The 82,457-nt window shown below is 59.6% G+C and carries 75 protein-coding genes and 1 tRNA gene; 43 read left to right on the top strand and 33 right to left on the bottom strand.

Annotation, left to right across the window (positions count from 1 at the left end; all coding sequences use genetic code 11):
- Nucleotides 1–140 precede the first annotated feature (140 nt).
- Both nspC and AAF555_04120 read right to left on the bottom strand, forming a co-directional pair.
- Nucleotides 141–1,277, bottom strand: a complete 1,137-nt coding sequence (nspC, locus tag AAF555_04125; protein MEM6910749.1) for a carboxynorspermidine decarboxylase — start codon at nt 1,275–1,277, stop codon at nt 141–143.
- A 102-nt stretch (nt 1,278–1,379) separates the two neighbouring features.
- Nucleotides 1,380–2,138, bottom strand: coding sequence for a PEP-CTERM sorting domain-containing protein (locus AAF555_04120; protein ID MEM6910748.1), 759 nt, complete (start codon nt 2,136–2,138; stop codon nt 1,380–1,382).
- A gap of 149 nt (nt 2,139–2,287) precedes the next feature.
- Here AAF555_04120 and AAF555_04115 point away from each other — a divergent pair, with 149 nt between their 5' ends.
- Nucleotides 2,288–2,659 (top strand): hypothetical protein, encoded by a 372-nt coding sequence (locus AAF555_04115; protein MEM6910747.1) that lies wholly within the window; start codon nt 2,288–2,290, stop codon nt 2,657–2,659.
- On the opposite strand, the gene AAF555_04110 is transcribed toward AAF555_04115, so the two are convergent.
- The 4 genes from AAF555_04110 to AAF555_04095 all read right to left on the bottom strand — a co-directional run bounded on the left by AAF555_04110 (nt 2,613) and on the right by AAF555_04095 (nt 6,133).
- Entirely contained in the window at nt 2,613–3,866 is a 1,254-nt protein-coding gene (locus tag AAF555_04110; protein ID MEM6910746.1) for a saccharopine dehydrogenase family protein, read from the bottom strand. The genes AAF555_04115 and AAF555_04110 overlap by 47 nt on opposite strands.
- A 97-nt stretch (nt 3,867–3,963) precedes the next feature.
- Nucleotides 3,964–4,857: a YHYH protein gene (locus tag AAF555_04105; GenBank protein ID MEM6910745.1), complete on the bottom strand. Its 894-nt coding sequence runs from the start codon at nt 4,855–4,857 to the stop codon at nt 3,964–3,966.
- On the bottom strand, nt 4,854–5,474 hold the full coding sequence (locus tag AAF555_04100) for a DUF1287 domain-containing protein (GenBank protein ID MEM6910744.1): 621 nt from the start codon (nt 5,472–5,474) through the stop codon (nt 4,854–4,856). The genes AAF555_04105 and AAF555_04100 overlap by 4 nt, the downstream gene beginning before the upstream one ends.
- Nucleotides 5,471–6,133 (bottom strand): hypothetical protein, encoded by a 663-nt coding sequence (locus AAF555_04095; protein MEM6910743.1) that lies wholly within the window; start codon nt 6,131–6,133, stop codon nt 5,471–5,473. The genes AAF555_04100 and AAF555_04095 overlap by 4 nt, the downstream gene beginning before the upstream one ends.
- A gap of 165 nt (nt 6,134–6,298) precedes the next feature.
- Here AAF555_04095 and AAF555_04090 point away from each other — a divergent pair, with 165 nt between their 5' ends.
- The 5 genes from AAF555_04090 (at nt 6,299) to AAF555_04070 (ending at nt 12,059) form a co-directional block, all read left to right on the top strand.
- Nucleotides 6,299–6,973 carry a prepilin-type N-terminal cleavage/methylation domain-containing protein gene (locus AAF555_04090; protein ID MEM6910742.1) on the top strand — a complete coding sequence of 225 codons (675 nt, stop codon included), beginning with the start codon at nt 6,299–6,301 and terminating at the stop codon, nt 6,971–6,973.
- On the top strand, nt 6,973–7,479 hold the full coding sequence (locus AAF555_04085) for a hypothetical protein (protein MEM6910741.1): 507 nt from the start codon (nt 6,973–6,975) through the stop codon (nt 7,477–7,479). Before AAF555_04090 ends, AAF555_04085 begins: the two co-directional genes overlap by 1 nt.
- Nucleotides 7,480–7,544: 65 nt before the next feature.
- Complete coding sequence (locus tag AAF555_04080) at nt 7,545–8,243, top strand: hypothetical protein (GenBank protein ID MEM6910740.1); 699 nt, start codon at nt 7,545–7,547, stop codon at nt 8,241–8,243.
- 17 nt (nt 8,244–8,260) lie between these two features.
- Complete coding sequence (locus AAF555_04075; GenBank protein ID MEM6910739.1) at nt 8,261–11,356, top strand: hypothetical protein; 3,096 nt, start codon at nt 8,261–8,263, stop codon at nt 11,354–11,356.
- Nucleotides 11,340–12,059, top strand: coding sequence for a hypothetical protein (locus AAF555_04070; protein MEM6910738.1), 720 nt, complete (start codon nt 11,340–11,342; stop codon nt 12,057–12,059). Before AAF555_04075 ends, AAF555_04070 begins: the two co-directional genes overlap by 17 nt.
- 174 nt (nt 12,060–12,233) lie before the next feature.
- Here AAF555_04070 and AAF555_04065 read toward each other — a convergent pair whose 3' ends face one another.
- From AAF555_04065 to plsY, 7 genes are all read right to left on the bottom strand, one after another.
- Nucleotides 12,234–13,322 (bottom strand): alanine--glyoxylate aminotransferase family protein, encoded by a 1,089-nt coding sequence (locus AAF555_04065; protein ID MEM6910737.1) that lies wholly within the window; start codon nt 13,320–13,322, stop codon nt 12,234–12,236.
- 157 nt (nt 13,323–13,479) lie between these two features.
- Nucleotides 13,480–14,652: a hypothetical protein gene (locus AAF555_04060; GenBank protein ID MEM6910736.1), complete on the bottom strand. Its 1,173-nt coding sequence runs from the start codon at nt 14,650–14,652 to the stop codon at nt 13,480–13,482.
- Nucleotides 14,649–15,308: an ATP-binding cassette domain-containing protein gene (locus AAF555_04055; protein ID MEM6910735.1), complete on the bottom strand. Its 660-nt coding sequence runs from the start codon at nt 15,306–15,308 to the stop codon at nt 14,649–14,651. Before AAF555_04055 ends, AAF555_04060 begins: the two co-directional genes overlap by 4 nt.
- A complete protein-coding gene (locus tag AAF555_04050; protein ID MEM6910734.1) occupies nt 15,305–16,630 on the bottom strand; it encodes a hypothetical protein in 1,326 nt (441 codons plus the stop codon). Before AAF555_04050 ends, AAF555_04055 begins: the two co-directional genes overlap by 4 nt.
- Nucleotide 16,631: 1 nt before the next feature.
- Complete coding sequence (locus tag AAF555_04045) at nt 16,632–17,195, bottom strand: polysaccharide biosynthesis/export family protein (protein MEM6910733.1); 564 nt, start codon at nt 17,193–17,195, stop codon at nt 16,632–16,634.
- 18 nt (nt 17,196–17,213) lie between these two features.
- Entirely contained in the window at nt 17,214–18,224 is a 1,011-nt protein-coding gene (locus tag AAF555_04040; protein ID MEM6910732.1) for an NAD(P)H-dependent glycerol-3-phosphate dehydrogenase, read from the bottom strand.
- On the bottom strand, nt 18,217–18,879 hold the full coding sequence (plsY, locus tag AAF555_04035) for a glycerol-3-phosphate 1-O-acyltransferase PlsY (protein MEM6910731.1): 663 nt from the start codon (nt 18,877–18,879) through the stop codon (nt 18,217–18,219). The genes AAF555_04040 and plsY overlap by 8 nt, the downstream gene beginning before the upstream one ends.
- A gap of 172 nt (nt 18,880–19,051) precedes the next feature.
- On the opposite strand from plsY, the gene AAF555_04030 reads away from it, so the two are divergent.
- Nucleotides 19,052–22,021, top strand: coding sequence for a response regulator (locus tag AAF555_04030; protein ID MEM6910730.1), 2,970 nt, complete (start codon nt 19,052–19,054; stop codon nt 22,019–22,021).
- 438 nt (nt 22,022–22,459) lie between these two features.
- Here the strand turns inward: AAF555_04030 and AAF555_04025 are convergent, their stop codons facing one another.
- A complete protein-coding gene (locus AAF555_04025; GenBank protein MEM6910729.1) occupies nt 22,460–23,113 on the bottom strand; it encodes a LysE family translocator in 654 nt (217 codons plus the stop codon).
- 151 nt (nt 23,114–23,264) lie between these two features.
- Here AAF555_04025 and AAF555_04020 point away from each other — a divergent pair, with 151 nt between their 5' ends.
- The 4 genes from AAF555_04020 to AAF555_04005 all read left to right on the top strand — a co-directional run bounded on the left by AAF555_04020 (nt 23,265) and on the right by AAF555_04005 (nt 26,745).
- Nucleotides 23,265–23,474 carry a hypothetical protein gene (locus tag AAF555_04020; GenBank protein MEM6910728.1) on the top strand — a complete coding sequence of 70 codons (210 nt, stop codon included), beginning with the start codon at nt 23,265–23,267 and terminating at the stop codon, nt 23,472–23,474.
- Nucleotides 23,475–23,608: 134 nt separating this feature from the next.
- Complete coding sequence (locus AAF555_04015; protein ID MEM6910727.1) at nt 23,609–24,292, top strand: phosphoribosylanthranilate isomerase; 684 nt, start codon at nt 23,609–23,611, stop codon at nt 24,290–24,292.
- A gap of 34 nt (nt 24,293–24,326) precedes the next feature.
- A complete protein-coding gene (leuB, locus tag AAF555_04010; protein MEM6910726.1) occupies nt 24,327–25,433 on the top strand; it encodes a 3-isopropylmalate dehydrogenase in 1,107 nt (368 codons plus the stop codon).
- Nucleotides 25,434–25,716: 283 nt separating this feature from the next.
- Nucleotides 25,717–26,745, top strand: a complete 1,029-nt coding sequence (locus AAF555_04005) for a CAP domain-containing protein (protein ID MEM6910725.1) — start codon at nt 25,717–25,719, stop codon at nt 26,743–26,745.
- On the opposite strand, the gene AAF555_04000 is transcribed toward AAF555_04005, so the two are convergent.
- Nucleotides 26,742–27,134 (bottom strand): hypothetical protein, encoded by a 393-nt coding sequence (locus AAF555_04000; GenBank protein ID MEM6910724.1) that lies wholly within the window; start codon nt 27,132–27,134, stop codon nt 26,742–26,744. The genes AAF555_04005 and AAF555_04000 overlap by 4 nt on opposite strands.
- Nucleotides 27,135–27,458: 324 nt before the next feature.
- On the opposite strand from AAF555_04000, the gene AAF555_03995 reads away from it, so the two are divergent.
- Complete coding sequence (locus tag AAF555_03995) at nt 27,459–27,707, top strand: hypothetical protein (protein ID MEM6910723.1); 249 nt, start codon at nt 27,459–27,461, stop codon at nt 27,705–27,707.
- A 16-nt stretch (nt 27,708–27,723) separates the two neighbouring features.
- On the opposite strand, the gene AAF555_03990 is transcribed toward AAF555_03995, so the two are convergent.
- The 3 genes from AAF555_03990 to pyrH all read right to left on the bottom strand — a co-directional run bounded on the left by AAF555_03990 (nt 27,724) and on the right by pyrH (nt 30,620).
- On the bottom strand, nt 27,724–29,100 hold the full coding sequence (locus AAF555_03990; protein ID MEM6910722.1) for an FAD-linked oxidase C-terminal domain-containing protein: 1,377 nt from the start codon (nt 29,098–29,100) through the stop codon (nt 27,724–27,726).
- A 184-nt stretch (nt 29,101–29,284) separates the two neighbouring features.
- Nucleotides 29,285–29,851, bottom strand: a complete 567-nt coding sequence (gene frr / locus AAF555_03985; GenBank protein MEM6910721.1) for a ribosome recycling factor — start codon at nt 29,849–29,851, stop codon at nt 29,285–29,287.
- A gap of 22 nt (nt 29,852–29,873) precedes the next feature.
- Nucleotides 29,874–30,620 (bottom strand): UMP kinase, encoded by a 747-nt coding sequence (gene pyrH, locus AAF555_03980; GenBank protein ID MEM6910720.1) that lies wholly within the window; start codon nt 30,618–30,620, stop codon nt 29,874–29,876.
- 108 nt (nt 30,621–30,728) lie between these two features.
- On the opposite strand from pyrH, the gene AAF555_03975 reads away from it, so the two are divergent.
- The 4 genes from AAF555_03975 to ccsA all read left to right on the top strand — a co-directional run bounded on the left by AAF555_03975 (nt 30,729) and on the right by ccsA (nt 35,651).
- Nucleotides 30,729–31,820, top strand: coding sequence for an LptF/LptG family permease (locus AAF555_03975; protein ID MEM6910719.1), 1,092 nt, complete (start codon nt 30,729–30,731; stop codon nt 31,818–31,820).
- Nucleotides 31,821–31,913: 93 nt separating this feature from the next.
- Nucleotides 31,914–32,591 (top strand): hypothetical protein, encoded by a 678-nt coding sequence (locus AAF555_03970; protein ID MEM6910718.1) that lies wholly within the window; start codon nt 31,914–31,916, stop codon nt 32,589–32,591.
- A 4-nt stretch (nt 32,592–32,595) separates the two neighbouring features.
- Nucleotides 32,596–33,744, top strand: a complete 1,149-nt coding sequence (locus tag AAF555_03965; protein MEM6910717.1) for a cytochrome c biogenesis protein ResB — start codon at nt 32,596–32,598, stop codon at nt 33,742–33,744.
- Nucleotides 33,741–35,651, top strand: a complete 1,911-nt coding sequence (ccsA, locus tag AAF555_03960) for a cytochrome c biogenesis protein CcsA (protein MEM6910716.1) — start codon at nt 33,741–33,743, stop codon at nt 35,649–35,651. Before AAF555_03965 ends, ccsA begins: the two co-directional genes overlap by 4 nt.
- A gap of 62 nt (nt 35,652–35,713) precedes the next feature.
- Here the strand turns inward: ccsA and AAF555_03955 are convergent, their stop codons facing one another.
- On the bottom strand, nt 35,714–36,181 hold the full coding sequence (locus AAF555_03955; GenBank protein MEM6910715.1) for a RidA family protein: 468 nt from the start codon (nt 36,179–36,181) through the stop codon (nt 35,714–35,716).
- A 156-nt stretch (nt 36,182–36,337) separates the two neighbouring features.
- Between AAF555_03955 and AAF555_03950 the strand changes: the two genes are divergently transcribed.
- The 5 genes from AAF555_03950 to rplS all read left to right on the top strand — a co-directional run bounded on the left by AAF555_03950 (nt 36,338) and on the right by rplS (nt 40,508).
- The gene (locus tag AAF555_03950; protein MEM6910714.1) at nt 36,338–36,802 is read left to right on the top strand and encodes an AP2 domain-containing protein; all 465 of its coding nucleotides are present in this window, start codon (nt 36,338–36,340) and stop codon (nt 36,800–36,802) included.
- Nucleotides 36,803–36,831: 29 nt separating this feature from the next.
- Nucleotides 36,832–38,457: a hypothetical protein gene (locus tag AAF555_03945; GenBank protein ID MEM6910713.1), complete on the top strand. Its 1,626-nt coding sequence runs from the start codon at nt 36,832–36,834 to the stop codon at nt 38,455–38,457.
- A gap of 1 nt (nt 38,458) precedes the next feature.
- A complete protein-coding gene (tmk, locus tag AAF555_03940) occupies nt 38,459–39,100 on the top strand; it encodes a dTMP kinase (protein ID MEM6910712.1) in 642 nt (213 codons plus the stop codon).
- Nucleotides 39,084–40,052, top strand: coding sequence for a DNA polymerase III subunit delta' C-terminal domain-containing protein (locus AAF555_03935; GenBank protein MEM6910711.1), 969 nt, complete (start codon nt 39,084–39,086; stop codon nt 40,050–40,052). The genes tmk and AAF555_03935 overlap by 17 nt, the downstream gene beginning before the upstream one ends.
- A 102-nt stretch (nt 40,053–40,154) precedes the next feature.
- Nucleotides 40,155–40,508 carry a 50S ribosomal protein L19 gene (gene rplS / locus AAF555_03930; GenBank protein ID MEM6910710.1) on the top strand — a complete coding sequence of 118 codons (354 nt, stop codon included), beginning with the start codon at nt 40,155–40,157 and terminating at the stop codon, nt 40,506–40,508.
- A gap of 21 nt (nt 40,509–40,529) precedes the next feature.
- Here the strand turns inward: rplS and AAF555_03925 are convergent, their stop codons facing one another.
- The gene (locus AAF555_03925) at nt 40,530–40,961 is read right to left on the bottom strand and encodes a hypothetical protein (GenBank protein ID MEM6910709.1); all 432 of its coding nucleotides are present in this window, start codon (nt 40,959–40,961) and stop codon (nt 40,530–40,532) included.
- Nucleotides 40,962–40,984: 23 nt separating this feature from the next.
- On the opposite strand from AAF555_03925, the gene AAF555_03920 reads away from it, so the two are divergent.
- Together AAF555_03920 and AAF555_03915 are read left to right on the top strand one after the other, a co-directional pair.
- Nucleotides 40,985–41,857: a metallophosphoesterase gene (locus AAF555_03920; GenBank protein ID MEM6910708.1), complete on the top strand. Its 873-nt coding sequence runs from the start codon at nt 40,985–40,987 to the stop codon at nt 41,855–41,857.
- Between the two features lie 53 nt (nt 41,858–41,910).
- A complete protein-coding gene (locus AAF555_03915; GenBank protein MEM6910707.1) occupies nt 41,911–42,798 on the top strand; it encodes a DUF6268 family outer membrane beta-barrel protein in 888 nt (295 codons plus the stop codon).
- Here the strand turns inward: AAF555_03915 and AAF555_03910 are convergent.
- From AAF555_03910 to AAF555_03895, 4 genes are read right to left on the bottom strand one after another with little or no spacing between them, the layout of a single operon-like run.
- Nucleotides 42,770–43,045, bottom strand: coding sequence for a DUF3253 domain-containing protein (locus tag AAF555_03910; protein MEM6910706.1), 276 nt, complete (start codon nt 43,043–43,045; stop codon nt 42,770–42,772). The two genes, AAF555_03915 and AAF555_03910, sit on opposite strands and share 29 nt — an antisense overlap.
- Nucleotides 43,042–43,869 carry an NAD(P)-dependent oxidoreductase gene (locus AAF555_03905; protein MEM6910705.1) on the bottom strand — a complete coding sequence of 276 codons (828 nt, stop codon included), beginning with the start codon at nt 43,867–43,869 and terminating at the stop codon, nt 43,042–43,044. Before AAF555_03905 ends, AAF555_03910 begins: the two co-directional genes overlap by 4 nt.
- 34 nt (nt 43,870–43,903) lie before the next feature.
- Entirely contained in the window at nt 43,904–45,610 is a 1,707-nt protein-coding gene (locus tag AAF555_03900) for a sodium:solute symporter family protein (GenBank protein ID MEM6910704.1), read from the bottom strand.
- Nucleotides 45,611–45,620: 10 nt separating this feature from the next.
- Nucleotides 45,621–45,884 (bottom strand): DUF4212 domain-containing protein, encoded by a 264-nt coding sequence (locus AAF555_03895; GenBank protein ID MEM6910703.1) that lies wholly within the window; start codon nt 45,882–45,884, stop codon nt 45,621–45,623.
- Between the two features lie 107 nt (nt 45,885–45,991).
- Here AAF555_03895 and AAF555_03890 point away from each other — a divergent pair, with 107 nt between their 5' ends.
- Entirely contained in the window at nt 45,992–48,136 is a 2,145-nt protein-coding gene (locus tag AAF555_03890) for an AMP-binding protein (GenBank protein MEM6910702.1), read from the top strand.
- 397 nt (nt 48,137–48,533) lie between these two features.
- Complete coding sequence (locus tag AAF555_03885; GenBank protein ID MEM6910701.1) at nt 48,534–49,079, top strand: hypothetical protein; 546 nt, start codon at nt 48,534–48,536, stop codon at nt 49,077–49,079.
- A gap of 338 nt (nt 49,080–49,417) precedes the next feature.
- On the opposite strand, the gene AAF555_03880 is transcribed toward AAF555_03885, so the two are convergent.
- The 4 genes from AAF555_03880 to AAF555_03865 all read right to left on the bottom strand — a co-directional run bounded on the left by AAF555_03880 (nt 49,418) and on the right by AAF555_03865 (nt 52,694).
- On the bottom strand, nt 49,418–50,047 hold the full coding sequence (locus AAF555_03880; protein MEM6910700.1) for a superoxide dismutase: 630 nt from the start codon (nt 50,045–50,047) through the stop codon (nt 49,418–49,420).
- A gap of 104 nt (nt 50,048–50,151) precedes the next feature.
- The gene (cobB, locus tag AAF555_03875; GenBank protein MEM6910699.1) at nt 50,152–50,847 is read right to left on the bottom strand and encodes a Sir2 family NAD+-dependent deacetylase; all 696 of its coding nucleotides are present in this window, start codon (nt 50,845–50,847) and stop codon (nt 50,152–50,154) included.
- 45 nt (nt 50,848–50,892) lie between these two features.
- On the bottom strand, nt 50,893–51,405 hold the full coding sequence (locus AAF555_03870) for a DoxX family protein (protein ID MEM6910698.1): 513 nt from the start codon (nt 51,403–51,405) through the stop codon (nt 50,893–50,895).
- Between the two features lie 191 nt (nt 51,406–51,596).
- Complete coding sequence (locus AAF555_03865) at nt 51,597–52,694, bottom strand: aminopeptidase (protein MEM6910697.1); 1,098 nt, start codon at nt 52,692–52,694, stop codon at nt 51,597–51,599.
- A gap of 63 nt (nt 52,695–52,757) precedes the next feature.
- Between AAF555_03865 and purN the strand changes: the two genes are divergently transcribed.
- From purN to AAF555_03850, 3 genes are read left to right on the top strand one after another with little or no spacing between them, the layout of a single operon-like run.
- On the top strand, nt 52,758–53,831 hold the full coding sequence (purN, locus tag AAF555_03860; protein MEM6910696.1) for a phosphoribosylglycinamide formyltransferase: 1,074 nt from the start codon (nt 52,758–52,760) through the stop codon (nt 53,829–53,831).
- Nucleotides 53,831–54,454: a YqiA/YcfP family alpha/beta fold hydrolase gene (locus AAF555_03855; GenBank protein ID MEM6910695.1), complete on the top strand. Its 624-nt coding sequence runs from the start codon at nt 53,831–53,833 to the stop codon at nt 54,452–54,454. The genes purN and AAF555_03855 overlap by 1 nt, the downstream gene beginning before the upstream one ends.
- Nucleotides 54,451–55,032: a hypothetical protein gene (locus AAF555_03850; GenBank protein ID MEM6910694.1), complete on the top strand. Its 582-nt coding sequence runs from the start codon at nt 54,451–54,453 to the stop codon at nt 55,030–55,032. The genes AAF555_03855 and AAF555_03850 overlap by 4 nt, the downstream gene beginning before the upstream one ends.
- Nucleotides 55,033–55,345: 313 nt before the next feature.
- Here the strand turns inward: AAF555_03850 and AAF555_03845 are convergent, their stop codons facing one another.
- The gene (locus tag AAF555_03845; protein MEM6910693.1) at nt 55,346–57,457 is read right to left on the bottom strand and encodes a beta-galactosidase; all 2,112 of its coding nucleotides are present in this window, start codon (nt 57,455–57,457) and stop codon (nt 55,346–55,348) included.
- Nucleotides 57,458–57,638: 181 nt separating this feature from the next.
- Nucleotides 57,639–58,913: a PQQ-binding-like beta-propeller repeat protein gene (locus tag AAF555_03840; GenBank protein MEM6910692.1), complete on the bottom strand. Its 1,275-nt coding sequence runs from the start codon at nt 58,911–58,913 to the stop codon at nt 57,639–57,641.
- A 173-nt stretch (nt 58,914–59,086) separates the two neighbouring features.
- Here AAF555_03840 and AAF555_03835 point away from each other — a divergent pair, with 173 nt between their 5' ends.
- Nucleotides 59,087–60,649: an arylsulfatase gene (locus tag AAF555_03835; protein ID MEM6910691.1), complete on the top strand. Its 1,563-nt coding sequence runs from the start codon at nt 59,087–59,089 to the stop codon at nt 60,647–60,649.
- Between the two features lie 137 nt (nt 60,650–60,786).
- Here the strand turns inward: AAF555_03835 and AAF555_03830 are convergent, their stop codons facing one another.
- Nucleotides 60,787–62,241 (bottom strand): sulfatase-like hydrolase/transferase, encoded by a 1,455-nt coding sequence (locus AAF555_03830; GenBank protein MEM6910690.1) that lies wholly within the window; start codon nt 62,239–62,241, stop codon nt 60,787–60,789.
- Nucleotides 62,242–62,687: 446 nt separating this feature from the next.
- On the opposite strand from AAF555_03830, the gene AAF555_03825 reads away from it, so the two are divergent.
- From AAF555_03825 to AAF555_03815, 3 genes are all read left to right on the top strand, one after another.
- Nucleotides 62,688–62,760, top strand: a tRNA-Ile gene (locus AAF555_03825).
- A 178-nt stretch (nt 62,761–62,938) separates the two neighbouring features.
- Nucleotides 62,939–64,558, top strand: coding sequence for a cation:proton antiporter family protein (locus AAF555_03820; protein ID MEM6910689.1), 1,620 nt, complete (start codon nt 62,939–62,941; stop codon nt 64,556–64,558).
- A 21-nt stretch (nt 64,559–64,579) separates the two neighbouring features.
- Nucleotides 64,580–65,083 (top strand): dihydrofolate reductase, encoded by a 504-nt coding sequence (locus AAF555_03815; GenBank protein ID MEM6910688.1) that lies wholly within the window; start codon nt 64,580–64,582, stop codon nt 65,081–65,083.
- A gap of 854 nt (nt 65,084–65,937) precedes the next feature.
- Here AAF555_03815 and AAF555_03810 read toward each other — a convergent pair.
- Complete coding sequence (locus tag AAF555_03810) at nt 65,938–67,800, bottom strand: carbon starvation protein A (protein MEM6910687.1); 1,863 nt, start codon at nt 67,798–67,800, stop codon at nt 65,938–65,940.
- A gap of 117 nt (nt 67,801–67,917) precedes the next feature.
- Here AAF555_03810 and AAF555_03805 point away from each other — a divergent pair, with 117 nt between their 5' ends.
- From AAF555_03805 to AAF555_03780, 6 genes are all read left to right on the top strand, one after another.
- On the top strand, nt 67,918–69,738 hold the full coding sequence (locus tag AAF555_03805) for an SLC13 family permease (GenBank protein MEM6910686.1): 1,821 nt from the start codon (nt 67,918–67,920) through the stop codon (nt 69,736–69,738).
- A gap of 94 nt (nt 69,739–69,832) precedes the next feature.
- Complete coding sequence (locus AAF555_03800; protein MEM6910685.1) at nt 69,833–70,648, top strand: TraR/DksA family transcriptional regulator; 816 nt, start codon at nt 69,833–69,835, stop codon at nt 70,646–70,648.
- A 39-nt stretch (nt 70,649–70,687) separates the two neighbouring features.
- Entirely contained in the window at nt 70,688–70,861 is a 174-nt protein-coding gene (gene rpmG / locus AAF555_03795; protein MEM6910684.1) for a 50S ribosomal protein L33, read from the top strand.
- 18 nt (nt 70,862–70,879) lie between these two features.
- Nucleotides 70,880–71,119: a 30S ribosomal protein S18 gene (gene rpsR, locus AAF555_03790; GenBank protein MEM6910683.1), complete on the top strand. Its 240-nt coding sequence runs from the start codon at nt 70,880–70,882 to the stop codon at nt 71,117–71,119.
- Nucleotides 71,120–71,200: 81 nt separating this feature from the next.
- Nucleotides 71,201–72,025 (top strand): GTP cyclohydrolase FolE2, encoded by an 825-nt coding sequence (gene folE2 / locus AAF555_03785; GenBank protein MEM6910682.1) that lies wholly within the window; start codon nt 71,201–71,203, stop codon nt 72,023–72,025.
- Between the two features lie 148 nt (nt 72,026–72,173).
- Complete coding sequence (locus tag AAF555_03780) at nt 72,174–72,308, top strand: DUF2256 domain-containing protein (GenBank protein MEM6910681.1); 135 nt, start codon at nt 72,174–72,176, stop codon at nt 72,306–72,308.
- A 6-nt stretch (nt 72,309–72,314) separates the two neighbouring features.
- Here AAF555_03780 and AAF555_03775 read toward each other — a convergent pair whose 3' ends face one another.
- Nucleotides 72,315–73,403, bottom strand: coding sequence for an acyl-CoA reductase (locus tag AAF555_03775; GenBank protein ID MEM6910680.1), 1,089 nt, complete (start codon nt 73,401–73,403; stop codon nt 72,315–72,317).
- Nucleotides 73,404–73,571: 168 nt separating this feature from the next.
- Between AAF555_03775 and AAF555_03770 the strand changes: the two genes are divergently transcribed.
- The 5 genes from AAF555_03770 (at nt 73,572) to AAF555_03750 (ending at nt 82,281) form a co-directional block, all read left to right on the top strand.
- Nucleotides 73,572–74,909: a glycoside hydrolase family 71/99-like protein gene (locus tag AAF555_03770; protein ID MEM6910679.1), complete on the top strand. Its 1,338-nt coding sequence runs from the start codon at nt 73,572–73,574 to the stop codon at nt 74,907–74,909.
- A gap of 24 nt (nt 74,910–74,933) precedes the next feature.
- Nucleotides 74,934–77,483, top strand: a complete 2,550-nt coding sequence (locus AAF555_03765) for a hypothetical protein (protein MEM6910678.1) — start codon at nt 74,934–74,936, stop codon at nt 77,481–77,483.
- A 110-nt stretch (nt 77,484–77,593) separates the two neighbouring features.
- Nucleotides 77,594–78,751, top strand: coding sequence for an MFS transporter (locus AAF555_03760; protein ID MEM6910677.1), 1,158 nt, complete (start codon nt 77,594–77,596; stop codon nt 78,749–78,751).
- A gap of 97 nt (nt 78,752–78,848) precedes the next feature.
- Nucleotides 78,849–79,952 carry an ROK family protein gene (locus AAF555_03755; protein ID MEM6910676.1) on the top strand — a complete coding sequence of 368 codons (1,104 nt, stop codon included), beginning with the start codon at nt 78,849–78,851 and terminating at the stop codon, nt 79,950–79,952.
- 40 nt (nt 79,953–79,992) lie between these two features.
- Nucleotides 79,993–82,281 (top strand): GH92 family glycosyl hydrolase, encoded by a 2,289-nt coding sequence (locus AAF555_03750; GenBank protein ID MEM6910675.1) that lies wholly within the window; start codon nt 79,993–79,995, stop codon nt 82,279–82,281.
- Nucleotides 82,282–82,457: the final 176 nt, after the last annotated feature.

The raw sequence follows: 82,457 nt of genomic DNA, 5'->3' as shown, positions 1-82,457 counted from the left end.
GCGGGGAAGGAAGAGCCGGAGTCTTTCGAGCCAGCCCAGCGTTGCTCCTCGGTTACGGTGCCTGCACCGCGCCCTCGTCGCGCCTTGGTCTGGCCCGAAATCCACTCGGCCATTCTACCAGCCAATTCTGCAGCTTGGTATTAGGAGAGTCGATCCCGGAAGTCTTGGTAGCGAAACTCTTTCACCAGGCGGAATTGCTGGTTTTCTGGCTCCCAGGTTCCTAGGGAGGGGTGCTTCACGCCATTGAAGGTGGTGGTTTTGACCATGGTGTAATGGGCCATGTCTTGGAAGACGATCCGGTCTCCCACGGAGAGGGGCTGCGGAAAACTGTAGGTTCCGATGACATCGCCTGCCAAGCAGGTGGGGCTGGCGAGTTGGTAGCGATAGGCAAATTGCTCCGGTTCGCCCGCGCCCTGGATGGTGGGCCGATAGGGCATTTCCAGGACGTCTGGCATGTGGGCGGTGGCGGAGACGTTCAGGAGCGCGATGGCGCCGGCGTTCTCGGTCAAATCGAGGACTTCGCTCACCAGCACCCCGGCATCGAGCACGACCGCTTCCCCGGGCTCGAGAAAGACCTCGACTCGGTAGCGTTCCCGAAAGCGGCCAATGAGCCGGACGAGTCGCTCGACGTCGTAGTCCGATCGGGTCAGGTGATGCCCGCCGCCGAAGTTGACCCATTCGAGCTGGGGGAGCCACCGGCCGAAGCGTTCTTCCACGGCGGCCAAGGTGCTTTCGAGGGCGTCGGCATTTTGCTGGCAGAGGGTGTGGAAGTGAAAGCCTGTGATGCCTGCCAGATCCTGGCCCTCCAGCTGAGCTGCGAGAACGCCGAGGCGAGATCCGGGCAGGCAGGGGTCGTAGAGGGCGCGGTCCTGGGTGGAGTGTTCGGGGTTGATGCGGAGGCCGACTTGGATGGATCGAGGGGCGGCGGCCACCCGTTCGCGAAAGCGCGCCCACTGCGAGAGGGAATTGAAGTCGAGATGAGTGGTGAGGGGAAGGAGTTCGTCCACGTCCTGCTCGCTGTAAGCCGGAGAGTAGGTCAGAAGGTGGCCACCTCCAAAGTGCTCGTGGCCCAAGCGGGCTTCCCAAGGGCCGCTCGCACAGACTCCATCGAGGCTTTTCCTCAGCAGTGGGAAGAGGCTCCACATGGCAAAGCTTTTCAGGGCCAGCACGATGTGGCAGCCGGCCCGTTCCTTGATTTCGGAGAGTCGGCTGAGGTTTTCCCGCAGTTTCCCCAAGTCGATGACGTAGGAGGGCGAGGGAATTTGAGACAGGTCCATGGGCGGACGCGCACCAAAGCCAGAATCGCGCTTTCTGAAAACGAAAAAACGGGTGGTCCCAAAAGGAACCACCCGCTTTCCGGGGAGGGTTGGGGGAAAATCTTAGCGCCGACGGCGCAAGAAGAGGGCGGCCCCGCTCAGGCTGAGGAGGAGGGCGGAGGAGGGCTCGGGAATGGCCTCTTTTTTTGCGAAGTCGTAGAAGCCGGACTTTTTGATTTCAAGTTTTTTGAGCGAGCCATCGCTATTGTATTGGACGTTTTCAGAGATGAAGGGATGCAACCAAACGCCGATGGTGTCGCCGAAGAGGGCTCCATCCCAGTCGGGCTCGCTCAGGCCGTAGGAGGCGGGCCAAGTGGAAGCGAGATTGAGGTCGGTGGTGTCGACGGTCAGGCTCATGTCGATGCTGCCCGGTCCGGTGGAGGCGATGGCTTGGATCTGGGTGTCGAAGGAGGTGTAGAGGAGGTCGCCCGGGTTTTGCCAGCTACTGGACGAGTTGGCCCCGTTGTAAACATAGGAGCTGACGATCGGATTGTTTGGATCACTCGCGTCGAAGTAGAAGATGGCGTATTCATTGACGTTGCCTTTGGGATTCGGTCCGTCGCTGACCACGAACCAGTAGCCGTTGGCGAGGGAGCCGTTGTTCTCCGAGAAGGCGATGTCCAGCAGGAGTTCTCCGGTGCCGGCGTTGTAACTGGTCTCAAAGCTGTCGATGAAACCGGCACGGGCGCTGTAGCGCTGTCCGTCATTGTCCATGACTTCGTCTTGATCCAAATCCTCCGCGCTGAACGAGAAGACTTGGGCGCTGAGGGGCGTGGTGAAGCTGGCTAGCAAGGCAGCCAGAAAAATGGGTCGTAGGCTCATGACCGCCGAGCCTGCACTCAAATTGCACTTATAACAACTCAAAAATATAAAATTAGCGAAATTTCCAAAATTTGCGACGCAAAATAGAAATTCAGCAAGCAAAGGACTTTGCGGTCGACCCGGCGGGGCTTTTTGGAATAGTGAAGGGTATGACGGAGCTGCCGGAGTATCGCAAATCGCCTGAAGAGCTGGCGCGGGTGCAGGCGGCGCGGGCGATGCAGGAGAGGCCCGCCGAGAGGCAGAACCTGTCGGGGATGCAGTCGAGGGCGCCTTTTTGGCTGGTTGGGCTGGGCTATCTTCTTTCCCTGGCTTTTGGCCTGGGCTTGCTGGTAGCCGGGTGGATCGCTCTGGCCAAGCCCGCTTCCCGCCATCACGCAGCCCTCATGACGGTGCTGGCCGTGTGCACGCTTTTGGCGTGGGGGCTGTCCGTCCGTCATGAGGAGCGCCGACTGCGAGAGGAAGCGGCGGAGCGACTCAAGGAGAGTCCGCCCCCGGAGTCGGCGGAGCTGCTGGGTCTATGAGGGGAGTGGTGGCGGGATCCAGCAATTTCTCCTCCCAGGGGAGGCCATGGCGGGAGAGGTCGGCCAAGAAAGGGTCGGGGTCCATTTGCTCGATGTTGAAGACGCCTCGGCCGGTCCAGGTGCCTTCGAGCATTTGCTTGGCTCCGATCATGGCCGGCACGCCCGTGGTGTAGCTGATGGCTTGGGAATTGGTTTCCCGGAAGGCTGCTTGGTGATCGCAGAGATTGTAGATGTAGTAGAGCCGGGGCTGCCCGTCTTTCCGACCGCGAATGAGGTTGCCGATGCAGGTTTGGCCGATGGTGCGGGGGGCAAGACTTTCTGGCTTCGGCAGGAGGGCCTTGAGGAATTGGAGCGGAACGATGGAGCGGCCTTGGAAGTCGATCGGATCGATCCGAGTGAGGCCCACGTTTTCGAGCACCTTGAGATGCTGGAGGTAGCTCTCGCTAAAAGTCATCCAGAAGCGAAGCTCTTTCACGCCAGGGACAAACTTGGCCAGGCTTTCGAGTTCCTCGTGATACATGAGATAGAGGGGCTTCGGTCCGATGCCGCCCGGGAAGTCGAAGGAGCGCTGGACGCTGAGCGGCTCGGTCTCTTGCCATTGGCCTTCTTTCCACCAGCGTCCTGGGGCGGTGACTTCACGGAGATTGATTTCGGGATTGAAGTTGGTGGCAAAGGGCAGGCCATGCTGTCCGGCGTTGCAGTCGATGATGTCGATGGAGTGAATCTCATCGAAGTGGTGCTTGAGCGCATGCATCGCGAAAACGCTGGTCACGCCGGGGTCGAAACCGGAGCCGAGGAGAGCCATGAGGCCCGCTTTCTGAAAACGCTCGTGATAGGCCCACTGCCAGCGATACTCGAAACGTGCGGTCTCGGGCGGCTCGTAGTTGGCGGTGTCGAGATAGGGGACGCCCGCAGCCAGACAAGCTTCCATGAGATTCAGGTCCTGGTAGGGCAGGGCCAAGTGGAGGAGGAGAGCGGGCTGGATTTCACGGAGGAGCTGGGTGGTGGCTCTGACGTCGTCGGCATCCAGGGTGTGGATTCGGATTTCGCGGCCATACCGTCCGCGAATTTCGCTCGCGATAGCCTGGCATTTGGCCGGGGTGCGACTGGCGAGATGGATCTCCGAGAAGACTTCCGGAAGCTGGGCGCATTTGTGGACGGCGACCCGACTCACTCCCCCTGCGCCGATAACTAGGATGCGAGACATGGCGGCTGAGTTTGCCTGCCTGCACGAGCATTGCAAACCCAATGCAAATCCGATGTGAATCGAAGGGCAGAGAAAGTCGCTCCGACCCCTGTTCTCTTTAGCGGCGCGGCGGCGCGCCCGGAAGACGCGGGCCTCGCTGGTCTGGACCGAGGGCAGAACGGGGCGGGCCGGAGCGCTCTTCGGAGGCGTTTCGCAGCTGACGTTGACCACTTGGTCCCCGTCCTCGGTGGCGGAGGCTGGGATCCGGGGTGCCCTTGAAATACCGGGGCACAAAAGGGAAGGTGTCGGTCAGGTAATAGTGATAGATGCCCTCGGGGTATTCGGGCGTGCTGCCGAAGGTGCCGTTGGCTTCATCGAGGTCGCCAAGGCCGTCCACGTATTCAAAGTCGGCCAGAAACCTGCCATCGAAGGCACCTCCCGGGCCATCGGGTCGAAGGCCTTCTTTTAGCTGGTAGCTTGGCCGCGGGCCCTCTCCAGAGGTTTCGACATAGATGGGAAATCCATCGGCTGCGTAGCCCACCAGGAGGAGGGTTTCCTCATCCGAGCCCGGTAATTGTCGGAGTAAGCCAGTGGGGATTCCATGATAGTGGTAGGCTCCGGTGGATTGCACGTGGGCGTGGTTTTGATCGGTCCCGAGTCGGAGATGTCCCGTCATGGCGGCGTAGCGCCAGCCGCTGCGCCGGTCGTCGTTCCAGAATTCGGCGGTGTTGGGATCGAAGGGGATGCCATTCAAGGCGACGCCGAACGGTTGCCGTTCGAGGGGGGTCAGTTGCGCGGCTTGGCTTGGATGCAGGGGCAGACGGTAGAGGTGGTTTTGGGCCTGGATGCGGTGGGGGTTGCCTCGATTGGGGAAGGTTCCGGTGGGGTGGTTGGGAATGCCATTGGCCTTCACAATCCGAAAGGCTCCTTGGGTTTCGATCGAGACGGCCGGGTCGGGCAGAGATTGTCCGAAGGCGGCCAGGGGGAGGGAAAGGATCAGGAGGGTTCTCATGGCGGGGTGGGGGTTTGGCCGGATGGAACCGGAGGCTTGGCCACAAGTTGCGGCGGGCGGAAGTGCTGGAGGATGGTGTAGTGGAACAGGAGATCTTCCTCTGCGGTGCCGCGACCGATGTTGTGCAAGACGAGGAGGTGGCCAGCGGGGGAGCGCCGATCGGAGAGGATGCCGATGTGAAGGAGGCCTTGACCGTTCAAATCCCAAGTGACGAGGTCCCCGGGCGCGTAGTCAGCCGGGTTGGGGGTGGGCTCTTTTTCCCAACCTTGGCGGGCGAACCAAGTGGCTTGGTTGGGAACGCGGCGATGGTCGATATGAGGGTCGGGTCCAGCCAGCCCCCAGCGCTGAGGGTAGCTGGCGAAATGCGCGCGCATGTCTTCGTGGATGGCTTTTTGGAGATCGACGGCGAAGGCCTCGCGAAACGCTCGCACCACGACATCGGTGCAAACCCCCGTCTGGGGAGCGACATCGCCATTGGGGTAATCCAGGAGGACGTAGCTGGGATCGTAGCGGGTGGTGATGCCAATTTGCTGGCGAGCGGCCTCCACCAGAGGCGGAGCGGCTTCCAAGCGGGCGCTCTGCCACAGGAGAAGAATCAGGAGGGTGGTGGATTTCAAGAAGCAGGCCATTGCAAAACGGGATGGGGTGAGGTGGGTCCGGGTAGCGCGATCGTTCCCAAGCCGTCGCCCCCTCCGACGAGTGAGCCTCGTCCAAGCTTCAAGCGACGGACCGTTTCGGCGGCGGTGCAGGCATCCAGAAGATCCTTGGGGCCAGGAGCGCACTGCGAAAGGTCGATTTCGAGGGATTGAGTTCCTGCTTGGTGGAGCTGGCGATAGCTGGCGGTGGGAAACACTTCGTAGGTCTCCAGCGCGGGTTGCAGGCGGTCGAAAAGGGCGAAACCGAGCGCCATCCACTCAGGGATGGGGTCCGAGGCTAGCGGCGACCATTGGGGATTGCCGAGTTTCAGGGCTTTGATGGCGACCTCACAATGTCGCCCCCGTCCCGCCTCCCGAGGACCCCGCGCGCGCCACCGGTCGCTTCGCCAGAACCACTTTCGGGGGCGGGGGAGGGGGCACCGGGGCGCATCGATCCCGACCACCCCAGCACCATCGGGACAAAGATCCAGCATCCAGTCCCCGATGGAATCGGCCTCGTTGCCTCGTGAAAACCAATGGCTTGTGACGATTTTACCCCGATGATTGAGAACTGCGACGACGCATCCTCGTTGGATTCCGACATCGATTCCGAAAAAATGGGAAGGTTTTACCGGCGACATGCTCCCGATTGAAACGAAATCTTCAGATACAAACACCTCGCAAACAACGAGAATACATTGACCATACATTAAATCGGCTGATTTTGGCACAATTTGCGCAAACTGGCAGACTGGCTGCTCATTGATTCGCCGATGTTTTTTGTGAAAAACGACCCAGTTCGTTGAATGAAGCTCTTCCTGACAAATCGGGGCAAGCAGGCCCATGGCGGGTTGACGCTGGTGGAGCTCTTGACTGTGATGGCGGTGATAGGCGTGCTGGGTGCCGTTTCCTTCCAAATGATGAATCCCCAGTCCGCTGGTGCGGTCGTCAGGGAGTCGACCGGGACAGTGCTCTCGCTTTTGGAACAGGCGAGAGCCAAAGCAATTCTTCAAAGACAGGGAGTGGCCGTTGTCTTTGGAAATCCAGGCACCATCGGCGCCGGGGCCAATCCCGAAAATAGGATGCAAATCCAAATTCTGGAACTTGGGGAGGAATTTCCCAGCTCGGGGCCTCTCCCCTACACCAAAGTTGTGGAAATGGAGCAACTGCCCGCTGGAGTTATCATTTCGGAAGGATCGGCCGAGGACGGCACGCAAGCGCCTAATTTTTTGACTTTCCCAAAACGCACCTTTGCCGAGGTGGATCCCGAAACAGGCATCGCCGGGGAGGCAACCTCGGCTTTTTCTGCCATCACGTTTTCTCGATTGGGAACTGTCTCGTTTCCCAGCGGTGCAGGAGATATCGAAATTTCGGTTGGTTCGGGTCGCTATGTGGGAACCGAGGTCTTTGAGGACGAGAGCAATCAGGAATACCTACTCTTGGGAAGGAGTACTGGACGGGCCTATTGGGTGAGGCCGTGATGAAGCCAAATTCAAGCCGAGGATTTTCAATCACCGAAGTCGTGATGGCGATCGGTATGATCAGCCTAATCGTTCCGGTATTCCTGACCGCGCTCACGGTGGCGGCTCGGACGGGCGAAGAAGCCACCAAACGCAGCCAAGCGATCTTGGCCGCGAAAGTGGTATTTGAGGAATTGGAAGCGGCTGGCGCTGGATTTGATTCGGTTTTTGAAATGAGTGAGAGCGAACTGGATAATTGGCCCACGATCGCAGATCAGTATCTCGCGCTTTCCGAAGACGGCCTTCTTCTCGGGAAATTGTCTACCGAACAGTATGAGAACGGACTGATCAATTTTGGTTCCAGCCCGATTTTTTTCATGGTGAAAATTGTGGGTCGGCCGGCCGATTTTGACACTAGCGGCGGGGACGCTCGCTCCGCCCAAGTCGAATTGTCTCTCGAATATCCGGCCGGTGCGGAGAGCACTCGGCGTGAATCCATTGAGTTCATCTCGGTAGTCACAAAATGATCTGGGCCAAACAGCCATCCAGAGCGTCTAAGCCAGGCTTTACCTTGCTAGAGATGCTGGCAGCGATGGCGGTATCCATCCTCGCTCTCACAATGATGGTCTTGGCAGTGAATCACGGCGGGAACTCAGCTGGTCGAATCCAAGGAAACATTGAGAAGACGAGCGAAGGGCGGGCAGCCGTTCTCATGCTAACGGAAGACTTAGCCACTTCAGTGTGGCCGGAGGGTTTTCGGTTGGTAGAAGGAAATGACAAATTCGCCGACGGCCCCCGTTTGGGTTTTTACACCCTAAAACCAGACTTTGTGCAGGCTGAGGAAGAGCGGGTCGGCGATGTATGCGAAGTCACCTACTACTTGGACGTCGTCCCCGAGGGGTTCGCCAATTCGCCTCGAGTGGTCCCAAAGTTAATGAGGGGATTTTCGGGGAGCGCGACTGTCTTTGCGGAGAGAAGAGGCTCGGCCGATCCTGAACCTACGGAGGTGGTCTCCGAAACTACTGATGAAGTCGTTGCCTACGGAGTGGTGTCTTTTGATCTGCAGCCAAAATATCGCAACGATTCGGGAGCAGTCCAACAGTGGACGGCCGGACTAGAAGTGCCTCCGGATTTTTTTGAAGTGGAATTGATCGTCGCAAATCGATCCCTCACCCGTCGTTTTCAAACAGCTGACGAGTGGGGGACGTATCATGCCCGATGGTTGGGCCAATGGGAGACAAACAAAGAAGTGAATGTCTTGACTGGCCGAATTCCTTTTGGGCCCAAGTAACCGTGATCCAAACTAGCATGAAAAAGAACCATTCTAGAAAACGCCAGCAGAAGCATCCCAAAGGTGGTGCCACGTTGGTGGTGATGATTTTTCTCATGGCAGCACTCCTGGTGCTCCTCATTGGAACACTCAGCATCACTCGACTGGAGTCGGGAACGGCTCAAGCTTATTCAGACCAATTTCAAGCTGAGCTGATGCTGGAGGCGGGCCTGGAGGAATCCAGGAAACTCCTAAGAAGCAATATGCTGAGGGATGATTTCGTCATTCTCCGCGAAGAGGTGCCAACCGACGTGGGGGGAGCCAACGCGCCTTTTTATTACCTGGCACGGCCTGAAATTGATGGTTCGGAGGTGACTTATTCCTACTCGCCTCTTTTCAGCAGCACGCAGATGCCGAGGAGAGAGGCAACGCTTCGGGTGCCGCGTCAAAATGAGGAAGACGGAAACAACGACTTTGGCGTCGATTTTTATGCCATGTCCGGGCAAGACCAAGTCGCTGACATGCCGGCAATCAGAGGCGATGCCGCCTCGAAAGCGGAATGGATCGAGGTCTCCGATGAGAATGGGAAACTGGTTGGGCGATATGCTTTTTGGATCGAGGATGCCCAGAGATACCTCGATGCAGAGGCGTCGGGCAATACCAATGGTCCAGACGGGATTCATGAGCGGTCTTCCTCCGAAGTGGCGGCCCCACCGGGAATGGCGGAACAGGAAATCGATTCGGGAGCGGCTCAAGTCGCCTTGTTTGCTCTCTTTCCCGAGGCTGAAAAGGAAGACCAAGCTTTGGAGGGTGCCAATCTGGACAATCAGCTGATTGAAAACAGGAATCTTCTCGTTTCACCGGAGTCGGTTTTGGCCGCCGCGGAGGCACCACTGGGTATGGAAAGAGATTCCGATGGCCGGCTGGTTGGCAATGAAGAGTGGAGGATTCTGGAAGAAGCCACTTTGGCTGGGCTCCAGCCCTATGAGGAACAAGCTCTGGTGCCGCCTCTTGAGGGAATCGAGGCCGTGGTCTGGGGGCGTCCACAGAAGAATTTGAATGAGCTTCTTCAACGAGCAGATCGCAATGAGGCTGTCATCGAGGGGGGAAACTGGATCGAGGAAGCTCTGCCAGATTTTGTAGAGCAACGGCCGGGAGGTTTTCCAGATGACTACGAGTTCACGCTCATGGCCTCGATGCTAGACTACGCAGATGTTGATCTTTATCCGACGGTGTCGCGAGGAAGCTACTGGGGTGTAGATTCAAGCCCTTTTGTAAGCGAATTTTTCTACCGATTTGCTTGGTATGGAATGCATCAACATACAGGTGGAGAGCTGGTGGTATCCGGGATCGATGATGGAGACGAGCAATTCGATCGTATTGACGTAGGAGAAAGAGATCCGGGAAAATATCTTCTCCTGCGAACCGTCCTCTTTGTGGAATTGTGGAATATGGCGAACCAGGAATTTGTGGGTGATATCAGTTTAACCTACGAAACCGATGCCGAGATCAACGCCGGGTATCTACCAAGTAATGGTGGGTTTCTTCAAACGGTCAGTTTCGAGCTTGGCGATTCAGATGTGCTTGGCGATGAAGATCTATCAGATCATAGTCTTTCACCCGGTCCAGACGGTTGGGAATTTGCGCCAGTGTCGGTTCAACTTGAGCCAAATGAACATCAGTTGGTGCGTGTCGGTGAGGTCATTTACACCTTGCGGGTATGTGATTTAGATGAGTTCATCATTGATCCGGTCGAGACCGCACCAGACAGGTCTTCTTCCTATAAGCTTTTTGTAGATGGGGTTTTGGTGGATGAGTCTTTGGGAAGCTTGCAGAGGTTCAGTCCTCCTAGCACGCTTGGGCTGTTTAGGGACTGGGTTAGAACTGACGGAACGATTGCGGGACACTCTTCAACAAAGTTTAGCACAGGGGGAGGATTTTATAATAATATGGGGGATCCTCGTATGAGTCGTTATTTGACGGGATACCAAAGCGTTAATAGCTACCCCCAGAACCATAGTCCAAGCCAGCGTAACATCCGCAACGGAAGTATCTACCGAAATGGGAGTGGCTCCGAAAAGGTTTATGGCAGGGTGATGCCTTCAGAGTGGCCCGACAGGGGGCATGACTCCCTGGTAGGGAACCTTTCTTTTACAAACTCCAGTTCAAATCGCGAGCGGGTTCCCGACCACTCCAATTTCCTCGGAGACATCGCACCGCCTGAACCGGCTAAGGCTCCCATGAGGGTATCCAATTCAGGAGTGTTTTTCAGTGAAAGCTCGTGGGGCAACATCTATGACCCTCTGATGTGGGACGTAAACGGAGGCGGCAGTCGCTTGTATGATTTCGTCTGGCCGAGTATCAGCCAGTCGACGAGCGGGAGTAGTGAACACGGAGGTGGAAACACTTTGCGGATCGGGAGACCAGAGCATCCTCGCTTTGACGCCCCCGGCCTCAGGGCGAGCCATCTGTTGGACTTGTTTCACGCTGGGCAACCTTATGATTCCGCGAAAATGGTAGGAGGCACGACCCTTCAGGACGGAAAAATCAACATCAATACGGCCTCCAAAGACGCGATTCGAGCCGTTCTTGCTGGAAAATTGGAGATGGATGAAGCGATTTCCCGAGTGACTCTCAACAGCCACAGCCCGCAATTTATGAGTTGGCCGACAGAAGGGATCGAGCTTGGGGCCCCTACCAGGGATGAGAGAGCAGATGAAATGGCGGAGGCCATTATCGAGAACCGCCCCATCTCTTCTCTTTCTCAAGCGGCTGACTTTGCTAACGAATCGGGACAGCTCATTTTTGGAAATCCTGCGCTCTTCGCGGGCGTTGGAGGCCTCAGCCAATCTAGTTCTGGTGAGGACTTGCAGTGGTCTGATGGGGCGGCCGAGGAGCTCTTCGGTCGCCTATACAACTCCTCTTCCGTGAGGTCTCGTAATTTCCGCGTTTTTATCGAAGGACAAGCCATTCGGCGTCTTCGTGATGGGACGATTCGAGTGGAGGGATCAACTCGAAGAATGTTTCAAGTATTTGTCGATCCAGGAGTCAGGAAGGGGGCTAATGATACTGATCCAGGAGGAATTATCCCTGAAAATTCAACTGTGAAGGTTTTGTATGAAAGAGCTCTTTAGAAAATCGCTTTCGATCTGGTGTCTGTATGCGGCCCTCCTGGGCGGAGCGGGAGCGCAGAGTCTCGACAACTACGGCTTTGTGAGGTTTGTCAATCTCGTGGAAGCGGGTCAGGGGAACCTGAAGGCGTCGATCGCGGGGAATGACCTCAAGAAGCGGGGCTTCGAACTTGGAGAGAGATCATTTCCGATTCCCCTTCCGTCCGGAAACCACGAGTTGAGGGTAGCTCGCGAGGGCTGTATGCCCTCAGTGCTCACGATAGAGGTATCCGCTGGAAAGACGCAGGCGGTCTTCGCTCGTTCGGTCCCAGAGTTTGGGGATGATGGGGAACTTCTGAGATGGTGGATTCGCTTGGTGCCGGTAGAACACGCCAGCAGGGGCGATGAGCGTGGCGTCACTTTCCTGTCTTTCTCGAAGATTGATCCCTTGCCTGTCAGGATCGAGCGCCAAAATGCTCCGACAATTTTCGTCAATTTGAAACGAAATGATGCGCAGTGGATTGAAGTCCCATTTACGGGAAATCCGGCTGGTTTTTTTAGTGGGGAGAACCAGTTGACTGAGGCAATCCCGGATCGGGAGGGGCAACATGTTCTGATCGTCTTTGATCAGGGTGAGGACGGTAAATTGGGATCGGTCTTCTATCGGGATGTGGCCTTCTCTTTCGATTCGTCGAGATTAACACCCGGCAATTTGACTGAGGAGTAGTAGGCGATTGATGGTGTGATGCCGATCGATCAGGTCAACCAGTTGAGCGTTAGCTCCAAGATTGTTTGGCCAAGCTATTCAGGTGCGGACGCGGGAGGGTAGCGCGAGCACTTACCGTCAAACTTATCGTGTCATTCGGGTCTGACGCGAAGTTTGCGCTGCCGTTCCCCCTCTTTATCCTGCACTTTGGTGTAAGCAGGAATTCAGGGAAGTGAGCAACTCTTGGATGGAGGCTTCCGTTTCGTCTCCCATGTTGGAGAGGCGGAAGGTGGTGCCTTTGATTTTTCCGTAGCCGCCGTCCAGTTGGATTTTGTGTTGGTTCTTCATCCTTTTTTGGAGGGAGGGGACATCGATTCCTTTGTTGTTGGCGACGCAGGTGAGTGATTTGGATCGGTAGCCTTCTGGTGCGAAGAATTCGAAGCCGCGCTCTTTCACCCAGGTGTGGACTTTGGCATTCAGTCGGGCGTGGCGGTCGAAACGATTTGGGAGACCCTCTTGGGCGATTTTGGCGAGTTGGTGGCGCAGTCCGTAGAGCAGAGAGATGCAGGGAGTGCTGGGGGTCATCGAGCTTCTCGCGTTTTTTTCGAATTCATGGAAGTCGAAATAGTAACCCCTACCGTCCACGGTGGCAGAGCGGTCGAGCGAGCGCTCCGAGACGGCGAAAAGTGCCAGTCCTGGCGGGAGGGCGAGGGCTTTTTGGCTGCCGGTCAGGATGACGTCGATGCCCCATTCGTCCATTCGTACGGGGACGGTGCTGAAGGAGGAGACGGTGTCGACGATCCAATGGACGTCAGGAAATTCTCTCATGACCTGAGAGATTTCCTGCACGGGGTTGAGTACGCCGGTCGAGGTTTCGTTGTGCACGAGGGTGAGGAGGTCGTAGTCGCCTGTTTCTAACTTGGCGTGGATGTCTTGGGGGAGAAGGGGCTGGCCCCAGTCCTTTTGGAGCTTGTCGGCTTCAAAGCCGCAGCGGAGGGTGACGTCGTGCCATTTGTCGGAGAAGGCGCCCGAGCAGCAGTTGAGCACTTTTTTGCCGCCTGCGAGATTGCGAAGCGCCCCTTCCATGACGCCCCAGGCGGAGGAGGTGCTGAGGAAGATGGGGCGGCTGGTGCCGAAGAGCGCTTGGAGTCCGGGCTGGATTTCCTCACTCAGTTCTTGGAAGTCGCCCGAGCGGTGGCCGATCATGGGTGCGGCCATGGCCTGGTAGGTGTCCGGTGAGACGTCGATGGGGCCTGGGATGAAGAGTTTGACGTGGTCTCTCATGGTAGCTTTCGCGCGGGAGGAGGAGGGCGCGGCGGGGAGGCGGGAACAAAGACGAGGGGCAGGGGGTCGCAAGGGCTTTTTCGGGAGGCGAGATGGGGGCTGTAGGATTACGTTTCAGGGGGCCGTTCTGCCAGCTTACTCTTGGCTTGGTAGTGGGTCACAGCCACTCGGTGAGGGAGGGGGCGAGGAGTTGGGCCAGGCTGGCCAGGAGGAGGGCCAGGAGGAAGGCGGCTCCGGCGATCACGGCGAGTTCCAGTGCTTGCAGCTGAAAGAGGGTGCCTCGGTCGCTGCCGATTCGATGAAGGAGTCGGGCTTCGGGCTTTCTCAGCCGGAGGGTCAGCAGGATGACGAGGGTGGTGAAGAGCGAGGCGACCAGGAGGATGAGGGCGAAGTTGGTGTCGAGAAATTGTTTGAAGCGGAAGACGATGCTGAGGAGTTCGTCGACTGCCTCCGAGGGCCGAAGAATTTGCAGGCTGGTCGATTGCCCGAGCCGGGCACGGAGAAAGGTGGCTTCCTTTTGGCTAGCGGGCTCGAAGAGGATGGCGCTTAGCGGGAGCTGCTGGTCCGGAGCATGCAGATGGAAGCTGGCGAGGTTTTCTTCGGTAATTTCATGATAGGGCAAGAGACCGGCATCGAGGGCGATGGTTTCGCTTTCGTCCGTGGCTGAGAGATGGGGGAGGGCCTCTGGCGCGGTGGCTTCGGTGTGCCCGTGGAGAAGTTGGGCGATGGTCCAGAGGGTTTTGATATCAGCAAAGACGGCCTGATCATCCGGGGTGCCGGATGGGTCCAAGATTCCAACGATGCGTAGGGCAAGCGGGTAGTCGGAGGCGAGGTCGAAGAGACTCGATTGATCGCTGATGAGTGAATCGCCCAAGCTGAGTTGGAGTCGCCGGGCGGCTTGGGCCCCGAGGACGGCGTCGCCCAGCCGTTGGGGAAGATGACCTTGGGCTAGCGAGAGGTTTCGGAAGTCGAAGTAGTCCAGTTCGCATCCGACCAGTGGTTGGCTGCGAGCGCTGTAGCCCAGAAGCAGGGGGAGGAAACGCCCTTGGTAGTCTTGACGGAGGGTGGCGAGTTGGCCAGCGTGGAGGGCAGGGGGAGTGCTGCCAGAGAAGTAGAGGGTTTGAATGACGGTACCGATGCGGTCGCCGGGCGCGGCCAGCAGGAGGGGGGTCGCGAGTGAGCGGGCCCGCAAGTCTTGTTCGTAGCGTGAGGCCAGGGACTGGACGGTGACGGGTAGGGCGAAGGTGAGCGAGAGACAGAGGCAGAGCATTCCAGAGGTCAGCCAGTGGTAGCGGAGCCGAGACCAGGTGAGGATCCAGAGGCTGCTCATGCGGCCAGCAGACGGGGGAGGTGAAAGTGCTGAGAGAAGCGTTCGGTGACGGCCGGGTCGTGCGTGACGCAGAGGAGGGTGGCTCCGATTTCCCGGCATTCGCGCTGCATGAGATCGAGAACGAGCTGGGCAGTGGCGTGGTCGAGGTTGCCAGTGGGTTCATCCGCGAGGACCAAGGCGGGGCGGGTCAGGAGGGCGCGGCAGATGGCCGCGCGTTGGCGCTCCCCATGCGAGAGGGCCTCGGGGAGGCGGGATAGGTAGGGTGTGAGGCCAGTGGTCTCGGCGAGCTGGCCTGCCCGGGCGCGAATTTCGGGGGAGAGCCGGAGGGCGCGATGGACGTGAAAGGGGAGCAAGATGTTGTCGAGAATGCGCAGATGAGGGAGGAGCCCAAAGTCTTGGAAGACGAAGCCGAGGCGGCGGACGCGCCATTGCCGGCGAGCCGTTTCCTCGAGCCCCGTCATTTCTTGGCCGGCCACTTCGATCCGGCCGGATTCGGGGAGAAGGATTCCGGAGAGGAGTTGGATGAGGGTGGATTTGCCGCTCCCGCTGGGGCCCGTGAGGGTGGCTTGCTGGCCGGCGGCCAGCGAGAGTCGGTCCAGCGAGAGTTGGAAGTCGCCCTGGGGATAGCGGAATCGGAGGGCTTCGACGTGGATCATGGGTCGAAGGGATCGAAGGGATCGAAGGGGTCGTTGGCGGCGGGGGCTTTTTCTTTGACCGGAAAAGCCGCCAACTGAAGCGATTCGGTTATCCGCCATTCCGGCCCGATAGGGCTCAGTTCGAAGAGAGCCCGGTATTCATTGGTGCGCTCGTGGATGTGTCCCCAGTGTTCCACGATTCCGCGCACTCGCCAATGACAGGGAATTTGGAAGTAGTAGCCGCCGAGCGTTTTTTGGGAGCGTCGTTTTTCGGCGGTCGCTTCGAGAATCTCGATCTCGCTGACGCGGGCGCGGGCCCCTCCTTCCTCCTGCAAGATGAGGTCCCCGTAGGTTTCCAAGAAGAGGCGATCGAGTAGCTCCCCACTGACGGTGGAGGCGAGCTGGGAATAGATCTCTTCCTCCGAAGCTTTCCCAAAGGCGAGGTAGATGCGCTCGTGCAGGTCTAAAAATTTTTCGAGGGCCTCGGCTTCGCTGAGTTCCTCTTCGGTGGAGGCCAATGCGGGAAGAGGGTAGAGCCCTTGGTCACGAAGGAGGAAGGCCAAGAGGAGAGTGAAGGCCAGGCCCCCAAGCCGGAACTTTTTCCAACCGGGCCCTAAGAGCGGGAGGGACACGGAGACGAGGATTCCCAGCGCGCCGATGGCGAGACTGAGAAGAGGGAAGGTGGTGGGGGCCGCAGTGGGAGAGGAGGTTTCGGCGATTTCCGTGGGAGAAGAGGTGGGGGCCCATCGGCTCAACTGCCGTTCCATGCCTGATCGCCAGATGAACTGGGGCTCTGTTTGGGTGAAAAGATAAAATTCATCGGTTTCGCCCAAGTCGAAACGGCAGGCGACTTGGTCTAGGCCTCCGTGTTCTTCCAGAAAGGCCTTGGCGTCGGGTGCGAAGGGGGGCACGCGTGGGAAGACGGTCCAGGTGAAGTCAAGGGAATGGGGCATGGCCGTGAGAGAGTAGCGGAGCTGGGTGTAGCACATGTTGAACTCGACCGGTTCGTCTCCCAGGAGGTCATCGCTGGAGCGGGTGACCTCGAAAAGGGCGACCTGGGGTGGGACCACTTCTCCATCGATGAGGACCGGACAGCGTTGGCTGAACCAGTTTTCCAAAAGGGGAAGGAGCGTGGCGAGGTCGGCCAGCTCTTCCTCCGTTTTGCCGGCCAGGGGTTGGAAATGGTATTGCCCGCCTTCGATATGGATCACGACTTCCTCCTCCAGGACTTGCACGTCGAGGTAGAGGAAGGCCGAGATGATTTGATGGGCGCTGAGCGAGGGCGGCCCGGCGAGGAAGAGGAGTGCAAGGAGCCCGGGGACCTTGAGAAGACGGGCCGCCATCTTAAGGGGTGTAGCGGAAGGGCACTCGCACGACGTCTCCGGGCTGGAGCGAGATGGGCTCCTCACTCGTCAGAATATTGTAGGTGGCATCGATGCCGGCGGAAATGCGGTGGATGGTGCGAGGTGAACCGTCCTCCCGCAAGCCCCCGGCGGCCTCGAGGGCGGTTTGGAGGGACATGTCTTCTTTCCAGAGGACGTAGCCGGGGCTTTCGACCCGGCCTTCTACCAGGACAATGGGCTGGCCATTGTATTCGGTGAGGTGGGCGGCGTAGGAGAGGCCGAAGGTCAGGAGAGAGCCCTGCTGGCGGTAAGCGTCGATGACCGCTTCCAGGAGGTCGGTGCCGGATCGCCCATCGATTTTGATTCGTCCCACTTCGGGGAGTTGGAGCCGCCCGCTGCCATCGATGGTGGCGCGTTCGTGAAAGAGCTCTTCCAGTTGGGCCTTTTCTCTTTTGAGGAATTGGACGCGGACTTCGTCGCCCGCTTTCAGATTGATCGATCGGCTTTCGGAGCCAAAACCAGGCAGGCCTGTGCAGAGGAGGGCAGCGAGGAGAGCCAGCTTCATAAGAATGGGTAAAAAGGCCTACTCGACTTCGGCTTTCGGATCGCGAGACAGCAAGTCGTGGAGCGCTTTTCCGGAGGACTTCTGTTCGTAAATCACCTGGTAGACGACCTCGATGATGGGACAAGCGGCACCCATTTGCTGAACGAGCCGATGGATGCTGCGGGTGTTGGGCACTCCTTCGGCGACCATTTTCATGCCCTTGAGAACTTCTTCGACCGCTTGCCCTTGGCCGAGCTGGAGCCCGACTTGGGCGTTCCGGCTGTGAGCAGAGTAGCAGGTCACGACGAGGTCTCCCATGCCACTGAGGCCGTAGAAGGTCTGGGGCTTTCCTCCGAGGCAGGTGCCCAAGCGAACCATTTCTGCGAGGCCACGGGTCACGAGGCCGGCTTTGGAGTTGTCTCCCAAGCGAAGCCCTTCGCAAGCGCCGGCTGCGATGGCGAAGACGTTCTTGATGGCGCCGCCATACTCGATTCCCCGGACGTCCTCACTGGTGTAGCTGCGGAACCAGGGAAGGGTGAAGACCTCTTGGAGGGAGGTGGCGGTCGCGGCGTCCTCGGAGCCCACCACCACGGCGGTGGGCAATCGTTTGCCGACTTCCTCCGCGTGGCTGGGACCCGAGAGCACGGCCAGCGGATGACCGGGCAGTTCGTCGCCCATGACTTCGGTCATGCGTTCGCCCGTTTCCAGTTCGATGCCTTTGGTGCAGGAGACGAGCGGCACGCCGGGCCGGAGTCCGATGGACTTGGCTTGGGCGGCCACTTCCCGCATGGCAGCTGAGGGCACCACGAAGAGCAGGAAATCGGAGTCCGCCAGGTCGGAGAGTTCCTGAGAGAAGGAAATGTTTTCCGAGAGCGGGACCCCGGGGAGGTATTCCTGATTGAGGCGGGTGGCCTGGAGTTGGCGGATCTGAGCTGGATCGTGCCCCCAGAGCCGCACTTGGAGACCCCGTTCCGCCAAAACGGTGGCCAGGGCCGTGCCCCAGCTCCCGGCACCGAGGATGCCGACTCGTTGGAAATGGGATTCAGCCATGATGGGGAGAAGAAGAATCGCTCTCAGGCGCGGGGTCTTTTCTTTTGGAGAAGACTTTGGGCTCAGTTCCTTGGCGAAGGCGCTGCAGATTTGGCAGGTGGCGCAAGAAGGCCATCAGGCAGAGGGCGGCGGTGGCGAGGAAGTAAGGCAGGCGGAATTCGCCGCCGAGGGAGGCGAGGGCGTTGGTCACCGGCAGGGAGCCGGCCGCCGCGATGGAGGCCACGGAAACATAGCGGATGGTGAAGACGAGGACGATCCAAAGCGAGAGGCCAATGGCCAACTCCAAGGGCAAGAGGGCCCCCAACACTCCAGCCGAGGTCGCAATCCCCTTGCCGCCCTGGAAGCCAAGAAAGCAGGTGAAATTGTGTCCCACGATGGTGAGGATCCCGGTCAGGAGAGGAATCCATTCTCCGAAGGCATCCTCTCCTCCGATCCACTGGCGCGCGATCACGGCGGGCACGACGCCTTTGATGGCGTCGAGGAGGAGGACGGTGTAGCCGACCGGTTTACCGAGGACGCGAAGAGCATTGGTCGCACCGATATTGCCGCTGCCGTGCTCGCGAATGTCGAGACCTTTCAAGCGACCCGCCAAGTAGCCAAAAGGAATCGAGCCTACCAGATAGCCGAGGAGCAGGAGAGAGAGGGCGGGAATCATGAAGGGCGACCGGTCTCGGGCGCATTCGCTATCTACGAGCGCTCTCGTCTTGTCAACCGAGGGTCCGGATCGGGCCCGCCGCAAGGCTCGAATCGCTTCAAAATATGTCCAAAAAACATTGATTTACTATAAAAACCATAGAAAATAAGGGATAAAACGCGGTTGCCGACTTATGTTTCGCCGAACTCTGCTCTTGGGAATTTCGACCTGCCTGGCGCTGATTGCGGCCTGTGCCGGGATTCTCATGCTGGTTTACAATGAGCGGGAGCAGTCCGTTTGGGATGACTTGATTTTGGAGGATCGGGTCAAGGTGACCGACGCAGGGAACCAACTTTCGAGTCAGCTGCGCTTTGCACTGCGGGACCTCTCGTTTTTGACCAACCGCTTTGAGAGCAAGGGCTTGTATGAGGAGAGAAAGTGGAATGAAGCCGAGTCGCTGCTGGTCGATTTCGCCAAAAGCGGCTCCGAGTATTCGAGCGTGCGCTTCCTAGGACGTGAGGGGAGGGAGCGGATCCGGATTGACTACAACGACAGCTTGGAAGTCCTCCGTGGCGAGGAACTGCAGGACAAATCGGCGCGCTATTATTTTCAAGAAGCCATTGCTCTGCCTCGGGGGGCTCTCTTCGTCTCACAGATCGACCTCAATGTGGAGAACGGTCAGCCAGAGGAGCCTTGGCGTCCGGTGGCTCGGGTGGCGGCCCCGATCTTCAAAGGCTCTTCGCCGCAGGGGGTGATGGTCGTCAATCTGGATGCCCGCCCGCTTTTGGCTTCTCTCAAGGAAAAGGGGGTTCAGCTGGTGGACGAGAAAGGCTATTGGATTGAGGGACGCCCTGCGGAAGAACTGTTTGGATTCCAGCTCGACCATGGCTTTCGCTTTCAGGACCGCTATCCGGACTTCAGCGCCGAGATGCCGGGGCAGGGTTCGCAACGCCGGGGAGAGACTCTTCTCAGCCACCACCGGATCGAGGCACGAGCGGGGGACGAGCGGGAGGTCTTCACGGAGACGGCTTGGAATGTCATCGCCCTGCGCGAGAACGTGGGCGAGTCCTTCGGCTTGGCCGACTTCGGGGCTCGCTTGATCGCGATTTTCATCTTTTCGGTGCTTCTTTTAGGCGGGGGGCTTTGGATCATGCTGAGCCAGGACGTCCAGCGACAAAAGGCAGCCGCGGCTCTTCGTCGGGAGCGCGAGTTCTTGGACACGCTGCTGAGAGCGCTGCCCGTCCCGGTGTTCATCAAAGACCGAGAGGGGCGCTTCCTGGGTTGCAATCCAGCCTTCTGCGAACTGGTGGAAGTGAGCGAGGACGAAATTCTGGGGCATTCCGCCCAAGAGCTGCCCGCCAAGGCGGTGGTCTGGAACGATGAAAGCCGCGATCGCGATCTCATCCGGAGCGCAGGTCCAGTTACGACTTATGAACTTCACGCCAAGGTGGGCGAGGTCGACCGCAGCGTGATGGCCTGCAAATCCTGTTTCTATGAAGAGTCGGGCCGGGTGGGCGGCTTGATCGGCGTCCTGGTGGACATCACCGCCAAGAAGCAGCACGAGCGCCATCTGGAGGAGGCCAAGCTCGCGGCGGAGGGCGCCAACCGGGCCAAGAGTGCCTTCCTCGCCACCATGAGCCATGAGATTCGCACGCCGCTCAATGGAGTCATCGGAATGACCTCTTTGCTGCGTGATTCCGCTTTGGATGAAGAGCAGCGGGAATTCGTGAGCACGATCGAGACTTCGGGGGAGTCGCTTCTGGCGCTCATCAATGACATTCTCGATTACTCGAAGATCGAGGCGGATCGGTTGGAGCTGGAAAACAGCCCTTTCGAGCTGCGACGGGTCATCGATGAAAGCACCCAGCTTCTAGCCCGCCGGGCCGCCTCCAAGGGCCTGGAGTTGGCAGCCCACGTGAAGCCAGAGGTGCCGAAGTTCATCCAGGGAGATGTGACCCGCATCCGCCAGATCCTGGTCAATCTTCTGAGCAATGCCGTCAAGTTCACCGAGCGGGGCGAAATTCTCGTGGAAGTGAGTTTGAGTAACTTCCGCGCCGGACGCGCCGAGGTGCTCTTCGCGGTCAAGGACTCCGGCATTGGGATCCCGGTGGATCGCCAAGAGGGAATCTTCCGACCTTTCGAGCAGGCGGACTCCTCCACCACGCGGAAATTCGGCGGGACCGGCTTGGGCCTTACGATCAGTCACAAATTGGCGGTCGCCATGGGCGGATCGATGTGGGTCGAAAGCAAATCTGGCCAGGGTTCGGTCTTTTCGTTCACCATCTCGGCCGAGGCGGTCGAGGAAGGGGTCCACGAAAACGCCTGTGCCAAGAAGGATCGAGCACTCTCTGGGAAACGGGTTTTGGTGGTGGACGACAACAAAACCAATCGGCGCATTTTGCGCGGCATTCTCGGGCAATGGGGCATGCAGGTGGAAGACACCGGCAGTGCGGAATTGGCCATGGAGATGCTCCAGAACGAGTCTCGCTACGATGTCCTCATTAGCGATTACCTCATGCCCGAGATGACAGGCCCCCAGTTGGCAGCAGAAGTGCGCAATGGCCATACCAACCATCTCCTGCCGGTCATTCTCCTCAGTTCACACATCACGATCGAGGGTCGGGAGCACGTGGATGTGACGCTTTCTAAGCCGGTCAAGGAGCACCAGTTGGAATTGGCCCTGCGTCGCTTGCTCAACGGGCAGGGCAGCCATCCCAAAGAGAGGGGACAAGTCCGCACCGTGGAGATCGCTCAGGAGTTCCCGCTCAAGATGCTGGTGGCCGAAGACAACCCGGTCAATCAAAAGCTCGTGCGGACTCTCCTCAAGAAAATGGGTTACCAGCCCGACCTGGCTGTGAATGGCCAAGAGGCGGTGGAAGCCTGTCTGCAAGAGTCCTACGACGTCGTCCTGATGGACATGCAAATGCCGGTCCTGGATGGGATGGAGGCCACCCGAGCCATTCGCAAGAATTCCGGCCTGTCCGACCAACCCTGGATCACCGCGCTCACGGCCAATGCCTTCAAGGAACATCGCGATTCCGCAATGGAGGCGGGGGTCGATGACTACCTTAGCAAACCGATTCGGCCCGAAATGCTGGCGAGCGCTCTCCAGCATGCCTGGGAATCTCGTCGGAAGAGCGGTCAGCAAAGCGAGGCGGCCTGAGGCCGCGCTTCGCGCCTAATACCAAGCTCCAGAATTCCCTGGTAGAATGGGGGGAAGGTGTTGTGTGGAAGAGGCGCTGAAGCGCGGGGAAGGGAGAGCCGGTGTCTTTCGAGCCAGCCCTGCGTTGCTCCTCGGTTACGGTGCTTGCACCGCGCCCTCGTCGCGCCTTGGTCTGGCCCGAAATCCACTCGGCCATTCTACCAGCCAATTCTGCAGCTTGGTATAATACCAACCGACCGGATAAACTGGTAGAACGGTAGTGTAGAAGGAGTGTAGGAAAGGCGCTGACGCGCAGAGGAGAGAGGGCCGGGTCTTTCGCATCAGTCCGGCGTTGCTCCTCGGTGGTGGTGCCCGCACCACGCCCTCGTCGTGCCTTGGTCTGATCCGAAATTCACGCGGCCGTTCTACCACCTTATCCGGCAGCTTGGTATAAGAGCGTCAACGCTGGAAGCAGAGTTGCATCGCGACCAGCAACAGGACCCCCCCAGTGATCTTCTCCAGCAAGCTCCGCCTCTGAGTGAGGAAGCGCTCGAAGCGATCGAGGGTGGCCAGCTGCGCCACGAGCGCGAACCAGGCCGTGGTGGCTCCGGCGAGGTAGAGGGAAACCAGGCCCTGCCACCAAGGCGAGCTTTCCTTGAGGTCGATGATGACGGTGAAAAGCGCCAGAAAGAAGAGCGCCACCTTGGGATTGAGAAGATTGGTCCAGAAGCCGCGTTGGAAGCTGTCCTGAGCGAGGCGGGGCACGGGCCGGGCCAGCTCCTTGCTGGGCGGCTCGGGGGGGCGCGGTTCGAGCCGGGCCTGGCTGCGAGGCCAGAAGGTCTTGATGGCGAGGGCTGCCAGGTAGAGGGCCGCCACCGTCCGTAGGAGATCATAGACCCGGGGGAATGGCTCCAGGAGCAAGCTGACCCCGAGGAGGAAGAGCCCGCAGTGGGTCAGGATGCCCACGCCGATCCCGAGAGCGGTCGAGCGACCGGCGGCCCGTCCTTTTTGCAGGCTTTCCCCCAGAACCACCACAAAATCTGGCCCCGGAAGGACGACCGCCAGGCCATGAGCCAGCGCGAGTAGCAGGAAGGAATAAAGCAACTCGTTCATGATGAGGGCAGCTCAGAAAAGAGCAAAAATGACAAGAAAAATCCACGGGGAAGCGGGTGCTTTTTTGTAACGCCGGGTGCTCCGATTTGGCACGCCCAAAGCTCTCTCGGAAAACCCTCCCCGAAGGCGGGAAATCAAGCAACCAATGCCTATGAAAGCTGAAAACAAGACTCCGGAAATGAGTGAGCGCTTGCAGGCGCTGCTCGAGAAGAGCGAATTGGACGACCTGACCATCCTGGAGGAATACGAACTCCAGGAAATGCTCGCGGGAGACACCCGATTGCGACGCACTTATCTGCAATTTATGATGAGTCACGCCCTCTTGGCCGCAGGGATGCGGGCCCGAGGGATGCCGGTGTGACCTCTATGCCTTTCTTCTGTCGTTTGTCGTTGTCCTCCAGAGCCCAAGCCCCGGACCTCCGCGCGAGGCCCGGGGCTTTTTCCTGGGTGTGCTCATCGCTTGCAGTCGGGGAGGTCATCGCAGAAGGCTTGTAGATGGTCCGGGATGACAAGTGGGAGCGATTTCTCAAAGGAGGGGCCAAGATTTGTGGCCTGACGGACCGGCCCAATTTTCGCGCGGTCCTCGAGACGGGGCCGGAGGCCATCGGCTTGAATTTCTGGTCGCCCGGCAAGCGCTTTCTCCCCCCGGCGCGAGCGCGAGAGTGGCGAGCGGACTTCCTCCCCGAAGTGCTCCGAGTGGGGGTCTTCGTGAACGCGCCCACTCCGGAAATTCTCGCTTTGCTGGAGGACGGAACGATCGAGGTGGCCCAACTCCACGGAGACGAAGACGTGGCAGAGATCGAGGCGCTGCAAAAGCGGGGACACTTGGTTATCAAGGCCATCCGGCCGGAGACGCGGAGTGACTTGCAGTGGGCGGAGTCGCTCCCGGCGGACGCCCTGCTGGTGGATGCGGCCGTGCCAGGAGAGTATGGCGGGACAGGGCACCGGGCGGATTGGGCAGCGGTGGGAGCGCATTTGCGGGAACGAGGCACGGGCTTGCCGCTCCTTCTCTCAGGGGGGCTGCGACCCGGGACGGTGGGAGAGGCCATTACCCAAGCGCAGCCGAGAGCGGTGGATGTGGCCAGTGGAGTGGAGCGCTCTCCGGGCTGGAAGGACCCCGAGCGAGTGGCGGCTTTCCTAGAGGAGTCCCGAGCGGCCTTCCGAGAACTTGGCGCTTGAAAGCCCTTCGCCTTCCCGCCATGGATGGCCTCCCATGGCAGAGACGGTCTTTCGGATAGCAGTGTTGGCGGGCGATGGCATCGGCCCGGAAGTGATGACCCAAGCGCTCCGCGTGCTCGACGCCGTGGAGGAGAAATTCGGGGTTTCCTTCGAGCGGGTGGAGAAACGGGTGGGCGGGGCGGCCATCGATGCGGAAGGCCAGGCCCTCCCGGCCGGGACCTTGGCCGCCTGCGAGACGGCTGAGGCCATTCTCTTTGGTTCGGTAGGTGGGCCCCAATGGGAATCGCTCCCCCCACAGGAGCAACCCGAACGAGGCGCGCTCCTGCCTTTGCGCAAGCACTTCGGGCTGTTTGCCAATTTGCGACCTTCAGTCTGCCACGCGGCCCTCACGGACGCTTCGCCAGTCAAGAACGAGCTGATCGAGGGTGGCTTCGATGTGCTCTGCGTGCGGGAATTGACGGGGGGGCTTTACTTTGGTCAGCCGAAAGGGCGGGAGAAGCGGGGGGGAGAAGAAACCGCTATCGACACCATGGTCTACCAGCGCAGTGAGATCGAACGGATCGCGCACGTGGCCTTCAAGGCAGCCCAAGGCCGTGACCAACGCCTGACTTCGATCGACAAGGCGAATGTGCTCGAAAATGGCTTGCTCTGGCGTTCGGTGGTGGAGGAGGTGGCGCAGGCCTACCCCGAGGTGACACTCGATCACCTCTACGTAGACAATGCCGCCATGCAGTTGATCCGACGTCCGCGGGAGTTTGATGTGGTCTTGGCGGAGAATCTGTTTGGCGACATCCTGAGCGATGAGATGGCCATGATCGCCGGCTCGCTCGGCATGCTCGCGAGCGCCAGCCTGGGCTCGATGCGCGAGGATGGACTCTATTTCGGGATGTATGAGCCCAGTGGCGGCTCCGCCCCCGACATCGCCGGCCAAGGCATCGCCAACCCGATCGCCCAAATCCTCTCGCTCGCCATGATGCTGCGTTTTTCCTTCGGCTTGGAGGAAGCCGCACAAAGGATCGAATCCGCGGTCAGCGGCGCCATCGAGGCGGGGCTGCGCACGGGCGATCTCTTCTCCGGCCAAGCGGGCACGACCCAGGTCAACACGGCCGAGATGGGGGAAGCCATTCTCAGCCGTCTCTGATTCTCCCCGGGAATCATACCAACCGACCGGATAAACTGTTAGAACGGAAGTTTAGAAGGAGATTAGGAAAAGCGCTAACGTGCAGAGGAGAGAGGGCCGGTGCCTTTCGGGTCAGTCCGGCGTTGCTCCTCGGTGGTGGTGCCCGCACCACGCCCTCGTCGCGCCTTGGTCTGATCCGAAATCCACGCGGCCGTTCTACCACTTTTTCCAGCAGTTTGGTATCAAACCCAGCTCGGGCTGAAAAGCGTTGATATTATGGAAATTATAAGATACTATGGGATCCATGCTTTGCTCCCGTGCTTTCGCGTCTTTGGTGGCTGCCTTGGTGGTCGGGCCGTTTTTCCCTGCTCTCGGTCAGCAAGAGCCCACGGCTTACGATCAGTTTATGCTGGAGCTGATCAATCGGGGTCGCTTGGATCCCGACGGCGAGCTTTCCCGCTACGCAAGCAGTGCTTACTGGGGCGGCGCGACGCCTGACCTGAACGAGGGTTTGGCCGCCGGCACCATCAGCTCTGCACCCAAGCAAGTCCTCGCTTTCAATGGAATCCTCTTGGAAGCGGCCCAGAGCCACTCCAGCAATATGAACCAACTGGACACGCTTTCCCATGATCTGGGCCCTAGTTATGGAGGGTTCATCCCGGAGCGTTTGCAGCCCTACAGCAGCAGCCTGCCAGGTTCGAACTTCAATATTGGAGAGAGCATCGCCAACAGCTTCCGGAGTCCGGCCTCGGGCTACAGTGAGAGCGAGCTGATCGAGCAGACGCTCGATCTTTACGAACGCCTTTTTGTGGACACGCTCGAAGCCGGGTATGCCGGGAGCGGTCGGCCCCACCGGGAAAACATGCTGAGCGATGACTTTCGGGAGGTGGGCCTTTCCATGAACGTGGGGACCGATGAGGGGGGTTCGCTTGATTCCATCTACCTCACTCAGGATTTCGGTTTGCTCACGCTGCGCGAGGCCCTGCTCACGGGGGTCATTTACAATGATGTGGTCCTGGAGGATGACTTCTACACCCCGGGCGAAGGGGTGTCAGACGTGCGGGTGGAGGCGTGGCAGAGTGGGGCCTTGGTCGACTCGGTGGAGGCCTTTGAGAGCGGCGGTTATGCGCTCGAGCTGGCGGCGGGAGAGTATGAGGTCCGCTTTGTGGAGATCGGCAGCGGTGACACCTTCCACGCAGGTTGGCATACTCTGGGCGCGGAGAACTACAAGCTCGACGCCATGAACGCCAGCTTTTCGGCGGTCCCGGAACCTTCGGTCGCTGCCTTGCTGGTGCTGAGTCTGGCTGCTTTCGCCCAGAGGCGGCGAGTCTAGTTCCTGCCAAGAGAGAGCAGAAAGACCGCGGTCCAGAGAGCGGTGCGGGGCCAATTCCAGGCCACCAATCGCTGCAAGTCGATGGCTTGGGCCTGTCCTGAGGCGATCTTTTGGTGGAGGGGCAGAAAGTAGCCAAAGGTGAGAGCCCAGGCCGCCAAAATCAGAAGGAGGCGAACCGAAGTGAGCAGGGTCACTTCCTGAAACAGACCCCAGGCAGACCAGCCCAACTGCCCCAGCATGAGGGGAAGGACAAAGAAGGCGATGCGGTGGGTGTAGCGCGCGTGCCAGGCCACGAGCTTCTCGGGTGCGCACTGGGCGAACTGCGGGTAGGCGATCAATTGGACGAACCAAAGAGTCAGGCAGAGTCCAAAATCAATCAGGAGGGACATGGGAAGAGAAGAAGAGCTGGGAAGAGAGCCGGGAGCGGCCTTCCCGGCTTGACCTTTGGTCGGGGTGTCTTTTTACTGATCGGGATGAGGCCTATCATACCAACCACCAGAATTCCCTGGAAGAATGGAGGGGAGGTGTTGTGGGGAAGAGGCGCTGAAGCGCGGGGAAGGAAGAGCCGGAGTCTTTCGAGCCAGCCCTGCGTTTCTCCTCGGTTACGGTGCCTGTACCGCGCCCTGGTCGCGCCTTGGTCTGGCCCGAAATCCACTCGGCCATTCTACCAGCCAATTCCGCAGCTTGGTATTAGGGGAATTTTGAGCTGGGGGGTGAGCTTTTTGCTGGGAGGCTTGCCTTTTTCGGTGCCAGCCGAGGAGGCGGTGCCAGTCGGTTTCACCAACCAGTCCGGGGAGTGGGAGATCGCAGATCTCGGGCGCTGGACGGTGGCCCAGGATACGGTTTCCGCGCAGGGGCGAACGGAGCTCAACTTGATGGTGGAGGAGGAGAGCCTGTATGCCAATTTGACGGCCTTCGTCATCGAGCCGCCTTTTGATATTTTTTCTCCATTCTACCAGTGAATTCTGGAGGTTGGTATTATCCCAGAAACTTCCCAGGATTCAAAATCCGATGGGGATCCCAGGTCTTTTTGAGGTCCAAGTGAGCCCGAAAACCGGCTTCGCCCACGGCCTCTCGGAACCAGGGCTTTTTGGCTAGGCCGACTCCATGCTCGCCTGTGATGCAGCCCTTCCAGGCCAGGATTTGGCGGAAGAGGGTGTCGAGGGCGGCGTCCGCTTTTTCTCGGGCGCGGGCGTCTTGATGGTAGTCTTTCACCATGAGGTTGGTGTGGATGTTTCCGTCGCCTGCGTGCCCGAAGCAGGCGATGGGGATGCCGGTTTCGGCTTCCATTTGGCGGGCGAAATTGACCAAGTCCACGAGGCGACTTCGGGGAACGACGATGTCTTCGTTCAGCTTAACGAGTCCGGTCGCGCGGAGGGCGTAGGAGAAGTCGCGCCGGAGTTGCCAGATGGCCTCACAGGCCTCTTCATGAGGGGCGACTTGCACGCCTCGGCCCCCGAGGCGCTCGACCTGACGGCGGAGGCTTTCCACTTCGAGGGCGACGGATTCCGTCTGGCCGTCGATTTCCACGATCAAGTGGGCATCGCCCTCAGGCAGTTTTCCAGGACCGAGGTAATGGCGGGCGGCGTTCAGGGTGAAACCATCCGCGATTTCCAAAGCGCTGGGCAGTCGACCCGAATCGAGGAGAGCATTGACGGCCGAGGCCGCGGTCGCGAAATCCGGAAAGACGGCCGAGACCATGGCTCGGCTGGGCGGGTGGGGGAGGAGTCGCAGGGTGGCTTCGGTGATGACGCCCAGGAGTCCCTCGGAGCCGACAAAGAGGCCAGTCAGGTCAAAGCCGGTTTTGTTTTTGTGACAGCGAGAGCCGGTCCGCACGAGGGTGCCGTCCGCGCGCACCACTTCCAAGCCGAGGACATAGTGCCGAGTCACTCCGTATTTGAGACAGCGGGGGCCGCCGGCGTTGGTGGCGATGTTGCCCCCGATGCTGGACTCTTTCAGGCTGGCGGGATCCGGGGGGTAATACCAACCGCGCTCTCGGGCTGCCTCTTGCAGGTCGTGGGTGAGCACGCCCGGTTGCACCACGGCCACGCCATCCCCCGGATTCATTTCGAGAATTTGATTCATGCGGTGAGTCGAGAGGACAATCCCACCGGCCAAAGGAACGCAGCCACCCACGTAACCGACCCCGGCCCCGCGCGGGTAAACGGGTTGGCGGTGTTGGTTGGCCCAGCGGAGGGTGGCGGCCAATTCCAGGGTGCTTTCTGGGCAAACCACCGCTTCGGGAAGGGCTTCGGCATGCCACTTGTCCCGGCCGAAGGCTTCCCGGTCGGCTTGGCTGCGGCGGAAGCGATCAGCGGGAAGTTGGGATTCGAGGCTGGCGAGCGGAGGGGCCATTCCTTACTGGGTTACCCTAGCTAGTTACGAAGGGCCTGGTGGGCTTTCTCAAGAGATTTGATTCTCTGGGAGGAGTGGCACCACGCGGGGTGCGAAGCCTGGCTGGGGGGAGGGGGCAGCCCGATGGGGGGGCGCTTTAAAGGGGCGAGGAGGGAGCCGATAGGTGGAGTCCACGGCCGGGACCTTAGACCGTCATGATCTCGTCTTCTTTGTTCTTCACCATTTCCGCGATTTCGCCCACGTGCTGATCGGTCACTTCCTGGATTTCTTTTTCGAAGTCTTTGACGTCGTCTTCGGTGATGTCTCCGCTGCTTTTGAGCGATTTCACTCCGTCCATGCCGTCTTTGCGGGCGGCGCGAACCCCGACCCGGGCCTGTTCTGCCTGATCTTTGACCAATTTGACCAATTCTTTGCGCCGCTCTTCGGTCGGCTCGGGGATGGGGAGTCGGATGAGTTTGCCATCCACGGAGGGATTGATCCCGAGTTTTGATTCGCGCAGTCCCCGCTCCACGTCTTGCAGGGTGCTGGGGTCGAAGGGCGTGACGGTGATGAGTCTGGCCTCCGGCGTGCTGATTTGAGCGAGCTGCTTCAGCTTCATGGAGGAGCCGTAGATGGTGACATGGATATCGATGCCCTCGACGAGGGCGGGGGAGGCCCTGCCGGTGCGCACGGAGGCGAATTCCTGGCTGAGGTGCTCGACCGCCTTTTGCATGGAGGCGGTCGTTTCCGGGAGGAGGTTGTCTACGGTCATGAGAAGAAGGGGAGAAAGGGGCTCAGGCGGCCTGCTGGCTGGGATTTTCCACGATGGTGCCGATGGGTGCGCCGAGCAAGACGCGTTTGATATTGCCGGGCTCGTTCATGTCGAAGACGACGATCGGTTTGTTGTTGTCCGAGCAGAGGCTGAAGGCGGTGGCGTCCATGACTTTGAGCTGTCGTTGGAGAGCGTCCTGGAAGGTGAGGGTGTCGAAGCGGACGGCGTCCGGATTCTGGTGGGGATCCGAGTCGTAGATGCCATCCACTTTGGTGGCTTTGAGGACGGCGTCGGCCCCGATTTCGTTGGCCCGGAGGGCGGCGGTGGTGTCGGTCGAGAAGAAAGGATTGCCGGTGCCTGCTCCGAAGATGACCACCCGCTTGGCTTCGAGATGGCGAATGGCGGCGTCCCGGATGAAAGGCTCGGCCACGCTTTTCATTTCGATGGCCGTTTGGACGCGGGTGGGAACGCCCATGGCTTGGAGCATGCTCTGGAGGGCGAGGCAGTTCATGACGGTGGCGAGCATGCCCATGTAGTCGGCCGTGGCCCGTTCCATCCCCCGGTTGCTGGCGCTGATGCCCCGCCAGAAGTTGCCGCCGCCGATGACGATGCCGATTTCAAGCCCGGTTTCCCAGGCTGCCTTGATCTGGGAGGCCATGTTTTCGACGATTTCCGGGGAGATGTTGTCCCGGCTCTGTTCCGCCCGGAGGGCTTCGCCGCTGAGTTTGAGAACCACTCGTTTGAATCCGCGCTCGCTACCTGTGTTCATGCTGAAGTTGCAACGAACCAGAGGAGCATGCTTCCCGGGATAGAAAAGCTTCTTTTGGAGGGAATTTCCAGCGTTGCACGAGCGCGTGGTTTCGCTGAGGAGGGGGACGTGAGGATCGTGGATCGCTACATCGGCACGCAGATCTTGATTTCGACGCTCTTTGCGGTCGGCGTGCTGAGCTTTGTGATTGTGTTAGGCAATCTTTTCCAGGAGCTTTTCCCGCGCATGGCGGAGGGGACCGTCTCGGTGGGCGATGCCTTCCAGTTCATCGGCTTGGTTTTGCCCTATTCTCTGATTTTCACGATCCCGTGGGGTTTTTTGACGGCGGTGCTTTTGGTGTTCGGTCGCTTGTCCGCCGACAAGGAACTGATCAGTTTCCGGATGGCCGGGATGAGCCTGCCCAGGATTTGCCTGCCGGTCTTGGTCCTGGGACTGGTCTTTTCAGGGATTTGTTTTTGGGTGAATGTTTCCATCGGCCCCCGCTCGGAACAGGCCATCAGCTTTCTCATTTTCCGCGCCGCCACCGAGAAGCCGGAATCGCTGTTCGTGGAGGACCGGGTTTTCAGCGAGTTGGACGACAAGAGGATTTACATTGGCCGGCGCGAGGGGAGGACTCTGTATGATTTTCACTTGGTGGAGGTCGATGAACTGCGCCGCGCCACGCTCTATGTCCAGGCCGAGAAGGTCACGCTTAATTCCCTGCCTTCGGAATCCGCCATGGAGATGCGGCTCGAGAATGCTTACATCGAAGCCATTGAGGGGGGCGATTTTCGGGAAAAGGCACCGCTTCGAGTGCGAGAGCATTTCTACCGCGTCGATCTCTCGGGGCTGAAGTCGAGTCGCTTCAAGACCGGGCAGCTCGACAACGCAGCCCTCCGGGAAGCGCTCCGAAGCGGGGACTTGGACCAGGGCCAGCGGCAGGAGGTCTTCAGTGAATTGAGTCTCCGCTATTCGCTCTCGCTCGCCTGCATGACCTTTGGCTTGGTGGCCATCCCTCTTGGCATTCGGACGCAGCGTCGCGAGACCTCGACCGGCTTCGTGCTGAGCGTGGTCATCGCGGTGGTCTATTTCTTGTTTATCGTCTTTGCCAAAACCAAGCGCGCGGAGGAGGGCTGGCTGCCTCACGGCTTGGTCTGGTTGCCCAACGCGCTCTTTTTAGGCCTCGGAATTTGGCTTTTTTTGCGGGTCGCTCGGCGCTGAGCGTTTTCTGTAAGCAAAAGCCCCCCCTCCGGCGTAGTGCTAACTGTTCCAAATGCCCTGTTTGCATGAGCTGGGATCGCCCCGCTCACCCTCATGAACCCACCGATTTCCCCAAGCCGTTTTGCTATCTGGACCGCCCTGCTGGGACTGGTCGTTTTGTCGGCTTGTTCGCGGCGAGACCGGACGGTCGAAATCACTGATTCCCGAGAGGTGTCGCCCCACGAACGCGAGATCGATTTCACCGCTTCCCCCGAGAAACGTTTTCAGTTGTCCAACGCCGGGATCGTGCCCTCGGATCTGGAGCAGTCCTCGCCCGCTCCCAGCCCTCCCGCTCCCGCTCCGGCCGGACTCATGGCGGAGACGCCGCCGGGCTGGAAGGCCATTGCCCGCTCTCAGTTTCGGGATTTGAACTACCTGGTCGATCCCTTGGGAGAGATCGAGGCCTACGCCACGTTGACCGGCGGGACCAAGCTGATGAACGTGAATCGCTGGTATGGCGAACTGGGGATGGAGCCGCTCTCTGAATCGGGCTTGGCCACTCTCGAACGCATTCCCATGCTGGGGGATGAGGCGGTCCTCTTCGAGCAGGTCGGGACCTACCGACACATGCGCCGAGGCGACGTCAAAAAGGACTTCAAGGTTCTGGGAGCGGTGGCGGAGGCGCAGAGTGGGCGCTTGGTCACCATGAAAATGTTTGGTCCGCGGGAGGTGGTCGAGGGGGAGAGGGCCAATTTCCTGGCGCTCTGTGCCTCGCTCAAGCTTGTCAATTGAGTCCATGGAGGAGACCTTGAAAATCTGGGGTCAAAAGACCTTCCGGTTCTTTTCTTCCTTCGGCTTGGCCACGGCGGTCTTGGTCCTGATGGTGGTGGTGACTTTTTTCGGGACCATCGCGCAGGTGGAACTGGGAATCTTCGAGGCCCAGAAACGCTACTTTGATTCCTGGATTGCTTTCCATCGCTTCGGCAATGGCTTCACTCTTCCCCTGCCGGGGGCCTACCCGCTGATGCTGCTTTTGTTCGTCAACATGGTCTGCGGTGCCATCATTCGGGCGCGCAAAGGCCCCAAGCAAATTGGCAATCTGATCTCGCACTCCGGCATCCTCTTTCTTCTGGCGGGCGGGTTTGTGGCTCATCATTTTTCGGAAGCGGGCCATATGACCTTGGCCGAGGGGCAGCAATCCAATGTGGTGAAAAGCTACCACAACTGGGTGGTCGAGATTCATGAGCGTGGGAAAGACGAGGTGCTGGTGGTGGGCGAGGAGGTCTTGCGGGATCTGGCGCCGGCGAACTCGGTCACCTTCACCCATTCTTCGCTCCCTTTCGATCTCACGCTGAGCGGCTACCGCCGCCACTCTAACATCGTGGCCGAGGGGCCGGGTGGCTTCCGTTTGATCCCGCTCAAGCCGGTGGCCGAGGCCGAGCGCAATCTGGGGGGCGCGCGCGCCACCCTCGTAGCTGAGGATGGCACCCGGGAGGACTTTCTCATGTGGGGCGGGGAGCTGGCTCCCCATGGCACGACGGTCGACGGCCGGGACTTCGCCATCTCTCTCACGCGCCGGAGTTGGACGGTTCCCTTCTTGGTCCGGCTGGATGATTTCAGCTACAGCTATCATCCGGGCACCAAGAAGCCGCGTGATTTCACCAGCATCGTCTACCGCGAGGAAGCGGGCGAAATCGCCCGCGCGAAGATTCGCATGAATGAGCCGATGCGACATGACGGCTTCACGTTTTTCCAGGCGCAATTTCAAGACTTCGGAAACGGCAACGTGCGCTCCATTTTCGAGGTTTCTCGCAACCCCGCAGACCAGTGGCCGCTCTACGCTTGCATCGTCATTTCGCTCGGCTTGTTGATTCACTTTGTGGTGAAACTTCTGGAATTTGTGGGTCGGTCACGCAAACAACGGGCCGCCCAAGCCATCGCATGAAACGCCTTTCGCTGATCCTGCTCGCTCTCAGCTCCGCGACGTCCCAGGCGCGCGAGGTGGCGGAGGTCACAGGCTATGAACCATGGCCGGAAGAGGCCATTGAGGCTTTTGAGAGCTTGCCTTTGCAGGTGGGCGGGCGGGTCATGCCGGCGAGCACCTTCGCCCGCTTCCAACTGCTGGCGCTGCGGGCCATGGCCAGCATCACGATCACCAGCGGGGGGGAGAAGGTGAAAATCCCAGCTACAGCCTGGCTGATGGATTCCATGTTCCGGCCTGAGCTGGCCAAACGATTGCCGCTCTTCCTAGTCGATAACACCGACCTCCTCATCACGCTGGGCGTGGATGATTTGGGCAAGCGGCGGGACCGGTTTTCTTACCAGCACATTGAGCCGGGCTTGGAACGCTTGCGAAGTCTCGCTTCGCAGTATGAGGGCATCGCCAAAAAAGATCGCTCCCAGGAGCAGGATCATTTGGTGGGCCTGCGAGACAATGTGGTGAGGTTCGAGCAGATCGCGGGGCTCTTTGCCTGGGCCGGGCAAACGATCGAGGTGGACTTTGGGATCGTGCCTGGGCTGGGAACCCAAATCGCTGGCGAGATGTCGGTCAGTCGCCTGCTGCCGGTTCTCATGTTGATCCAGGAAACCGGCGCTGGTGGAGCGGGGATGGAGCAGGCGGAGTTGGTCCGCGTGAGCAATCTTCTGGAGCGCAAGATGAACGCGGCGGCTCAGGTTCGAATGATTCCGCCCTTCGAGAAGGACCTGGAGGATTGGCTGCCTCCGGGTGGGCTGATGTTTCTAGCGGTTTTGGGTCGATTGGACAATCCCATCGAAGCCTTCGAGTTGATCAAGCGCATGGAAGAAATGGCCACTGCTCGACCCGGAGCGGGCTTTTTGGAAGCGCTCGAGGCCTTCAAGGAAGAGATTGTGACGCGGGCCAAGGAACGGGGGGAGTATGCCGATATTCCGACCGAGGTGACCTACAATCGAGTGCAATTCTTCGGGCAGGCCAAGGTTTGGTTTGTGCTTTTGTTTTTGGTTTTGGCGCTCACTTGGCTGGCCCCGGCCAGTCGCTTCGGCCGCTGGGCCTCAACCGGGGCGGCTTGGGCGACGCTCTTCCCGCTCGGCATGTTGATCGTGGGCATCGTGTTCCGAAGTTTCATCCGCCACCAGGCGGCCCCGATCCACAGCCTCTACGACACCATTCTCTTCATCACCGCTTTTGGGGTCTTTCTCTTTCTCATGATCGAATGGATGACCCGCCGGGGGGTGGCCTTGGCCCTGGCCCCGGCTTTGGGCGCGCTGGGGATGTTCGTGGCGAGCCGCTACGAGGTCATCGACGGCGCGGATACGATGCCGCAGCTCCAGGCGGTTCTCGACACGAGCTTCTGGCTTTGGACGCACGTCACCATCATCAACATCGGCTACACCGCCGGCTTGGGCGCGGGTTTTGTGGCGACGGTCTATTTGGTCTGCAAATTCTTCGCCCCCACCAAGCTCAATCGCGAGTTCTTCCGCACGCTCACGCGGATGGTTTATGGAATCATTTGCTTCGGGCTGCTCTTTTCGCTGGTGGGGACGGTCTTGGGAGGGATTTGGGCCAACGATAGTTGGGGTCGCTTCTGGGGCTGGGACCCGAAGGAAAATGGCGCCCTCATGATTGTGCTTTGGCAGTTGGCCATTCTCCACGCCCGCCTGGGAGGGTTCATCAAGGACACCCTCGTGAATATCTGGGCCATGGTGGGTGCCATCATCGTGATTTTTTCATGGTGGCACGTGAACCAACTGGGCGTAGGCCTGCATTCCTACGGCTTCACGAGCGGGATCCAACGCGGGCTGATGCTGAGCTATGGCTTTGCCCTGATCGTGATCGGGTTGGGGGTTTGGGTTTGGATGCGGGAGAAGGAATAGGCCCGGCAGAAGGCGGAGGAGAAGGCCAAAGACGGTTCGCCCGAAGCGATCAAGCAGCCTGCCTAGTCCGAGACCTCCACCACCATGGAAATCTCGACAGCCACGTTCAGGGGCAGGGCATTCACTCCGACCGCGATCCGGCTGTGACGGCCCGATTCGCCAAAGAGTTCCACCAACAGCTCGGAGGCGGCGTCGATGACCTGGGGCTGGTCCACGAAGTCCGGGGCGGAATTGACAAAGCCACTCACAGAAACGATTTGGCGCACCCGTTCGAGATGGCCGAGTTCGGCTTGGATGACAGAGAGGCGATTGAGCACACAGAGAACGGCCGCTTCCCGCGCAGCGGACAAGTCGAGATCCAGGCCGACCTTCCCGAGATAGGACTTTTCCGGGGAGAGCGAAATCCCGCCCGAGAGGTGCAGTTGTTGGCCGCTTCGGACTGCTGGCAAGTAATGGCCGATCGAGGCCGGGGGCGGGGGGAGTTCCAGGCCAAGTTCCTGGAGCTTATTTTGAAGGCTAGATTTTCTCATCTTTAGTGTTTGAGGCAGGTCTTTTTATAGATCAGAGTGTTGGTTGACAGCGCAACTGCTTTGCGAATTCAGACTACATCCAATCGTAGTTTTTCCATCGGCCGGTGTCCCGTTTTTTTGGCTGACGAAAAACCCCAAACCTGAGTCAACCGAACCATGGCAAGACCTAAGAAAGACAGAAACATCACGCGCATCGATTCCACGGTCGCGGAGGGAAAACAGGAAGCACACGGCTACGAAGTCCGGATCGTTCGCCGCGGGCAATCCGTTCACCGCTTCTTTGCGGACAAAAAAGCGGGTGGCAAACGCAAGGCGCTGGAAGCAGCCAGGAGCTTCCGGGATGGGGCGGAGGCCAAGCTCAAGCCGATGTCCCGGAAGGAAAAAGCCAATCTCTTGACCTCCAAAAACACTTCGGGTGTTCCGGGCGTTCGCTGGACCGAAAAGACCATTGCCAAGGGCAAGAAGACCTATGCCTATTGGTTCGCTGTGGCCACCTGGAGCCCCCAAAAAGGGGTTCGCAAGACCGCCAGCTTCTCGTGTGACAAGTACGGAGAACAGAAGGCGTGGGACATGGCCGTGAAGGCCCGCAAAGCCGGAGTGAAAGCGATGGAGGACGCCTAGCGCTTCTTGCTGGCGATTTCCGCCAAAGCATGAAAGCATCCCGCGTGAGGCTTCTCTGTGGGTTCTGTTTTTTGAGTGCGCTTTCGGCCGCCTGGTCGGCTGAAAAGCCGGAGTGGCAGGAGACGCTGCGTGCGCGAGGCCCGCTTTCCATCCTCTACTTCGGAAATCTCGAGGGAGGAGAGCAGCGGCTGGCAGCCTACTTGAGCGAGGCCCTCTCGGAGCGCTTCTACTATGAAGAGGAGGTGGTGGACTTGGCGACCGGTCCGGCGGGAGAGGGCCTTTCTTTTCTCAGTCTTTTCAGCGCGGAAAGTTCTCTTCTTTTGCCGGCAGGGGTCTGCTCTATGGAGCGCATTCTGCCGAGACCGGACTTGGTGGTTCTGTGTTACCGAAAGGAGGAGAGATTCGGGAACGGGTTTTGGCAGTCGGCTATGGAGAGATCACTCGAGGCCTTGGCAGCAGCGGACCTCCCGGTGGTGCTGTTGGCCCCTCCTTTGAGGGGTTCGCCCACGACCGCCGAGGGGGCCTTGGACAGGGAGTCGGTTTTTCTTTGGAAAGCGGCAGCGGCCAAACAGGCCTTGGCACTGCTCGACCCGAATTTGGACGAACGGGGCTTCTTGGAGGGAGGGGGCGATCTTCTTGCATGGGTGAGGCGAGCGGTGGCGCTTCTTTCCGAGACGGCTCCGCTCCCCTGGCGCATTGAGCAAGAGCCTGGCTTCGCCCCCGGGGCTGAGGTGGCGCATCGTTTGCACGGCGGGCCAGGGCCCTGGGGGGAGTTTCGATTGTCGGCGGTGGGCCGGGAGGGATGGCTGGCGCTTGAGGCGATGGCTCCCGGCCTGTGGCAGCTTCCGGATTCTTTTGGCGAAAGCGCCCCTCAATATTATCGCTTCCAGTCGGAATCGCTAGAGGGCTTGTTGGAAGCGCCTCGGGTGGTCGAGCCTTCTGGCCTTTCCCAAGCGAGGGGGGAGTGGGAAGGGCCGACGCGCCAAGCGAAGGCAGGCTCGGGGGCGTCAGCTGGCTTGGTGGAATTTGTGTCCCCGGTGCGGGCTCATGGGGTGCCCTTCGCCTTGGAAACGGGCGCAGGAGGGGATGGCTATCGCGAGGTCGAGATGACTTTGTTTTCCGGCCCGGAGGCGCTCTATCTGGTGTTGGCGCTCCGCCATTTTGATTTGGAGGAGATCGAGGGAAAAGCCTCGGTCCGTCTTCGCCTCTTTCTCGATTCCGCCCACGAGAGCGGGGCAGCGCTGCGTTTTGTGGGTCGATCCAAAGTGGAAGCTTCGCTGGAAGAGGCTCGTCTACCGGTCGTCCCCTTGACGGTGGCCCCTTTCGGAGAGGGCAGCCCGAGCGGGTTTTCGCCCGAGCAGGCCTACGCCGAGTGGAAGACGAAGCGGGATGGGCATCGTCAGCTGGTGGTGGTGCTGAATCGCGCGGTCCTTCCGGGGCTGACTTGGGAGGAGAGCGGGCCGGTGGGTCGCCTCGGCTTGCAGGCCCTGGTCGATTTTTTGGTGACGACCGAGGAGGAGCCGCAGGGGTCCTACCCTGAGGGGCTTCGCTTTGGCATCGTGCCTGATTTGGAGAGGCCTCCCGATGGGGCCACCTTGCCAGTCTTTGATTTTTCAGGCGAGGCAGTGGGTTCTTGGCGAGTGGTCTTGCGGTAGGATGGCAGGGTATTTCATCACGTTTGAGGGCTCGGAAGGCTGCGGGAAATCCACCCAGATTGCCCGCTTGAAGACTCGGCTGGAAGCGAAGGGCCGGCGGGTGGTTTCGGTCCGTGAGCCGGGTGGCACGGCCTTGGGCGAAAAGGTCCGCTCTCTCCTGCAATTTGACGCGGCCGGGCAGGGCATGGCGCCCGAGGCGGAGCTGATGCTGTTCGCGGCCAGCCGGGCTCAATTGGTTCGGGAAATCATCGGCCCCGCTTTGCGAGAGGGGGCGGTGGTCATTGCCGATCGTTTTTTGGATTCGACGGTGGTCTACCAGGGAATGGCCCGGAAGCTGGGCCGGGAAGTGGCCGAGGCTGTCAATGCCCTGGCGGTGGGCGATTGTCTCCCGGATCGGACGTTTCTCCTCGATATGGAAGCGGCGGTGGCCACGGAAAGGGCCCGGAAGGTGTCGGAGGCGGCCGGGGTGAGCGATCGCATGGAGCGAGAAAACGACGAATTTTTCGCCCTCGTGAGGCGGGGTTTTCTCGATCTGGCCGAGGAAGCTCCCGAGCGCTTCCGGGTCATTGACGCCTCCCAGAGCGTGGACGAGGTCAGCCAGGCGATTTGGGCGATCCTACAGGAAGATGGCATTCACACTTGAGAGCGCACGACACTACGCCGGCGAGGCCGTCCGGCGGGGGCGCTTGGCGCATGCCTACTTGGTGACCGGACCGGCCGGAAGTGGCAAGGAGAGCTTAGCCGGCGAGTTGGTGCGCCAGCTGAATGGGGGGGTGGGAGAATCGCTGGATGCGCTTTCGAGTGGCTTGGTCAGGGTCGTGCGGCCTTCTTCCAAGAGCCGCTTGGTGACCGTCCAGCAAGTGCGCGAGCTCGAGCGAACCCTGCGGGTGCAAGCCCCCCGAGGGAAGACCAAGGTGGCGGTGCTGGTGGAGGCCGAGCGACTGGGAGAGGGAGCGGCCAATGCCTTTCTCAAAACGCTGGAAGAGCCGCCTCCGCAGTCGCTCCTTCTTCTTCTGACCGAGGCGCCGGAACAGCTTTTGGACACCATCCGCTCGCGTTGCCTCCAGGTTTCTCTCCAAAGCCGCGAGATCCAGCGGAGCGAGGAGGAGCAGGAGATGGTGGCGCTTCTGGCCGGCCATTTTCAAGAGGGCCGGGATTCGGTGGCGGGGGCCTTGCGCCTGCTGCGCCGGGTCAGCCAACTGCTGGACGGCGTGCGTGCGGAGATCCAAAAGCAAGCCGACAGCCAGCTGGAGGCCGAGAAGGCGACTTACCAAAAGACGACCGAAGGGGATTGGCTCAAACGACGCGAGGAAACCTGGAAAGCCTTGGCCGCTTCCTCGTATCTGCGAGAGCGAACGCGGCTTTTTGACCTGTTTTTGGGTTGGTTCGCCGATGCGGTTCGGCAGCAAGTCGGGGTGTCCATTGGCTTGGAGTTTCCGGAACAGGCGGCCGTTTCGGCGGCCCTGGCGGGGAGGTATTCCCTCCAGGAGCTGATGGAAAAGATGGAGGCGGTGGAGGCCTTGCGGGAGCAGCTGCAAAGCAATGCCCAGGAGACCCTTAGCCTGGAGGCGGGCTTTTTGAAAATTTTCGGGTGATCCCCGCCCCGGATTCTAGCAGAAATCCGTTGCTTCCAGTGACTTTCTCTCTATAGCTCCCCTCCCGCATTCCGCGAACCACCCGCCGCCCCGTTTTCAGTTATGAATATCATCGCCAAAATCGAACAAGAGCAGATGAAAGACGAGTTCACCCCGGTGAATGTCGGCGACACCGTTAAGGTCCACAATCGAGTCATCGAGGGGGGCAAGGAGCGGATTCAAATTTTCCAAGGTCTGGTCATCGCCAAGAGCGGTTCGGGCATCAACGAAGCCTTCACGGTGCGCAAGATTTCCTATGGAGAGGGTGTGGAACGGGTTTTCCCGGTCCATTCGCCCAAGATCGCCAAGGTGGAGGTGACCCAAGAGGGGGATGTCCGCCGCGCCAAGCTCCATTATCTCCGTTCCCGGGTTGGCAAACGGGCCACTTTGGTGAAACAAAAAGAGCCCAAGAAGTAATTCGCGGAGAGCCTATTCGGCTCACTCGGCCTCGTCTGGATAGAGCTGGAGATTGCGCAGGAGACGCTCTTCCTCCACTCCCTGCTGGAGTTCTTCCTCGGAAGCTAGTTGGAACTCCCGTCGCTTCATGGTGGGAGGACCTTGGTCCGCTTTCTCTCCCAAGTCTTCCAGGGACGGCAAAAGCAGCCCCGGTCCGGCGGAGGTGGCGGCCAAGTTTTCCGAGGGCAAGGCCTCTTCCGGGGGGAGGAATTCGACGGCCGGTATCGTGCGGTGGCGGCGCGTCAGGAGCGGTTCTCGCTCCGGTTCCGGGAGTCGAAGATCGAACCAGGAGCTGCCTTGGCTGCTGGGGTTAGCTTGGACCCGGATGGCTTCCAGCGGATTGCTCAAGCCGCACGAGGCCAGCCAGGGGAGGAAAAGAGCGAGCAAAGAACGAAGGGGGGAGAACTTGGCCATGGCGAGCGCCTTACGATGGCGGAATGCCTTCGTCAATTGCTTGCCAGCAGCGGGAAGGAGGGGACTTGTGGGCGGTGATTCTCGATCTGGACTGTGCGCCGCCGCCGATTCGGGTGGTCTCCGATCTCCATCTTGGCCATCCCAAGTCGCGGATTGGGGGGGTGGAGGGCTGGCTGCCTCTGACTGAGGGCGCGGGGACCGTGCTTTTCAACGGAGATACTTGGGAGGGTCGGGTGAAGGAGCGCGCGCACTTGGCGAGCCGCGCGAAGTTGGAGCAACTGCAAGCGGCGCTCGCGCGGCGTGGGGTCCAAGCCCTCTTTTTGGAGGGCAATCACGACCCGTTTGGGTGGGAGCACTCGCTGGCCACCTTTGGGGCGGGGCAGGTGGTGGTGACCCATGGGCATGCCGTTCTGGAGGAGGTTTCGCCTTGGAGTCGGGAGGTCATCTGGCAGCGAGAGGCGCTGCGCAGTCTGGGCCCGGAAGGGCTGCCTGCCTCCTTGGATCCCCTTCTCCGTCGCTTGCAGGAGACGCGCGCCCGCGCGCGCGCCATCAAACCTCTCTCTCGCGAACGCGGGATGGGCTTCAGGCTCTGGCAGCGATTTCGTCCCGATCGGCAATGGCAAATTTTCCTGGCCATCGCCCAAGGATCGAGGCGGGCCATGCAGTTTCTCCAGCACTTCGCACCGGAAGCGCGCGTGATGCTTTCTGGGCACACTCACTGGGCCAGTGTTTTCCAGCAGGGCTCCCGATCGATTGTCAACACCGGGGCCTTCACCGTTCCTTCCCGGTCCCTGGTGGTGGATTTGCAAGGATCGCTGGTCCGGGTTCGTGAGGTCGAGCGGGCGGGAGGGGAGTTCCGCCTGGGCCGGGATCGCGCGGAGATCGACCTGGATTGAGGTGGCGGGGGGTTCGCTTTTGTGGCATGACGCCTTGAAGCGTTTGCTCTGCCATGAAACCATTCCTGTTCCTGCCCCTCGCCTTGCCGCTCTCTTTGCTCGCTTCCCCTTTGGAGGAAGACCAGGTCGAGGAGTCTTTCATTCCCGCTTACACGGTGGGGCAATTTTATTATTCCTGGAATGCGGACGCCGACTTCGATAGCGGAAGCGACGAGTTGGGAAACCAAGAGATCGGCCTGCAAGCGAACGTGCCCCTCTTTCAATACCAGGCCTTGCGAGCGACCACCGGGCTGCGCTTTCGCTACAATCAATTTGAGTTTGATGGCACGACCTTCCCCCTCGGGAACCAGGAACTCGACCTCTATCGGGTGCTCTTCCCTTTCGATTTTTGGACGCGCTTCCAAGAGAATCTGACCTCTTGGGTGCGGGTCATGCCCGGGGTGGCGACCGACTTCGAGGACCTCAATGGGGATGCCTTCGATCTGACGGTGCTCGCGCTCTTGTCCTACGGTTTCGCAGAGGATTGGAAGCTCATCGGTGGAGGCTACTATTCGCAAGACACAGGGGAGGCGGTCCTGCTGCCGGCGGTCGGTCTCATCTGGGAGCCGAGCCCCAACTCCCGCCTCAATTTGACCTTTCCCCGGTTCCAAGTGCTCTTCGCTCCCAATGACGATTGGCTTTTCTCGGCCAGTGCCTACCTCAATGGCGCGAGCTGGAATGTGGAGGATCCCGTGAATGGCGAGTCGGTCCAGCTCAATTACGGCGTGGTCCGCTTGGCCTTGGGAGCGGAGAAACATCTCGGAAACGGCTTTTGGCTCTTCGGGGATATCGGCTACCAAGTGGGGCAGAGTCTCGAGATTGAAGACAGCTCTCGGGTGGCCCTCGATACCGATATCGATGGGAATCTTTTTCTCAATCTGGGCCTGAACTATCGGTTCTGAAGCGGCTTCTTCGAAGTCGAATGGGACCTCGGAACGGTTGGGAGGAGGAAAGAACCTGGCCCTTTTGCGTGATCTCCAAAACGCCCTCCTCAGCCAGTTCTCTGGCCGCGGTCCGGACCACTTCCATCCTCTCCCGCCAACGCTCCCGCTGGAGGTGCTTGGCCGCCTCGCTCGGACAAATGCTTTTGCCTGGAGCGCGCCCGGCAAGCGTCTCGCGGATGGCGGCCTTGGCCTCCTCGAGGCTCACGGTTTCACCAAGCGGATGAGGGAGCTGAAGTCTTCCTCGGCGTAGCCTGCCTCCAGGCCTAGCTGGTAGACTTCGAGCGTCCGGGCGAGCTGAAGCAGGGGCAGTTCTCCGGCCGCTTGTTGCGCCAGGGTGAGGTCTTTGTGCATGTGCTTGACCGAGAATTGGGGGGAGAAGTCTTGCTGGCGAAGCTTGGGTTCCTTGAGGTCGGCCAGTTTGGTGTGGGAGGCATTGTCGCGAAGAATCTTAAAGAAGTCGTCATCTCGCAGGCCGTGTTGGCGGGCCAGTTGCAGGCCCTCGGCCAGCGCTTGGGTGATGGCAGCCACTTGGAGATTCATGGAGAGTTTGACGGCTTGGGCCTGGCGCTCGTCCGGGAGGCGATGCAGCGTCCGGCTGAGGGGCGCGAGAGCGGGGAGCGCCTCCTCAATGAGGGCTTCCGGCCCACCCACGTAAAAGACGGTTTGGCGCTGCTCGGCGATGGGGCCACTGCCGGTGAAGGGTGCCTCGAGGTAACGCCCTCCGTGGGCTTCGGTTTCCTGCCGAAAGTGACTAGCCGCCTCCGGGGAGATGGTGCTGGACTGGATCACGAGCGCTCCGGGTTGGAGGTGGGGGAGAGCCTGTTTCAGCACGGACTCGACGGCCGCGATGTCGCCGACGCAGAGATGCAGGATGTCCACTCCGTGGACCGCTTGGGCGATGTCCGGGGTGAAGCCGGGTGCCTCTGGTTTTGGGCTGCGGTTCCAGGTGCGCAGGGCGCGCCCATCGGCTGCGTGATGGCGGGCCCAGAGGGAGCCGATGATGCCAAGTCCAAGAAGGCTGAGATTCATGAGGAGGAAGGGAAAGGCGGTCGGCCGAGTGAGCCTAGCGTCCTTCTTTACGATGGGGCGAGCGAATGCTTTCGACCAAGTTTTGGACTTTTTCCGGGGCGTCCCCCGTGAAGCGATGCACCACCAGGGCCACCGCGAAGTTCAAAAGCATGCCCAAGGTCCCAATGCCCTCCGGGCTGATGCCCCAGAGCCAATTCTCGGGGTGGTTGGCCTCGGGCTGGAGAAACTTGAAATACACGATGTAGCCTGCGGTGAAGAGGATTCCCACGAGCATCCCGGCGATGGCTCCCTCCCGGTTCATCCGTTTGTGAAAGATGCCGAGCAGAATGGCCGGGAAGAAGCTGGAGGCGGCCAGGCCGAAGGCAAAGGCCACCACCTGCGCCACAAAGCCTGGGGGATTCATGCCGAAGTAGCCGGCCACCACCACGGCGAGGGCCGCACCGATGCGGGCGATCCTGAGTTCTTTTTGGTCCGACATCTCCGGGGCGAAGGTGTTCTTTACGAGGTCGCGGGCCACCGCCGTGGAGATGACCAAGAGCAGGCCCGCTGCCGTGGAGAGAGCTGCCGCCAGTCCTCCCGCTGCCACCAAACCGATGACCCAACTGGGTAGCTGGGCGATTTCTGGATTGGCCAGCACCATGATATCCCGATCCACGGTGAGCTCGTTGCGGGGGAGAGAAGAGGTGGGGTCGCCCGGGTTCCCGGTGTATTGAACCTTGCCGTCTCCATTGTGGTCTTCCCATTGAATGAGCCCGGTCGCCTGCCAGTTTTGGAACCAGGCCGGGGCCTCGTCGATCGGGAGATCACGAGTGGTCAGCAAGAGATTGGTCCGCGCGAAGACCGCCACCGCGGGCGCGGTCGTGTAAAGAATGGCAATGAAGAGCAGGGCCCAAAAGGCGGACAAGCGAGCGGCTGCCACCGTTTTGACGGTGTAGAAGCGCACGATGACGTGCGGCAAGCCAGCCGTGCCCAGCATGAGGGCGGCCGTGATGAAGAAGAGATCGATGGTCGATTTGTTGCCCCCGAGGTAGGAAGCGAAGCCCAATTCCTCGTGCAGGCCTTCCAGCCGCCCCAACAAGGATTGGCCGCTGGCCCGCAGCTCTCCGCCCATCCCGACTTGGGGAAGGACATTCCCGGTCATTTGGAAGGAGATGAAAATGGCTGGCACCATGAAGGCGAAGATGAGCACGCAATACTGGGCCACCTGCGTGTAGGTGATCCCCTTCATGCCACCGAGGATGGCGTAAAAAAACACGATCAACATGCCGATGCCGACCCCGAGATTGACCTCCACCTCGAGAAAGCGCGCGAAGACGATCCCCACGCCCTGCATCTGTCCGCAGACATAGGTGAAGGAGATGAAGATCGCGCAGAGGACCGCCACGATGCGCGCGGTGGTGGAGTAGTAGCGATCGCCCACAAAATCAGGCACCGTGAACTTGCCAAACTTGCGAAGGTAGGGCGCCAGCAAGAGCGCCAGGAGGACATAGCCGCCTGTCCACCCCATGAGGTAGGTGCCGCCATCGCGTCCGGCAAAAGCGATCAAGCCTGCCATGGAAATGAAGGAGGCAGCCGACATCCAATCGGCTCCGGTGGCCATCCCATTGGCGAGCGGAGACACGCCCCCGCCGGCCACGTAAAATTCGCCAGTGCTCCCCGCACGGGACCAGATTGCGATTCCCACGTAGAGGGCAAAACTCGCGATGACGATGCCTAGGGTCCAGGCTTGGATAGCGTCCATGGCAGGCCCTTCACTCGGAGATGGCAAACTCCCGATCCAGCCGATTCATCCGCCAGACGTAGATCGCGATCAGCAGCACGAAGACGTAGATGGAACCTTGCTGGGCGAACCAGAATCCAAGCGGGATGTGGGTTCCTGGAAAGGAAAAGCGGTCCAGCTGATCCACCCAGAGAATTCCGCATCCATAGGAGACGAGGAACCAGACAGAGAGCAAGGCGGCCAGGGTGGCGAGATTTTTTCGCCAATAACGGGCGAGGCAAGGGCTCGAAGACATGGGGTTGAGGGGGGTGGGGAAAAGGCAGTCTCTCCCTGATTTTGAGAAAGGCCAATTCGCATTTGATGCTGATTGACAGAGGAAGCTCGACTTCGCAGATATAGACAATGGTTCACGCACGCTATCTGGGAGAGGAACATCTCCCCGCCTCCGGGGCGCTTCTTTTGCCCAATCGCCTCTCGCCTCATGAAATGACGGGTCTGGCTGAGCACTTCGGCGAGCGGAAGCTCACTTGGCTGGTGGAAGGCGCGAGCCAACTCGATCCAGCCATGCAAGCGATTCTGAATGGCCCGGAAGTCCGGTCGCTCCGCTTCGACGCTTCCGCCCGCCAGCCCGGAGAATTTTATGCCCGCCTGCGCCAAGGCCTGAGTGAGGGGGAATGGCTGGTCTTCGTCCCCGGGAAAGTGATCTGCCGGGCGGGCACGCTCTGGGAAACGCCCAGTGAGCTGCAAGAGTTCCTTCTGGGAGCAGGGGAGCCCGTGCTCCCGGTGTTTTTTGGTCGGCCCGGCAACCCAAAGTTGTCCATCGAAACTGCCAGCGAGGACGCTTCCACGGTGGTCTTCGGGCCGCTTTTGGAAAAAAAAGAGCTGACGGTCGCCCGCCTGCAAGAGGAATGGCTTCTGGCGGGAGAGCGGGCCTTCGCCGAGCGGGAGAGCCTGGAGGCGAGCTTGGCCTACAGTGTCATGCTGGGGATCAAAAAGCATGGCTCCCGACCGGTGGTTTTCGATGGGGTCGACAAGAGCGAAACTGGCTACGACAAGGTGCTGGCGGCCGCCTTGGCCTTGGCGGCCTACGTCAAGAAGGCCACCCGAAAGCCCCGGGTCGGCATTGCCCTGCCTCCTGGCCGGGCTGGGTTGATTGCCAATCTCGCGGTCCTGATCGCCGGGAAGGTGCCGGTCAATTTGAACTACTCCGCTAGCCGGGCCGCGGTGGAATCGGCCATGAAGCAGGCCGATCTCGACCGCTTCCTCACGGTCGATCTCTTCGTCCGAAAGCTCCAGAGTTTCCCTTGGCCTCCGAATCGCCATCTCATTTTTGTGGAACGAGTGCTGCCAAAAATGAAGCCCAAGATCATCGGATGGCTTGTCCTCTCGAAACTTCTCCCAGTCGGCCTCCTGGCCTCGTTGGCAGGCGTCGCCAAAAGAGGAGGGGACGAGGAAGCGGTCCTTCTTTTCACGAGCGGCTCTTCGGGAGATCCCAAGGGCGTGGTGCTAACCCATCGGAATGTCCTCAGCAATGTCATTCAATTCGCGACCCGTCTCGACCAGTCCGATGAGGATGTGGTCTTGGGCACCTTGCCGCTTTTCCATAGTTTTGGTTGCACCGTCACGCTTTGGTTTCCCTTGATGGAAGGCCTCAGTCTGGCGACGTTTCCCACGCCGCTGGAGGTCCCGAAGATCGCCGACCTGATTGAGAGACGGAAAGCCACCCTCCTGCTCTCGACCCCCACTTTCCTGCGTGGCTACCTTCGCAAGGTCGATCCGGAGAAGCTCCGTTCGGTCAAACTTTGTGTCACGGGGGCCGAAAAGCTGCCGCCGGCCGTGGCCGAGGCTTTTGAAAAGAAGTTCGGGATCGAAGTCTGCGAGGGGTATGGCCTGACCGAGACCTCGCCCGCGACCAATGTCAATCTGCCAGACCTCCCGGCAGCCGACGGCTACCCGGTCATCCCTTCTCGCCGCCTGGGTTCCGTCGGGCAGTTGCTGCCCGGACTGGCGGTGCGCATCACCGACACTTCGACCGAGGCGCCCCTGCCCTTGCACGAACAGGGCATGATCTGGTTTAAGGGCGGGAACGTCTTCCCGGGCTACTACCAGCAGCCAGAGAAAACGGCGGAGGTCTTCGAGGGCGATTGGTTTCGGACGGGGGATATTGGAAGGTTCGACGAAGACGGCTTCCTATATATCGAAGGCCGGCTTTCCCGCTTCTCGAAGATCGGGGGGGAAATGATTCCGCACGAAACGGTCGAGATCGCCATCATGAAGGAACTGGGCATCGATGAGGATGCGGAACGCAAGGTCGTCGTGATGGGGGCCCCGGATGAGGCCAAGGGCGAGATGCTGGTCTTGCTCTCGACCATCGCCGGAGAGACGGTCAACCAGGAGATGATCGACTTGCGGTATCGCCTGATCGAAAATGATTTTCCCTCCCTCTGGATTCCCAAGAAGCTGGTGAAGGTGGAAGAAATTCCGGTGCTGGCTTCTGGAAAGCTCGACTTGAAGCGCTGCCAGGAATTGATTGAGAAGGTGGTGTAGCCCGCACGGAGCTCGGAATTTTAGGATCTATAGCTCCGGTAGAAACCGAGTCCTTTGGTGCGATGAGTTACCCAGAGGCAATTCTGCAGCTTGGTATTATCCAGTCGTGCAGTTCACGTATGCGGAAACGCCCCATCAACAGGTTTGCGAGTTCGTTCTGTTGAACGGTCCAGTGGGCGCTAGAGTTCCTCTATTGATTGATCCCGTTTCACAGAAAGCTCGGATTTCGACCTTTCGACATCGATGGGTTGCGACTATTCTGATGGTAATTGGAACAGTGGTTTTTTTGTCTTTTGCGGCTTTAGCCCGCTATGTAGAAAGCAGCTGAACGATTGGTGCAGTCTTGGTTGGAAGTGTTTGTTTGGGCTAATCGAGGACCTTGAGTTACTACAGAGTCATGCACGAGTGGAAAGGAATCGAGGCAGCGGCAAAAGCTTGTGGTTTGCCTTACCTCCTTGTTGGGGGCCATGCGGTGAACGCTCGGGGGTTCTCTCGGGTTACCAAGGACATCGATATCGCGATCTGCCGAAAGGACTGGTTCGGTTGGAAGCATGCGTTGGAACAGGCTGGTTGGAGTTGTCAGGCTAGAAACATCAACTTTGGCGTGTTCTCGATGGTGAGTGAGCCGACGGTAAAGATGGATCTGATGTTGCTCGAAAAGGAGACTTTTGGGAAGCTGAGTAGCAAGGCAGATGAGATTGATTATGATGGGTTTCATGCTCGCGTTCCGGATTCACTGGACCTGGCTGCGATGAAGATTCATGCGCTGGAGCAGCACCGATTGCAGACGGGCATGGCGCAAGGCAGAAAGAATGATGTCCCGGATATCCGCTATCTTTTGGGTAGTGTCGGAATCTCGATGGACTCACCGAAGTTTCAGGCGATCATCAACCGTTATGGAAGCCCGGAAGTCGCCAAGCTCCTCCGAGAGGGATTTGAATGAGTTCGTTCAGAGGCTCGATAGCTTGGAGTTAACGGTGTTCCATGGGGAGTGGCCAGAATCGCCACCCCTGACCCGGAAGGATATTGCCGAGATACGCGATCGACGGTTCACGATCGAAGAGATTCATGAGTTGTCGCCGAATGATCCCAAATTCGGTGCGCCTTTTATTTTGGAGTAGCGCTTTTGAGTGAAGGGTGGAGGCGCTCTTGGGATGGAATGATGGCCCCGGCGAGCCGGGGCTCTCCCAAAGCGGCGGCAAGCCGCCGCACTCCAAGGCGTCTCCATAAAAAAGGCGCGACCGCTTGTCGCAGTCGCGCCTTGGAGAAAGTTCTCGTGGTTCAGCCTTTGGCGGCGGCGTAGCGCTCGGCCACGGCGTCCCAGTTGATCACGTTCCAAATGGCAGCCAGGTAATCAGGGCGCTTGTTCTGATACTTCAGGTAGTAGGCGTGCTCCCAAACATCCACCCCGAGAATGGGGACGCAGCCACACTGGTCGAACTCTTTTCCCATGAGAGGGTTGTCTTGGTTCGGGCTGCCGCAGATGCAGACTTTGCCGTCGGCTTCGGCCGCCAGCCAAGCCCAGCCGGAACCAAACTGTCCCACGCCCGTGGCCGCGAACTTTTCTTTGAAGGCATCGAAGGAGCCAAAGGTGGAATCAATAGCGGCGCCCAGCTCCCCGGTGGGGGCGCCTCCGGCATTCGGTCCCAGGACCGACCAAAAGAGACTGTGATTGAAGTGCCCTCCGCCATTGTTGCGCACCGCAGTCCGGATCCCGGCCGGAAGGGTTGCCAGGCCGGTCATGAGTTCCTCGATCGATTTGTCGGCGAATTCGGTTCCTTCGACCGCGGCGTTCAGCTTGCTGACATAGGCCGCGTGGTGCTTGCCATGGTGGATTTCCATGGTGGCGGTGTCGATATGCGGTTCGAGGGCTTCTTTGGCGTAAGGAAGATCAGGGACGGAGAAGGCCATGGCAGAGTGATTGGATTGGGTGGTGGTGTTTGCAGTGGGGAGCCCCATTTTCGGCTCCAGTTCGCTACCGCATACGAGCAAAGGGTCCCTTTGGCAACGGGAGATCAGTCTCGAAGAAAGTTCTCAACCCATCCCGGCAAGAGATCGCCACTTCGGCCGAGGTGGTGTTCGTGAAAGGCATCGCTGATCTCGGTCGCGGAGAGATTGAATTCGATGCAACGAGCCCCTCCTTGGTAGCGGGCGCTTTCGACAAAACCAGCTGCCGGGTAGACGTGGCCGGAGGTGCCGATGGCCAAAAACAAGTCGCAGCGAGAGAGGGCTGCGCCGATGCGGTCGAGTTCCAGAGGCATTTCACCGAACCAGACCACATGGGGTCGCAGCGAATCGCTTTCTCCACAGCCGGGGCAGCGGGAGCCGACCACGATCTCCTCGTCCCAAGGCACCAAGAAACCACAGGCCAGACAACGGACCTTTCGCAGCTCGCCATGCAGATGGATCAAATTCTGGGAGCCAGCCCGTTCGTGCAGATCGTCGATATTCTGAGTCACCAAAAGAAACTCGCCCTCCCATTCTTTCTCCAAGCGGACCAGAGCCCGGTGGGCGGCGTTGGGCTGGATGTCTCCGTGGACTAACTGATGACGCCTCGCGTTGTAGAATCGCTGGACGAGTTCCGGGCGGCGGACAAAGGCCTCTGGCGTGGCCACGTCCTCAATCCGGTGGTTTTCCCAGAGGCCCTCGGCATCGCGGAAGGTGGCTAGGCCGCTTTCCGCGGAGATCCCCGCGCCTGTCAGCACCACCATCCGCATAGCGAATGCTTACGAGAAAAGCGCGAGCTTGGCCAGCGGTCAGGAGTCCGGCGTGAGATTTCTTTTCTTTCTTCGGAACGGCTCGGATTTGACACTTCCTCCGATCGCGATGGCAGCGGCGATGATGACGAGGTTCTTAATGATGTATTGGCCCTCGAGAGTGGGCACGAGCGGTTTACCCGCTGCTTGGAAGGTGACGTCGGGAAGCATCACCAGCGGGAGGAAGGTTCCGCCCATTTGGATGGCGAGCAAGGCCACGGCCAAGCGGGTGGTTCGGCGGAAGAGGAAACAAATCCCGATCGCCACTTCCCACCAACCGATCATTATCAACCACGCTTTCGGGCCGAAGACCGGGATCCAAGCCACCGTCGCGAAGAGAAGGTCTTCCGCGGGAGACAATCGCAGTGGTTTGAGAAGCCCGAACCAAACAAAGACGATGGCGAGGGCCCAGCGGAGGGCGGGCTGGCCATACTTGGACATCCAGCGGGTGATGACCGCATCCAGTTTGATATAGGTTGATTCAAAGCGCCCTACGACTTCGTCTATGCTCATCCTGCTTCTCTTTCGTATCAATGACCCATGGTTCATCCGTGGGTGTTGGTTGAAACGCTGCCGGGGGAAGAGGGGTTGCAGACCTTTAGAAAGAAGTCGGTGGGGTGGAAGACCGCAAGCTGCGTTCGCCGCTAGTTTGGCACGATTGGAAGCCAAGAGCCCGCAAGTCATGGGCGCGGGTTTCCCTACGATTAGTTGAGCGCCTGCAAGCTCTTGGGGAGGAACTTGCCGTCCTGGCGCAGCAGCTTGCCGTCGAACTTGATTTCACCCCCGCCGTAGTCCTTTCTTTGGATGCACACCATATCCCAGTGGACTTTGGAGCGGTTGCCATTGTCGGCCACGCCTTCGTAGGCCTGGCCGGGGGTGAAGTGAAAACTGCCGTCGATCTTCTCATCGAAGAGGATGTCCCGCATAGGGTGCTTGACCTCGGGGTTCACTCCGATCGCGAATTCCCCGATGAAGCGGGCGCCGGCGTCGGAGTCGAGAATCTTGTTGAGCGCTTTGCTGTTGTTGGCAGTCGCTTGCACGATTTTTCCTTTTTCGAAGGTTAGCTCGATGTCGTCGAAGGAGATGCCGCGGTAGAGGGTCGGGGCGTTGTATTTGAGGACACCTTCCACGCTGTTTTTGACCGGGGCGGAGAAGACTTCGCCGTCGGGGATGTTGTAGTTGCCCGCGCAGACGATCGATTCCATGTCCTCGAGGGAAAACCTGAGGTCGGTGCCCGGGCCGGTGATGTGCACTTCCCGCGCCTTGTCCATGAAGCGCTTGAGGGCCTTCATGGCAGGCACCATCGATTTGTAATCGAGCAAGCAGACCCGGAAGTAAAAGTCCTCAAAAGCCTGCGTGCTCATGTTGGCTTGCTGCGCCATGGAGGGCGTCGGCCAGCGGAGGACACACCAACGGGTCTTGTTGACCCGGTAGTTGAGAACCGGGCGAAGTTTGCTCATGACCAGGTCCATCCGGCCTGAGGGAACATCGGAGAGTTCATTGATGTTTTCGGCTCCTCGCACGGCGATGTAAGCGTCCATGCCCTTCATTTGAGCGAGGAGGTGCTTGCCGGTGAATTCATATTGGCTCTCGGTGGCCCCCTGCATCAGCTCGCGGGTGATGCGGCCATGGTGAAGTTGGATGAAGGGTTCTGCTTTGACGGCTCGGACTTCGCGAAGGAGGGCCAGGGCGAATTCGTCGGGGGTGTCATGGAGATCCAAGAGAATGCGCTCACCGCGTCGCAGGCTGACGGAGTAGCGGACGAGTTGGCGGGCCAGTTTGTCAAAGCGAGGATCGTGCATGCAGAGGATTTGGCAGTTGTGGACCGAGGGAATGTGTTGCCTTGTTGGCGACCTCCGCAAGTCATGGATTCTCCCTTTCTCTCTTCGTGGTCGGACGTGGCGGCCCTTCGCGAACAGCTGGGCCGCGAGGGCCGGAAGCTGGTTTTCACCAATGGCTGCTTCGACCTCCTCCACGCCGGGCATGTCCGCTACCTCCAGGAAGCCCGCGATCTCGGCGATGCCCTCGTCATCGCCCTGAACACGGACGATTCCGTGCGGGCCCTCAAGGGGCCGAGCCGCCCCGTCCATGCCTTGGTGGACCGGGCGGAAGTCTTGAGAGCCCTTCGAAGTGTGGATCGAGTGGTGGCCTTTTCGGGGGAGCGATGCACCGAGGCCATTCAAGCCATCCAACCTCAGGTCTATGCCAAGGGGGGCGACTACACCCTGGACTCGCTCCATCCCGAAGAAAGGAGCGCGCTCGAGGCCGGTGGTTCGGAAATCCATCTCCTCTCTCTCGTCCCGGGGAAGTCCACCACGGCCACCCTGCAAAAACTGAAGTCGCCCGCTGCCAAAAAATTCCGCTTGGGCGTGCTTGGTTCTGGGAATGGCTCCAATCTCCGCGCGATCTTCGCCGCGCTCAGCAAAAGGCGGCTGGTGGGGGTGGAGGTCGCCCTGGTCATTTCCGATCAGAAGGAAGCCCGTATCCTCAGTCGCGCGGAAGACCAGAATGTCCCGGCCGTCTTCGTCGATCCCGGCCCTTACCAAACCAAGTTGGGCCAGCCAGCCCAGAAAGAAATCGTGGATCGATTGAAAGCCGCCGAAGTCGATTTGGTGGTGCTGGCCGGCTTCATGCGCTTGGTGAAGGAACCACTTCTGAGTGCCTTCCCCAATCAGATCATCAACATCCACCCCTCTCTTCTCCCGAAATACAAAGGGCTGGCTGCCTGGAAGCAGGCTTTGGACGCCGGGGAGAGCGAAACCGGCTGCACCGTCCACTACGTCGATGAAGGCATGGACACCGGGAGGATCCTGGCCCAGGCCAAAGTTCCCATTCAGGAAGGGGACACCCCGAAAACCCTGCACGCCCGCATCCAAAAAGTGGAGCACGTGCTCTACCCTCGAGTCATCGGGGAGTTGGCGGCCAAGTCCTCTTCCTGATGCGCTATCTCTATCTTCATGGCTTCGGTTCGGGTCCTTCTTCGGCCAAGGCCCAGTTTTTCAAGGAACAGCTCGCTCAAGAGGGGCTAGAGCTGGAGATTCCAGAGTTGGTGCCGGGCGATTTTTCAGCGCTCTCGATGACGGGGATGCTGGCCGTCTTGGAAGCGCAGCTGGGCGGGGCCCCTTCTTGCCTCATCGGCTCCAGTTTGGGTGGATTTTTGGCCGCCCTCTACGCGAGTCAGCATGAGACGGTCGAACGGCTGGTCCTCTTGGCTCCAGCCTTCGGTTTTCCGCGGCGCTGGCGAGGGAAGTTGGGGGAAGAGGCCTTCGCCGACTGGCGTTCGAGTGGTCGCCTGAAGGTCTGGCACTATGCAAGCGACCGGGAAGCGGAGGTCGGTTTCCAACTTTACCAAGATGGTTTGCACTACCTGGAGGAGCCGGAGGTGAGGCAGGCGACCTTGGTGATTCACGGTCGCCAGGACGAGACCGTCCCAGTGGAATGGTCGCGGCGCTGGTCTCAAGGGAAGGAAAACGTTTCTTACCGAGAGGTCGAAAGCGATCATTCTCTCACCGATGTGCTTGACGGGATCGCCCCCGAGGTGATTTCTTTCCTCACGTCATGAGCCAAGCCCCGAAGAAACGTTCCTGCTTCCTGCCGCTCCTGGTGGTTCTGCTGCTCTTAGCGGGGGGAGTGGCCCTAGCTTGGTGGTGGTTCCATCGACCGATCGATCCGGTGGTGCTCACCCCGCCCGAGAAAAAGGTAGTGGAAGAAAAACTGCAGGAGGCCAAGCCGACGGCCGAGTCAGCGTATCGGCCGGGCGCCAAAGAAATTGTGCTCACGCAGCGCGAGATCAATGGCCTCTTGAACGAATACACCGAGATCGAAAAGGAGTTCCAATTCCAATTTGAGGAAGGCGAGGTCTTTGCCCGACTCCGCAAGAAACTAGGCCCAGAGGTCCCGTTCCTCGGCGGCCGGACTTTGGCAGCCAGGGCGCGGTTTTTGGTTCGGGAGGTCAAGAATCGCCCCGTCTTGATCTTGGACGATGTCACGGTCTGGGGCGTTTCTCTGCCCAATGAATGGCTCGGTGAGATCAAGGGAAAAGACCTTCTCGGCGAAATGCTCAATGCGGCCGGGGGCGTCCCAGGCGTCGAAGGCATTCGAGTGGAAAAAGGACGAATGATCCTTCGGCTCGCCGATTGATTCGTTTCTGAGAAGGATTCCCCGATTCGGTCCGCTTTTTCCCGCCCGCTTTGCCATGTCCTCCCAGGTGGGGTCCTTCCGCTGAGCCGCCCTAGTCACGAGGGCAACCGCTTCCGAGCCCAGCCGATCTGGCAATGGGCTGCGGTGGAGGCCGCGGGGCGTCAGGTGCCCCTGCTGTGATTCGCCAAACCCGCCAGATTCGTGGGGAGCCCAAGGGCCGACCAGAGCAAGACGAGAAACGCTTTCTTCATCATCTTGGTATAAGGCAAAAAGGGGGAGGGCCAGTCGTTTGGTCTGCTACCAAGCGACCGAGTCATAAAGGAGAAGGGGTGTGGGGAAGTGGTGATGATTCGGCCTGCTTCTGAGGATGTTCGAGAACTACTATATTGTATTGGCCGAGAGAAGGCACGGTGAAAGCGGTGTAGCCCTCGGTGGTGGATAGGGGAAGCTCCTGGCTGGGGTCGCTCGCGAGGTAGGCTCGGGCGTAGCTGCCCCGCACTTGCATCTCAAAGGCATCCATCTCCAGCAATTGGCCCCCTGCGCCGTGCAGTTGATTCGTGAGATTGACCAGATGGACGAGGTCGCGCCCGTGGTCGGCTTGTTCCATGAAGCTCATTTCCACCAGCGGATGAGCCTCCGTCTTGATCTGAGGCTGTCCGTCCAGCAGGTGATGGAAGAGGTCGTCGAAGAGGAGCCGTAGGCTGTCGTTTCCTCTCAGGTGGTAGATCGTTCCCGGTTCCCAAGGGAGCCAGATGGTCTTTTTGCCTTGGTCATTGGTTTGTAGCAAGAGTCCCGGCTGGGTGCCATCTTGGCGATTGAGGTGGGTGATTTCCGTGGTCGAATGATAGGCGGGCGGCACCATGGGAAGGTGGGCTTGGAAGGTGCCTGGTTCGGTCACCTCCAAGTATTCGCTCTCGATCCCTAGCAATTCGGTCACCTCTCCAAGCTGGGGAAAGAACTCGGGGTCACTGACCCGCCAATAGGCTGCGAAAGTGTCTTCGAGCGACCACAGCTTGCCGGTTTGGCCGTCGAATTGGGGAGGAGCCTTGGTGCCGATCAGTAGATGATTGAGCGTTTCGGCCGATCGACGAAGACCGCCCCCTCTCATGGAAGAAGAAATCACGAGATCCCAATGATCGCCGCCGGGGAAGTGGTGGGTTTTCTCGAAGACGCTGAAGGGCAGATGCGCTTCGGAGAGCAGGCAGAAGAGGCCCCGCAGCTCCTCGGTGCGGAAGCCGTCTGCCACCAGGGCGATGGAGGCTTTCGAGACCTGGCCAGGGAAGAATTCCTCATGGTCGGCGTGCCAGGCCAAGGGGAAGGACATGGCCTCGCGCGCGTGACGATTGTGCGGGTGGGTGAGTGGCCCCACCATGTAGAGCGCGGGAAATCCGCCATGGGCCATGCCCTGGAGCATGCGGTTTTGATTGACCCCGCTGCGGTGTGGCTCGAAGCGGAAGGGCATTTTGATGAAGTTGACCACGGTGTTGAAGACCATTTGGTCGGGGTGGCTGTTGCGAGCGAGATTGACGAGGTAGCTACTCTGGTAGGGCCACCAAATGTTGGGCGTGTAGTTCGTCTTGGACTCGGCAGTGAAGCCATCGGTGACCGCGGTTCGCTTGGTTCCATACAGGAGAAAGGCCGCGCTCGGGGCTGCTTCTTTGATCGCGGCTCGCACCAGGCGGGCTGTATCCATGCCGCATTCGGTGAGGAAGCGGCGGTAGTCAGCATTCCAGCGCTTGGGCAAGGGTTTGTCCGAAAACTCGGCCCAGCGAGCTTTGCACGATTCGCAATGACAGACCCCATTCGGAATGCCGGAGTAACCATTAATCGCATGATGACTCCACCAGTTCACAAAAACCGCTTCGGCCGGATAGCGGTTGAGAAACTCTTTGATCATCTCGGTGGAGGCGGATCGGTAATAGCCTCCGTTGATGCAGGAGGTGACGAGTCCGTTGTAGTGGATGGTCTCGCCGTTTTCCCGTCGGAAACACCATTCGGGGTGAGCCTCGGCCACTGACTCAGGGAAGCGGCTGAAATCAAAACGGGCGAGCAGTCGAATGTCCCTTTCCTCGGCCAGTCGGTAGATTTCCTCCATCAAGTCACCCCGCTCTGCCAGAAAGGGGTTTTTGGCCTGGAAGGAGAGTTCGGTCGGGTAGTTGGCGTAGATGCCCCCGACATTGAAAAGCCAGGTGTTGCCGCCAAGTTCTTGCACGCTGTCGATCAACTCTTCGGCGGAGAGATTCTCCCACATCTGGATCGGGATATTCGTCTGGACGAGGCGAACCGGTTCCGTCATCCACCACCCAGGACCGTCCTCGGCCAGGGAGGGAGTGGCCAAAGAAGCGATCGCTGCCAGAGCGAGCCCTTGGAGAGGCGAGAAAAGGAAACGGAAGGAGGGGGAAGGGCCGGTTGGGTTGTCTTTCATAGGGGGCTTGGTGAAGAGAGGGGGATGGAGCAGGGGGAAGTCTCAGTCGGCTCAGTCAGGGCTCAGTCAGAAGAGGCCGCGCCGTCGGGCCGCGCTTTCGAGGAGCGCTTCTTCTCAGCCGGTAGCTCTCAGGTCGGGAAGAGAGCGGAAAGGGGGCGAAAAGCCCAGCTCTTCTTGAGGCTTAGCTTCCGACCTGATAGCAAAAGAGCAGTTCTTGGTCGCGGAGGAAGAGTTTTCCATCCACCACCACGGGGTGGGACCAGACCTGCCCTTTGTGCGTGTCGCGGGAGGAGGAGAGTTCTGGCAAAAAGAAGCGGCCCTTTTCCCCGTAAGCCTCAGGAGTGGCTTCCACGAGCACGACCATCCCCTTGGCCTGTTCTAGGCAATAGAAATGCCCATCGGCATAGGTCAGCGAGCCCTTTTTGAGCCCGCCCTTCTCCTGCGACCAAACCTCCTCGCCCGTTTCCCAGCTTTGGCAGGTCAATCCCAAGCCATCAGAGAAGCCATAGAGATAGCCATCGTGGAGAATGACCCCGCCATGATGGTTCTTCATGACTTTGTTGTCCCAGAGCTTGGTTGGCTCGGGGCCGGAGATATCGAGCTTCAAACATCCCGCTCCGTAGCCGGCGGAGATGTAGACCTTTTCTTCCTGCGCGATGGGGGTGGGGATGACGGCGACCCGGCCAGGCCGCCACAAGGCGCTCCACAGAAGGTCCCCATTGCTAGGATCGACCCCCGCCAGAGTGTTCATGAAGAGCTGGACATACTGTCGCTGGTTATGGGCCTCGGTTATGACGAGTGAGGAATACTGCGCACCATCTTCCAAGCCCGTGCTGCGCCAGAGAAGAGAGCCATCCGTTTTGTCGAAAGCGGCGATGGCTCCTTCCGCACCGCCGGGGGTCACGACCACTTGGTTGCCATCGACCAAAGGCGATTCCGCATACCCCCACTTCGGGATGACGCCGTTGAGGTCGTCCAGCAAGTGGACACTCCACTTCTTGGCGCCCGTCTCGGCATCGGCACACAAAAGCATCCCATTAGCGCTGAGCGCGAAGGCGAGACCCCCTTTCACGGTGGGGGACCCGCGCGTTCCGCTGCCCCATCCGGTTTTGTAGCCTGATTTGGGATCAGGTCCGATGACGGTGGACCATTTTTCTTGGCCCGTGGTCAGATCCAAGCAGAGCAGTTCAGCCTGCCCCTGGCGACTGCCCAGAGTGTAGAGGGAATCGCCCACGATGACCGGCGCGCTGTAACCCTCGCCCGCATTCTCGAAGGTCCAAAGCAACTCCGGCCCCTTCTCCGGCCATTCTGACAAAAGCCCGCTATCGGGGGAGTGCCCATTTTGATCCGGTCCTCGCCATTGAGGCCAGTCGGCTGCAGCAGATAAGAGAAACCCTCCCCAGACGGATAGGAGGGCCAGAAAGAGGAGCGGACAGCGGGGGGTAGGGGTTTTCATGATTTCAATGAAACAAGCGAAGCATCAAATGGGAGCTTTTGAAAGGGTTCTCTCAAAATCTCGCGCTGCGAGGGCGGCCAGCCCCAACCTGATGGGAGCATGATGGAGGCACGAGGAAACCCAAGCGAAAGATTTGGGCTCGACCGATGAGCTATTTCAGGCTTGTCTGAGAGGTGAGTCCGACCCCAGCCCTCTTTCTCTCGCCTTTTCTTTTCTTCTTTCTCGGGACCATGACGTGGGGAACCGAGCGCGACCTGCGGCCGAATATTCTCCTCATCATGGTAGATGACCTCGGCTATGCGGATTTTGGTTGCTATGGCGGAGAGATCGAGACGCCTCACATTGATGCCTTGGCCGAAGGCGGCCTTCGTTTCACTCAGTTCTACAACACCGCCAAATGCCATTCCTCACGAGTCAGTTTGCTGACCGGCCTATACTGCGAACAGGCCGGGAGCAGTAGCCTTAGCCGGGCCACGACCGTGGCGGAAGTGGCGGCCAAAGCGGGCTACGCCACCAGCATGTCCGGGAAATGGCATCTTCACAAGAACCCACTCGATTTCGGATTCGAGCGCTATTGGGGCCATCTCTCGGGCGCGGCGGACTTCTTCGTGGGCAATGACAGCTTTCGCTTTGGGCGGGAGGTTTGGAATGAGTTTGAGGGGACCTTCTATGCCACGGATGCCATAGTGGATTTCAGCTTCGAGTTTCTCGACGAGTCAATCGCCTCGGGGAAGCCCTTTTTGCACTACATCGCCTTCAACGCACCCCATTACCCGCTCCAAGCCAAGAAGGAAGACATCCTCAAGTATCGAGGGCGTTATGAGGCTGGATGGGAAGTCATCCGAGCAGAACGCTTCGCCAAGCAGCAAGCTCTGGGTCTCTTTCCAGAAGAGATGAAGTTGCCTCCCATGCCAAATCACGTTCCCTCCTGGGAGAGCCTGAGCCAGGAGCAACAGGAGTTTGAGAGTTTCCGCATGGCTGTCTACGCTGCCATGGTGGATAGTCTGGATCAGAATCTAGGTCGGCTTGTGGCCTATCTGCGGGAACAAGGCGTGTATGAAAATACCCTCATCATGCTTCTTTCTGACAACGGTGCCTGTCCCTTTGATCGGACCAAGCGAATGGAACATGCCGCGTGGGAGGGCCAGTCGCATCTTTGCTACAGCGCAAGCTGGGCCACGGTCGGCAATACCCCTTTCAAGCATTACAAACAGACGCAGCACGAGGGGGGGATTTCCACTCCCTTCATTGCGCATTGGCCGCTCGGGATTCAAACCCCGGGCGCCTCTGAAACGGAGCCCTCTCACCTTATCGATGTCATGGCCACCGTGCTGGAGCTTTCTGGCGGGATCTATCCACAAGACGCTCAGGTAGAGCCTCTTCAAGGAAAGACTCTGGTGCCATTTTTCCGAGGCCAGGATCGGGAGCCGCATGAGGAGCTTTTTTTCCAATTCAGTAGCTGCCGCGCACTGCGGCAGGGCGATTGGAAATTGGTCAGCTTTTATGGGCATCGATGGGAACTGTATGATCTGGCTGAGGATCGCGTTGAGCAAGTCGACCTGGCCGCCGAGCAACCGGAGCGAGTCGCTTCCATGGCCGCCCGATGGCATGAAATAGCCAGTGGCAAGGGGCGGGTCAGTGCCCGGCATCGTGAGCCGGTCAACGAGAGTTCCTGGGAAGGCAGCTGGAATGGTTGGCATCGACCGGGAACCAGTCGGCAATGGGAGCGACCCTGAAGCCGCGTGGGACTAGGAATCGCTCCCAGCCCGGCCCAGACCCCACGGGCTAGGAAAACGAGGGGGAGGCGGTGCGTCCCGCAAGGCTTGAGAGTGACTCGGTTTGGCCGCTGGTAGCTCGGGTTCCAAGCAGGGGGTCACTTCTTCCCAATCCTCTCAAACCAGTTTTGATACTCGGGTCGTTTTTTGAACTCTTCGAAGTGCTTTTGGTAGCGTTCATCTTCATGCCAGAAACGCCTTTCAGCGGAAGGATCGAGCGGTAGGACTCGGCCTTCGGGATAGTCTTTGCCGGCGACGCTCGCCTTGACCGATTCCTCCCAGGCGAGCCATTGGTCGATGAGAGATTGGAAATATTCCGGCTTTTCCTTCGAGAGATCCTGCGTTTCACCGGGGTCCGAGGCCACATGGTAGAGTTCGAAGGAGCGAGGGCCAGAAGCGTTCTTTCTACCCCACGCTTTCACTAGTTTGAAATCGTTGTCGATGAGGGCCGCTTGCCCTTGGAAGCGGAAAGCGATCGGTTCCGGCCGTGGCCCCATCTCACCCTCGAAGAGAGGCACCAGACTCTTGCCATCCACGGGGGAAACGAAGCAATCCTCTGAAAGACCACAAAGCTCGGCCAGGGTGGGGAAGATATCCATAGTGGATGCGGGAAAGGCAGTGACACGAGGACGAATGCCGGCTGGCCATTCTATGATACCGGGGACCCGCAAGCCACCTTCCCAAAGACTCCCCTTGTGACCTCGCAGGCCGCCTGTGGTTTCAGGCTTCATCCCGTTCAATCCACCATTGTCACTGCAATACCAGATCAGAGTGTCTTGGGCGGCCCCGAGTTCGCGGAGGCCTGCCCGGAGAGCGCCGATGCTGCGATCAAATGCCACCAATTCGGCATAGTGGAGACGACTCTTCTCGTCCAAGTTCGCAAAGGCCTGTTGGTCCTCTTCGCTCGCAAAAAAAGGAGTGTGCGGGGAGCCATCCCAAATGACCGCTAAGAAAGGGGTTTCGGCTTCGTGGGCGGCGGCCATGAAACGGAGCGCCTCGCGGACGATCACCGATGAGCTGTCCCCTTGGAAGTCGACAAAGTCCCCTTTCCGACTCAAAAGCGGATTCACATCGAAGTAATTGGTGACCGATAACCATTCGCTGAAGCCAAAAGCTCCGGGACTGTGTTTGTCATCGTGGAGCAAGGGTACCCCGTGCCCCCGAAGGCCGTTCAAGTGCCATTTCCCGAAATGGCCCGTTTGGTAGCCGACCTCGCGGAGGGCTTGGGCGAGCGACTTTTCTTGCAAGCGGAGAGCATGGCCATGGCTAGGGACGCCGGTCCGATCGCTATGCCGACCAGTCAGGACGCTCGCGCGGGTCGGGGAGCAGACGGGGGCCCCGGCATAAAAGCGATCAAAGCGCAAACCATGGGCCGCCATCTCGTCCAGATGGGGCGTTTTCAAAAGGGGGTGGCCATTGTAGCCCGTTTGCCCCCAACCCTGATCGTCGGTCATGACGAGAACGATGTTGGGTCCGGCCAGAGCCGTGAGCGGCAGAAGGAGGGAGGAGATCGGAAACGCCAGGAAGCAGAGAAGAAATGGAGGGAGTCTCATGGATTCGGGAAGGGTGCTGGTCTTTTGGTGAGCGGAGAGTCACTTGAAAATCGCGCTGGGCGACCTTCGCATTTTTGGAATGGATCAGACGGCTTTGATAACAGGAAAGGAACCGCCTGCCAATGGGTTCCCGTCACGGTCGATCTACGTGCTTGAGACAGGCGAACTTGCAGCCGCTTTGGGAGACAAGCAGAGGAAGCCAACGGCCCCGGCCCCTTCGTCGGGGCCAGCCAACGCCTTTTCGCCAGCCTGTCCGAAACGCATGCCCAACGCAGGGCTGGCTCGAAAGACACCGGCTCTTCCTTCCCCGCGCTTCAGCGCCTCTTCCCCACACCACCTTCCCTCCATTCTACCAGTGAATTCTGGAGCTTGGTATAAGGAGAGAACCAGAAATGTTTTCGCTAGCAGGGGAGGGCGGCTCGGGTAACCTTCCCCTTTGCCTTCCAGGGGCTGTAGCTCAGCGGTTAGAGCAGAGGACTCATAATCCTTTGGTCGCGGGTTCGAATCCCGCCGGCCCTATTGCCCTGCCAGGAGAAGGGGGGGTGCAAGATTTTTTCATTCCGCGTCCAGAGGAGGAGGGGCCCGCTTCTTGGGCGTGCCACCGTCCTCCGGGGTGGAATCGGCTGCTGGGCTTTCTTTTTTGCTTGGGAGTGATTTGCCGCTGGCTTGGCGGCATAGAATCGGCTTGGTGCAAAGGATGGAGCCTCTTTTGATTGCGGTGGCGTTTGCCTTTGGCCTGGTGGCTCAGCACTTCCGCTTGCCTCCTCTGGTGGGCTTTTTGGTATCGGGCTTTGTCTTGAGGGCTTTTGGTCTCGAGGGAAGCGCTGCTCTCTCGACGCTGGCCGATCTCGGTGTCACGCTGATGCTCTTCACGATTGGGATCAAATTGCGTCTGCGGACGCTCGCCCGGGCCGAGATCTGGGCCGGCACCACCATCCATGCCTCGCTCGTGGTGTTGGTCTTCACCCCCCTCTTGGTCTTGGTGGGTGGATTGTTGGTGGGATTGGAATGGAAGACCGCTTTGTTGTTGGCTTTCGCGCTCAGTTTTTCGAGCACCGTCTTTGCGGTCAAAAGCCTGGAGGAAAACGGCGAGATGGGGGCGATGCACGGCCGGGTCGCCATCGGCATTCTCATCATGCAGGATATCCTGGCCGTGCTGTTCCTGACCTTTTCCACGGGAAAGATTCCGGCCTGGTGGGCGATTTTGTTGATTGCGGCTCTCGTGCTGGGCCGCCAATGGCTGGGGTGGTTGGTGGCCCGCTCAGGTCATGGGGAGCTGGTCTTGCTCTGCGGGCTCTTTCTTGCGCTCTTTGTCGGGGCCCAGGGCTTTGAGACCGTCAAGCTCAAAGCGGACTTGGGGGCCCTCTTTGTGGGGGTCCTGGTAGGCTACCACGCCAAGGCGAAGGAAATCAGCAAATCGCTTATCGGGATCACCGATCTCTTCTTGATCGGCTTCTTTCTGCAAATTGGCCTCACCAGCACTCTCTCAGTCAATGGAGTCCTGTGGGGGCTTGGGTTTTTGGTCCTCCTACCCTTCAAAAGCGCGGCTTTTTTGGTCATTCTGACCCGATTCCGGCTTCGGGCCCGCACCGCTTGGCTGGCGGGCTTGTCACTCTCCACTTACAGCGAATTTGGGCTGATCGTCCTAGCGCTGGCCGCCAAGCTAGAGTGGATTTCTCCCGACTGGTTGGTGGCCATGGCGGTGGCCATTTCTCTCAGCATTTTGGTGGCAGCTCCCTTGGGACGGCGGGCGGAGGAATTGTATGATCCCATCAGTCATTTCCTGAAAAAGCTGGAGACGCGAGGGCGGCATCCCGATGACCTTCCCGTGGTCTTTGGTGAGGCCCGGGTGGCGATCTTTGGGATGGGTCGAGTGGGCTTCGCCGCTTACAAAGCGCTCAACGCCACGTTTCCTGGCAAGGTGATCGCCTTCGACCGCGATCCGGCCTCCGTCGATCTCCATCAGGAGCAAGGACGCAATGTGAAACTAGCGGACGCCACCGACTCCGACTTCTGGGAAAAAGCCAAAGTGAGAGACCAACTCGATCTCGTGGTTCTGGCCATGCCGAAACACAGTGCCAACGTCCACGCGGCCGAAACTCTCCAGCGACATGACTTCCAAGGGGTGGTCGCGGCCACCGGGAAGTTTGACGATGACGTCAAGGAGCTGAAACGACTCGGCGTGGACACGGCCTTCAATCTCTACGGAGAAGCGGGCTCCGGCTTCGCGGCGCACATTTTCAATGTCTTTAACCAACAACGCCCCGACTTGGTTGGTCGCTGGAAAAGGCGGATGGAAGAAGAGGATTCCGAGTGACTGGAAGAGAGCCTTTCTAAAATGATTGTCTCTCTCATTGCGGCGATGGATCGCCACGGCATGATCGGTCGACGAGTCGGCGGGCTCCCTTGGGACCTACCGAAAGAAAAGGAGCACTTTCGCAGCTACACCGACCGAAAATGGATGCTGGTCGGCCGACGGACCTATGAGGAAATGATCGGCTGGTTTGGAGAGCGAACGCCGGTCGTGCTGACGAGCCAAGCGAATTATGACCTGGCCGAAAACGTGGTGGGCACCGTCGAAGAGGCCATCGAGAAGGCCCGCCTTGCGGGGGCGGCGGAGTTGGTGGTGGCGGGGGGCGCCGCCACCTATGAAATGGCCCTGCCCCTAATAGACCGCTTGGTCCTAACCTTCGTGGAAATCAATTCAGAAGGCGATGTGGCCTTCCCGGACTGGGACGAATCTGCTTGGGAAGAAAAATCTCGAGAAAAAGTGGTGAAGAGCGACGTGAATGGAGCCGCGTTTGAAATAGTCGTATGGGAACGACTCCCTTCTACGCAATGAGGTGGTGTTCATCGCTCAAGTTCTTCAACTACTTCCTGGCTCCGTTTTGCGGGTTCACCTCATTCTCCGGTGGCCCGCGACGTCCCCGGCGCGGTGGGTGAAGAGTTCATGTTCTGGGTGCAGCCTTACCCAAGTGATCGATAGCCGGAAAGCCCTTGGGTGGGTGAGTGGTTTGCCAATCGGCTCATCGCACCCGCCGCGCCGGGGACGTCGCGGCCCACCAAGGCTGGGTTTTTGTAGTGTAGCTCCTCGTGAGTCAGAAGACGAATCCTGCCTGAACCGGGTTATGATGGATGGAGTGCGCCTTTTCGAGGTAGGATTCAGCATTGCGAATGCGGTGATCTCTTTGGCTAAGCGAACTCCGTGTTTCTCCAAGAGTTCCGGGAGTGTGGGCCATACAGAGACATCAACCAAGACAGGGTGGTTTTTTTAGCCAACTGAGAGAATCAGGGGGAAATACGGCTAGTTCGATAGGTAAAAATTCCGCTCCTTCGCTTCGGACGATGAACCGCGTTTCTCGTTTGACCAAGGGTGGTTTGAGGAGGAGCTGGAAGTCTTCGTCCGATTTGGGAGTGAGAGTTTCGGTAGAGTAGAGCGCTCCGGTTCCTGAGTTTAAAATCCACCAAGAGACTTGGATGGTTTCTTGGGCTTCAGGAATGGCGATTTTGATCTCCGCCCCGGAAACGACTTCCCTAAGAGGGGGCCGTGGCTGGCTTTCGGCGTGAAGGGTGCCCGATAAAGCAAGCAAGAAGATTTCCCGGAAAGGGAAAAAGTGGTGGGGAATTCGCATGAAAGTCCTTATCCCTTTTAGGGTGCCTCTACACTCTCCCCAAGGCAAGGCGCTTTGAAGTCGGCTAGCAGGACCGAGCTCCTTTCGGTTTCGGTCGAAGGGGGGGCAGCGGTTCTTCGAGGACACCACGGATTCGGGGCCAAGCGATCCAGACTTCGATCAAGATCCATAGCTCCAAGGCGAGGGTGGCGATTCCGAAGGCGACGAGCAGCCAACTGCCTGCGGACCAGAAGTCGATCAAGTTGATGCTGAGGGCGACTGCGGGAAGGAGCAGCATGAGGATCATGGGGCCTTGGAGGAAGGCGATGGGGAGATGGCGTCGTCGGAGCCAAAAAGCGACGACGACGAAGGCGAGTCCGCCAAGCAGTTGATTGGTAGCGCCAAAAAGGGGCCAGAGGATCATGCCGCCGGTGCCGGCGGGAGCGCCGGGTTTCATGGGGATGGTGGCGATGACGGCCGCGATAGTGATGGCGAAAATGGTCGCGCCGTGTTTGCCGGTTAGCCAGTCGAGAGGTGTCTTCCGGGCGTCGGCTTTTCCTCCAAGGGAGGCAGCCAATTCTTGCACGACGTAGCGTTGGAGGCGGCAGGCGGTGTCGAGGGTGGTGGCGGCGAAGGAGGCCACAAAGACTCCCATGAGGGCCACGGCGAAGGGGAGGGGAAGCCCGAAGGCTCGCAGAAAATTGGCCGATCCTTCGACGAAGGCCCCCAGTTTTTCGGCCAGCCCTCCGGCTTGGGCCCAGCTCTGGTAGCGATTGAGGTAGGCGTCCGCGCCATAGACCAGGTCCTGGCTGGCCATGAGTTTTCCGGTTTCGGGCTGGGCCACCAGTTCTTTGGCGCCTAGACCCAGCCCGGCCACGCAGGCCAAGATCACCATGACCGCCAGGAACCCTTCGGTCAGCATGGAGCCAAAGCCCACGAATTGCGCGTCGGCTTCGCTGCGGAGTTGTTTGGAGGAGGTCCCAGAGGAGACCAAGCAATGAAATCCGGAAATGGCTCCGCAGGCGATGGTGATGAAGAGAAAGGGGAAGAGGGAGGGCGCGCCTTCGGGCTGGCTTTGGATGGTGGGGGCGGCCAGGGCGAGAGGGCGAGTTTGGCCATCGCTTTCGAGCCCCCAGAGCGCAGCCGCCACCAGGCCGAAGAACAGGAGTCCCAGGGTGCTGACGAGCTGGAGGCTATTGATGTAGTCGCGCGGCTGCAAGAGGGACCAGACGGGTAGGACCGAGGCGATCCAGGAGTAGAGCAACAAGACGATGACCCACTGGACGAGGGGCCATGCCGCCAGCGATTGATTGAAGGCCCCGAGCGGACCTTGGTTTCCGAATGCGACCGCCAGATACATCAAGGCGAGAGTGGCCAAGCTCGGGAGGAGAAGCCCCGCTCCTTGGCGATGGAGAAAGTAGCCGATGGCAAGTGCGATGGGGATCTGCAGCAGGCAGGGGAAGATCGACTGCGGGTAGAGCCGAAAGACGCTCGCGATGACGAGCCCAAAGATGGCCAACACGATGGTGAGTGCGAGGAAGAGGACCGAGAGAAAGAGCACCCGGGAGCGCTGGCTCAAGACGCGTCCGGCGATGTCGCCGACGGTCTGCCCTCTATTGCGCAAGGAGACCATGAGGGCCGAGAAGTCGTGAACGGCACCGATGAAAATGGAGCCCAAAAGCACCCACAGAAGGGCGGGTAGCCACCCCCAGATGACAGCGAGGGCCGGGCCCACAATCGGTCCAGTGCCCGCGATGGAGGTGAAATGGTGACCGAAGACGACGGAGCGGGAGGTGGGCACGAAGTCGCTGCCGTCTTCCAGCTGGCGGCTGGGCACTTCATTGTCGGGATGGACCCGAAAGATTTTGCGCGCCAGCCAGCGGCCGTAGGTGTGATAGGCCACGAGGTAGGCCACTAGCGCACCCAAGGCGATGAGGAGGATTGGCATGGGGGCACCCTGGAGCGAGGGGCGTGGCGGTGCGAAAGGTTTCTTGCGGTGGCTTGCCCGATTTGCGCGAGATCCCCGCTGGAACTTTCCGGCAGGTTCTCCTAGTATCCGGCCCGGATGTTCGCGGCCTCTCTTACGGAATTTCTTCCAGCTTGGTGGGATCAGGCCGTGGTGGGCGCGCTCATTCTGGTGGTCTTCCTCGGCTTCATGCGCGAATGGTTCACGCCCGATCTTTTGGCGATTTCGGGGATGTTTTTGCTTTTGGCGCTCGGGATTTTGCCGCTCGAGAAAGGGCTGGGTGCCTTCAGCAATTCGGCCCCGCTCATCGTGGCCTGCATGTTTGTCCTGAGCGCGGCTCTCGATAAAACGGGAGTCATCGAGGCCCTCGGCCGTGGCTTTGAAGCTTGGTCGCAGGGCAAGCCTCTTCGCATCCTGGCGTTAATCATTGTCATCGTGGGGCCGCTTTCGGGCTTTGTGAACAATACTCCGGTCGTGGTGGTCTTTCTCCCCATCCTACTGAAGCTGTGTCGGAAACATGATTTGATCGCTTCCCGGTTTCTCATTCCGCTTTCCTATGCCGCCATCGCCGGAGGCACTTGCACGCTCATTGGCACCTCGACCAATATCATCGCGGCCGAGATCGCGGCCGAGAGTGGCTTGACGCCTTTCCGGATGTTCGACATCACGCTCCTGGGTCTGATTTATCTGACGGTGGTGGCGGCCTACCTCCTGACGGTGGGGCGTCGCTTGCTCCCCGATCGGATCACTCTCTCCACGCTCTTCGACGCGGACGAGCACCGGGAATACCTCACCCAAGCCTACATTCGCAAGAACCACACGCTAGATGGGGTCAGCTACGCGGACTCCCCCCTGGCCAAGCTTCGAACGATCCGCTTGATCGAAGTCATCCGAAATGGGCGAGTGGTGGCCACTCCGCTCAACCACTTGGTGTTTGAAGCGGGCGACCAGCTCGTTATGAAGGGCCGCATGGAAGGGGTCATGAAGGTCTCGGAGACCGAGGGCATGGAGGTGGAGTCGGAGACGGAAATGGGTCTGGGAAGCGTCCGCACGGAGTCAGCTGTGCTCATGGAGGGCATGGTGGGCCCAGACTCGCGCTTGACTGGGAAAACGCTCAAAGAGCTGCATTTCCGGCAGCGGTACGGGGTGCTCATCCTGGCTGTTCATCGCCAGGGAGAGAATCTGCGGGACCGCTTCGAGAACACCAAGCTGGAGTTTGGCGATACGGTCCTGGTGCAGGGACCTGCTGACAAGATGCGCAAGCTCTTCGATGAGAGGGACTTCATCAACTTGAGTGCGGCGGAGGGCTTTGCCGACCGACAGGAAAAGGCGCCCTGGGCCATCGTGGCCTTGGCCGCTTTCATTCTTTTGGGAGCCTTCTCCACCGTGCCCACGGTGGTCATCGCTTTCGGGGTCATGCTCCTGACTCTTTTTGCGGGCTGCCTCACGGCGAAGGAGGCCTACGACGCGATTGATTGGCGGATTCTCTTTCTGATTTTCGGGATGATCGCGATCGGGATGGCGGTCGATGTGACCGGCCTGGCCAACACCATCGGCAGCTGGCTAGTGGCTGCGGTCGGCGGAGCGCCCAACCCCTTCGTGGTGGTGGCGGTCGTCTACCTCACGACCTCCATCATGACGGAAATTATTAGCAACAACGCGGTCGCCGCCGTCTTCACCCCCATCGTCCTCGAAATCGGGAAGGCTCTCGAGTGGGAGAATCCTTTGGGCCTGGTGGTGGCGGTCATGTTCGGCGCCAGTGCCAGCTTTTCGACGCCGATTGGCTACCAAACCAACACCTTCGTCTACGGGGCGGGGGGCTATCGCTTCTCGGACTTCTTTCGCGTGGGCATTCCGCTCAATTTGCTCCTGTGGATGACGGCCACCATCGCGATCCCGCTCCTGTGGCCGCTCGGCTGAATTTCGGGTTGCCTCGGCCCGTTATTGGTTCACAATCCGGCCCTTGCTCCCGGGCACCGTGGGAGTGGCACCATTGACCAGAGTTCCCACGAAGATGGCGAAGAAGTCCCCCAAGAAAAAAGCAGCCCCCAAGAAGACGGCCAAGAAAAAGGCGCCCGTAAAGAAAGCGGCCAAGAAAAAGGCGGCTCCGAAAGCGGCTCCCAAGAAAAAAGTCGCCAAGAAGAAGGCTGCGGTCGCCCCGAAAAAAAAGGTGGCCAAAAAAGTGGTGAAGAAGGCGGCCCCTAAGAAAGCGGCCTCCAAAAAGAAAGCCGCGACTCAAGTGGCCACGAAAAAAGCGGCCACCAAGCCGCTCGCGGAAAAGCCCAAGCCGAAGAAAAAGGCGACGGCTAAAGCTAGGGCGGCCAAGCCTGAACCGGTCGAGCCCACCGTCATCCCCCTGCCGGTGCCGAAGCTGACGGCCAAGCGCAAAAAATTCCTAGCCAAGCAGAAGGCCAAGTTGCTCGAGCTGCGGGACGAGCTGGTGGACGCCATGGAAGGGGTGGTCGGCAATACCATCCGAGGCGATGGCGATTCCTCCGCCTTCGGCATGCACCAAGCGGACGCGGGGAGCGACGCCTACGACCGGGATTTCGCGCTCAGTTTGCTTTCCCAGGAACAGGACGCCTTCCAGGAAATCGAGCTGGCGCTCAAGCGAGTGGAAGATGGGACCTATGGCGTCTGCGAGGTTTCGCGAAAAGAAATCCCTGAGCTTCGGATGGAGGCCATTCCCTTTGCCCGGCTGACGGTGGAATGCCAGTCCGAGTTCGAGCGCCAGATGAAGTTGTATGGCAACCGCGCTCGGGCCTACTCCGCCTTCGGGTTGGAGGGTTCTTCTGAGGAGAATTCTTCCGAAGATTCAGTTGATGACTGAGGATTCGGCGCTACCATTCCCGCCCTTCCCGCTGAGACCATGGCTAGAGACATCATTACCCTTGAATGCACCGAAGCGAAAGCGCAGGGCAAACCGCCTTCCCGCTACGTGACCACTCGCAATAAGAAGAGCCTACGCACGCCGGGGCGCTTGGAGAAGGTGAAATTCAATCCGTTCTTGAACCGCCGCACCCTCCACCGGGAACTCCGCTGACCTCACTTCTTTTCTCTCATGGAACCCAAGACCAAAGAACGCCTCATCGCCTTCCGCCGGGCCAACAAAAAGCTGCCGGCTCGTCGGCTGAACATCCCTGCGGCCAAGGTCAGCTACCTCAATCCTGAATTTCTTTCCAAGTTCACTACCGAAACGGGCAAGATCATGCCGCGCCGGATTACAGGCGTTTCCGCCAAGCTGCACCGCAAGATCACTCGAGAAATCAAGCACGCCCGCGCCATCAACTTGATGCCCTAAAGGCAGGCCCTTTTCCTAGTTTCTTTCACGAGAGAAGTCTCCGAGACAGGGCAGCCCGAGGCTGCCCTTTTTCGTCCCATCATGACTGCCAAGCCGATCGAGTTTCCGCCCGTCCCGGAACTGCAAGACACCCAAAGCCAGCGCGACCAGCGGCGCATCGCCATCGACCGCGTGGGCGTCAAAAGTCTCCGTTTCCCCGTCCGCATCCGGGATAAAAAAGAGGCGCTCCAGCAAAGCGTGGCCACGGTCTCTCTGGCAGTCGACCTCCCGCACCAGTTCAAGGGCACCCACATGAGCCGCTTTCTGGAGGTGCTCAATGCCCACGGTCCCGAAATCACAGTCACCAACATGGCGGCCATGCCGCGCGAATTGCGCAAGCGCCTGGCCGCGGAGCGGGCGCATTTGGAGTTCCGCTTCCCTTACTTTTTAGAGCGCTTGGCCCCGGTCAGCGGCCAGCCAGGTTTGCTCGATTATGGGGTCATCTTCGACGTCGATGGCACGGAGGAGGCAGTCGATTTCCAAGTGACAGTGGAAGTCCCGGTCACCACGCTCTGCCCCTGCTCGAAGGCCATCAGCGCCCGGGGGGCCCACAATCAACGCGGGCTGGTCACCTTCGCCGTCCGTTTTGAGAGGCCGATTTGGATCGAGGACTTGATCGAATTGGTGGAATCGTGCGCCAGCAGCCGCCTCTACAGCCTCCTCAAGCGCCCCGACGAAAAGCACGTGACCGAGGCGGCCTATGACAACCCGGTCTTCGTGGAAGATCTGGTGCGGAATGTGGCCGCCAAGGCCAATGCGCACGACGACATTCTCTGGTATCGCGTGGAGGCCGAAAACTACGAGTCCATCCACAATCACAACGCCTACGCCTCGATCGAGAAGGACAAGCGGGCGTCCTCTCTCTGATGCCCAGCGGCCAAAAGAGGTTGGGAAAGTCTCTCGCCACTTCTTGAAAAACCGCTGAAAGGGTCGACCAAGCTCGAACCAGTCCGCCCACCCGGGAGCCTCCGCGGGCCATCCCTTTCCTTTTCCCTCTTTCCAAAGAGTAAGCCGGATGGCTCACAAAAAGCCGCACTTGCCTGAGAAAATTTGCCCGGTTTGTGGGCGTCCTTTCGCGTGGCGGAAGAAGTGGGAGAAGGTTTGGGACGAGGTCAAGTATTGCAGCGAACGCTGTCGGCGGAACCGCTGAGTGCTTTCATCCGAAGTCAGTCCATTTCACAAGCGGAGAGAGCACCGCGCGCCCATCTTGGTGCCAGAGGAGGGAGGGCTCTTGGGCTTGTCCGAGCGGGGCCAGGCGGATGGCACCGAGAGGCTCGAGGTAATCCCGCGCCGCCTCATCGAGGGGAAAGGCGCTTACGGTGGAAAGCCCTGGGGCAGTCGGGCCGAGGGCTCGGAGAAAGTCCTGTGGCCGCGGTGGCAAGGGCTTGACCCAGACACATCGGTTCCCCGGGCTGGCCACAAAAGCGCTCTCTTGGTCGAAGAGCACTGTCCAATCGAGATCGTCCTCGCTCGCGAAGAGTCGAACGGTGGGGTCATTGGCGCTCCGGAAGAGGAAGGCTTGCCGGAGGGAAAACACGGCCGAGGCCTCAGCCGAGCTGAGGGGGGAGGCCGGAAGCAGGCTTCGTTGCGCTTCCAGTTCCTGCGCGAGAGCGGCCGCGAAGACGAGAGCTTGGCCCTGGCCTGCGACATAAAAGGCCTGGGGGGAAACGCAGCCTGCTTGGTCGAAGAGGCGGACATCGCGCGCCGCCCGGGCCGCCGCCGGGGCCAGATCGGCGCCTTCCCAGATGACTCCCAGGCTGAAGCGGTGGCCATGCGGCAGGAAGACTTGCTCGGGGCGGAGTTGGCGATGGAGGGCGGCGATGGTTTCATCGTTCCCGAAAACGAGGACCGCCTCGGCCCTCGCCAGCCAGGTTTCGGGCAGGGTCTCGCTGGTTTCGACGAGCCTTTGGAGTGCCTCCGGGAGTCGGGCGAGAAAGGCGCTCACCGCGGGAAGGCCACCGGTCGGCAGCTTGACCAGGTTGTGCGCGCCCAGGAGAAGTCCGCGGAGAAGGGTTTGCAGGGCCGCGTGAGGGGTGTTGCCGCTGACCACGTGGAGCAGGGGAGTGCAGGGTTGGGCGCGGGTTTGCAAGTCGCCGTATTTCTGAAACCCATCCAGCACTTCGGGGTGCCCGAGTTCCCACTCCAAAAGAGAAACAAGCGCCGACTGGCTGACCCGCGAGAGCTCGGGAAAAGGGGCAGCGGCTTGGGCCAAGGCGGAGGCCCGTTCCTGGGTCGAGAGAGGCATGAGCCCCGCAGGCTGCCCTAGGGAGGGGCGGTTACCAAGTCCCAAAGTGCCGACCGCCTTTTTCTTTAGGCTGTTCCTGATGCTTTATGCGCCAGAGGCAGAGGAGCAGCGGGGTGCGATGCAAGAATCCTGTTTCCCCGGACGTCTTTTTCATGAGAAAGCGGCAGTATGGGAAGAGAAACCAATTTACGGAAGGCGCTCTTGGTCAGCAGTATGGGACTCCTCGTGGCGAGTCCGGCCGGAGCGGAAAGCAAGCACGGCCCCAGCAGCCTCTACCCCTCCTACACCGGACGCGTGATGGCGGGTTACCAAGGCTGGTTCCGAGCGGAGGGCGATGAGAGCGGGCAGGGCTGGAGCCATTTCGGGAGCGATGGCCGGTTCGATGCCGCGCATGTCACGATCGATCTTTGGCCGGACGTGTCGGAGTATGAAACCACCTACCCCACGGCTTTTCGCAAACCGGATGGCACAGTCGCGCAAGTTTTCAGTTCGTACGACGCCAGCACGGTCGATCTCCACTTCCGTTGGATGCAGGAGTATGGGGTGGATGGCGTTTTCTTGCAGCGCTTTTTCGAGCGCACCCGGACCCCCGAGCGACGGAAAGCCACCCGCAAGATTTTGGGAGAGGCCCTCCAGGCTTCCCAGAAGTATGGTCGCGCGATGGCCGTGATGTATGACCTCTCGGGCCTGCGCGCCTCGGGGGAAGATTGCTCTTCGGTCATTCAGGATTGGAAGGAGTTGGTCGATGCCATGAAGATCACGAACCAGGGCCCGGACCAGACCTATCTCTACCATCGCGGAAAGCCTTTGGTCGCCATTTGGGGCTTGGGCTTTCCTGATCGGCCTTACGATATCCGCAAGATCGGGATCGATAGGCTGCTCGATTTCCTGAAAAACGACCCGGAGTATGGCGGGTGCTCGGTCATGCTGGGCGTGCCGGCTTATTTCCGGGACTTGGCCATCGATGCCCGTCCCGATCCCTATCTCCACGAGGTTCTGCGGATGGCGGATGTGGTCATGCCTTGGAATCCGCAGCGCTACACCCCGCTGCTCCACGCCGAAAAGGAACGCTTCGCGGCCAAGGTGCGAGAGGACTTGGCCTGGTGCCGCGCCCAAGGCCTGGACTATGCGCCCTGCGTGTATCCCGGCTTCTCTTGGTTCAATCTTAGCCGGGAAGAGTTCGGGGGCGTTCATTCCCTCAATCAGATTCCCCGGCAGAAGGGGAAATTTTACTGGGATTTGATTGCGGGAGCCGTGGGGGCGGAGGCCGAGATGCTTTATGTGGCCATGTTCGACGAGGTGGATGAGGCGACCGCCATTTTCAAATGCGATCTCAACCCACCGGTGGAGGAGGGGGAGGTCCGGTTTTTGGCCTTTGAAGAAGGAGTGCCCAATGACCATTACCTCTGGCTGACGGGCCAAGCCGGGCGACTCCTGCGTGGTGAGATCGACTTGGAGGCCGAGCCCTACCTGCGACTCGACCCTGCCACGCGCGACCAAAACTAGTCCCCCTCCTCCGCTCCCACCCCCATGAAACGACGCGAATTTGTGAGACGGATCGGTCTTTTGGCCGCCTCGGGAGCGACCGCTTCCAGTCGCGCCGCCTCTTGTGGCGGTGCTTGTTGCCCGGTGGACGAGGTGGCCACGCCGGTCGGGGTGCCCAGTCCGGCCCATTCCTTTGAGATGCTCAGTCGCCTGTCTTTGACCGAGCTGGATGACGAGCACGAAGAGCATCCGGTTCTCGTCTCAGACGGTCAGGAAGGGGATTGGATGTTTTCGCTGCGGCGTCTCCCCTATCCCGCAGACCAGGAAGTGATTTCCTGCTTTCGGAAAACCGATGCCACCTGGCGGGAACAAGCGCCCGTCACCTCCGAGGCGGGACAGTTTGAGTATCCCGCTGCCTCCTGCGCTCCGGGAGGTCGACCGGTGGTGGCGTGGAACCAGATCGAGGACGGAGTATGGAAGATCGCCGTCTCGCTCTGGGAAGGCGGGTCTTTTGGGCAGCCTCAGGTTTTTGAGGGGGGGAGGGGGCGCTTTCTCGGCCCAGTGCTTTGCTCGGCCTCCGAGGACCGACATTGGATTGCCTGGGAGTCCTTTTCGCAAGGGCGCTTGAGCCTTTTCCTGAGTCGGTATGAGAAAGGAGCCTGGGCGGAACCGGTGGAAATCCGGGGAGGGGGCGATCGGTCTCTCATGGAACCCGCCCTGGCCGCGGATGAGGCCGGGCAGCTCTATCTCGCGAGTGGGGTCACGGAGGGGGTGGACCGCCATGTCGAACTGCGGATTTTCAACGGCAGCCGCTTGGCGCTCGAAAAGACCGTCCCGATCGCCGAAGGCGGCGGCCTGCGTGATCGGGTCAATCTCAACACTCACCCGGCGGTCGGGATCGATGAGAAGGGCAGGGTTTGGGTGAGTTGGGAAAACAACCGGGAGACCAGTCGCCTGGAGGATGGAGACAACTTCACCGGCGATCGCATCTGCGGCTTGGTCTGCTACCACGAGGGCCGCATTCTGGAATGCTCGCGCAGGGGTCGCTTTGTTTTCGCTGGCAAGAACGATCACCTTCCGACTTTTGTAAAAGACCCAGCAGGGCATCTCTTTTTGGTGACAGCCTGCGGGGGCGATTTTTCGGGCAGCCCTTTTTGGAAGTATCGCGTTTCTTGGCTGGATGGGGAATGGGCCGAGCCGGTGGAGTTTTTCCAGACTCGGCAAAAAGGGGATTTGTTTCGGCCGGCCGTGTTGGTCGACTCAGACGGAAGTCTCGAAATGGCTTTCGTGCCGGAGGAGACTTTTTCGAAGGAAGACGAGAACCCTCTTTTGGAAGAGGGGGTGGTGCGGCAACGGGTTAATCAGTTGGAACTCCTGCGGTGGAGCGGGCCGACCTTCGGCGCCGAGGAGGGTGCGCTGGCGCTGAAGGAAGCGATCGTGAAAGAGGCGGTTCCGAGGGAGAACTTTTTCCCGGTCTTCAGCGGGCGGCCGAGGGTGGCGCGTCGAACCAAGGAGCTGGGAGGAGAGATCTACACCTTGGTCTTGGGCAATTTCCACGAGCACTCCAACAACTCCAGCTGCTGGCCGGCCGGGTGTGATGGGACCGTGCATGATGATTACCGCTTCGGAATGTTCTCCGAGGGCTATGATGTCATGGGGAATACCGATCACGGCTACACCATGACCGAGGTCTACTGGCGCAAGAGCCTGCGGATGGTGCAGTTCTACCAGGAATCGGAAGCCTTCCTCCCGCTGCCCGCCTTTGAGTGGACCCTGAGCAACGGGCGGAAGCGGGAAATCGGCCACGGAGTGGGCCACAAAAACTTGGTTTTCCCCTCGATCCAAGAGGCCCGGAAATTCGTGCGGAATCGTCACGAGATTTTTTCAGTCCATAGCCCCGAGACAGAAAACGCGACCAAGCTCTGGGAATTTTTGCGGGAGAGGGAGATCGATTGTGTGACCATTCCCCATCACCCGGCCGATGAGGTGCACCCGACCGACTGGGAGGTGCATGACCCTCGCTACCAAACGGTTGTCGAAGTCTTCCAATGTCGGGGGAATGCCGAGTATCCCGGATGCCCGCGCGAGCTGAACGTGAGCCGCCACCGCCCCATCCAAAACGAGAAGGCTTTCCTCGACTACGCGCTCCGTGAGAAAGGCTACCGCATGGGCTTCATCGCGAGTGGCGATCACAATGGGATCGGGGTCGGCCTGGCCGCGCTCTGGGTCAAAGAGCTGAGCCAAGCGGGCGTGGTGGAGGCGCTACGATCTGGAAGGACCTTTGCCACGACGGGGGACAAAATCTTCGTCGATCTCCATGTCAATGGAGCGTGGTATGGCCAGCCAGCCGGCCTGGCCGCGGCCCCGCGTTTGCAGATCCAGGCGGAAGGCGTCTTGCCACTCGAGCGAGTGGAGATCTTGCGGGACAGTCGGGTCATTGCCACGATCGAAGAGGGCCTGGAGGGAGCACAGTATGCTGGCGAATTTGTGGATGAGGATTTCGCTGAGCAGGGGGGTGGCGCCTACTATTACCTCCGGGTCACCCAGGAAAATGGGCACCTCGCCTGGTCGAGCCCCATTTGGTTGGAAGCTTGAGGAAGACCGATTTTGCTCGGATTTTGAGCTTGTGTCTCTCTGACAGCCCCGCTAGTTGAAAGCCGCCCAAATGGGCGCTTGTCCAACCCCAGCTGTCTACGCAACCCCTCATGAAAACCCTTCCCATCTTTCTTGCATTCCTCGTCATGGGCGTGGCTGATGCCATGGGCCCGATGTCGGCCGCCGTGAAGGAGAACTACGAGCTGAGCAACACGCTCGCGACGCTTCTCCCGTTCTTTGTCTTCATCGCCTTCGCGGCTTTCAGCGTCCCCGGTGGGGTTTTGGCCGCACGCATCGGCAAGAAGAAGCTTCTCCTGCTGGGCCTCGGGCTGAACGCCTTGGCCATGCTGATTCCGGCCTTGGTCGATCCAGGTTTTGTGGTGCTGTTGGTCTGCATTTTCGTGCTCGGCGTGGGCACGACCTTTTTGCAAGTGGCTGGAAACCCGATCATGCGAGATGTCAGCTCGGAGGGAGCCTACAGCCGAAACCTGAGTTTGGCGCAAGGGATCAAGGGTCTCGGCAGTACGGCTTCAGCCTACCTCGTGAGCATCATTGCCACGATTGCCCTTTTCAAAGGCATGGAGTGGCGAGGCGTTTTCCCCATCTTTTTCGTCTTGATGGCTCTGGCTTTCGTCTGGGTGGCCTTCATGAAAATCGACGAGGCCAAGGCCGAAGTGCCCCCGAGCATTGCTTCCAGTTTGGGGCTTCTCAAAAAGCCCGTTTTCGCCCTGGCTGTGCTCGGAATTTTTCTCTACGTCGGCGCGGAAGTCTGCATGGCGACCTTTCTCCTTCCGATGCTCAAGGAGATCGGATTGGATGAGCAGGCGGCGGCCAGCTTTGGCCCGGCCTGCTTTTTCTTGGTGGTCACGATTGGACGTTTGGTGGCAGGCGGGGTTCTCACGGTGATTTCGCCGCGCACTTGTTTCATCTTCTCAGCGCTGCTTGGTTTGATCGGGGTGGTTCTTTTGATGCTTGGAATCAAGGCCTTGGCGGTCGTGGCAGTCATCTTGGGAGGCCTCGGCTTTGCCAACATCTGGCCCATGCTTTTCTCCATTACGGTGGAGGAAGATCCCGATCGGGCGAGCGAGCTGAGTGGTCTCATGTGCATGGCCATTTCGGGCGGGGCCATCGTGCCGCTTTTGATGAGTCGCCTGCTCGATTTGGGAGCCGGCACCTGGGCCTTCATCGTTCCGGCTGTCTGTTTTGCCTATCTCCTGGTGCTCTCTCTTTTGGGAGGGAAGAAGAAGGCCGTTTCCCCCGAGGGCTAAGCCCGGTCCGCACGGGAAATGACCTCGGTCACGAGGGCGATTTCTCAGGCAGGGCCGCGCCAGTCGCACCTCTCCTCCACCCCCAACAACACGAAAAATGGATCTCCACTCTGACCAACGCGTCGTCATGACCCTCGATGCCGGGGGCACCAACTTCCGCTTTTCGGCCATGCAGGCAGGCAAGCCGGTGGTCGAAGAAATCGCCAAGCCCTCCCACGCGGATGACCTCTCGGCTTGTTTGCAGGGAATCGTGAGGGGATTTGCCGAAGTGAAAGAAAAGTGTCCGGCCCCGCCCCAGGCCATTAGCTTCGCTTTCCCCGGGCCCGCTGATTACCCCAACGGCATCATCGGAGACCTCGGCAACTTGCCCAGTTTCCGTGGAGGCATCGCCCTCGGGCCGATGTTGCAGGGAGAGTTTGGGATTCCCACCTTCATCAACAACGATGGGGATCTCTTCGTGTATGGCGAAGCCATTGGCGGCCTCCTGCCCGCTGTGAACAAGATGCTGGCAGAGAGTGGCAGCCCGAAGCGCTACCGGAACCTTTTCGGCATCACGCTCGGAACCGGCTTTGGCGGCGGGATTGTGCGCGATGGGCAGCTCTTTATAGGAGACAATTCGGGGGCGGGCGAAGTGTGGCTTCTCCGCAATAAATTGGCCCCGGAGATGAACGCCGAGGAGGGGGCCAGCATTCGCGCCGTCCGTCGGGTCTACGCGGAGAAGGCGGGAATCACTTTGGAAGAGACTCCCGAACCGAAAGACATCTACGAGATTGGGATGGGAGAGCAAGCCGGCCACCAAGCGGCGGCGGTCGAAGCCTTCCGCACCATGGGCGAAGTGGTGGGGGATGCCATGGGCCAAGCTTTGACCTTGATCGATGGCTTAGCGGTCATCGGAGGAGGCCTCTCGGGGGCTTCTCAGCTCTTTTTGCAACCGCTGGTGGACGAGCTGAATGGCCATTACACGGGGCCGGATGGCAGCCCGTTCCGTCGCCTCGTGCCGCAGGTTTACAATTTGCAGGACGAGTCGCAAGTCCATTCATTCCTAGAAGGGGATCGCCGGACCGTGACGGTGCCCGGAACCGATCAAAAAGTCAGTTACGACCCCCAAGCCCGCCTCGGAGTCGGCATGTCCCGGCTGGGAACGAGCGAGGCAATTGCCATGGGCGCTTACGCCTTTGCCTTGAACCAATTGAATGGCTGAGCCCATCTTCAGCGTAATTTGACCCTCATCTTTTCTCTCCATGACGAATCCTTTTACTCGCAAACCCTGCTGGGCCGCTCTCCTCGCAAGCGGCCTTCTTCCTCTCGGCCTTCAGGCGGAGGGCGTCATCGATCCCTTGGAATACGTCGATCCTTTCATCGGCACCGGGGGCCACGGGCACACCTTTCCGGGGGCGACCGTTCCCAATGGCATGGTCCAGCTCAGCCCCGACACCCGGCTGCTGGGTTGGGACGCCTGTGCGGGCTATCATTACAGCGATACTTCCATCCTGGGTTTCAGCCACACTCACATGAGTGGCACGGGCATTGGAGACAAGGGGGATGTTCTTTTCATGCCTTTCGTGGGCAAGGGCCAGCGAGTGGCAGGCAAGGCGGACAATCCCGACTCCGGGTATCGTTCCCGCTTCAGCCATGAGCGAGAGGAAGCCTCTCCCGGCTACTACCGCGTTTGGCTGGAGGATTACCAGATCGACGCCGAGCTGACAGCTTCTCCCCGAGCCGGCTTTCATCGTTACACCTTCGAAGATGCTTCCGAGGCCGGCTTGGTCATCGATTTGGCCCACACCATTCATGGCCACCAAAATCCAGTGACCGAATTGCGTGCCATCAGCGATACCGAGATCGAGGGCTACAAGCGCACGCGAGGTTGGGCGCGCAATCACCACGTCTACTTCCACGCCAAGTTCGACCAACCTTTCACGGTCCAACTGTTCGAAAACGGCCAGGAGTTCACCGGCAAGTGGGCCATTGCTAGCGGGAACGTGCAGGCCATTCTCCGCTTCGAGACGGAGGGCGAGAAGCAAGTCCAAGCGAAGGTCGGCATTTCCTCGGTCGATTACAAGGGTGCCCGCCAAAACCTTGAAAGCGAAATCACTGATTGGGACTTTGATCGTGTTCGCCAAGAAGCCGAAGCCGCTTGGAGTGAAAAGCTCCATGCCATTCAGGTGCAAGGGGGAAGTGAAGACGAGAAGACCATCTTCTACACCGCGCTCTACCACACGGCCCTCGCTCCCTATCTTTTCGTGGACGTGGATGGTCGCTACCGCGGCATGGACCAGCGCATCCATGAAACCGAAGACCAAGTCTACACCGTGTTCTCTCTCTGGGACACCTTCCGAACCTTCCATCCGCTGCTGAACATCATCGATCCGGAATACAACAATGACCTGGTGCGGACGCTCCTCCACCAATATGATCAAGGCGGGATTCTTCCAAAATGGGAACTCGATGCCAACTACACCGGCACCATGATCGGCTCCCACGCGGTCAGCGTGATTGCTGAGGCTTACATGAAAGGCGTGCGAGACTTCGATGTCGAAAAGGCTTACGAAGCCATGAAAAAATCGATTCACTTTCGAGAGGACAACGACTTTCTTTACCCCAATGAAATCGTGCGGGAAAAGCTCAACCCGATTGGCAAGTATTACAACGATACCAAGGGCTACATCCCGAGTGACAAGGACGTCGAGTCCGTGGCCAAGGCGCTCGAATATGCGTACAACGATTGGTGCATGGTTCACATGGCGAAGGCCCTCGGGAAAACCGAAGACGTGGCCCTCTACCAGGAGCGCGCCAAACGCTATGCCACCTACTTCGATCAAGAAACGGGATTCATGCGTGGGAAAATGGAGGATGGCTCATGGCGCGAACCCTTTGATCCCAAAAAGTCCCAGCACCGCGCCGACGACTACTGCGAGGGCAATGCCTGGCAATGGACCTGGTTTGTGCCCCACGACGTGCCCGGCCTGGTCGATCTCTTCGGAGGAGTCCAGCCTTTCACCGAAAAGCTGGACGAGCTCTTCACCACCAGTTCGGAGCAAGTGGGGGAAGAAGTTTCGGCGGATATTTCAGGCTTGATTGGTCAATATGCCCACGGCAACGAGCCAAGTCACCACATCACCCACATCTACAACTATGTGGGCCAATCGTGGAAGACGCAGAAGCTCGTCGATCAAATTCTCGATACGCTCTACTTCAATGACCCGAATGGTCTTTCGGGAAATGAGGACTGCGGACAGATGTCCGCTTGGTATATCATGAATGCCATGGGCTTCTACTCTTTCAGCCCGGTCGATCCAGTCTACTCCATTGGTCGGCCTATCTTTGATGAAGTGGTCATTCCCATGACCAACGGGAAGGAATTCACGGTCCGGACGGTGAACAACAGTCCGGAAAATCTTTACATCCAAGAGGCCACCCTCAATGGAGAGAAGCTGGAGAAGCCCTTTTTCACCCACGCCGACCTCAAGGCCGGGGCCACCTTGGAATTTCTCATGGGCTCCGAACCGAACGCCAACTGCTTCAAGTAGCCGTCTTCCTCTCTCAAGTGTTCTCATACCAACCACCAGAATTCACTGGAAGAATGGAGGGGAGGTGTTGTGGGGAAGAGGCGCTGAAGCGCGGGGAAGGGAGAGCCGGAGTCTTTCGAGCCAGCCCTGCGTTGCTCCTCGGTTACGGTGCCTGCACCGCGCCCTCGTCGCGCCTT

The sequence above is a fragment of the Verrucomicrobiota bacterium genome (assembly GCA_039027815.1).
GTDB lineage: Bacteria > Verrucomicrobiota > Verrucomicrobiia > Verrucomicrobiales > JBCCJK01 > JBCCJK01.
Note: the sequence above shows the minus strand (reverse complement) of the source record. Positions and strands in the feature narration are given on the sequence as shown.

Excerpts from the sequence above, each read along its gene's own strand:
- nspC (MEM6910749.1), bottom strand. The coding sequence starts at position 1,277 with ATGGACCTGTCTCAAATTCCCTCGCCCTCCTACGTCATCGACTTGGGG.
- AAF555_04120 (MEM6910748.1), bottom strand. The coding sequence starts at position 2,138 with ATGAGCCTACGACCCATTTTTCTGGCTGCCTTGCTAGCCAGCTTCACC.
- AAF555_04115 (MEM6910747.1), top strand. The coding sequence starts at position 2,288 with ATGACGGAGCTGCCGGAGTATCGCAAATCGCCTGAAGAGCTGGCGCGG.
- AAF555_04110 (MEM6910746.1), bottom strand. The coding sequence starts at position 3,866 with ATGTCTCGCATCCTAGTTATCGGCGCAGGGGGAGTGAGTCGGGTCGCC.
- AAF555_04105 (MEM6910745.1), bottom strand. The coding sequence starts at position 4,857 with ATGAGAACCCTCCTGATCCTTTCCCTCCCCCTGGCCGCCTTCGGACAA.
- AAF555_04095 (MEM6910743.1), bottom strand. The coding sequence starts at position 6,133 with ATGTCGCCGGTAAAACCTTCCCATTTTTTCGGAATCGATGTCGGAATC.
- AAF555_04090 (MEM6910742.1), top strand. The coding sequence starts at position 6,299 with ATGAAGCTCTTCCTGACAAATCGGGGCAAGCAGGCCCATGGCGGGTTG.
- AAF555_04085 (MEM6910741.1), top strand. The coding sequence starts at position 6,973 with ATGAAGCCAAATTCAAGCCGAGGATTTTCAATCACCGAAGTCGTGATG.
- AAF555_04080 (MEM6910740.1), top strand. The coding sequence starts at position 7,545 with ATGGCGGTATCCATCCTCGCTCTCACAATGATGGTCTTGGCAGTGAAT.
- AAF555_04075 (MEM6910739.1), top strand. The coding sequence starts at position 8,261 with ATGAAAAAGAACCATTCTAGAAAACGCCAGCAGAAGCATCCCAAAGGT.
- AAF555_04070 (MEM6910738.1), top strand. The coding sequence starts at position 11,340 with ATGAAAGAGCTCTTTAGAAAATCGCTTTCGATCTGGTGTCTGTATGCG.
- AAF555_04065 (MEM6910737.1), bottom strand. The coding sequence starts at position 13,322 with ATGAGAGACCACGTCAAACTCTTCATCCCAGGCCCCATCGACGTCTCA.
- AAF555_04060 (MEM6910736.1), bottom strand. The coding sequence starts at position 14,652 with ATGAGCAGCCTCTGGATCCTCACCTGGTCTCGGCTCCGCTACCACTGG.
- AAF555_04055 (MEM6910735.1), bottom strand. The coding sequence starts at position 15,308 with ATGATCCACGTCGAAGCCCTCCGATTCCGCTATCCCCAGGGCGACTTC.
- AAF555_04050 (MEM6910734.1), bottom strand. The coding sequence starts at position 16,630 with ATGGCGGCCCGTCTTCTCAAGGTCCCCGGGCTCCTTGCACTCCTCTTC.
- AAF555_04045 (MEM6910733.1), bottom strand. The coding sequence starts at position 17,195 with ATGAAGCTGGCTCTCCTCGCTGCCCTCCTCTGCACAGGCCTGCCTGGT.
- AAF555_04040 (MEM6910732.1), bottom strand. The coding sequence starts at position 18,224 with ATGGCTGAATCCCATTTCCAACGAGTCGGCATCCTCGGTGCCGGGAGC.
- plsY (MEM6910731.1), bottom strand. The coding sequence starts at position 18,879 with ATGATTCCCGCCCTCTCTCTCCTGCTCCTCGGCTATCTGGTAGGCTCG.
- AAF555_04030 (MEM6910730.1), top strand. The coding sequence starts at position 19,052 with ATGTTTCGCCGAACTCTGCTCTTGGGAATTTCGACCTGCCTGGCGCTG.
- AAF555_04025 (MEM6910729.1), bottom strand. The coding sequence starts at position 23,113 with ATGAACGAGTTGCTTTATTCCTTCCTGCTACTCGCGCTGGCTCATGGC.
- AAF555_04020 (MEM6910728.1), top strand. The coding sequence starts at position 23,265 with ATGAAAGCTGAAAACAAGACTCCGGAAATGAGTGAGCGCTTGCAGGCG.
- AAF555_04015 (MEM6910727.1), top strand. The coding sequence starts at position 23,609 with ATGGTCCGGGATGACAAGTGGGAGCGATTTCTCAAAGGAGGGGCCAAG.
- leuB (MEM6910726.1), top strand. The coding sequence starts at position 24,327 with ATGGCAGAGACGGTCTTTCGGATAGCAGTGTTGGCGGGCGATGGCATC.
- AAF555_04005 (MEM6910725.1), top strand. The coding sequence starts at position 25,717 with ATGCTTTGCTCCCGTGCTTTCGCGTCTTTGGTGGCTGCCTTGGTGGTC.
- AAF555_04000 (MEM6910724.1), bottom strand. The coding sequence starts at position 27,134 with ATGTCCCTCCTGATTGATTTTGGACTCTGCCTGACTCTTTGGTTCGTC.
- AAF555_03990 (MEM6910722.1), bottom strand. The coding sequence starts at position 29,100 with ATGGCCCCTCCGCTCGCCAGCCTCGAATCCCAACTTCCCGCTGATCGC.
- frr (MEM6910721.1), bottom strand. The coding sequence starts at position 29,851 with ATGACCGTAGACAACCTCCTCCCGGAAACGACCGCCTCCATGCAAAAG.
- pyrH (MEM6910720.1), bottom strand. The coding sequence starts at position 30,620 with ATGAACACAGGTAGCGAGCGCGGATTCAAACGAGTGGTTCTCAAACTC.
- AAF555_03970 (MEM6910718.1), top strand. The coding sequence starts at position 31,914 with ATGAACCCACCGATTTCCCCAAGCCGTTTTGCTATCTGGACCGCCCTG.
- AAF555_03965 (MEM6910717.1), top strand. The coding sequence starts at position 32,596 with ATGGAGGAGACCTTGAAAATCTGGGGTCAAAAGACCTTCCGGTTCTTT.
- ccsA (MEM6910716.1), top strand. The coding sequence starts at position 33,741 with ATGAAACGCCTTTCGCTGATCCTGCTCGCTCTCAGCTCCGCGACGTCC.
- AAF555_03955 (MEM6910715.1), bottom strand. The coding sequence starts at position 36,181 with ATGAGAAAATCTAGCCTTCAAAATAAGCTCCAGGAACTTGGCCTGGAA.
- AAF555_03950 (MEM6910714.1), top strand. The coding sequence starts at position 36,338 with ATGGCAAGACCTAAGAAAGACAGAAACATCACGCGCATCGATTCCACG.
- AAF555_03945 (MEM6910713.1), top strand. The coding sequence starts at position 36,832 with ATGAAAGCATCCCGCGTGAGGCTTCTCTGTGGGTTCTGTTTTTTGAGT.
- tmk (MEM6910712.1), top strand. The coding sequence starts at position 38,459 with ATGGCAGGGTATTTCATCACGTTTGAGGGCTCGGAAGGCTGCGGGAAA.
- AAF555_03935 (MEM6910711.1), top strand. The coding sequence starts at position 39,084 with ATGGCATTCACACTTGAGAGCGCACGACACTACGCCGGCGAGGCCGTC.
- rplS (MEM6910710.1), top strand. The coding sequence starts at position 40,155 with ATGAATATCATCGCCAAAATCGAACAAGAGCAGATGAAAGACGAGTTC.
- AAF555_03925 (MEM6910709.1), bottom strand. The coding sequence starts at position 40,961 with ATGGCCAAGTTCTCCCCCCTTCGTTCTTTGCTCGCTCTTTTCCTCCCC.
- AAF555_03920 (MEM6910708.1), top strand. The coding sequence starts at position 40,985 with ATGCCTTCGTCAATTGCTTGCCAGCAGCGGGAAGGAGGGGACTTGTGG.
- AAF555_03915 (MEM6910707.1), top strand. The coding sequence starts at position 41,911 with ATGAAACCATTCCTGTTCCTGCCCCTCGCCTTGCCGCTCTCTTTGCTC.
- AAF555_03905 (MEM6910705.1), bottom strand. The coding sequence starts at position 43,869 with ATGAATCTCAGCCTTCTTGGACTTGGCATCATCGGCTCCCTCTGGGCC.
- AAF555_03900 (MEM6910704.1), bottom strand. The coding sequence starts at position 45,610 with ATGGACGCTATCCAAGCCTGGACCCTAGGCATCGTCATCGCGAGTTTT.
- AAF555_03895 (MEM6910703.1), bottom strand. The coding sequence starts at position 45,884 with ATGTCTTCGAGCCCTTGCCTCGCCCGTTATTGGCGAAAAAATCTCGCC.
- AAF555_03890 (MEM6910702.1), top strand. The coding sequence starts at position 45,992 with ATGGTTCACGCACGCTATCTGGGAGAGGAACATCTCCCCGCCTCCGGG.
- AAF555_03885 (MEM6910701.1), top strand. The coding sequence starts at position 48,534 with ATGCACGAGTGGAAAGGAATCGAGGCAGCGGCAAAAGCTTGTGGTTTG.
- AAF555_03880 (MEM6910700.1), bottom strand. The coding sequence starts at position 50,047 with ATGGCCTTCTCCGTCCCTGATCTTCCTTACGCCAAAGAAGCCCTCGAA.
- cobB (MEM6910699.1), bottom strand. The coding sequence starts at position 50,847 with ATGGTGGTGCTGACAGGCGCGGGGATCTCCGCGGAAAGCGGCCTAGCC.
- AAF555_03870 (MEM6910698.1), bottom strand. The coding sequence starts at position 51,405 with ATGAGCATAGACGAAGTCGTAGGGCGCTTTGAATCAACCTATATCAAA.
- AAF555_03865 (MEM6910697.1), bottom strand. The coding sequence starts at position 52,694 with ATGCACGATCCTCGCTTTGACAAACTGGCCCGCCAACTCGTCCGCTAC.
- purN (MEM6910696.1), top strand. The coding sequence starts at position 52,758 with ATGGATTCTCCCTTTCTCTCTTCGTGGTCGGACGTGGCGGCCCTTCGC.
- AAF555_03855 (MEM6910695.1), top strand. The coding sequence starts at position 53,831 with ATGCGCTATCTCTATCTTCATGGCTTCGGTTCGGGTCCTTCTTCGGCC.
- AAF555_03850 (MEM6910694.1), top strand. The coding sequence starts at position 54,451 with ATGAGCCAAGCCCCGAAGAAACGTTCCTGCTTCCTGCCGCTCCTGGTG.
- AAF555_03845 (MEM6910693.1), bottom strand. The coding sequence starts at position 57,457 with ATGAAAGACAACCCAACCGGCCCTTCCCCCTCCTTCCGTTTCCTTTTC.
- AAF555_03840 (MEM6910692.1), bottom strand. The coding sequence starts at position 58,913 with ATGAAAACCCCTACCCCCCGCTGTCCGCTCCTCTTTCTGGCCCTCCTA.
- AAF555_03830 (MEM6910690.1), bottom strand. The coding sequence starts at position 62,241 with ATGAGACTCCCTCCATTTCTTCTCTGCTTCCTGGCGTTTCCGATCTCC.
- AAF555_03820 (MEM6910689.1), top strand. The coding sequence starts at position 62,939 with ATGGAGCCTCTTTTGATTGCGGTGGCGTTTGCCTTTGGCCTGGTGGCT.
- AAF555_03815 (MEM6910688.1), top strand. The coding sequence starts at position 64,580 with ATGATTGTCTCTCTCATTGCGGCGATGGATCGCCACGGCATGATCGGT.
- AAF555_03810 (MEM6910687.1), bottom strand. The coding sequence starts at position 67,800 with ATGCCAATCCTCCTCATCGCCTTGGGTGCGCTAGTGGCCTACCTCGTG.
- AAF555_03805 (MEM6910686.1), top strand. The coding sequence starts at position 67,918 with ATGTTCGCGGCCTCTCTTACGGAATTTCTTCCAGCTTGGTGGGATCAG.
- AAF555_03800 (MEM6910685.1), top strand. The coding sequence starts at position 69,833 with ATGGCGAAGAAGTCCCCCAAGAAAAAAGCAGCCCCCAAGAAGACGGCC.
- rpmG (MEM6910684.1), top strand. The coding sequence starts at position 70,688 with ATGGCTAGAGACATCATTACCCTTGAATGCACCGAAGCGAAAGCGCAG.
- rpsR (MEM6910683.1), top strand. The coding sequence starts at position 70,880 with ATGGAACCCAAGACCAAAGAACGCCTCATCGCCTTCCGCCGGGCCAAC.
- folE2 (MEM6910682.1), top strand. The coding sequence starts at position 71,201 with ATGACTGCCAAGCCGATCGAGTTTCCGCCCGTCCCGGAACTGCAAGAC.
- AAF555_03780 (MEM6910681.1), top strand. The coding sequence starts at position 72,174 with ATGGCTCACAAAAAGCCGCACTTGCCTGAGAAAATTTGCCCGGTTTGT.
- AAF555_03775 (MEM6910680.1), bottom strand. The coding sequence starts at position 73,403 with ATGCCTCTCTCGACCCAGGAACGGGCCTCCGCCTTGGCCCAAGCCGCT.
- AAF555_03770 (MEM6910679.1), top strand. The coding sequence starts at position 73,572 with ATGGGAAGAGAAACCAATTTACGGAAGGCGCTCTTGGTCAGCAGTATG.
- AAF555_03765 (MEM6910678.1), top strand. The coding sequence starts at position 74,934 with ATGAAACGACGCGAATTTGTGAGACGGATCGGTCTTTTGGCCGCCTCG.
- AAF555_03760 (MEM6910677.1), top strand. The coding sequence starts at position 77,594 with ATGAAAACCCTTCCCATCTTTCTTGCATTCCTCGTCATGGGCGTGGCT.
- AAF555_03755 (MEM6910676.1), top strand. The coding sequence starts at position 78,849 with ATGGATCTCCACTCTGACCAACGCGTCGTCATGACCCTCGATGCCGGG.
- AAF555_03750 (MEM6910675.1), top strand. The coding sequence starts at position 79,993 with ATGACGAATCCTTTTACTCGCAAACCCTGCTGGGCCGCTCTCCTCGCA.